The sequence below is a fragment of the Mycolicibacterium gadium genome, assembly GCF_010728925.1.
GTDB classification, from domain to species: Bacteria; Actinomycetota; Actinomycetes; order Mycobacteriales; family Mycobacteriaceae; genus Mycobacterium; species Mycobacterium gadium.
The window spans coordinates 2049247-2161971 of sequence record NZ_AP022608.1 but is presented as its reverse complement, the minus strand read 5'-3'; the positions used below and the strand labels follow the sequence as shown (position 1 = coordinate 2161971).

At 64.0% G+C, this 112725-nt stretch carries 112 protein-coding genes and 2 pseudogenes (2 of these 114 cut by a window edge); 54 read left to right on the top strand and 60 right to left on the bottom strand.

Going from position 1 to position 112725, the window contains the following annotated elements; genetic code table 11:
• Positions 1-351, top strand: the 3' end of a protein-coding gene (locus tag G6N36_RS10820; RefSeq protein WP_235690012.1) for a SpoIIE family protein phosphatase. It extends 3798 nt beyond the left edge of the window; the window shows 351 of its 4149 coding nt (coding positions 3799-4149); its start codon lies off the left edge, out of view; the stop codon is at positions 349-351.
• A complete protein-coding gene (locus G6N36_RS10815; RefSeq protein ID WP_163686508.1) occupies positions 351-656 on the top strand; it encodes an STAS domain-containing protein in 306 nt (101 codons plus the stop codon). Before G6N36_RS10820 ends, G6N36_RS10815 begins: the two co-directional genes overlap by 1 nt.
• Before the next feature lie 70 nt (positions 657-726).
• Here G6N36_RS10815 and G6N36_RS10810 read toward each other — a convergent pair whose 3' ends face one another.
• The gene (locus tag G6N36_RS10810) at positions 727-993 is read right to left on the bottom strand and encodes a hypothetical protein (protein ID WP_163686507.1); all 267 of its coding nucleotides are present in this window, start codon (positions 991-993) and stop codon (positions 727-729) included.
• Between the two features lie 273 nt (positions 994-1266).
• On the opposite strand from G6N36_RS10810, the gene G6N36_RS10805 reads away from it, so the two are divergent.
• Positions 1267-4122, top strand: a complete 2856-nt coding sequence (locus G6N36_RS10805; protein ID WP_163686506.1) for an MMPL/RND family transporter — start codon at positions 1267-1269, stop codon at positions 4120-4122.
• Between the two features lie 9 nt (positions 4123-4131).
• Here G6N36_RS10805 and G6N36_RS10800 read toward each other — a convergent pair whose 3' ends face one another.
• Positions 4132-5004 carry an alpha/beta fold hydrolase gene (locus G6N36_RS10800; protein ID WP_163686505.1) on the bottom strand — a complete coding sequence of 291 codons (873 nt, stop codon included), beginning with the start codon at positions 5002-5004 and terminating at the stop codon, positions 4132-4134.
• A 69-nt stretch (positions 5005-5073) separates the two neighbouring features.
• Positions 5074-5238: a hypothetical protein gene (locus tag G6N36_RS10795; protein ID WP_163686504.1), complete on the bottom strand. Its 165-nt coding sequence runs from the start codon at positions 5236-5238 to the stop codon at positions 5074-5076.
• Positions 5239-5336: 98 nt separating this feature from the next.
• Here G6N36_RS10795 and G6N36_RS10790 point away from each other — a divergent pair, with 98 nt between their 5' ends.
• Positions 5337-6257, top strand: a complete 921-nt coding sequence (locus G6N36_RS10790) for an alpha/beta fold hydrolase (protein WP_235690011.1) — start codon at positions 5337-5339, stop codon at positions 6255-6257.
• Positions 6258-6351: 94 nt separating this feature from the next.
• Positions 6352-8130, top strand: a complete 1779-nt coding sequence (locus G6N36_RS10785; RefSeq protein WP_163686503.1) for an alpha/beta hydrolase domain-containing protein — start codon at positions 6352-6354, stop codon at positions 8128-8130.
• Between the two features lie 272 nt (positions 8131-8402).
• Here the strand turns inward: G6N36_RS10785 and G6N36_RS30345 are convergent.
• The 3 genes and pseudogenes from G6N36_RS30345 to G6N36_RS10770 form a co-directional block, all read right to left on the bottom strand.
• Positions 8403-9492: pseudogene (locus G6N36_RS30345) on the bottom strand (IS30 family transposase).
• A 346-nt stretch (positions 9493-9838) separates the two neighbouring features.
• A complete protein-coding gene (locus G6N36_RS10775; protein WP_235690010.1) occupies positions 9839-13036 on the bottom strand; it encodes an MMPL family transporter in 3198 nt (1065 codons plus the stop codon).
• 68 nt (positions 13037-13104) lie between these two features.
• Complete coding sequence (locus G6N36_RS10770; protein WP_264001852.1) at positions 13105-13911, bottom strand: SigB/SigF/SigG family RNA polymerase sigma factor; 807 nt, start codon at positions 13909-13911, stop codon at positions 13105-13107.
• Positions 13912-14069: 158 nt separating this feature from the next.
• On the opposite strand from G6N36_RS10770, the gene G6N36_RS10765 reads away from it, so the two are divergent.
• Positions 14070-14513 carry a VOC family protein gene (locus G6N36_RS10765; protein ID WP_163686502.1) on the top strand — a complete coding sequence of 148 codons (444 nt, stop codon included), beginning with the start codon at positions 14070-14072 and terminating at the stop codon, positions 14511-14513.
• A 69-nt stretch (positions 14514-14582) separates the two neighbouring features.
• Positions 14583-15485, top strand: coding sequence for an extracellular catalytic domain type 1 short-chain-length polyhydroxyalkanoate depolymerase (locus tag G6N36_RS10760; RefSeq protein WP_179964759.1), 903 nt, complete (start codon positions 14583-14585; stop codon positions 15483-15485).
• A 6-nt stretch (positions 15486-15491) separates the two neighbouring features.
• On the opposite strand, the gene G6N36_RS29390 is transcribed toward G6N36_RS10760, so the two are convergent.
• Both G6N36_RS29390 and G6N36_RS10755 read right to left on the bottom strand, forming a co-directional pair.
• Positions 15492-15647 (bottom strand): hypothetical protein, encoded by a 156-nt coding sequence (locus tag G6N36_RS29390; protein WP_165799815.1) that lies wholly within the window; start codon positions 15645-15647, stop codon positions 15492-15494.
• A gap of 39 nt (positions 15648-15686) precedes the next feature.
• Positions 15687-16217, bottom strand: coding sequence for a nitroreductase/quinone reductase family protein (locus tag G6N36_RS10755; protein WP_163686501.1), 531 nt, complete (start codon positions 16215-16217; stop codon positions 15687-15689).
• 48 nt (positions 16218-16265) lie between these two features.
• Here G6N36_RS10755 and G6N36_RS10750 point away from each other — a divergent pair, with 48 nt between their 5' ends.
• Positions 16266-16775 carry a nitroreductase/quinone reductase family protein gene (locus tag G6N36_RS10750; protein WP_163686500.1) on the top strand — a complete coding sequence of 170 codons (510 nt, stop codon included), beginning with the start codon at positions 16266-16268 and terminating at the stop codon, positions 16773-16775.
• 84 nt (positions 16776-16859) lie between these two features.
• Here the strand turns inward: G6N36_RS10750 and G6N36_RS10745 are convergent, their stop codons facing one another.
• Positions 16860-17777, bottom strand: a complete 918-nt coding sequence (locus tag G6N36_RS10745; RefSeq protein ID WP_163686499.1) for a LysR family transcriptional regulator — start codon at positions 17775-17777, stop codon at positions 16860-16862.
• A gap of 92 nt (positions 17778-17869) precedes the next feature.
• On the opposite strand from G6N36_RS10745, the gene G6N36_RS10740 reads away from it, so the two are divergent.
• The 5 genes from G6N36_RS10740 to G6N36_RS10720 are packed head-to-tail and all read left to right on the top strand — an operon-like array spanning position 17870 to position 21744.
• A complete protein-coding gene (locus G6N36_RS10740) occupies positions 17870-19147 on the top strand; it encodes an aromatic ring-hydroxylating oxygenase subunit alpha (RefSeq protein WP_163686498.1) in 1278 nt (425 codons plus the stop codon).
• Positions 19144-19467, top strand: coding sequence for a hypothetical protein (locus G6N36_RS10735; protein ID WP_163686497.1), 324 nt, complete (start codon positions 19144-19146; stop codon positions 19465-19467). Before G6N36_RS10740 ends, G6N36_RS10735 begins: the two co-directional genes overlap by 4 nt.
• A 5-nt stretch (positions 19468-19472) precedes the next feature.
• Complete coding sequence (locus tag G6N36_RS10730) at positions 19473-20303, top strand: TauD/TfdA dioxygenase family protein (RefSeq protein WP_163686496.1); 831 nt, start codon at positions 19473-19475, stop codon at positions 20301-20303.
• Entirely contained in the window at positions 20300-21166 is an 867-nt protein-coding gene (locus G6N36_RS10725; protein ID WP_163686495.1) for a TIGR03619 family F420-dependent LLM class oxidoreductase, read from the top strand. The genes G6N36_RS10730 and G6N36_RS10725 overlap by 4 nt, the downstream gene beginning before the upstream one ends.
• Positions 21163-21744, top strand: a complete 582-nt coding sequence (locus tag G6N36_RS10720) for a carboxymuconolactone decarboxylase family protein (protein WP_163686494.1) — start codon at positions 21163-21165, stop codon at positions 21742-21744. Before G6N36_RS10725 ends, G6N36_RS10720 begins: the two co-directional genes overlap by 4 nt.
• A gap of 22 nt (positions 21745-21766) precedes the next feature.
• Here the strand turns inward: G6N36_RS10720 and G6N36_RS10715 are convergent, their stop codons facing one another.
• The gene (locus G6N36_RS10715) at positions 21767-22960 is read right to left on the bottom strand and encodes a thiolase family protein (protein ID WP_163686493.1); all 1194 of its coding nucleotides are present in this window, start codon (positions 22958-22960) and stop codon (positions 21767-21769) included.
• A 57-nt stretch (positions 22961-23017) separates the two neighbouring features.
• Here G6N36_RS10715 and G6N36_RS10710 point away from each other — a divergent pair, with 57 nt between their 5' ends.
• The gene (locus G6N36_RS10710) at positions 23018-23449 is read left to right on the top strand and encodes a Zn-ribbon domain-containing OB-fold protein (protein ID WP_163686492.1); all 432 of its coding nucleotides are present in this window, start codon (positions 23018-23020) and stop codon (positions 23447-23449) included.
• 192 nt (positions 23450-23641) lie between these two features.
• Here G6N36_RS10710 and G6N36_RS10705 read toward each other — a convergent pair whose 3' ends face one another.
• The 6 genes from G6N36_RS10705 to G6N36_RS10680 are packed head-to-tail and all read right to left on the bottom strand — an operon-like array spanning position 23642 to position 29564.
• Positions 23642-24580, bottom strand: a complete 939-nt coding sequence (locus G6N36_RS10705; protein WP_163686491.1) for a R2-like ligand-binding oxidase — start codon at positions 24578-24580, stop codon at positions 23642-23644.
• 30 nt (positions 24581-24610) lie between these two features.
• Complete coding sequence (locus tag G6N36_RS10700) at positions 24611-25303, bottom strand: TVP38/TMEM64 family protein (protein ID WP_163686490.1); 693 nt, start codon at positions 25301-25303, stop codon at positions 24611-24613.
• 28 nt (positions 25304-25331) lie between these two features.
• Positions 25332-26303: an LLM class flavin-dependent oxidoreductase gene (locus tag G6N36_RS10695; protein ID WP_163686489.1), complete on the bottom strand. Its 972-nt coding sequence runs from the start codon at positions 26301-26303 to the stop codon at positions 25332-25334.
• 13 nt (positions 26304-26316) lie between these two features.
• A complete protein-coding gene (locus G6N36_RS10690) occupies positions 26317-27057 on the bottom strand; it encodes an SDR family NAD(P)-dependent oxidoreductase (protein WP_163686488.1) in 741 nt (246 codons plus the stop codon).
• The gene (locus G6N36_RS10685) at positions 27054-28301 is read right to left on the bottom strand and encodes an MBL fold metallo-hydrolase (RefSeq protein WP_163686487.1); all 1248 of its coding nucleotides are present in this window, start codon (positions 28299-28301) and stop codon (positions 27054-27056) included. Before G6N36_RS10685 ends, G6N36_RS10690 begins: the two co-directional genes overlap by 4 nt.
• The gene (locus tag G6N36_RS10680; protein WP_163686486.1) at positions 28302-29564 is read right to left on the bottom strand and encodes a sulfotransferase family protein; all 1263 of its coding nucleotides are present in this window, start codon (positions 29562-29564) and stop codon (positions 28302-28304) included.
• A 52-nt stretch (positions 29565-29616) separates the two neighbouring features.
• Between G6N36_RS10680 and G6N36_RS10675 the strand changes: the two genes are divergently transcribed.
• The 5 genes from G6N36_RS10675 to G6N36_RS10655 all read left to right on the top strand — a co-directional run bounded on the left by G6N36_RS10675 (position 29617) and on the right by G6N36_RS10655 (position 35382).
• A complete protein-coding gene (locus G6N36_RS10675) occupies positions 29617-30516 on the top strand; it encodes an IclR family transcriptional regulator (RefSeq protein ID WP_235690009.1) in 900 nt (299 codons plus the stop codon).
• Entirely contained in the window at positions 30513-31370 is an 858-nt protein-coding gene (locus G6N36_RS10670) for an SDR family NAD(P)-dependent oxidoreductase (RefSeq protein WP_163686484.1), read from the top strand. The genes G6N36_RS10675 and G6N36_RS10670 overlap by 4 nt, the downstream gene beginning before the upstream one ends.
• Positions 31316-32914 carry an FAD-binding protein gene (locus tag G6N36_RS10665; protein ID WP_276068155.1) on the top strand — a complete coding sequence of 533 codons (1599 nt, stop codon included), beginning with the start codon at positions 31316-31318 and terminating at the stop codon, positions 32912-32914. The genes G6N36_RS10670 and G6N36_RS10665 overlap by 55 nt, the downstream gene beginning before the upstream one ends.
• 197 nt (positions 32915-33111) lie before the next feature.
• Entirely contained in the window at positions 33112-34554 is a 1443-nt protein-coding gene (locus tag G6N36_RS10660; RefSeq protein ID WP_163686482.1) for a WS/DGAT/MGAT family O-acyltransferase, read from the top strand.
• A gap of 87 nt (positions 34555-34641) precedes the next feature.
• Positions 34642-35382 carry a lysophospholipid acyltransferase family protein gene (locus tag G6N36_RS10655; protein WP_235690252.1) on the top strand — a complete coding sequence of 247 codons (741 nt, stop codon included), beginning with the start codon at positions 34642-34644 and terminating at the stop codon, positions 35380-35382.
• Positions 35383-35390: 8 nt separating this feature from the next.
• On the opposite strand, the gene G6N36_RS10650 is transcribed toward G6N36_RS10655, so the two are convergent.
• The 6 genes from G6N36_RS10650 to G6N36_RS10625 form a co-directional block, all read right to left on the bottom strand.
• Complete coding sequence (locus G6N36_RS10650) at positions 35391-36602, bottom strand: alpha/beta hydrolase (protein ID WP_170311113.1); 1212 nt, start codon at positions 36600-36602, stop codon at positions 35391-35393.
• Between the two features lie 167 nt (positions 36603-36769).
• A complete protein-coding gene (locus tag G6N36_RS10645; protein ID WP_163686480.1) occupies positions 36770-37936 on the bottom strand; it encodes an NDMA-dependent alcohol dehydrogenase in 1167 nt (388 codons plus the stop codon).
• Between the two features lie 19 nt (positions 37937-37955).
• Positions 37956-39404: an aldehyde dehydrogenase family protein gene (locus G6N36_RS10640; protein ID WP_163690600.1), complete on the bottom strand. Its 1449-nt coding sequence runs from the start codon at positions 39402-39404 to the stop codon at positions 37956-37958.
• A 31-nt stretch (positions 39405-39435) separates the two neighbouring features.
• Positions 39436-40224, bottom strand: a complete 789-nt coding sequence (locus G6N36_RS10635; RefSeq protein ID WP_163686479.1) for an SDR family oxidoreductase — start codon at positions 40222-40224, stop codon at positions 39436-39438.
• 119 nt (positions 40225-40343) lie between these two features.
• Positions 40344-40976 (bottom strand): TetR/AcrR family transcriptional regulator, encoded by a 633-nt coding sequence (locus tag G6N36_RS10630; RefSeq protein WP_163686478.1) that lies wholly within the window; start codon positions 40974-40976, stop codon positions 40344-40346.
• Between the two features lie 40 nt (positions 40977-41016).
• Positions 41017-42120, bottom strand: coding sequence for an NAD(P)H-dependent amine dehydrogenase family protein (locus G6N36_RS10625; RefSeq protein WP_163686477.1), 1104 nt, complete (start codon positions 42118-42120; stop codon positions 41017-41019).
• Positions 42121-42219: 99 nt separating this feature from the next.
• Here G6N36_RS10625 and G6N36_RS10620 point away from each other — a divergent pair, with 99 nt between their 5' ends.
• Complete coding sequence (locus G6N36_RS10620; RefSeq protein WP_163686476.1) at positions 42220-43365, top strand: ABC transporter substrate-binding protein; 1146 nt, start codon at positions 42220-42222, stop codon at positions 43363-43365.
• 82 nt (positions 43366-43447) lie between these two features.
• Here G6N36_RS10620 and G6N36_RS10615 read toward each other — a convergent pair whose 3' ends face one another.
• The gene (locus G6N36_RS10615) at positions 43448-44512 is read right to left on the bottom strand and encodes an NAD(P)H-dependent amine dehydrogenase family protein (RefSeq protein WP_163690599.1); all 1065 of its coding nucleotides are present in this window, start codon (positions 44510-44512) and stop codon (positions 43448-43450) included.
• A 141-nt stretch (positions 44513-44653) separates the two neighbouring features.
• Between G6N36_RS10615 and G6N36_RS10610 the strand changes: the two genes are divergently transcribed.
• The 3 genes from G6N36_RS10610 to G6N36_RS10600 all read left to right on the top strand — a co-directional run bounded on the left by G6N36_RS10610 (position 44654) and on the right by G6N36_RS10600 (position 48022).
• A complete protein-coding gene (locus G6N36_RS10610; protein ID WP_163686475.1) occupies positions 44654-45901 on the top strand; it encodes a cytochrome P450 in 1248 nt (415 codons plus the stop codon).
• A gap of 13 nt (positions 45902-45914) precedes the next feature.
• Positions 45915-46961, top strand: coding sequence for an NAD(P)H-dependent amine dehydrogenase family protein (locus tag G6N36_RS10605; protein ID WP_163686474.1), 1047 nt, complete (start codon positions 45915-45917; stop codon positions 46959-46961).
• A gap of 122 nt (positions 46962-47083) precedes the next feature.
• A complete protein-coding gene (locus G6N36_RS10600; protein ID WP_158019748.1) occupies positions 47084-48022 on the top strand; it encodes an SDR family NAD(P)-dependent oxidoreductase in 939 nt (312 codons plus the stop codon).
• Between the two features lie 45 nt (positions 48023-48067).
• Here G6N36_RS10600 and G6N36_RS10595 read toward each other — a convergent pair whose 3' ends face one another.
• A complete protein-coding gene (locus G6N36_RS10595; protein WP_235690007.1) occupies positions 48068-49147 on the bottom strand; it encodes an NAD(P)H-dependent amine dehydrogenase family protein in 1080 nt (359 codons plus the stop codon).
• A 91-nt stretch (positions 49148-49238) separates the two neighbouring features.
• Here G6N36_RS10595 and G6N36_RS10590 point away from each other — a divergent pair, with 91 nt between their 5' ends.
• On the top strand, positions 49239-50081 hold the full coding sequence (locus tag G6N36_RS10590; protein ID WP_163686473.1) for an SDR family oxidoreductase: 843 nt from the start codon (positions 49239-49241) through the stop codon (positions 50079-50081).
• Between the two features lie 9 nt (positions 50082-50090).
• On the opposite strand, the gene G6N36_RS10585 is transcribed toward G6N36_RS10590, so the two are convergent.
• Genes G6N36_RS10585 through G6N36_RS10570 form a run of 4 tightly spaced genes read right to left on the bottom strand, consistent with a single transcriptional unit; the run spans position 50091 to position 52515 of the window.
• Entirely contained in the window at positions 50091-50894 is an 804-nt protein-coding gene (locus G6N36_RS10585) for an SDR family NAD(P)-dependent oxidoreductase (protein ID WP_163686472.1), read from the bottom strand.
• Between the two features lie 12 nt (positions 50895-50906).
• The gene (locus tag G6N36_RS10580; RefSeq protein ID WP_163686471.1) at positions 50907-51665 is read right to left on the bottom strand and encodes an SDR family oxidoreductase; all 759 of its coding nucleotides are present in this window, start codon (positions 51663-51665) and stop codon (positions 50907-50909) included.
• Positions 51662-51856, bottom strand: a complete 195-nt coding sequence (locus G6N36_RS10575; protein WP_163686470.1) for a (2Fe-2S)-binding protein — start codon at positions 51854-51856, stop codon at positions 51662-51664. Before G6N36_RS10575 ends, G6N36_RS10580 begins: the two co-directional genes overlap by 4 nt.
• Positions 51856-52515 carry a fatty-acid--CoA ligase gene (locus tag G6N36_RS10570; RefSeq protein ID WP_235690006.1) on the bottom strand — a complete coding sequence of 220 codons (660 nt, stop codon included), beginning with the start codon at positions 52513-52515 and terminating at the stop codon, positions 51856-51858. Before G6N36_RS10570 ends, G6N36_RS10575 begins: the two co-directional genes overlap by 1 nt.
• 32 nt (positions 52516-52547) lie before the next feature.
• On the opposite strand from G6N36_RS10570, the gene G6N36_RS10565 reads away from it, so the two are divergent.
• From G6N36_RS10565 to G6N36_RS10530, 8 genes are all read left to right on the top strand, one after another.
• A complete protein-coding gene (locus tag G6N36_RS10565) occupies positions 52548-53378 on the top strand; it encodes an SDR family NAD(P)-dependent oxidoreductase (protein WP_163686469.1) in 831 nt (276 codons plus the stop codon).
• Positions 53379-53422: 44 nt separating this feature from the next.
• Positions 53423-54619, top strand: a complete 1197-nt coding sequence (locus G6N36_RS10560; protein ID WP_163686468.1) for a cytochrome P450 — start codon at positions 53423-53425, stop codon at positions 54617-54619.
• Between the two features lies 1 nt (position 54620).
• On the top strand, positions 54621-55676 hold the full coding sequence (locus G6N36_RS10555) for a hypothetical protein (RefSeq protein WP_163686467.1): 1056 nt from the start codon (positions 54621-54623) through the stop codon (positions 55674-55676).
• A 127-nt stretch (positions 55677-55803) separates the two neighbouring features.
• Positions 55804-56685, top strand: coding sequence for an SDR family NAD(P)-dependent oxidoreductase (locus G6N36_RS10550; protein ID WP_163686466.1), 882 nt, complete (start codon positions 55804-55806; stop codon positions 56683-56685).
• A gap of 36 nt (positions 56686-56721) precedes the next feature.
• Positions 56722-57384, top strand: a complete 663-nt coding sequence (locus G6N36_RS10545; protein ID WP_163686465.1) for a GntR family transcriptional regulator — start codon at positions 56722-56724, stop codon at positions 57382-57384.
• 359 nt (positions 57385-57743) lie between these two features.
• Positions 57744-58418: a hypothetical protein gene (locus G6N36_RS10540; RefSeq protein WP_179964758.1), complete on the top strand. Its 675-nt coding sequence runs from the start codon at positions 57744-57746 to the stop codon at positions 58416-58418.
• A gap of 28 nt (positions 58419-58446) precedes the next feature.
• Positions 58447-58860: a hypothetical protein gene (locus G6N36_RS10535; protein ID WP_163686464.1), complete on the top strand. Its 414-nt coding sequence runs from the start codon at positions 58447-58449 to the stop codon at positions 58858-58860.
• On the top strand, positions 58832-59920 hold the full coding sequence (locus G6N36_RS10530) for an NAD(P)H-dependent amine dehydrogenase family protein (RefSeq protein WP_163686463.1): 1089 nt from the start codon (positions 58832-58834) through the stop codon (positions 59918-59920). The genes G6N36_RS10535 and G6N36_RS10530 overlap by 29 nt, the downstream gene beginning before the upstream one ends.
• A 4-nt stretch (positions 59921-59924) precedes the next feature.
• On the opposite strand, the gene G6N36_RS10525 is transcribed toward G6N36_RS10530, so the two are convergent.
• On the bottom strand, positions 59925-60737 hold the full coding sequence (locus G6N36_RS10525; RefSeq protein WP_163690595.1) for a mycofactocin-coupled SDR family oxidoreductase: 813 nt from the start codon (positions 60735-60737) through the stop codon (positions 59925-59927).
• Positions 60738-60825: 88 nt separating this feature from the next.
• Between G6N36_RS10525 and G6N36_RS10520 the strand changes: the two genes are divergently transcribed.
• On the top strand, positions 60826-61608 hold the full coding sequence (locus G6N36_RS10520; protein WP_163686462.1) for an SDR family NAD(P)-dependent oxidoreductase: 783 nt from the start codon (positions 60826-60828) through the stop codon (positions 61606-61608).
• Here the strand turns inward: G6N36_RS10520 and G6N36_RS10515 are convergent.
• Positions 61605-62684: an NAD(P)H-dependent amine dehydrogenase family protein gene (locus G6N36_RS10515; RefSeq protein WP_163686461.1), complete on the bottom strand. Its 1080-nt coding sequence runs from the start codon at positions 62682-62684 to the stop codon at positions 61605-61607. The genes G6N36_RS10520 and G6N36_RS10515 overlap by 4 nt on opposite strands.
• An 18-nt stretch (positions 62685-62702) precedes the next feature.
• A complete protein-coding gene (locus G6N36_RS10510) occupies positions 62703-63491 on the bottom strand; it encodes an SDR family NAD(P)-dependent oxidoreductase (protein ID WP_163686460.1) in 789 nt (262 codons plus the stop codon).
• Positions 63492-63563: 72 nt separating this feature from the next.
• Between G6N36_RS10510 and G6N36_RS10505 the strand changes: the two genes are divergently transcribed.
• Entirely contained in the window at positions 63564-63980 is a 417-nt protein-coding gene (locus tag G6N36_RS10505) for a VOC family protein (RefSeq protein WP_163686459.1), read from the top strand.
• Here G6N36_RS10505 and G6N36_RS10500 read toward each other — a convergent pair.
• Positions 63977-65590 (bottom strand): class I adenylate-forming enzyme family protein, encoded by a 1614-nt coding sequence (locus tag G6N36_RS10500; protein WP_163686458.1) that lies wholly within the window; start codon positions 65588-65590, stop codon positions 63977-63979. The genes G6N36_RS10505 and G6N36_RS10500 overlap by 4 nt on opposite strands.
• Before the next feature lie 146 nt (positions 65591-65736).
• On the opposite strand from G6N36_RS10500, the gene G6N36_RS10495 reads away from it, so the two are divergent.
• From G6N36_RS10495 to G6N36_RS10485, 3 genes are all read left to right on the top strand, one after another.
• Positions 65737-66267, top strand: a complete 531-nt coding sequence (locus G6N36_RS10495; RefSeq protein WP_163690594.1) for a nuclear transport factor 2 family protein — start codon at positions 65737-65739, stop codon at positions 66265-66267.
• Positions 66268-66378: 111 nt separating this feature from the next.
• Positions 66379-67572 (top strand): CaiB/BaiF CoA transferase family protein, encoded by a 1194-nt coding sequence (locus G6N36_RS10490; RefSeq protein ID WP_235690004.1) that lies wholly within the window; start codon positions 66379-66381, stop codon positions 67570-67572.
• The gene (locus G6N36_RS10485; RefSeq protein ID WP_163686457.1) at positions 67569-68795 is read left to right on the top strand and encodes a cytochrome P450; all 1227 of its coding nucleotides are present in this window, start codon (positions 67569-67571) and stop codon (positions 68793-68795) included. Before G6N36_RS10490 ends, G6N36_RS10485 begins: the two co-directional genes overlap by 4 nt.
• Before the next feature lie 5 nt (positions 68796-68800).
• Here the strand turns inward: G6N36_RS10485 and G6N36_RS10480 are convergent, their stop codons facing one another.
• From G6N36_RS10480 to G6N36_RS10440, 9 genes are all read right to left on the bottom strand, one after another.
• Entirely contained in the window at positions 68801-69328 is a 528-nt protein-coding gene (locus tag G6N36_RS10480; protein WP_163686456.1) for a hypothetical protein, read from the bottom strand.
• 79 nt (positions 69329-69407) lie between these two features.
• Positions 69408-70019, bottom strand: a complete 612-nt coding sequence (locus G6N36_RS10475; protein ID WP_163690592.1) for a TetR/AcrR family transcriptional regulator — start codon at positions 70017-70019, stop codon at positions 69408-69410.
• Between the two features lie 29 nt (positions 70020-70048).
• Positions 70049-71218, bottom strand: a complete 1170-nt coding sequence (locus G6N36_RS10470) for a lipid-transfer protein (RefSeq protein WP_163686455.1) — start codon at positions 71216-71218, stop codon at positions 70049-70051.
• Entirely contained in the window at positions 71215-71667 is a 453-nt protein-coding gene (locus G6N36_RS10465) for a MaoC family dehydratase (protein WP_163686454.1), read from the bottom strand. Before G6N36_RS10465 ends, G6N36_RS10470 begins: the two co-directional genes overlap by 4 nt.
• Positions 71664-72773: an acyl-CoA dehydrogenase family protein gene (locus tag G6N36_RS10460; protein WP_163686453.1), complete on the bottom strand. Its 1110-nt coding sequence runs from the start codon at positions 72771-72773 to the stop codon at positions 71664-71666. The genes G6N36_RS10465 and G6N36_RS10460 overlap by 4 nt, the downstream gene beginning before the upstream one ends.
• 18 nt (positions 72774-72791) lie before the next feature.
• The gene (locus G6N36_RS10455) at positions 72792-73205 is read right to left on the bottom strand and encodes a Zn-ribbon domain-containing OB-fold protein (RefSeq protein WP_163686452.1); all 414 of its coding nucleotides are present in this window, start codon (positions 73203-73205) and stop codon (positions 72792-72794) included.
• Positions 73205-73780 carry an FAS1-like dehydratase domain-containing protein gene (locus tag G6N36_RS10450; protein ID WP_163690591.1) on the bottom strand — a complete coding sequence of 192 codons (576 nt, stop codon included), beginning with the start codon at positions 73778-73780 and terminating at the stop codon, positions 73205-73207. Before G6N36_RS10450 ends, G6N36_RS10455 begins: the two co-directional genes overlap by 1 nt.
• A gap of 14 nt (positions 73781-73794) precedes the next feature.
• The gene (locus G6N36_RS10445) at positions 73795-74976 is read right to left on the bottom strand and encodes an acyl-CoA dehydrogenase family protein (protein ID WP_163686451.1); all 1182 of its coding nucleotides are present in this window, start codon (positions 74974-74976) and stop codon (positions 73795-73797) included.
• Positions 74976-76145: a cytochrome P450 gene (locus tag G6N36_RS10440; protein ID WP_163690590.1), complete on the bottom strand. Its 1170-nt coding sequence runs from the start codon at positions 76143-76145 to the stop codon at positions 74976-74978. Before G6N36_RS10440 ends, G6N36_RS10445 begins: the two co-directional genes overlap by 1 nt.
• A gap of 280 nt (positions 76146-76425) precedes the next feature.
• On the opposite strand from G6N36_RS10440, the gene G6N36_RS10435 reads away from it, so the two are divergent.
• Together G6N36_RS10435 and G6N36_RS10430 are read left to right on the top strand one after the other, a co-directional pair.
• A complete protein-coding gene (locus tag G6N36_RS10435; protein WP_163686450.1) occupies positions 76426-77877 on the top strand; it encodes an aldehyde dehydrogenase family protein in 1452 nt (483 codons plus the stop codon).
• Positions 77874-80234 (top strand): CaiB/BaiF CoA transferase family protein, encoded by a 2361-nt coding sequence (locus tag G6N36_RS10430; protein ID WP_163686449.1) that lies wholly within the window; start codon positions 77874-77876, stop codon positions 80232-80234. Before G6N36_RS10435 ends, G6N36_RS10430 begins: the two co-directional genes overlap by 4 nt.
• A gap of 5 nt (positions 80235-80239) precedes the next feature.
• Here G6N36_RS10430 and G6N36_RS10425 read toward each other — a convergent pair whose 3' ends face one another.
• The 3 genes from G6N36_RS10425 to G6N36_RS10415 form a co-directional block, all read right to left on the bottom strand.
• Positions 80240-80716 carry a MaoC family dehydratase gene (locus G6N36_RS10425; protein ID WP_163686448.1) on the bottom strand — a complete coding sequence of 159 codons (477 nt, stop codon included), beginning with the start codon at positions 80714-80716 and terminating at the stop codon, positions 80240-80242.
• Entirely contained in the window at positions 80713-81909 is a 1197-nt protein-coding gene (locus G6N36_RS10420; RefSeq protein WP_163686447.1) for an amidohydrolase family protein, read from the bottom strand. Before G6N36_RS10420 ends, G6N36_RS10425 begins: the two co-directional genes overlap by 4 nt.
• A 90-nt stretch (positions 81910-81999) precedes the next feature.
• Entirely contained in the window at positions 82000-82635 is a 636-nt protein-coding gene (locus G6N36_RS10415; RefSeq protein ID WP_163686446.1) for a cysteine hydrolase family protein, read from the bottom strand.
• 50 nt (positions 82636-82685) lie between these two features.
• On the opposite strand from G6N36_RS10415, the gene G6N36_RS10410 reads away from it, so the two are divergent.
• Positions 82686-83123, top strand: coding sequence for a nuclear transport factor 2 family protein (locus G6N36_RS10410; protein ID WP_163686445.1), 438 nt, complete (start codon positions 82686-82688; stop codon positions 83121-83123).
• Here the strand turns inward: G6N36_RS10410 and G6N36_RS10405 are convergent.
• Both G6N36_RS10405 and G6N36_RS10400 read right to left on the bottom strand, forming a co-directional pair.
• Positions 83113-84012 carry a TIGR03619 family F420-dependent LLM class oxidoreductase gene (locus G6N36_RS10405; RefSeq protein WP_163686444.1) on the bottom strand — a complete coding sequence of 300 codons (900 nt, stop codon included), beginning with the start codon at positions 84010-84012 and terminating at the stop codon, positions 83113-83115. The genes G6N36_RS10410 and G6N36_RS10405 overlap by 11 nt on opposite strands.
• A 15-nt stretch (positions 84013-84027) precedes the next feature.
• The gene (locus G6N36_RS10400; RefSeq protein WP_163686443.1) at positions 84028-85137 is read right to left on the bottom strand and encodes an acyl-CoA dehydrogenase family protein; all 1110 of its coding nucleotides are present in this window, start codon (positions 85135-85137) and stop codon (positions 84028-84030) included.
• Between the two features lie 104 nt (positions 85138-85241).
• Here G6N36_RS10400 and G6N36_RS10395 point away from each other — a divergent pair, with 104 nt between their 5' ends.
• The 4 genes from G6N36_RS10395 to G6N36_RS10380 are packed head-to-tail and all read left to right on the top strand — an operon-like array spanning position 85242 to position 90151.
• Positions 85242-86438, top strand: coding sequence for an amidohydrolase family protein (locus G6N36_RS10395; RefSeq protein ID WP_163686442.1), 1197 nt, complete (start codon positions 85242-85244; stop codon positions 86436-86438).
• 7 nt (positions 86439-86445) lie between these two features.
• Entirely contained in the window at positions 86446-87420 is a 975-nt protein-coding gene (locus G6N36_RS10390; RefSeq protein ID WP_163686441.1) for an acyl-CoA dehydrogenase family protein, read from the top strand.
• Positions 87417-88616 (top strand): acyl-CoA dehydrogenase family protein, encoded by a 1200-nt coding sequence (locus G6N36_RS10385; RefSeq protein WP_163686440.1) that lies wholly within the window; start codon positions 87417-87419, stop codon positions 88614-88616. The genes G6N36_RS10390 and G6N36_RS10385 overlap by 4 nt, the downstream gene beginning before the upstream one ends.
• Entirely contained in the window at positions 88616-90151 is a 1536-nt protein-coding gene (locus G6N36_RS10380) for a class I adenylate-forming enzyme family protein (protein ID WP_163686439.1), read from the top strand. Before G6N36_RS10385 ends, G6N36_RS10380 begins: the two co-directional genes overlap by 1 nt.
• Here the strand turns inward: G6N36_RS10380 and G6N36_RS10375 are convergent.
• Complete coding sequence (locus G6N36_RS10375) at positions 90148-91005, bottom strand: helix-turn-helix domain-containing protein (RefSeq protein WP_163686438.1); 858 nt, start codon at positions 91003-91005, stop codon at positions 90148-90150. The genes G6N36_RS10380 and G6N36_RS10375 overlap by 4 nt on opposite strands.
• 91 nt (positions 91006-91096) lie before the next feature.
• Between G6N36_RS10375 and G6N36_RS10370 the strand changes: the two genes are divergently transcribed.
• From G6N36_RS10370 to G6N36_RS10345, 6 genes are all read left to right on the top strand, one after another.
• On the top strand, positions 91097-92140 hold the full coding sequence (locus G6N36_RS10370) for a zinc-binding dehydrogenase (RefSeq protein WP_163690589.1): 1044 nt from the start codon (positions 91097-91099) through the stop codon (positions 92138-92140).
• On the top strand, positions 92137-92538 hold the full coding sequence (locus G6N36_RS10365; RefSeq protein WP_163686437.1) for a nuclear transport factor 2 family protein: 402 nt from the start codon (positions 92137-92139) through the stop codon (positions 92536-92538). The genes G6N36_RS10370 and G6N36_RS10365 overlap by 4 nt, the downstream gene beginning before the upstream one ends.
• Positions 92535-93371, top strand: a complete 837-nt coding sequence (locus tag G6N36_RS10360) for an SDR family NAD(P)-dependent oxidoreductase (RefSeq protein ID WP_163686436.1) — start codon at positions 92535-92537, stop codon at positions 93369-93371. The genes G6N36_RS10365 and G6N36_RS10360 overlap by 4 nt, the downstream gene beginning before the upstream one ends.
• 8 nt (positions 93372-93379) lie before the next feature.
• On the top strand, positions 93380-94336 hold the full coding sequence (locus G6N36_RS10355; protein ID WP_163686435.1) for an LLM class flavin-dependent oxidoreductase: 957 nt from the start codon (positions 93380-93382) through the stop codon (positions 94334-94336).
• Between the two features lie 13 nt (positions 94337-94349).
• Positions 94350-94913: a hypothetical protein gene (locus G6N36_RS10350; RefSeq protein ID WP_163686434.1), complete on the top strand. Its 564-nt coding sequence runs from the start codon at positions 94350-94352 to the stop codon at positions 94911-94913.
• A gap of 189 nt (positions 94914-95102) precedes the next feature.
• A complete protein-coding gene (locus G6N36_RS10345) occupies positions 95103-96029 on the top strand; it encodes a dihydrodipicolinate reductase (RefSeq protein WP_163690588.1) in 927 nt (308 codons plus the stop codon).
• A 228-nt stretch (positions 96030-96257) separates the two neighbouring features.
• Here the strand turns inward: G6N36_RS10345 and G6N36_RS10340 are convergent, their stop codons facing one another.
• The 3 genes from G6N36_RS10340 to G6N36_RS10330 are packed head-to-tail and all read right to left on the bottom strand — an operon-like array spanning position 96258 to position 98861.
• Positions 96258-97451, bottom strand: a complete 1194-nt coding sequence (locus G6N36_RS10340) for an amidohydrolase family protein (protein ID WP_163686433.1) — start codon at positions 97449-97451, stop codon at positions 96258-96260.
• A 55-nt stretch (positions 97452-97506) separates the two neighbouring features.
• On the bottom strand, positions 97507-98259 hold the full coding sequence (locus tag G6N36_RS10335; RefSeq protein ID WP_163686432.1) for an SDR family NAD(P)-dependent oxidoreductase: 753 nt from the start codon (positions 98257-98259) through the stop codon (positions 97507-97509).
• Entirely contained in the window at positions 98256-98861 is a 606-nt protein-coding gene (locus G6N36_RS10330; RefSeq protein WP_163686431.1) for an SDR family oxidoreductase, read from the bottom strand. Before G6N36_RS10330 ends, G6N36_RS10335 begins: the two co-directional genes overlap by 4 nt.
• Positions 98862-98957: 96 nt before the next feature.
• On the opposite strand from G6N36_RS10330, the gene G6N36_RS10325 reads away from it, so the two are divergent.
• Complete coding sequence (locus G6N36_RS10325; RefSeq protein ID WP_163686430.1) at positions 98958-100010, top strand: NAD-dependent epimerase/dehydratase family protein; 1053 nt, start codon at positions 98958-98960, stop codon at positions 100008-100010.
• Positions 100011-100012: 2 nt separating this feature from the next.
• On the opposite strand, the gene G6N36_RS10320 is transcribed toward G6N36_RS10325, so the two are convergent.
• From G6N36_RS10320 to G6N36_RS10295, 6 genes are read right to left on the bottom strand one after another with little or no spacing between them, the layout of a single operon-like run.
• A complete protein-coding gene (locus G6N36_RS10320) occupies positions 100013-101464 on the bottom strand; it encodes a class I adenylate-forming enzyme family protein (RefSeq protein WP_163686429.1) in 1452 nt (483 codons plus the stop codon).
• On the bottom strand, positions 101461-102261 hold the full coding sequence (locus G6N36_RS10315; protein WP_163686428.1) for an enoyl-CoA hydratase/isomerase family protein: 801 nt from the start codon (positions 102259-102261) through the stop codon (positions 101461-101463). The genes G6N36_RS10320 and G6N36_RS10315 overlap by 4 nt, the downstream gene beginning before the upstream one ends.
• Positions 102258-103061 (bottom strand): enoyl-CoA hydratase/isomerase family protein, encoded by an 804-nt coding sequence (locus tag G6N36_RS10310; protein WP_163686427.1) that lies wholly within the window; start codon positions 103059-103061, stop codon positions 102258-102260. Before G6N36_RS10310 ends, G6N36_RS10315 begins: the two co-directional genes overlap by 4 nt.
• The gene (locus tag G6N36_RS10305) at positions 103058-104305 is read right to left on the bottom strand and encodes an acyl-CoA dehydrogenase family protein (protein ID WP_163686426.1); all 1248 of its coding nucleotides are present in this window, start codon (positions 104303-104305) and stop codon (positions 103058-103060) included. Before G6N36_RS10305 ends, G6N36_RS10310 begins: the two co-directional genes overlap by 4 nt.
• Positions 104302-105108 (bottom strand): enoyl-CoA hydratase/isomerase family protein, encoded by an 807-nt coding sequence (locus tag G6N36_RS10300; RefSeq protein WP_163686425.1) that lies wholly within the window; start codon positions 105106-105108, stop codon positions 104302-104304. Before G6N36_RS10300 ends, G6N36_RS10305 begins: the two co-directional genes overlap by 4 nt.
• A gap of 4 nt (positions 105109-105112) precedes the next feature.
• A complete protein-coding gene (locus G6N36_RS10295; RefSeq protein ID WP_163686424.1) occupies positions 105113-106384 on the bottom strand; it encodes a hotdog family protein in 1272 nt (423 codons plus the stop codon).
• Between the two features lie 89 nt (positions 106385-106473).
• On the opposite strand from G6N36_RS10295, the gene G6N36_RS10290 reads away from it, so the two are divergent.
• Positions 106474-107304, top strand: coding sequence for an enoyl-CoA hydratase/isomerase family protein (locus G6N36_RS10290; protein ID WP_163686423.1), 831 nt, complete (start codon positions 106474-106476; stop codon positions 107302-107304).
• On the opposite strand, the gene G6N36_RS10285 is transcribed toward G6N36_RS10290, so the two are convergent.
• Positions 107301-108158 (bottom strand): SDR family NAD(P)-dependent oxidoreductase, encoded by an 858-nt coding sequence (locus G6N36_RS10285; RefSeq protein ID WP_163686422.1) that lies wholly within the window; start codon positions 108156-108158, stop codon positions 107301-107303. The genes G6N36_RS10290 and G6N36_RS10285 overlap by 4 nt on opposite strands.
• 55 nt (positions 108159-108213) lie before the next feature.
• Between G6N36_RS10285 and G6N36_RS10280 the strand changes: the two genes are divergently transcribed.
• On the top strand, positions 108214-109782 hold the full coding sequence (locus tag G6N36_RS10280) for a class I adenylate-forming enzyme family protein (RefSeq protein WP_163686421.1): 1569 nt from the start codon (positions 108214-108216) through the stop codon (positions 109780-109782).
• 26 nt (positions 109783-109808) lie between these two features.
• Here the strand turns inward: G6N36_RS10280 and G6N36_RS10275 are convergent, their stop codons facing one another.
• From G6N36_RS10275 to G6N36_RS10265, 3 genes and pseudogenes are all read right to left on the bottom strand, one after another.
• Positions 109809-111113 (bottom strand): amidohydrolase family protein, encoded by a 1305-nt coding sequence (locus G6N36_RS10275; RefSeq protein ID WP_163686420.1) that lies wholly within the window; start codon positions 111111-111113, stop codon positions 109809-109811.
• Entirely contained in the window at positions 111106-111540 is a 435-nt protein-coding gene (locus tag G6N36_RS10270) for a Zn-ribbon domain-containing OB-fold protein (RefSeq protein WP_163690587.1), read from the bottom strand. Before G6N36_RS10270 ends, G6N36_RS10275 begins: the two co-directional genes overlap by 8 nt.
• A pseudogene (locus tag G6N36_RS10265) lies at positions 111540-112684 on the bottom strand (acetyl-CoA acetyltransferase). The gene G6N36_RS10270 and the pseudogene G6N36_RS10265 overlap by 1 nt, the downstream one beginning before the upstream one ends.
• A gap of 40 nt (positions 112685-112724) precedes the next feature.
• On the opposite strand from G6N36_RS10265, the gene G6N36_RS10260 reads away from it, so the two are divergent.
• Position 112725 carries a 1-nt sliver of an HpcH/HpaI aldolase family protein gene (locus G6N36_RS10260; RefSeq protein ID WP_163686419.1) on the top strand. The gene runs 815 nt beyond the window's last position, so just 1 of its 816 coding nucleotides falls inside the window; the start codon is cut by the window's right edge — 1 of its three bases falls inside, at position 112725; its stop codon lies beyond the right edge, outside the window.

Genomic DNA, 112725 nt, shown 5'->3' with positions numbered 1-112725 from the left:
GTGGGCGAGCTTGCATCGACTCGCGCTACGCTGCGCGGCTGGCTGATCCGCGCCGGCGTGGATGCCGAGCAGACGTTGGACGTGCTTATCGCGGTGGGCGAAGCGGTTGCCAATTCGATCGAGCACGGACACCGGGAGCAGCGCGATGGCACGGTCCGTTTGCGCGCGACGGCTTTGGCGGATCGATTGCATCTGACGGTGGTCGATACCGGGTCGTGGCGCCCACCGCAGGCAGACCCGACGTCATTTCGGGGTCGGGGCATCATGCTGATGCGCGCACTGATGCAGGATGTGACCATTGAGCCGAGTGACGGCGGCACGACGGTTCGCATGCACACGGGGATCGCCTGATGGCCACTCCACTTTCTGTCCGTACCAGTCTTGTCGACGGCACCGCGGTGCTGAGCGTGGCCGGCGAAATCGATATGAGCAATGTCGGCGTGTTCACGACCGCGATCGCCGACGCGATGGTGCCGGCTTCCCACGACGGCGGTGTCTTGACGATCGACCTGACCCGCGTCGAGTACTTGGACAGCGCCGGCATCGGCGCGTTGTTCGATCAGGCCGATCGCATCCGCCTGATCGTCAACCCGATGCTGATGCCGGTCCTCAGGGTCAGTGGTCTCACCAACGTGACTTCGGTGATAGCTCGATAGCAGCACCGGTCGGTGATCAACGACCGAAGAGAGGCCGCAGAGGTCTGCGGCCCCTCCCGGCTCCCCCCACCTATTCAGGGTTCTTGGCGTACCGCAGTAGGAAGGCTGCGGACACCAATGCCGCGCCGAGGGCGAACACACTCCACAGCACCAGCGGGAACACGAGCGAGACGGGGGACCAGCCGACGCTGGAGAACGTCGCGGCGGTATAGATCAACCAGAACACCCGATAGAAGGACCACAGCGCGGCGATGCCGGCGCTGATACCGATGACGAGGCTGTACGTGCGGTCGACCTGGCTGATCTGTTCCTGAACACGGGTGGGCACGATGTTCATTGCGGTTTCCTTCATGTCATGCGGCGCCGGTTTGGCGTCGTCAGTGCGGCAAGTACATCGAGCAGGTACGGCTACCGATCCCAAGAAGACGGTCCGCCACCGGGGCTGCGCCTGTGGAGTTGCTGTGAAAACCCTGTCAGACCTGCGGCTCAGCAATTGACAGCTGACAGTTTGACTGGCTACATATATGCGCAGGCGTGTTCCAACCGATACGGAAGGTGTAACGCGCACGGCTTCTTGTAGGCCGGGGTGGAGGGGCCGGTAATCCGACTTATGAGTTCTGGTACCACGGAGCGATCGAAGATCGCACACGCCATTCGCGTGCTCGCCGTGCCCATCGTGCTGGGCTGGATGGTCCTGACGGTCGTCACCACCGTCTTCGTACCTTCGCTGGAGAAGGTGGGCGAGGCCCAAGCCGTGTCGATGAACGCACACGATGCGCCGGCGTTCATCGCGATGCAGCGCATCGGTGCGAATTTCGAGGAGTTCGACTCCGACAGCAACGCCATGGTCATCCTCGAGGGGGACAAGCCTCTCGGCGACGAGGCGCATCACTATTACGACGAGTTGATCAAGGCCTTTGAGGCCGACCCCGAGCACGTCGAGCACGTCGCTGACTTCTGGAGCGATCCACTGACCGCGGCGGGTGCGCAGAGTAGCGACGGCAAATCCGCCTACGTTCAGCTGTATCTGCGCGGCAACATGGGCGAGACGCGGTCCAACGAGTCCATCGCCGCCGTTCGCGACATCATCGAGGAGACACCCGCAGCGCCGGGCGTCAAGGCGTATGTCACCGGCGGGGCGGCGTTGAGCGCCGACCAGCGCGTCGCCGGCGACAAGGGCGCGGTCAAGGCGACGTTGGTGACGCTGGTGGTCATCTTCGTCATGCTGCTGGTCGTCTACCGCTCGTTCGCCACGACGATCCTCATCCTGCTCATGGTGTTCATCGAACTCGGCGCCTCCCGCGGAATCGTGGCGTTCCTCGGAAACGCGGGCGTCATGGGGTTGTCGACCTTCGCGACGAGTCTGCTCACGTTGATCGCCATCGCTGCGGGCACTGACTACGCGATCTTCCTCATCGGGCGCTATCAAGAGGCCCGCGGAGACGGCGAGGACCGGGAAGCCGCGTACTACACCATGTTTCACGGCACCGCACACGTGGTGCTCGGGTCCGGCCTCACCATCGCCGGTGCGATGCTGTGCCTCAAATTCACCCGTCTGCCGTGGTTTCAGACCATGGCGGTGCCCTGCGCGGTCGGCATCCTCGTCGCGGTCATCGCTGCGCTGACCCTCGGCCCGGCCGTGGTCGTCATCGGCAGCCGCTTCGGTCTGTTCGAGCCCAAACGCGCCATCAAGTCCGTCGGCTGGCGCCGAATCGGTGTGGTCGTGGTGCGGTGGCCGGGCCCGATCCTCGTGGCCACGTGCGCCCTTGCGCTGATCGGTCTGCTCGCCCTGCCTGGTTACAAGACCGATTACGACGCGCGGCACTTCATGCCCGAGGACACCCCGGCCAACATCGGATACGCCGTCGCCGACCGGCATTTCGACAGCGCCAGAATGAACCCCGAGTTGATGATGGTGGAAAGCGACCACGACCTCCGCAACTCGGCGGACTTCCTGGTGATCGACAAGATCGCCAAGGCGCTCTTCCGGGTTCCCGGCATCGCGCGGGTGCAGACGATCACCCGTCCCGACGGAAAACCGATCGAGCACACCACGATCCCGTTCCTGCTCAGCATGCAGGGCACGACGAACCAGCTGAACCAGAAGTACAACCAGGACCGCATGGCCGACATGTTGGTTCAGGCCGACGAGATGCAGACGACCATCGACACGCTCACGCAGATGTCGGCGCTGACCGAGCAGATGGCCGCCGTCACCCACAGCATGGTCGCGAAGACCAGGGACATGACCGTCGACATCGCCGAATTACGTGACAACATCGCCAATTTCGACGATTTCTTCCGGCCGATGCGGAACTACCTCTATTGGGAACCGCACTGCTACAACATCCCGGTCTGTTGGTCGATCCGGTCGGTCTTCGACACCCTGGATGGCGTCGACATCATGACTGCCGACATTCAGCAGTTGTTGCCCGATCTGGAGCATCTCGACACGCTGATGCCGCAACTGGTCGCGCTGATGCCCGCGCAGATCCAGACCATGAAAACGATGAAGGCGATGATGTTGACGATGTATGCCACCCAGAAGGGCATGCAGGATCAGATGGCGGCGCAGCAAGAGAATTCGTCCGCGATGGGCGACGCTTTCGACGACTCGATGAACGACGACTCGTTCTACCTGCCGCCGGAAGTGTTCGAGAACGAGGACTTCAAACGCGGCATCGAGAACTTCATCTCACCCGACGGCAAGTCGGTGCGCTTCATCATCGAGCATGACGGCGATCCCGCTACCCCCGAGGGCATTGCGCGCATCGACGCGCTCAAGCAGGCGGCCAAGGAAGCCATCAAGGGCACGCCGTTGGAGGGTTCGACGATCTTCCTCGGCGGCACTGCCGCGACCTATAAGGACATGCGGGACGGTGCCAACTACGACCTGCTGATCGCCGGATTGTCCGCGGCAGCACTCATTTTCGTCATCATGCTTCTCATCACGCGAAGTGTCGTGGCATCGGCGGTCATTGTGGGCACCGTACTGCTGTCGCTCGGTACGTCGTTCGGGCTTTCGGTGCTTGTCTGGCAACATCTGCTGGGCATTCGCCTGCACTGGATTGTTCTGGTGATGTCGGTGATCCTGTTGCTGGCAGTCGGTTCCGATTACAACTTGCTCCTGGTGTCGCGGTTCAAGGAGGAACTGCACCACGGGTTGAAGACGGCGATCATCCGGGCCATGGCGGGATCGGGTTCGGTGGTGACGTCGGCCGGTCTGGTGTTCGCCGCGACCATGGCGTCATTCATATTCGGCGACCTACTGTCCATCGCGCAGGTCGGCAGCACGATCGCGCTGGGGCTCTTGTTCGACACCTTGATCGTGCGGTCGTTCATGACGCCGTCGATCGCCGCGCTGATGGGGCGCTGGTTCTGGTGGCCTCAGGTTCCGCAGACGCCCGCGTCGAAGCGCAGGATGCAGAAGATCTTCGGCGATCGCGACGCCGCCGTGCGATCCTGACCGGCGCTCCTACCGCGCGGCGTGCCGGCCGAGGAACTCCACGACGGCATCCGCGAAAAGGTCGTTGCGGTCGCCCGCGACCATATGGCCGGCGCCGCCAACGTCGACGAAATCGACCTCGGGAAACCTGGCGATGAACGCGTCGGCCCGTTCCTGGGTGACGAGGTCGCTCATCTGCCCCCGCACCAGCAGCATGGGCACACCCGCGTCGACAATCGTTTGGACAGCGGCGTGCATCCGATCGACCTCGGTCACCTCGGTGGGCGGCAGCGCCGAGGTGCCGTCGATGAATTTCGGATCCCAGTGCCAGTACCAACGGCCGTCGCGCTGGCGCAGGTTCGCCCGCAGCCCGTCCAGATCTGTGGGCCGCGGACGGTGCGGGTTGTATTCCTGGATCATGTCGGCGACTTCGTCCAGTGAGTCGAATCCAGACTGCATGCGATCGAACATGAAGTTGTGGATCCGCGATGCGCCGGACTGATCCATATCGGGCACGATGTCGACGAGCACGACCGCGCGTGCCGTCCCCGGCGCGAGTTCACCCTCGAGAAGCATCGAGGTGAAGCCCCCGAGCGACGCGCCCACCAACACCGGCTTCGGCGGAAGATCGCGCAGCACTTCGAGCACGTCGCGCGCGAAGGAGGCGACGCGATAGTCCCCGTCGCTGGACCAGTCGGACTCGCCATGGCCGCGGAAGTCGAGGGTCACCGCCTGCCATCCACGCTCGGCTACGGCGCCTGCGGCGCGGCCCCAGGACCGGCGGGTCTGCCCGCCGCCGTGCAGGAACACCACCGCCGGGGCAAGGGGATCGCCGATGCGATCGCCGACGATGCGAACGCCGCCGTCGCCGGCCGTGGTGAACGCTTCGGGTGCGGTGGTCATCTTGTGTTCATAGCGCGGATGCGCGGCTTTCGGGACGGCATCGGGAAACCGTGGCGTGTGCGGCACGGATCACTCGAGGAAACCGTTGGTGACGAACGCGTGGTCACCGATCCGGCACGTGGTGGCACCCTGGTAGGTCGAGCCGCAGGCGGCGGGCCCGTTCTCGAGCCGTTCACCGGCAGGAAGGGCGTCGACGTCACGCGTGTCATCGCCGCAGCGTCGCACACCTGTCATTGCCGAGCCGTGGAATTTCTGAAGCTCTGACGCACCCGTTAAGAAACCTCCAAGGCGATCGCCACAGAGTCCTCCCCAACACAGTGAGGAGGAAGACGATGACTGCAATCCGGGAAATGGCCCCGATCGACACGACGGGCCGCCGCGTGCTGACCTTGCATGGAAACCGCGTGGCGTACCTGGATGAAGGCGCGGGAGACGTGCTGTTGCTGATCCACGGCATCGGCGGCAGTTCGGACTGCTGGCGCAACGTCGTGCACAAGCTCTCCGAGCGGCATCGCGTCATCGCCGTCGATCTCCTCGGTCACGGTCAGTCCGACAAGCCGCGAGGGGACTACTCGCTGGGTGCCTTCGCGGTGTGGCTGCGTGACTTCCTCGATGCCCTGCACATCCGTGAGGTCACCGTCGTGGGACATTCGTTCGGCGGTGGCGTGGCCCTGCAGTTCGCTCATCAGCACAAGGAGTACTGCCGCCGGCTGGTGTTGATCAGCAGTGGCGGGCTGGGCCCCGACCTGGGCCGGCTGCTGCGCATGCTGTCTCTGCCCGGCGCCGAGATCGCGTTGCAGCTGCTCGCGTCGCGGCCGGCGGTCGAGGTCGGCAAGGCGCTTCGCAAGCGCGCGCTCTTGTCAGGCCGCGATGTCACCAGATACAGCGAGACGTTGAAGGGTCAGGCCGCGCTGTCGGACCGACGTAGCCGCGCGGCGTTTCTCCGCACGCTGCGCTCGGTCGTCGATCACCGCGGCCAGGCGGTCTGCGCATTGGATCGGCTGCGGGCAGACCTGCCGACGCTGATCATCTTCGGTGACGAGGACCGTTGCATCCCTGTCGCGCACGCACATTCGGTACATCAGGCGATTCCGGGCAGCGAGCTGCACGTCATACCCGGTGTAGGCCATCAGCCTCAGGTGCAGTGCCCCGACCTCGTCGCGCGCCTCGTCAGTGATTTCGCCGACCGGACGGAGTCGCGTCCGGCATCCGTGCGTGCCGCGCGACGCACCCTGCACGCAGTCCCGGCCTGACACCGAGCCTTTAAGAACTCTCCAAGCCCCCACCCGGACATTGGTGTCTAACGGTTCACAACAGTGCACAGCCCAACGATCCGAAGGAGTGGAAATGGCCGTCGAATCCGTTCACGTAAACGCGGTTTACCCCCATTCCGACACCCGCTACGAGTGGGTGGAGGCGACCGTCGACTTCGCCGTCGACCCCGAGTTGTTGTCGAACGAGCGCATCGTCGACCTCGAACTCGCTCCTCGCGACGCCGACGGGCTGGTCCGCTTCGACGCTGACCTGAAACTTCTGCGCCCCGTCGACGGTGGCAACGGCAAGCTGCTTTTCGTCGTACCCAACCGCGGCGTACCCACCCTTGCGCCGTGGCTGAAGAACGGCTTCCTGCTGGATCGCGGCTACACCATCGCGTCGTGCGGCTGGCAGTGGGACACTCAGCGCGGGTCCGGCATCCTCGGAATATCCGCTCCGCAGGCTGACGTGCCGCCGGGATTCATGCGTCTGGAATGGCGATCCGACAGTGCGAGCGTGGATCATCCACTCAGCTTCACCGTGCCCGAGATCGACGCGCTGCCCGCCGGCGCCGAGGCGATGTTTACGTTCACCGATTATCCGACGGTCGACGTCGAGGACCCCGACGCCGTTCTGAGCGTTCGCACCTCGCCCGATGCCGAGCCGACCATCATCCCAAGGGAGAGTTGGCGATTCACCGATCAGACGCATCTGACGCTCGATGGCGGTTTCAAGCCGTTCCACTGGTACGAGCTGGTGTACCGGACGTCGCGGGCGCCGGTCGCCGGCGCCGGCCTGCTGGCCATCCGCGACATCGTGTCGCACCTGCGGGGGGACGGCTCGATTGCCGGCATCCAGCACGCGTTCGCATACGGCGTCTCGCAGGCCGGCCGGCTCCTTCGTCAGTTCATTTCGGACGGGCTGAATGTCGATGAGGCGGGCATGATCGTCTTCGACGGCGTATTCAGCGAGTCCGCGAGCGCGGCAACGGGAGAGTTCAACCACCGGTACGCGCAGCCGTCCGTTGCACAGGTCAACGGCTTCGGGAACATGGCACCGTTCGCGGCTAGCGAACTGCTGGCGCGTCAGCGCGAATTGGGTGGAGTGCCGAAGACGATCTTCACCAACAGTGCAACCGAATACTGGACCAGCGGAGGCGCGCTGCTGCACGTCGACCCGGTCACCGGCGTGGATCTGCCCGAGGATCCCGATGTCCGCACCTACCTGCTGGCCAGCACCGACCATTTCGGCAGCAGCAAGCTCAAGGAGGCGCTGCCGGTCGCTAATCCGGTGCACCGCCTGGATGTCACGCCGGTCAACCGGGCGCTGCTCGTCGCGCTCGAGGACTGGGTCTGCGAGGGTGTCGAGCCTCCGCGCAGCAAGGTGCCGCGGACCAGCGACGGCACTGCGGTCGCGCGCAAGGAGGTCCTGTCGGTCTTCAGCCACGCCACCGGCCCGGACCCGTCGGCGCTACCGCACGCGCGGTACATCGACCTCGGTCCCGATGCCGATCGCGGGATCGGTCGCTGGCCGGTCAAGCTGGGCGAGCCGTACGTCGACCTGGTGTCGGCGGTCGACGCGGACGGCAACGAGGTCGCGGGCATCCGCCTTCCTGCCGTCGCCGCACCGCTCGCCTCATACACGGGCTGGAATCCGCGTCGTCACATCGACGAGTTGCCCGATGTGCTCTACGAGCGGGTGGGCAGCAAGTTGGCGTTCCCTCCGGGCCGGCCGTCGGTCACCGAACGGTATCCGTCCCGCGAGGACTACGTCGTCGCGGCCCGCACCGCGGCGGAATCGCTTGTTGCCGAGCGGTTCCTGCTCGCGGACGAGGTCGAGGCCATCGTCCAGAAGGCCGCAGCCGACTACTGACGGGCTTCATACACTCTTCACTCTGCACAGCGGCCGGGCGGCTTAGGCCCCGGCCGCTGTGCGCTTTGGTGCGCGTGGACGCGTCGAGGACTCGCCACCCTTCGTGGTGAGGGCCGGCGGCGTCGAGTGTGGGGTTGTAGCACGCCTGGGGCGGTTTGGTGTGTGTTGAGTCCACAGCCGGCGGGTGGGTGGGTCGATGTGATGACCGGCGACTGCTTGCCTTTGGTTGGGGCGTCGAGTGTGGGGTTGTGGCACGCCTGGGGCGGGCGGTTTCAAGCGGTAGATGCAACAGCGGGTGGTTTGGACGGGTTGGACAGTAGTTCGTCGAGGGCTTCGGCGGGTGTTTTCCAGCTCAAGGTTTCGCGGGGCCGGCGGTTGAGTTTGGTCGCGACGTAGTCGAGGTAATCGGCCGGAAAGACCGATAGGTCGGTGCCTTTGGCAAAGTATTGGCGCAGTAGGCCGTTGGTGTTCTCATTGGTGCCGCGCTGCCACGGGGAGTGCGGATCGCAGAAGTAAATATTGAGCTCGGCGGCTTGGGCGATCGCCGCATGGTTGGCCATCTCGCTGCCCTGATCCCAGGTCAGTGTTTTGCGCAGGATCAACGGCAGTTGCGCCATTTTCGCCACGATCGCTTCCTGCACGGCCACCGCGGTGTGATCGTCGGGCAGATGCAGCAGCATCACAAACCGGGTCATCCGTTCGACCACGGTGCCAATCGCTGAACCCGAGGCAGTACTGCCCAGGATCAGATCGCCCTCCCAATGCCCGGGCACCGCGCGGTCTTCAACCTCGGGTGGACGCTCACTGATGTTGACCATGTCGCGGATGCGACCACGGCGTTCATCGGGGCGGCGCTGGGGCTTACGCAACGCTCGCCCGGTGCGCAGACAGGTATGCAGTTCGCGACGCAGACTGCCTTTGCCCTGGACATAAATCGAGGTGTAGATGGTTTCGTGCGACACCCGCATCTCCACATCGTCGGGAAAATCCAGCACCAACCGCTTGGCGATCTGCTTGGGACTGTGCTCGTCGAGCAGCCGGGCCTGCACTTCATCGTGCAGCTCTCGCTAACAGCCAGCTTGCCCGCTTTCGGGCGACGCGCCCGCCGATCAGAGTATGCCTGCGCCGTCAGCGCGCAGTAGCCCCCCGCGGCGCTGCGGTACTCTGGCGTGCCCCGAAGGCATGCTTTCGCCGATACCCTGAGTTGCGGTCCGGGTGATCGACGGTGTGTCGGCCGTTGTTGTCGATTTCGCGTTTGATTGTCGACGCCGGCCGAGGAGGTAACAGCCGGCTACCAATCGCACGCAGCGACTCATTGGTCGCCACGCCGATTTCGATCTGAATCCGATCCTGCAGCGTCATCCGCGGCTTCAGGCCCGATGAGCTGGGCACTACCGATCGTGGTTTCACCCCGCCAGCGTCGCGGAACCAGCGAAATCCCGTGCGCCTCGACACGCCGACAGCCCAGCTTGCCTCCTCGACAGTATGGCCATCACTGACATGCCTCCAGAACTGACGAACAACAGAGCTCAAAGTCAAAACAGACAACGCAACACGCCTCCACACGAATCAGAGACTGTTGCATCGACCCCTAGACCCCAAGGCGGTTTGGCGTGTGTTGAGTCCACAGCCGGCGGGTGGGTGTCCGCGCCATGCAATAACCCCGCACTCGAGGGGCCGAGTGCGGGGTTAGGACGCGCGTCGCGTTCTAGACCGACATGGCGGGCACGCGAGGCTGCTCGCGCTGCTCTTGCACCTTGGCCTGCGGTTGGACCCGAAATGTCCGACCGCCGACGCGCACCGAGGCGCCGTCCCGGAAGGCCGTGGGTCGCCACGGGTCGATCCGCATCCACCCGTCCTGTCGAGGCTCACGGATGAATACGCCGTTCGTCGAGTTCCGGTCCACGACGAACAGCTCGCCGTCGATGATTCGAATCTCCATGTGCGCCCGGGACATCAGGCCGGAGCGGTCGTAGACAGACACCGGACGAAGACCCTGCCGCGCCGCGTGCGAGTCGTGCGGATAGCGACCGACGACGCAGTCACGGTCGACCTCGATCCGGGAGTTGTCATCGAGGACCACGCATCGCACGGGTGGTGTCGTCGCGGCGGCCTCCGTCGTCCACACCACCGCGCCGCGCCCCGGAACAACGCCGTCGGACATCGAGTAGACGGCGTTTTGGTCGGGAGCGGGAAGGGCGGGCCGCTTGCCCAGTTCGTCGACCGTGACCACCGCGGCGACGCCGGGCGTCCGCACGGTTTGGTGTAGGCAGCGGTTGCGCCCCTCGATCAGGGTGACCCCCGTACCGTCGTCGAGCGCCACCGTGACACCGCCGCACAAGAAGATCTCCAGACCCGTTTCGGTGGGCATGACGATGCCGACCTCCGCGAGATCGCGACTCCACGTGCCGCTCTGGGCGAGCTGCGAGAACGCATACGACAACATCGCGGGCTCGCTCCGCCGGACGATCTCGACGAGGTGCGACATCTGCTGGGCGGCCATCGCTTGTTGCGCCAGCGACTTGCGGTTGGCCACCACGATCACGATGCCGTTCACGTTCGCAACCAGATGCTGACCGGAGATGACCTGGACCCGGCGGGCGAGTTCGGCCGGCGTGCGGACCGGAGGCGCCGCATGCATCGAGTTCAGCGACAGAACAGCCGGCCTGGGCACCTCCATCGTCGCCTCTTCCACGGCGAAGGACAGCGCCTCGCTGATACCGATGCGGGAATGCAGCCACCGCAACGGTTTCGGTGCCCACCAGTTGAGTTCGCCTGCCAGACGTAGGAACGCCGGTACGACCACGCCACGAATGATCGTCGCATCGATCACGACGGCCAGCGCCGTGCCGATACCGAACATCTTCATGAACGACATTCCGTTGGCGAACGAGACCAGTGTGATGGTCAGCAAAAGTGCTGCGCTGGTGACGATCCGGCCGACCCGGCCAAGTCCGACGACGATGGCCTCGTCGTTCGACATACCCGAGTCTCTGGCCTCCTTGATGCGGCTCAGTAGGAAGATCTCGTAGTCGACGGAGAGGCTGAACGCGATGGCGCAGAGCAGAACCACCATCGACAAATTCAGCGGCGCAGGAGTGAATCCGAGCAGCGACGACAGATGCCCGTCCTGGAAGATCCACGTCATGACGCCGAGGACACCGGACAGCACCAGCAGGTTCAGTAGCAGCGCCTTCACCGGAACGACGACGCTGCCGGTGAACAGGAACAGCAGGATGAAGGTGAAGACCGCGATCAATCCGATCGCCCACGGCAGCCGCTGTGCGATCGCCGACCGGCTGTCGATCAGCGTGGCCGACGGTCCGCCCACCTCGACCTGCTTGTCGGTGATCTTCGCGCGGATGTCGTGCACGAGCTGTTCTGCCGCTTGGGAATCCGAGTCCACCGCAAGATATGCCAACACATAGGCCGCGCCATCACTCTCGCTGGGCGGGGCCTCGCCGACCTGCGCGCCGCGCTCGAACTTGCCGACGGATCCATTGACGAGTACCACGTCGGGCATCTGGGAGACATCGGCGGCAAGCGTTTCCAGGGCGTCGGCGTTGTTCTGCGTCACCAAGGTGATCGCCTGGGAGGGATCCAGCGGATAGTCCCGCTGTAACGACTCGGCCACCAGTCGCGCGTTCGAGTCGGTGGGCAGCGCGCGCTCATCGGGATTGGTGAACTGGACTTTCAGGAAAGGAACCCCGAGACCGATCAGCACCACGACGACGGGCAAGGCGTAGAGGAGTGGGCGGCGGATCACCGCCGCGGCGAACCGCCGCCAGAACGCGGAGTCCGCGGACGGGGGCGTCTTCCGCCGGATGATGGCCAGCGAGTCGATGCGCTTTCCCAGCAGCGACAGCATCGCGGGCAGCACGATGATTGCGCTCAACGCCGACAGCATGACGGTAGCGCTCGCGGCGATGCCGACCGAGCGCAGGAAATACGTGGGGAACACGAGCAGCGACAACATCGCCAGGGTGACCGTCGCCGCGCTGAAGATGATCGTGCGGCCCGCGGTGGCCACCGTGGCGACGATCGCCGCCTGGTGTTCCTTACCGCTGTCGCGTTCTTCGCGGAATCTCGACACCATCAACAGGCCGAAGTCGATGGACAACCCGAGACCGAAGGCCGTCGCGACGGTGAGGGCATGTGTCGAGACTTCGGTGACGCGCGTCATGAGTACGAGCACGAGCAGCGTCGTGACGATCGACGTGATGCCGACGACGATCGGCAGGAATGCGGCGATGAGCCCCCCGAAGACGATGACGAGCACGGCCATCGAGACCGGCAGCGCAATACTCTCGCTGACCAGGAGGTCCTTCTTGACTTTGGCTCGGATCTCTTGCTGGACACCAAGGGTGCCGCCGGCGCGCACCGCGACGTCCGGGTTGGCGGGCAGGTCGGCGACCAGTTGCTTGGCGGTGTCGGCCGCCTCATCCGCGGTTCCGCTGACGTGCACCAGCATGAGGCCGGAGCGATTGTCATGGCTGCGCAGATCGGTGGCCGCGGGGTCGGTGAACGATCGGAGGACTTTCGCCTCGGGCTCAGCTTTGATGAGGTCGTTGACCTGGTCGGCTACGTCGGCGACCTCGGGGCTGTCGACGGTGCCTTCCCGCGGAAGCACCTGGATCACCAGGTTCGCGGTGGTGCCGAAGTTCTGATCCATGACCTCGGCGGCGTGAGTCGACTCTGATGACGGGGCGTTGTAGCCGCCCACAGCGAGCTTGTCGGACACGCCGCCGCCGATGACGATGCTGACACCGAGCAGGAGCGCGAGGACTGCGAGAACCAGCTTGGGGGAGCGCACGGTGAAGGCGGCCAACCGCGTCAGCGCGCCGCCGTTCGCTGAACTACTCTGCATCACCTTTGCGACCAGCGGACGAAACCCGACCTCGTTCATGACGACAGGGTCCGGCTTCGCCCTTGGTAGTTTCTAAAGGGCGGGCCGCGGCCGGGTATGTGTACTGCTCAGGCGGGTACTGCGGCCCTGCTCGTGATTGCCTCGTCAGCTTCGCGAACCTGGTCACGCAGCGTGGCGAGGGCCTTGGAGATGAGCCGCGATACGTGCATCTGTGAGTAGCCCATCCGCTCGGCGATCTGCGTCTGGGTCATGTTGTCGAAGAACCGAAGGCTCAGCACCCGTTGTTCGCGTTCAGGCAGGGCAGCGATCAATGGACGTACGGTCGCGAGGGCGAGCACCTTATCGATGTTGGGATCCACCTCGCCGATCGTGTCCCCTATCGGCCGGAAGTCGGTGTCCGGGCCTGCCTGCACGTCAGTGGACAGCGTGGAGTAGTTGCTGCTCGCGATCGTCGCTTCGACTACCGATTCGCGGTCGATCTCCAGGTATTTCGCAATCTCTGTGGCGGTCGGCGCCCGATTGAGGTCCTGGGACAGCGCGCCACGAGCCTTGACGATTTGGCCCTGGAGGTCTTTCAGGCGGCGGGGGACCTTGACGGCCCATCCGTAGTCGCGGAAGTGGCGGCGGACCTCGCCCATCATCGTCGGCACGGCGAAGGCCAGGAAGTCCGCGCCGTTCTCTGGGTCGAAACGGTTGACGGCGTTGACCAGTCCCACCCGGGCCGCCTGTACGAGGTCGTCGTTCGGCTCGCCCCGATTACGGAAGCGACGGGCGATGTGATTCGCGATTGGCAGTCCACGCGCGATGATCTCGTCGCGCTGACGGCGGTATGCGGCCGAACCTTCATCGAGAGTCGCCAATCGGCGAAACATGTCGGTGAGGTCGGCGTACTCGGACGTACTGTTTTCGGACACGCGAGGTTGCCCCTATCCGGTTGCCTTGCTGATGAAGCGGCTCGGATCTGAACCTCTAGTGCAGGTAGCTGTACCCAATTACGGGACTGCCGAAACCGCCCGCGTCGAATTCTCTGCATCGGCCCAGGTATGAAGGGTCAACCTGGTAGACCATCCGAATGGAGCCCGACGCGAGTGAACGACCAATGCCCGGCGTGACCGGGATCCACCACCTCTCCATCACCGTCACCGACCTCGAGGCCAGCCTGGCCTGGTACCAGCGCCTGCTCGGAGCCGACCGGGTACCGATGAAGTTTCCACACTATGGATGCGAGGACACCGGCTACGGTGAACTTCTCGTCGAACCGCGCTCGGGCGTCGTGATCGGCCTGCACACCAACACCGGCAACGACGGCCAGGCCTTTGACGAGGCCCGCACCGGGTTGGACCATGTGGCGCTCAACGTTGCTTCGCGCGACGACCTCGAGTCTTGGACGGCGCGGCTGGACGAACTCGGCATCGAACACTCGGGCATCAGATCCGGGGACCAGCCGTTCCCATTTGCGACGGTGGTGTTTCGCGACCCCGACAACATCCAGCTCGAGCTGTTTGCTGTCGGTTAACCGCGGCTTGCGCGCCTTCCAGCACGGAATCTCACCGCCACGTGGATGTCGGCTATTTGCGCAGTCGCAATGGCGGTCCCTACTGTCGGGTGGCATGTCGCGACAGGGAGAGCTGAATTGCGGTTGATCGGGCGCACGACGGCACTGCTGGCCGCCGTCCTTCTGGCTCTTCTCATGTTCAGTGGTGCTCACGCCGCCGCGGTTCCGGCCGGGGACTTCCCCGCCGGCCTGAACTTCGGTGGGCTGCAGCGCAACTATCTGGTCCACGTGCCGCCGGGCCTCGAGCAGCCGACGGGGCTCGTGATCAACCTGCACGGGGCCGGAATGACCGGCGGTGCTCAAGCGGCGATGACGAACTACAACGCCGTGGCCGATCAGCACGGGTTCGTCGTGGTCTATCCCGAGGGCGTGGACCTCAGCTGGGCCGATGGACGGGGCGCGTCGGTTCCCGACCGTCAGGGCGTCGACGACGTGGGCTTTCTCGTCGCGCTCGCCGACCGGCTGACGCAGGACTTCGGAATCGACCCCGGCCGCGTATTCGCCACCGGAATGTCGGCGGGCGCCTTCATGGCCAACCGGCTGGCCTGCTCGCGCGCGGACGTCTTCTCCGCGGTCGCGCCCGTCGCGGGCACGCTCGGCTCGGCGTCCCCGTGCAATCCATCGCAACCGGTGTCCGTCCTGAGCATTCACGGAACCGCAGACAACGTCGTGCCGTTCAACGGCGGCCCGATGGTGGGGCGCGGCGGAGCGAGCGACATCGTGTCCGCGCCGGCGATGGCGCAGCGCTGGCGTGAGCTTGACGGGTGCCCGGCGCCCGTCGAGGACTCCCCGTCGCCCTCGGTGCACCGGTTCACCGCGGCCGGTTGCGCCGACGGCACCGAGGTGTCGTTCATCCAGATCGACGGCGGTGGTCACACCTGGCTGGACGCGTCGTTCGCGAGCGGCCAGTTCTTCGCCACCCACGGCAGGTGATCTGATCTAGGTTTCGTCGGCGACCTGATCCTTGGTCTGATGCCCCCCGGGGGCGTCAGGGTCGTCGTCCTGGTGGTCGAGCTGGTCCTGGATCTCGCGTTGGTCGTCGGTCGCTTTGGTGGCGTCCTTCGGTGTCGACGGCGGATCGTTGGTCTGCGACATGCGCAGAGGTTCTCCCGGCATCGCGCTTGCTAAACCCGCCTACGCCGGGGACAGGCGGAACACGTTGATGGTGCGGACGCCGTCGGTCTTCACCGCATACGACGCGAAGTTGGCGGCATAGCCGGCCGCGAGGTCGAACAGGCGGTCACGGTCTGCACCCTCGGTCAGGCGGGCCACGAAATGACCACCGCGGTCGGTACGGCCTTCCGGGAACAACTGGCAGTGCGGATTCTTCAGCAAGTTGTAGTACCAGCTCGGGTGGTGGGCCTGGCCGTAGTTCGAGGCGATGAGAATGACGTCGTCGCCGTCGGTGAAGTATCCCAGCGGCACATCACGCTCGATTCCGGATTTGGCTCCGGTCGACCGCAATACGACGAGAGGGATCGTGCCCTTACCGAAATGCAGACGGCCGCGGGTCAGGCGCCCGAGGGGCCCGTCGAGAGGCGCCATGACGCGCCGATGGACCACCGAACCGAGGTTCGTCGAGAGAACGCGGGCGACGATCCGCAGCGTCCATGGCGGGTCGGCCGTGGGGTCGACCCTCGGGATCCCATTCAGCAGATCGGTCATGATCACCATGGTATGTATGTCCAGACCAGCCCATCAGGAAGAAGCGCAATGAGCAGCAACGAATCCGCGGCGGCCATTCGACAGGAACGCCGCGACTGGATGGCCAAACACCGCGACACGTACCTGCGCTCCGGTGGCGCGCAAGGCCACGTCATGGACATCAGCGAGGCCGGGGGACATGCGTTCACGACGCACTGCCTGATCAGGGTGAAGGGCCGCAAGTCGGGTAGGACGCAGATCGTTCCGCTGATCTACGGCGACATCGGGGGCGAGGTCGTGATCGTCGCGTCCAAGGGGGGCGCCGACGAAAACCCGGACTGGTATCACAACCTGCGTGCCGGTGACGAAGTCGACCTGCAGATCGCCACCCAGGCGTTCCGTGCCTCGTGGCGTGAACCCGAAGGTGAAGAGCGGCACCGGATCTGGGACTTCATGTCACATGTGTATCCGCCGTACCTGAGCTATCAACGGGCGACGACGCGGCACATCCCGGTCATCATGATGACTCCTGTGACGTCCATCGACGTGTTCGAGGAGTCCGACCTTCAGTCGTCGTAGGTCTGCTCGACTGCCTCATCGCTATCAACGAAATGCAGAGGGCACTAGTGCTTTCACTGCATAACGTTGAAAGCGATGAACTACTCAGGTTCGAGCGGAATTCTCGACGATGATCTCGCACGCAGTTTCGTAGAACGCGCTGATGAGAGTCGAGAACGAGAGCTCGAATGGATAGATCATGTGCACGTCCATCGCCTCGAGCTGCCACTCCGGCAGGACGGGGACGATGCTGCCCTCGCGCAATTCGGTCGTGCAGATGATCTGGGTGGGCATGGGTCCCATGCCGAGTCCTTGCAAGATGTACTGCTTACACACCTGAAAGTTGTTGGCGCGCGCCCGCACCTGCGGTGACAGTTCGTAACGGCGCTTCTGTTTGATGACGGTGAATTTTCGCGGTCCGCCGAAGCCGAAGTCGATGAATGGCAGGGCGTCCAACTGCGTCGGGTCGGCGATCGGTTCGGGCAACTGCTGCACGAAGTCGGGCGTCGCGCAGAGAAAGAGCTCGAGGCTGAACGCCTTTCGGGCGATCAACGTCGAATCCTGAAGTGGCCCAGTGCCGAACACGACGTCGAATCCGTCCTTGATCGGGTCGACGAGGTTGTCCACCAGTCGGATGTCCAACCGCGACTGGGGATAGCGCTGCAGGAATGCGGCACCGACGCGCGACGCGTAGTCGATGCCGAGGAAGATCGGGATCGCAACCTTCAGCTCGCCCTGCGGTTCTTGTCTGCTGCTCTCGACCAGGGCACGCACGCCGTTGGCCTCGGTCAGAATGTTCACGGCGTGGCTGTAGACCTGCTCGCCGAGGTCCGTGACCGTGAGCTGGTGCGTGTTCTTCCGCAGCAGCTTGATGCCGAGGTCGGCTTCCAGCTTGGTCAGCTTGCGGCTCACGGTGGACTTGGGCATGCCGAGCAGCGCGGCCGCTCTCGACAGGCTGCGGCACTCGACGACCTTGCCGAATACCAGCAGGGCGTCGAGGTCGAAAGGCAGGTTCTGTTCCATCGGTTGTTCCAAATATGCAACAGGGTGTTGCGCTACTGCATCTGTTTTGACTATTTCCGCAGCTGTAGTTTTCGGCCAGGAGGTGGAGCCTCATGAGTCACGACAGCCTGGTGACCAAACCCGAAAGCGGACACTGGACCGACGCCTATCCCGAACTCGGCCGCGGCCCCGTGTCACTCGAAGACTGCGTCTCCGAGGAGTTCTACGAGAAGGAACGCGAACACGTCTTCAAAAAGACGTGGCTCTATGTGGGCCGGGTCGAGCGGGTACCGAAGTCGGGCAGTTATTTCACCCGCGAGCTGAGGTTTCTCAACACGTCGGTCATCGTCGTCCGGGGCAAGGACGGCGTGATCCGCGCTATGCACAACATCTGCCCGCACCGCGGCAACAAGATGCTCTGGGAGGACGATCCCTTCCAGGAGGTCCAGGGCCGCGCGCCGCTGCTGTACTGCCGATTCCACGGTTGGCGCTACAAGCTGGACGGCTCGCTGCATTCGGCGACGCGTCAGGATCTGCTGCTCGACTTCGACGCCGCGAGTTGCCGGGTTCCCGCCATTCAGTGCGAGGTGTGGGAAGGGTTCATCTTCATCAATCTCAACCCGCACAACACCGAGTCGTTGCGGTCGTTTCTCGGGGAACTGGCACACGGCCTGGAGGGCTATCCCTTCGACGGGCCGCATCAGGTCTATCAATTCAAGGCCGAATTGCAGTGCAACTGGAAGATTTTCGTCGATGGCTTCGCGGAAAGCTACCACGGCCCCTATCTGCACGCTTCGTCCTTCGGCGCGCTCACCGCGGAAGCCAGAGAGGCCTTCGATCAACCGAATCCGTTCACTGATGCGCTGGGTTACCAGCTGAAGGGGCCGCACCGGATGTTTTCCTTCGCCGGCGAACCGTCGCAGAAGACGCCTTACTCCAAGCCGATCGAATGCGTGATGGAGGCCAGCGCGGCGGGTCCGTGGAACAAAAAGCCCAATCGGGGGCCGATGCCGCCGGGTATCAATCCGACGCGCGCCGAGAAGTACGGATTCGATTCTTTCCAGTTCTTCCCGAATTTCGTGTTGATCTTCGGCGCGTCCGGTTTCACGGTCCACACCCATTGGCCGACGGGTCCGCATTCGCACATCTTCGAAACCGAGGCGTATTACCAGCCGCCTACCAGCCATCGGGAACGGTTGGGCCAGGAACTGACGATGACCTTCCTCAACGACATCATCCTGGAGGACGCCAGCCCGTCCGAAGGCCTGCAGGCGATGCTGAACAGCGGTGCCCTGACACATTTCACGATGAACGACGAGGAGATCCTGTTGCGTCATCTGCACAAGGTGGTCGGTGACTACGTGGCGGCCGGCGAGGCGGCGACCCGATGAGCGCGCTTCTGCCGCCGGAGTTCTCGCAACTCGAACATCTCGTGGCCGAGTGGGCCATCGAGGACGGTCATCAGCGCTACGTGAAGCGGGTGAATTCCTCGATGGAGGAGATCCAGGCGTTCTATGACCAGGTGTTCCCCTATGCCGAAGAAGCCGTCACCTACGTCGACAAGTTCGACTACTCCGAACCGCTGCCCGACGATGTCGCGAACCTACGCAACCTGCTCTACTCGCTGATCACCGTGTCGCTCGCGGTCGAACTGTGGAAGCAGCCGCGGGTAAAGCATTCGGCCAACACCATTCTCACGAGAGTGAGCTGATCGCCATGGGACTCACGTCTGCACAGCTCGAGGTCGTTGACCTGACCCCGCGGATCGGTAGCGAGATCAGAACCGACCTGGACACGCTACTCAGCGGCTCCGAAGCCCAGCACATCCGCGCAATTCTCGAGCAGCGCGGGGTCGTTTTCTTCCGTGGACTCGACATCACCGACGAACAGCAAGTCGCGATCGCCAGGACCCTCGGCGCCATCCCCGCGAACGAGGGCGAGAGCGGCATCTACAAGATCTCGCTCGACAAGAACGTGAACCAGCGAGCCGAGTATCTGAAGGGCTCGATGTTCTGGCATTTCGACGGATCATTGCAGCCCTATCCGAACCTCGCGACCCTACTGCGGGCCATCACGCTGTCAGAAACCGGTGGCGAGACCGAGTTCTGCAATACCTACGCGGCCTACGACGACCTGCCGCAGTCCGATAAGGAACTCATCGCGGATCTTCGCGTGGTCCACAGCGCGGAACGCTCGCAGTATTACGTCCGCCCCGAAATGAGCTTCGAGGAGATCACGTTCTGGCAGAAGTCGCCGACGAAGACGTGCCCCATCGTGTGGACACATCAGTCCGGCCGAAAGTCGTTGCTGCTCGGTGCGACTGCCGACTACGTTGTCGGCATGCCCGTCGAGGAGAGCCGCGGACTCCTTGCCCGTCTGCGTGACTGGGCCACCCAGCCGCAATACGTCTACCGTCACCAGTGGCAGCCCGGCGATCTCTTGATGTGGGACAACACCGGCACGATGCACCGGGTGCTCGAATATTCCATCGACAGTGGGCGCCTCATGCATCGCACGATCCTCGCGGGTGAAGAGCCTCTGCAGTGAAAATCGGCATCGCGACGCCGGTGGTCACCAACGTCGGCGGCGCGGCCCTCGGGTGGGAGCGCGATGCGACGATCGAGGACATCGGCCGAGTAGCCGAGACGGCGGACCGGCTCGGCTATCACTTCCTGACCTGCAGTGAGCACATCGGCATACCCGCCTCCGAGGCGGGTCGGCGCGGTGCGCGCTACTGGGATCCGCTGGCCACCTTGGGTTACATCGCGGCTCGCACCGAGCGGATCCGGCTCGCCACGATGACACTGGTGCTCGGGTATCACCATCCGCTCGAGATCGTGAAGCGTTACGGAACGCTCGATCACGTCAGCAAGGGGCGGGTCATACTCGGTGTCGGGGTCGGGTCGCTGAAGCAGGAGTTCGACCTGCTCGGCGCGCCGTTCGACGACCGAGGGGTGCGCGGTGACGACGCCCTGCGGGCCCTGCGGGTTGCGCTGCCGACCAATGAACCCGTGTACGAGGGCGATTTCTACTCCTTCGGTGGCCTCACCGTCGACCCTTGCGCCCTGCAATCGCATATGCCGATCTGGGTGGGCGGACGAACGAAACGCTCGTTGCGCCGGGCGCTCACGCTTGCCGACGGCTGGTGCCCGTTTGCCGTGTCCATCGACACCGCTGCCGAATGGCTGAGCACACGCGACGTCCCCGACGGCTTCGAGGTCGTGCTGCCCGCAGACAAGCCGCTGGATCCGGTGGGAAATCCGGAGGCGGCCAGGGAAACGCTCGAGAAGATGGCCTCGGCCGGCACGACGACGGTGTTCGCCTATTTCGCTCACGAGTCGTTAGATCACTACCTCGAACAGCTTCATGCGTTGGCTGAGCTGCACGGTCTGAACGGACCGCCGGCATGACACTGCTACCCCCGTTGACCCAGGATGAGTGGGGCGACGACGAATACGCCGCGGTCGGTGCACTGTTCGGGATACCGGGTGACGACGTGCCGCGCGCAGGTTCGGGGGGCCCACGGGACCCGATGAACTTCGACATCCTCGGTGTGCTCGCGCGACACCCGGCGATGACCCGGGAGTTCATGAGCTACAACGCTTTTCTGCTGCAGCGCGGCGAGCTGCCGCTACGCCTGCGCGAGCTGGCGATCCTACGCCTGGCGCACACGCGTCGTTCGGTGTTCTTCTGGGGGGAGCACGTCAGGGTCGCCACCGCCGGCGGTCTGCCGGAGTCTGACATCGCGCTTCTAGCGGCAGGCAACGACGGCTTCGCGGGCATCGACCGGTTGATTCTCGAGGCCACCGACGAACTGCTGGCCAACGGTCGCGCAGCACCGCCGACTTGGCAACGGCTCGTCGACCAGCTCGGCACGCATCAGGCGATGGAGCTCATCTTCGTCGTCGGTACGTACGCGATGCTGGCGATGGCGTGCGATACATGGGCGCTTGTGCCACCGCCGGGCAGTGCGCAACTTCCCGACTAGCAGTTTCGCGGCTGTCCGGACGTCAGCGGGTCAGCACCATGCAGCCGGCGATCGGACCGCCCCCGGCCGCAGCGACGGCGACCTCGGGCCGTTGCGCAACTTGCCGGTCGCCGGCCTGTCCGCGCAACTGCAGACACGCTTCGTGCAACAGCCAGTAGCCGTGCATGCGTCCGGCGGACAGTTGGCCCCCATAGGTGTTCAGCGGCAGCTCGCCGTCGAGCGCTATCCGCGTCGCCCCCTCGACGAATGGCCCGGCTTCGCCGTCACCGCAAAAGCCCAGGGCTTCCAGCCACGCGAACGTGAGATACGTGAAGCCGTCGTAGATTTCGGCCACGTCCACATCCGACGGGGTGAGATCGGTGCGCGACCACATCTCCGTCGCCGCCTCACTGGACGCCATTTTCGGAAAGTCGTCGCGATGGAACCAGCCGTCCGAGCCGTAGGCTCCACCGACCGCCTCGACCTTCACCGCGGGGTTTGGGCAGTCCACCGCATAGTCGGAATGCGACACCACCAGCGCAATCGCGCCGTCGATCGGAACGTCGCAGTCGAAGAGGCCCAACGGTGTCGAGATAGGGCGTGAGGTCAGGTAGTCGTCCATGCTCATCGGATCGCGGAACGCCGCGCGAGGGTTGAGGCCGGCGTTGCGCCTGCTGTTGATCGCGAGCCAGCCCAGCTGCTCGCGTGTCGTTCCATACATCTCCATATGACGTCGGCAGTGCATGGCGACCCAGTTCGCCGCCGAGTACGCGTGCGCCGCCAGCAGCACGTTGATGTCCTCGAACGGTTTGAGCCTCCTGCGTGTCCCCGGCTGTCGAGGCTCGAGCGGCGGGTCCGCGAGGGGAGCGAGAAGCGGTGAGGCGGTCGAACCGGTCATCGCCCCGCCGAGCATCTGCACCGTTCGATAGACCAGCACATGTCGCGCCCGTTTCTCGGACACCGCGACCAGCGCTGACATGAACGGAGTCAGCACCCCGCCGGTACCGAACCCAACGCCGACGTCGGCGGCGTCATTGCCAAGGCTCGCAACGACTTCAGACGGCAGCGTGTCGCCGAAGGTCGCGATACCGTCGATGTCTTGGGGCGTCAGGCCGGCGTCGGCGATCGCATCCCGTACCGCTTCCATGGTCAGTTCCAGCCCGGGGATGCCTGTCTTGCGGCCGATGCGCGAAATGCCGAGGCCACTGACAATCGTGTCCTTCTCGAAGTAGCTCATCGGCACCCATCCATCTATTTTTGTAATGACAGCCCATAGGAATGTACTTTGCTTCCTATGTCCGACCACGCCCCACCCTCAGCGCGGATTCTGCCCGCGCTCGACGACCACAACCGGGGGTTCTGGACCGGGGGAGCCGAGGGAGCGCTCAAAATCCCCTTCTGTGCTTCCTGCGGCACGTGGGCGACGCCGCTGGCCGCCGAATGCCCGGATTGCGACGGCGTGCTGGAGTATCGCCCGGTGTCCGGTCGGGGGACGGTGTTCACGTACACCGTCAACTACCAGCCCTTCAACCCGGGTGTGCCCGTGCCGTATTTGATCGCGATCGTCGAGCTGGAGGAGCAGGACGATCTGCGAATCGCGACGAATATCGTTGACTGTGAACCGGACTCGGTCTACGTGGGTCTTCCGGTCGAGGTGCGCTTCGAACACCAGGTCGTCGGCGACGAAAGTGTGTTCATGCCGGTTTTCGCTCCGCGGGTTGACTAGCGGGCCGCCACCAGGCGTTCGACGTCGTCACCGCCACGAAAGGCGACTTTTGTAGGAAAAGTGCGAGTAATCGTCTACAAAACTCGGATTTGGGCGTGAAAAGGCGCGGCCTTCGCGGCCAGCGTTATCGAAAGCTGCGGATGAATCTGAACGCCGACCTTCACCGTTGGCACGGTTAGTCGGCGGCAGCGTCTAGGCCGAGGCGGCCAGGCTCTTCCTGTCCTCGTCGGCGAAGGTGTCCTCCAACTGCACCGGCGAGTAGTCGATGTCGATCTCGGCGAGCGGTCGTCCCCGCGCGCTGCCGATGGTGCCGAGCCGCCGCATCCCCTTGTCGGTGGCGTACGCCGTGAACTCGTCCATGGTGAAGTTGAAGGGGATCTCGTCGTAGAGGGCGAATGCATCGTCGGTATTGCGCAACGCCAACGGGATGAGCTCCGACATTCGGTTCTCAAAGACCGTCCAGTTGGCGTCATCGGCGGCGACGTGGCGCCGGCAGGTGAAGGTGCCCCACGCCATGTGGCGGCGTTCGTCGTCCCCGATCCGGCGGACCAGCTCCTGCATCCCGGGAAGAATGTTGTTGTCGACGCAAATGCGGTGCCACGCATAGTATCCCGTTAACGCCATCATCCCCTCGATGACGTGGTTGTACGTCGCCGAGGCCCTGACCTGCGCGGCTGGCGAGGGATCTGTCGCCAGGGTGTCCAGTGATTTCGGTAGCTCGTCGTAGAACATCTGCCGGTACGAAGGCAGATCGTCGAGATAGTGCTGCAGGTCGCCCGTCATCCCGACGGCGTCGAGCCACATGCGGAACACCTGCGTGTGTTTGGCTTCTTCGAACGCGAACTGCGTCAGGTACATCTCGTCACCGAGGCGACCTTCGGCACGCATCGCCGCCATGAACGGCTGGATGTCCTGGGTAACCGCTTCTTCGCCCGCGATGAACTGGGCGCACAGCCGGGTGGCCCAGTCGCGTTCAAGTTCGGTCATCGCCTCCCAGTCGGCTCGGTCGCGGGAGAAGTCGATGTCGGCCGGGTCCCAGAATTTGGCGTTGCCGCCGGCGAACAGCTTCAAGGGAAGGCTGTCCCAGTTGAGGCCGCCCGCGGCGAGTGAATCGGAGTGGTTCCTGTCCATGACACGACTCTAGTGTGACTGCTGTCACAGTCAATGGGAGGTGGAGCGTGCCCGCCATTTGCGGTAGCCGTGGTGGGTGGCGAACGCGCCGACGACGGCCGTCACGCACCAGACCACCACCGCGACGTACGCCAACGGTGAATTCAGATCGCCGATCGAGGCTCCCAGTGCCGTGTACACGAACGCCCGCGGCACCGACCCGATGAACGCGCCAACGGCCATCTGCCACAGCGGCACTCCGAACGCGCCGAACGCGTAGGACGCGAGCGCGTCGGACACCCCCGGGATAAAGCGCTGCCCGACGACCGCCCACAAGCCGCGCCGCTCGATCAGACTGTCCAGCCGATCGGCCCGTTCGGTGCCGAGCAGTTCGCGTGCGCTCACGCGGCCGGCGCGACGGCCGATCAGGCTCGCGATGATCGCCGTCCCCACGGTCGCGCCCAGCGTCACGAACAGGCCGAGGACGGGTCCGAACAGCACGCCGCTGCCCGCCGCCAGGATCGGTCCGGGTACGAACACGGCGCCGAGCAGAGCGGACGCCACGACATAGGCGACGGGGGCGGCCGGACCCGTGGCGGCCACAGCACCGCGAACCGCTTCGACGTCGATCACCCTGGCGATCGCCACGAGATAGAACAACCCGAGCAGGAACGCCACCACAACGGCAAGGCGCACGATGTGGCGCCGCCGCGAGGCGGGCGGTGGTTCCTCGATATCGGACATGCTCACCGCGATTGTGCCCGCTGCCGTCCTATCGGCGCCCGTTGAGGGCGGGCAGTACCTCGTCGGTCAGAAGTTGGACCGACTTCCACGCCTCCTCGATCGGCATGGCGCCGACGAGCGGGTGAAGCACCAGGTGATCGTGCGGATTCTCTTTCACGTCCGCGACCAATTGCTCGGGCGACATGAAGCGATACCGTTGGGCGGCCTTGACGTCTTCAAGGGTTTCGATCTTCTCCGTGCCATGCATGAACGAATGCACCTCACCGCCACCCCAGCCCGAGTAGACGCGCGCCTCCCATAGATAGTGCTCGCCGAGTTCGGCCCATGCACGGTCCGGGTCCTCGTGCAGGAAAACCATGCCGCGACTGCGCGACGGTGGCATGACGACGATCGGGGTGTGCCCTGCTTCGGCGCACAGTTGGCGGTAGTAGTCGGCGAGTTCGGGAAGGTGGCTGGGCAGGTTGAGCGGCAGACCGTGTCTGGCGGCCCGCCGCGCGGTCGCGCGCACACTTCCGCCGACGAACACCGTGGGGTGCGGGCGTGTCAACGGGCCTGGAGTGAAGTCCGGTGACGACCACAGGAACATCAGCGTGTCGAGGAGGTTGTCCATCAGGCGGCCGCGCTCTTCGAATGGCATTCCGAACAACTCGTATTCGACGGGCCGGTATCCCATCCCGATTGTGACGATCAACCGCCCGCCACCGATCGTGTCGGCCATGGCGATGTCTTCGGCAAGCCGTACCGGGTGCCACAGGGGGCCCAGCGTGCAGTCGACGCTGGCGACGACGCGTTCGGTGCGGGACAGCAGGACTGCGGCGGTCATGACGGGATTGCAGCTCCAGCCGTGCCCGCTCTGATGGTGTTCGTCGAAGCTGACGGCGCTCACACCGCGTGTTTCCGACCAGGAACTGAGTTCCATCGCCGCCCGTATCCGATCGCGGCGAGCGGACGGGTCGTCTTGAGGCGCGGCGAAATTGAACCGCAGGATGGCCATCGTCATTGAGAAGCCTCGTTCACTGGCTGGTCGATCCGCCGTCGACGACCAGCAGCGCCCCAGTGGTGTACGAACTCTGCTCAGTGCACAAAAAGGCGATTGTCCCGGCGATCTCGGCTGGTGTCCCTAAGCGGCCCAGCGGGATTCGGGCGAGTTCGGCATCGATGATTTCCGGCACTGTTTGGGCGAGCTCGGTCATCGGGGTGTCGATCACGCCGGGTACCACCGCGTTGACCCGGATGCCGCGCGGCGCCCACTTCACGGCGAGATTGTGTGTGAGGCTCCCGATGCCGGCCTTGGCCGCGCCGTAGCCGGGCACCATGGTCACCGCCCGCAGCGCCGACAACGACGACAGGAAGACGACGCTCGCACCGCCCGACGCTGCCAGCGCCTTAAGCAGCCCCGCGGTCAGACGGTAGGGCGCCGTGAGGTTGACCGCCACGGATGCGTCGAAGCCGTCGGGCTCGGCTTCGTTGAGTCCACCCGGAAAATTGGCTCCTGCGTTGTTGACGAGCACATCCAATGTGATTGTCTCCGAGACCAACTCGTTGATCGAGGCCGGGTCGGTGAGGATGAGCTGCCGGTAGGTCATGCCGGTGAGGTCGGTGTCGTAGTCGCCGGGGCCGGTCTTGGTGCCGGTGATGGTCACCGCGGCGCCGGCGTCGCGGAACAGCGCCGCCGTGGCGTGGCCGATCCCGCTCGTGCCCCCGGTGATCAGTGCCGTCGTCCCGGTGAAGTCGAACGTGGCGCGCGCGGTCATGAGTAGTCTCCGATTTTCTTGGTCAGCCAGGCGGATTCCCAGAAGTTGGTGCTGGCGGCGAGCAGGTCCTCATGGGAGGCCTTGAGGACGGCGCGGGCGCGAATATGTGCCGGGTCGGCATGGACGACGGCCTCGGCGAGATAGATCGCATGCACCGCCTGGCCCGCCGCGAGCCGCTCTTCGGCCCGCGCCACGACGGGCTCGGCGCCGGCGAGGTCAACCAGGTCGACGGTGAGCTCATCAGGTCCGATGCCGTAAAGCTCTGTGGTCGAACGGTGATGGAACCAACCGGAGTAGTTCTCCCAGATGGCCCGCACGTTCCAGGCCACCTTGCCGTAGCCCTGGCCGACCTCGAGCTCGGCGGGCAACGTGATCTCCCGCATCAGGGTGTAGACGTCCTTGCCCGCGTTCATGCCCTCCACCGTCCGGTCGTGAAGGTACGCGATCGCATCGCGTAGGCGGGTCAATTCGGCGTCGATCAGATCGGCGCCGCGGATCGGCTCGAAGTGCCCGGTGATCAGGACTTCCGGCCGAAGCTCGCGCACCCTTTCGATCGAGGCGATGGTCGTCAGTGGGTCGCGGTACCGGTCGCCGCGCATCGTGACGAAATTCGGGATATGTCCGAAGACCGGCCCGAAGGTGTTGCCGCACAGGCACACCCGTTGTTCGGGAAGCCAGACGACCATCGAGTCGGTGGTCTCCCCGCCCGGCGTTGCCAGCAGTTCGATGGTGCGGCCGCCGACGGTCAGTACCAGCGAGTCGTCCACTTCGATGTCGGCGGAGTGTGCGGCCTGGGCTGGGAGCCGCTTTCCGAACCGCTGCTGAATCGCGGCAATGCCGTTGGCGAGCTTGTCGGAGAACGCGAAGGCGCTGTTGTTGGCGCGGTAGGCCAGGAGACGCTCGTTGTCGTCGCGCCAGTGCCGCCAGTTGGCCTGCGCCACCACCTGCGTCTGCGGGTCGCGCATCGTATCGAGTCCGCCGACGTGGTCGTAGTGGCCTTGCGTGACGATGATGTAGCGGATGGGGGACGTGTCTACGGCGTCGAAATTCGCTCGGTGGAGCTGGCTTTCGAATCCCATTCCGGTGTTGACGACGACGCGGCCATCGGAGGTGGTCAGCAGGTAGGTGTTCGACAGGCCGGGCGAGCACCAGATGCCGGGCTCGACTTCCTCGGCTCGCTCCGCCGCTGCCGGGGCGAGCGCATCGGCGCCGGGACGACTCCGGTAGATCGGTTGTTGGCTCAACTAGTGTCCTTCGGGTCGCACGTCGAATCGTTCGAAGTAGAAGGCGAATTGCGAGCGTAGTTCGTCGGGCGACACCCCGAAGTGCCTTTGCAGCTCATAGCGCACCGAGCCGTGCTTGCCGCGCGGGTTGCTGTCCAGATACGCCTGGAACGCCCGGCGGACCCTGGACGTCAGTTCGACGCCCGCGCGTGCGTACAGGTCGTCGAGCAGATCGAACTCGTGGCCGTTGAGGTGGTGAAAGCCGATGTCGACGCTGCGCTCGGCTGGCACCAGCCCCCGATCCCGCACACAGCCGCGCAACAGTCGCTCGACGCGGTCTGCCCAATAATCGAGCAGCCACTGCGGCTCGATGGTGCGACGGCGGAGGCGGTCGGAGTAGGCCATCATCGTGATAGCGGACTGGATTACCGCGACGGGATCGCGGTGGGTGAAAGCCACGGTGGCATCGGGGAACGTCGACATCAGCGGGCCGAGTTGCTCGCAGTGCTGTGGCGACTTCAGCACCCAGGTACGGGGACCGCGCAGGAACGTCAATGCCTGCAGGACCTTTTTCATGTACCCGTAGTGCCGGGTCTGGTCGAGGCTGAGATAGAAGTCCCGCCAACCTGGGACGCGGGCGTGCCATTCCAGGACATACCCCGCGAAGTCCAGGTCGAGGATCTCGACTTCCTCCTCGATCGCCTCGGGGAAGCGGTCATGCATGGCGGCGGTGGCGGGAGCGCTGATCATCATCGCGTCGTGCTCGTTCTTCGCGCGGGTGTACCGCGGGTCGACGCCGTTGACGTCGGGACCCTGGCCCGGGATCGGCAGCGGCTCTTGACTTTCCCAGTAGGGCAGCGCGCGGCGCCGTGGATCGGCGGCCAGCAGGTTGACCAGATGTGTCGTCCCCGAGCGGGGCATCCCCACCACGATGAACGGTTTCTCGATCGCGATCGATTCGATTTCCGGGTGGCGCTTGAGCAGGTCGGTCAGCGACAGCCGGTTGCGCAGCAGGCGCACAATGCGCTGGCGCAGCGTCCCGCGGATCAGCTGCGTCAGGCCAACGTCGGCCTCGATCGCGTCGACGTAGGCTCCGACCCGGTCCCAGAACTCGTCGTCGGCGGCGAAATCGTCGGCTCCCGCTTCAGAGACGGCCTCGCCGGCCATCTGCTCGATGTCGAGGACGACGCGCCGGTTTTCGGTGTGCTCCAAAATCTGGCGCTGGACGTCGGTGAGTCGCGGCGCAGTCAGATCGTCGAAGCTGAGCTCGGTAGTGCTGCCCATCGCCGGTCCTCGTGATTGCATGATTCGAATATTCGACATACCGTTCGATATTGTGACGCTGAACGTAGACGTTGGGAGCAAAGGCCGTCAAGTGCCCTCCCCGCCCACCGAACGCGTCGTCGCGGTGATGCATCTGCTCGCCGGTGATCCGGAGCGGGATTTCTCGCTCGCCGACATCTGTCGCGATCTGGGTATCAGCCGCGCCACCGGTCACGCCATCCTCGCCACCCTCGCTCAACACCGTTGGGTCGTAAAGCACGAATCGTCAGCGAGCTATTCGTGTGGTCCCGCTATCGGTGCGCTGGCCCGACCGAACAGCGACCGCGCATTCCGCTCCCTGCTGGACACCCTGTCTGAAACCGTTGGCGCACAGGTCTTCCTGGCTCGTCGTGAGGGTGCGACGCTGGTGGTGACCGATTCGGTCGGGGACTCGCTCACCGCACCGCGCGTCACGGCCGGTCTGCGCATGCCACTGGTGGCGCCGTTCGGGCGTGACTATGTGGCTTGGGCCGGGGAGGCGGCCATCAAGCAGTGGCTTGCCGGGATCGGCGAACCGTCGACCAAGCTGCGCAGGCGGCTGACCGCGGTGCTCGCCGAGGTGCGTGAGCGCGGGTATGTGATCGAACGCCTCAGTCGCGAATACGTCCGCGTCTACACGGCCCTGCGCGCGCTGGCCGCAAACGGCGAGCCCGACGAGATCACCGCGCGGCTGGCCGGCGCATTCGCCGATCTGGCGCTGGTCGACTACCTACCCGCCGAACTCGATGACACCGCCGACCATCAGGTCGCGACGATCTCGGTGCCGGTCAAGGACGCCGATGGGGTGGTGTCGATGTCGATCACCGCGGCGCCGTTCCGCGGACTCAACGCCAGGGAAATCCGGAAGATTGGGACCGCGGTTCGCGATGCGGCCCGCCGGATAGAAGCGACCGGCTATTGTCCGTCGCCATGACCGGTGACGATGGACGACGGTCCCCGCCTATCGACAATTGGAATCGGCTGCTCGACGGCCGCGTCGCGGTCGTCACGGGTGGTGGCGACGGTATCGGCGCCGGCATCGCCCGGCTGTTCGCCGAGCACGGTGCGCACGTCGAGGTCGCCGAGATCGACCGGGAACGTGCCAACCGAATCCGCGACGAGGTGACCGGCGCCGGCGGATCGATTCGCAGCCATGTCGTGGACGTCACCGTCGACGACGATGTCGCCCGGCTCGCCGACGCCGTGCTCGGCGAACACGGACGCGCCGACGTGCTGGTGAACAACGTGGGCGACTATCGGCCCCTGGTGCCGTTTCACCATTCGACGCCTGAGTCGTGGCAGCAGCAGTACGACATCAACCTGCGCCATGTCTTCTCCGTCACAAGGGCTTTCGTCCCGTCGATGATGAGCGCCCATCGCGGCAACATCGTCACAGTGCATTCTGTGGAGGGCATGCGGGGCTATCCAAAGGATCCGGTGTACGGGGCGATGAAGGCCGCGGCCGCGCACTTCACCACCTGTCTGGCCGTGGATCTCGGTCGCCACGGCATCCGCGTCAACGGCATCGGCACCGACCTCGCGCAGACGGCGCAGGTCGACTACCTGACCGGCTACGAGGACGTCGACGAACTATGGGCGTCGTGGGCGCCCGTCGGCCGGGTCGGGTGGCCGGAGGACCAGGCCCGCGTCGCGCTGTTTCTGGCATCGGATCAGTCGGCTTTCGTCACCGGCCATAACATTCCCGTCGACGGCGGGACCAAAGCCGGTGGCGGATGGCTTTTCTCGCCGCGAGAAGGCCGCTTCGTCAACAGATCGAGGAACCTGTGACCACATCTTCTGATACCGACGAAGCTGTCGACGTCCTGGTGGCCGGTAGCGCCGGTGCCCTGGCGGGTGCGTACACCGCTGCGCGCGAGGGACTTTCGGTAGCCATCGTCGAGGCCACCGACCAATTCGGCGGTACATTCGCCTACTCCGGCGGCGGCGGGATGTGGTACCCCTGCAATCCGGTGCTGGTCCGCGCGGGCAGCGACGACACCATCGACGAAGCCTTGCGCTACTACCGCAGCGTCGTCGGCGACCGTACGCCCGCCGAACTCCAGGAGACGTATGTGCGCGGTGGCGCCACACTGATCGAATACCTTGAGCAGGACGACCATTTCGCGTTCAAGATCCTGCCATGGCCTGACTACTACAGTTCGGTCCCCGGTGCGCGCAACGACGGTATGCGCCACACTGTCTGCAAGGGACTGCCCGGCGACCGCCTCGGGCGATTCCAAGGAAAGGTCCGCGGTCCGCTGGACCACGAACGTCTCGGCGAGCCACAGCCCGACTTCCTGACCGGTGGGCGAGCGGTGATCGGTCGCTTCCTGTCCGCGATGGCCGACAACCCCGCGGTGGCGGCTTATCTGAACACCAGCCTCGTCGAGCTGATCGTCGAAGACGGCCGAGTGACCGGCGGGGTGGTCGAATGCGATGGGGAGCGCCGCACGATCAGGGCGTGCCGCGGTGTCCTGCTGGCGGCGGGCGGATTCGAGCAGAACGCCGAAATGCGAGCCGAATATGGGGTTCCCGGAACGGCATCCGGCACGATGGGCGCACCCGGCAATACGGGACTGGCGCATAAGGCTGCGATCGCGGTCGGCGCGAGTACCGACCTCATGGACCAGGCGTGGTGGTCACCGGGGCTGATCCATCCCGATGGTCGCGCGGCGTTCGCGCTGTGCTTCACCGGAGGCATCTTCGTCGACAAGGCCGGCCGCCGGTTCGTCAACGAATCGGCCGCCTACGACAGGCTGGGCCGCGAGATCTTGAGTGCGATGCGCGACGGCGCCGTCGGCACACCGTACTGGATGGTCTACGACAGCCGAGCCGGTGAACAACCACCGGTGATGGCCACCAACGTTTCCTTCTCGCCGACCCGCGAGTACGAGTCGGCGGGGCTGTGGGTGCAGGCCGACACCGTAGAAGAGCTTGCCACCAAGATCGATGTGCCAGAAGCAAATCTCGTCGAAACCGTTTGCCGTTTCAATGTGCTCGCGCAACGCGGTGAGGATGAGGACTTCGGCCGCGGCCGGGAATCCTTCGACCGCGCGTTTACCGGCGGCGCATCACCGCTGGTGCCGATCGACACACCACCGTTCCGGGCGGCGGCGTTCGGGACCTCGGACCTGGGCACCAAGGGCGGTCTGCGGACCGACGTCGATGCGCGTGTGCTTGACGCCGAGGGCCGGCCGATCCCTGGTCTTTATGCGGCGGGCAACACGATGGCCGCGGTGTCCGGTGAGACCTACCCGGGCGGCGGCAACCCGATTGGCGCGTCGCTGCTGTTCAGCCACCGCGCGGCACGGCACATGGCGGCGTCCCGATGACCGAGGTGTCGGCGATTCGCTGAAGCCGCGGAGCTCCGCGATGACGTTGATTGCAGACCGTTTTCCTGGAAACGAATGAACTCGATTCTGAGAGGGTATGTTCTCAGCAAGTAAGGGCAGGGGATGGTCGAGATGAGCCTGGTGACGCGCAGAACTCGCGGGGAGCGACGCGAGCGTTCAATGCCGGGCGGCGGCCGATGAAACGACTCACGGGACTCGACGCCATGCTCTTGTACAGCGAAACTCCGCAGATCCACACCCATACGATCAAGCTCGGCGTCTTCGACGTGTCCGGTCTGAGGGACGGCTACACATTCGAATCCTTCCGGCGGGTGATGGCCGCCCGCATGCTTGGGCTGGCCCCGATGCGCTACCGGCTCGTAGACATCCCGTTCAAGTTCCACCACCCCATGTGGCAGGAGAATTCGCCCACCGAAGCCTACGACCACATCAGCCGTGTCGTGGTCGCGCCGCCGGGCGGCCGACGCCAACTCGATGATCTCGTCGGGCAGATTGCTGCTGTCCAGCTCCCTCGCGATCGACCTCTGTGGCACCTGTATGTCGCTGAAGGCCTTGCCGGTAACCGGGTCGCGGTCATTCTGAAAATGCATCACGCATTAGCGGACGGTGTGGCCTCGGCTAACTTGATCACAGCGGCGCTTCTGTCACCGGATGTGCTGGAGCAGGTCGGCCGGACTCTCCAGCCAGACGTGATTCCCAGCCGCCGCGAGTTGCTTCGCGACGCCATGTACGACCACCTACGGCAGCTGGCACGGACACCCAAACTTGTATGGCAAACGGCCGGCGGTATCTCGCGGGTCGCTATGCGCTTCCGCGCACGGCGGAAGCAACCGAGACCTGCTCGACCGCTCACCCCACCGCCGTGCTTTCTCAATCACGTCGTCACACCTCAACGACGGTTCGACACGGCGTCGCTGCCGCTCTCGGAGGTCAAATCGGCATGCAAAACCCTTGGCGTCACGATCAACGACGCCGTATTGGCCATGACGGCGGGTGCCCTGCGGACGCTCTTGCTCAAGTACGACGGCAACGCCGACACGCCACTGATCGCCGGGGTCCCCGTCAGCCTGGATAAGTCGCCAGAACGTCTCAGCGGCAACGCATTCGGATATATGCTGCCACCACTGCCCGTCCACATCTGCGATCCTGCGGAACGGCTCGCGCTGACTGCGATGGCAAGTGGCAATGCCAAGGAGAACTTTCGCCTCAGCGGGCCGACTCTCCTCGCCTCGTGGCTGGAGTATCTTCCGCCACCGCTGTCGCCCGCTATGTTTCGCTGGCAATCCCGGCGCCTCAACTCAGGCACGGTGATGAATTTGACCGTTTCCAACGTTCCCGGTCCGCGCGAAGCCCGCAGTGTCGACGGCGCCGAGATCACCGAGATCTACTCGGTGGGGCCGTTGGCGGCGGCGAGTGGGATGAACGTCACCGTCTGGAGTTACATCGATCAGCTGAACATCTCTGTGCTGACCGACGACATCACCGTCGACGATCCCCATGAGATGACCGACGCGATGATCGACAGTTTCCGCGAAATTCAATCGTTGAAAGCGATACCCGGAGAAACCATCAGGGTGTCGTTGCCGACAGACAACGCGCCCGATATGGCTGCGGGATGAACCTCGAAAGGGCACGCGCCTGTGATTGACAACAGCGAGGACTGTTCAGAGCTGACCAAGTGGGATCCCGAGTTCACGAAACGAGTGATGGGCTGGCTTCGCCCCTTGCTGAAGGCTTATCACCGCATCGAAGTCCGTGGTCTGGAGGCACTGCCTCAGAGTGGTGCACTCATAGTGTCCAACCACTCAGGCGGGCTCTTCGCCATTGATGTACCGATATTTGCGTCCGAGTACTACCAGCGATTCGGCTACGACCGACCGGTATACACCCTGAGTCACGACGTGCTGCTGTCGGGTCCGCAGGCAGGGGCGCTGCAGCGGACCGGGTTCATTCGTGCCTCCCACGACAACGCCGAGGAAGCGTTGCGCTCGGGCGGCCTGGTGGTGGTGTTTCCGGGCGGGGACCACGATGTGTACCGGCCGACACGCGGCGCCAACACAATCGACTTCGCGGGCCGCAAAGGGTACGTGAAGGCGGCCGTCAACGCCGGAGTCCCCATCGTTCCTGCCGTGGGAATCGGGGGCCAGGAGACCCAGCTGTTTCTATCGCGGGGCACTTGGCTGGCTAAGGCGCTTCGTCTGGACAAACTGATGCGGGTCAAGATTATTCCGTTGTCGTTCGGAGTTCCCTTCGGGCTGTCCGCGGTGTTACCACTGAACCTTCCGATGCCGTCGAAAATCGTGATTCAGGTGCTACCGCCGATCGACGTGGTTGAGCGATTTGGCGACGACCCCGATATCGACGCGGTCGACGCACACGTACGGTCGGTCATGCAGGAAGCGCTGGACGACTTGGCGGACCAACGCCGCCTTCCCGTGATCGGTTGACACGGAGGTCACACGGCTTTCGTGAGAAGGCTGTTGCGCCGCACCTGATTCAGGAACATTCCAACGGCAGCCACGGCGGGACCGGTGCGTGTTCCATCGACGAGATCGAATGCGTGACCGGCGCCTGGTAGCTCCAGATAGCAGACGGCGGAATCCGATACCGAGCGCAGCCTCTCGACGAAACTCTGAGCCTGGTCCACCGGAATGATCCAGTCCGCCGTGCCGTGGACCACGAAGAATGGTGGAGCGCTGCGGTGCACGAGGGCGATCGGCGATGCCTGGCGGAACACGTCGGGATACCGCGCTGCTGTGCCCGCTACCACTACACGCTCCAGAAAGTCCATGAAGCGCACGCGTTCTGGGGTGGACCTGTCCTCCCAGTCGTAACGCCCGTAGAGGGACACCACCGCGTCGACCGAGGTGTTCGCCTCGACCGGAAGGCCGACCTCGGCTGGCGCGTCGTTCGCCGTCAATCCGGCTAACGCCGCGAGATGTCCACCCGCCGAGGCGCCGCCGATCGCGATGAAGTTCCGATCACCACCGAATTCCTGCGCATGTTCTCGCGCCCAGGACACGGCGGTCTTGACGTCGATCAGATGTGCCGGCCACGGGCTCTTCGGTGCCACCCGATAGTCGATGGACAGACACACCCAACCCTGCGCGGCGAGGTGTGACATCAGCGCATATCCCTGCATCCGCCGACTGCCGTGGATCCATCCGCCACCGGGCACGAACACAAGGACGGGGGCAGGTTCGTCTGGAAGATCCCTCGAACGCCACACGTCGAGTACCTGTGAAGGCAGCGGACCGTACTGCACAGTGCTCCGGTAGATCGCGCGGCGATGGGTGGACGCTCTCAACAGAGGCGGCAACTGGTCGGATTTGTCCCGCGTATCAGTGAAATCCGACCGTGGAACAAAAGCGCTGAGGGCGCCGACTACGGCGCCGTCTGTCATGCTGCGCTCGCGCTTACGGATGCCGGAGGTGTCCGGCGCGAGACGTCGGCGCGTAGCCACGGCGAAGTCGCCGGCGTATCGGCTGCCCCACACGCCCATCGCGGCGAAAGAGCCGGCGCGTTGCACATGGCGCCCGACCAACGGCAACGATGCGGCCGCCGCACTTGTGGCCAACAGGAGATCCGAGGGACTTGCGCGCATAAGCCACCGCATGGTTGAACATGGCGTCGGTCGGCGGCGCTCGCTGTCCGAGCGTGAATTCATGAGTCAAACAGTACCGGCGCCAACCCTGTGGGAACGGGAAAACGCGCTTCCGGCAACAACATCTATCGTCAACGGGCCGGTGCAATATTGCGGATCCTACGGTCGTGAAACCCCACCTGGGTGGTCGTGAGACCGCGACCCAGGAGGCTGTCAGAACACCCAAGGGATCACTCCTCGAACGCGATCACACCCCGGATGTTCTTGCCCGCGCGGAGGTCTCTCATCGCTTCGTTGATGTCGTCGAGTTTGTACTTTTGCGTGACGAGTTCATCGAGCTTCAGTGTGCCAGCTTCGTACATCGACAGCAGGCGGGGCATTGCTTCGCGCGGGTTCATCGACCCGTAAAGCACGCCCTTGAGCGTCTTGCATGAGCTGACCATGTCACCCATGACCAGCGGCACCATCATGTCGGTCACCTTGCCCATGCCGGTGAGCACGCACGTGCCCCCTTTGCGCAGCAACATCATCGCCACCAGGATGAGATCCGGCGGCACGACACCCGGTGTGAGCACGACGCGATCGGCCATGACACCCCAGGTGATCTCCTTGACGAGGTCGACCGCGGCGCCGGCGTCGACAGCGGTGTGTGTGGCGCCGAACGAGGGCGCGACGTCGCGTTTGAACTCGTTCGGATCAACCGCGACAATGTGTTTCGCGCCCGCAGCCTTGGCCCCTTGGACGGCGTTCATCCCGATGCCGCCGACACCTACGACCACGACCGTGTCGCCGACCTCCGTACCTGCGGCCACCGACCCCGAACCGAAACCTGTTGTCACGCCGCATGACACCAGCGACGCCGCCTCCAGTGGAATCCAGTCGTTGATCTTCACCAGTGACCGTTCGGAGGCGACGACATATTCGGAGAAGGTGCCGACCTGCATCATCGCCATGAGATCTTCGTCGCCGAGGTGACGCCTACGCGTGTGGTCGGTCGTCATCTCCTTGCTGTAGATGTCGGCGCCGACATCGCAGAGGTAGGTCTGACCCGTGACGCAGAAACGACAACTTCCGCAGGCGGGGAAGAACGAGATCGCTACGTGGTCACCGGGTTTGAGCGTCGTCACGCCGTCGCCGACCTCCTCGACAACGCCCGAGCCTTCGTGTCCGCCGAGCATGGGGAACCACTCGGGCACCGGCACACCGGCCGCCCGCATCATCTCCTCCATGTCCTTGCTCGGCACGCTGTCTCCGGTGTAGAAGTGCTCGTCGGAATGGCAGACACCGGCATAGGCCATCTTGACCAGCACTTCGCCCGCGTGCGGGGGGTCGAGTTCGACTTCGGTGACTTCCCAGTCCACGCCGACTCCGCGCAGGACTGCGGCCTTTGATCTCATGAGGTCTCCTTCAATCCGGCTATGACGCCGGCCAGCCGACGGTCTTGGTTTCGGTGAAGATCTCCAGACCTTCGATGCCGCACTGCCGCCCGATGCCGGACTGCTTATAGCCACCAAATGGCGCGTCAGCGCCGTACCACAGGCCGCCGTTGATGCCGAGCGTGCCGGTCCGGATACGGCTGGCCACGCCCTTCGCACGTTCCAGGTCGTCGGCGAACACCACCCCGGACAGGCCGTAGATCGAGTCGTTGGCAATGCGCACCGCGTCGTCGTCGTCGTCGAAACCGATAACCGAGAGCACCGGGCCGAAGATCTCCTCCTGGGCGATCGTCATGGCGTTGTCCACGTCCGCGAAGACCGTCGGTTCGACGAAGTAACCCTTGGAAAGGTGTTGGGGCACACCGCCGCCGGTGACGAGTCGCGCGCCCTCCTGCTTGCCCTTCTCGATGTATCCGAGCACCCGCTCCTGCTGCCGCTTGGACACCTGTGGTCCCTGTAGCACCGAGGGATCCGTCGGATCGCCGTACTTGTTCTTCTCCATCGCGACTTTGACGATCTCGACGGCGTCCTCGTACCGGGAATTCGGCACCAAGAGACGGGTGGGCATCGCACAGCCTTGGCCGGCGTGCATGGAAATGAACGCTGAACCACCGACGGTAGTGTCGACGCTTTCCTCGTCGAGAACGAGGTACACCGACTTACCGCCGAGTTCGAGGAATGTCGGCTTCACAGTTTCCGAAGCGGCAGCCATGATGCGTCGACCGGTCGCGGTCGATCCGGTGAACGCCACCATGTCGACCAACGGCGATGTGGAGAGGACCTCGCCGACAAGGTGATCAGACGACGTGACGATGTTGACCACGCCCGGCGGGATGTCCGTCTGCTCGGCAATGATCCGTCCGATCCGGGTGGCATTCCACGGTGTATCGGGAGCGGGTTTGAGCACAACGGTGTTACCCATCGCGAGAATGGGACCGAGCTTGTTGAGGATGATCTCGAGCGGGAAGTTCCAGGGCGTGACGACGCCGACCACGCCGATCGGTTCCTTCCAGACTTCACGTGCGGCCGGTGTGCCCATCCCGAACGCGTCCTTGTCCGGAAGCGTTCGTTTCCACGGGAACTGGCTGATCATATCGGCGGGCCAGCTCAGCGCCTCTTTGAGCGGTACGTCGAGCTGCGGTCCGAACGTGCTGAGCAGTGGGCAGCCAACTTCGGCGATCAATTCGCCACGCAGCTCCTCACGCTCGGCCTCCAGCGCCGCCTGGAGTTGACGCAGAGCGGCCGCGCGGGCCTCGCCGTCGCGCGACCAGTCGGTGTTGTCGAAGGCGTGGCGCGCGGCGGCCACTGCACGTTCCATGTCGGCGCGCGTGCCATCAGACGCGCCGCCGAGCACTTCTTCCGTCGCCGGATTGATGTTGTCGAATTGGCGTCCGGTTTCAGATTCGACAAGCTTGCCGTCGATGAGCATGCGGGATTCGTGTGTCACTTCTCAGTGTCCTTCACCATTGTCGAAGTTCGGCCACGGCACCGGACGGCCGAGGAGCCAGGGTCAAATAGGGGATGAAGCTGCTATTGCCGCAACGAAGTACCGAGTGCACGACATCGACGAGGTGGTCAGCCTCGACCAAGCCGCCCTGCATCTCGCCGCGATCCATCCACAACCGGATCGCCTTTTCCAGTGCTTCGGCATCCCAGGTCTTGTTGAATTCGGTTTGTGAGTCGCCTTCGCCGCCGAAACAATCGCCGACCGCCAGTCGGGTGAAGCCGATGTTCGGATGCTCGATGCGCCACGCCTCGACTAGCTTGTCCAGTGCAGCTTTCGAGACTGCATACGCACCCAGCATCGGCCAGGGCGCCGAGTATGAAGCGCTGAGCGAAGAGAGGTATATCGCCGAACCTGCAGCGGCAGCCAAGTGAGGTGCGGCGGCAGCGGTGATCAGGGAGGCGCCGGTGACGTTGGTGGCGAACAACTTCGCCCACTGTTCGGCGTCGACATCGGCCAGCGGGGAGAGCACGCCGACGCCGGTTGTGTACACGAGTGCATCGAGACCACCGAATGCGTCAACGACCTCTGCGATCGCATTTCGGCAGGCCGCACCCTCGGTGACATCGCAAGCAACGGCGAGCGCGCCTTCGCCCGCCTCTTTGGCGGCGTTCTCCAGCCGGTCACGTCGGCGGGCCAGAAAGGCGACGCGTACGCCCTTCGCAGCCAGGCCGATGCCGATGCACCGGCCCAGCCCCGCAGATGCGCCGACGACGGCAACTCTCAGCGGCGGTACGTCTGCCATCAGGTCTCCTTGAAAGGACATTGAGAGGAACATTATCATTGGTGCAGAAGCACGATATTCACATATCGAAAACAATCATTTCCACTTTGGCGGCCCCGGCTTCATGACTGGGCAGAACTTTACCGGCGCAGTACTTTTCGCGGTTCGACGGCGAAACTCAGCAGCAGGCGGTCGAGGACTTGGGTCGCCCTCTCTCGCGCCTTGGCGGGCTTGTCGGCATGGGCGACGAGTAGGGCTGCCTCCTCGACTGCGGCCACTAAGAGGTGAGTCAGCTCGCCGACGGGGTGGTCATCGATGATGCCGTCAGCGATGGCCTCGGCCACCATTTCGTTGATCAGGGCGATGCTGTTGCCTTCCTCGATGGCGCGCAGTGTCTGCCAGCCCAGCACGACCGGACCGTCGAGTAGCATCACGCGCTGCACTTCGGGCTCCAGCGCCGATTCGAGAAAGCCGCGCATGCCGGTGGACAGTCGTTCCCACGCATCCGCGCCGGGCGGCGGCGACGCCAGTGAGCGCAGCGTCAGGTCGCGCTCCACGTCCTCGAACACCGCGCGAAACAGTTCCGCCTTGTCCTTGAAGTGGTGGTAGAAGGCGCCTCGCGTGCCGACCCCGGACCTCGTCACCAGATCCGAGATGCTGGTCCCGAAATATCCCTTCTCGACGAACAATGCGCGTCCGGCGTCGACGAGATCGCTTCTGGTCTGATCTCCACGCGCCCGGCGCTCGACATCGGTGCCACCACGCTTGGCCATTCGAGCATCGTAGCAACATTCATGCTGAATGTTGCAGGCGTCAGCGCACGATCCCGATCACGGGCATGAGCCCTAGATCGCTGTGGGCCTTGAAGCCGGGTGGCGCGTCGCAGATTGCCGGAATCGAGTTGACCGGCTCCATGGCCGTCCACGCGTAACCGACGTAGCCGGGCTTGGCGGTGTCGCGAGCGTGCTGGTCGCCGCGAAGGATCAACTCGGTGCCGGGGTCGCCTTCGATCACGATCCGGTAGTGGTAGTAGGGCTCCCAGTCGGGCTTGGGCTCGATCGCGTCGTGGTCGGTGAACGAGTACAGCTCATGCAGCGTGATGAATGGCCGTCCGTCTACCCAAGCCGTCCAGATGTGATGCTGGGACGCGACGGTCCCCGGCTTGATCACCCCTTTCAGGCCGGGCATGTCCATGTCGGCCGAGCCCTCGTACGGGATGTCACGGACGGCGAGGCCGAGTTCGACATCCGTCGTGAACTTCTCGACGGTCTTGCCGAGACCTTCCACGACCATGGTCAGCGACTGCGCGAAAAGCGACCACGCGTCCGCGAAGAGATTGCCCTTGGCGAACTCGTCTGGTGTCTTTCCGAATCCCATTTCGTCGAGGTATTTCAAGGTGTCCTTGTTGAAATTCACCGCTTCGTAGATGTGGATGTGGTCGGTCTTGCCGACGATGCGGGCAAGCGTGAGGACCAATAGATCTGCGGCGTAGCCCGGATGGATGCCGCCGCCGTGGAACGACGTCCGTCCTTCTTGGCAGGCGGCTTCGATCTTGTCGATGTCTGCGCCGTTGGTCTCGGTTCGGTGCCACCACGCACCGCCCGAGGCGACGACGCTCTTGCCGCCGCGCAGTAGCCGGCAGATCTCGTCGACGTCCGACCACAGTGGTGCATAGAAGACGCAGTCGGCGTCGAGCGCCTCAAGGGCGTCCTTGTCGGTGGTGGCCGAGACACCGATGGGTGCGACCCCGACGAGCTCACCCGCGTCCCTGCCGACCTTCTCGGGACGATTGCACAGCACGCCGACGACGTCGAAGGTCGGATTGTGGGCCATATGGCGTAATGCGAGTGTCCCGACATTGCCCATGCCCCACTGGATGACGCGGTACTTCTTTCTGGTGGTCGTGTCGACAGGCATGGCGGCGACGCTACCAAGCGTTGGTAATCGTCATATGCGATTCCGTAAACGGCGATTTTCGTCTCCTGGGAGACAACCTTCATAATGTATGTTGCCCTTATGGCAGACGATGACGTTCGCGCGTACGGCTCAGTGGCACCGCTCAAAGTCGGCTTGCTCAACGACTATCCGACGCGGGCCGGAACCGACAACGACACTGTGGACAGCTTGCGGCTGGTGTTCGACGAGGCCGTCGCCTCCGGGCTCGTCGACCGGCCGATTGAACTGATAGAGCGCAACGTGATCGGGCTGCCCAATGGCACGTACCAGGCGGTTGAGCAGGGCTACGACGAGTTGGTGACCGAAGGGTGCCTGGCGATCTTCGGGCCGTATGTGTCCGACAACGCGGTCCCCCTTGCTGCGCACGCCAACCGCATCGCCAAGGTCCCCAACATCATCCTGTCAGGCTCCGAAGGCGCACTGACTGAATGGACGTTCGCACTCAACAACGGGTCGATGCCGGAAGAGCCCGTCATGCTGGCGGCGGTGATGCTCGGCGACGGCAGATCCCGGATCGCGATCGCCTACGAGGCATCGTTGATCGGCAAAGAGTACCTCGCATTCGCGGAGAAGGCCTACGCGGCCGCTGGTTTGAAAGTCGTTACGACGGTTGCTATTCCGCAGGTCGAGGCCGACAAGGCCGTCGCGGTGAAAGAGCTCCGGGATGCCGAACCCGACGCTCTTGTGCACGTGGGCTTCGGCCACGGGCTGTGGGGTTTCTCCGACGCGTTGCTCGCCGACGATTGGGATCCACCGCGGTATACGACCACCGCCTTCGAGATGGCGCACATCAGCGCCGAGTGGAGGCACCATCTACGCGGCTGGATCGGACTCGACAGCTACGACGAGCGCAACACCATCGGACAAGCGTTCCTGGACCGGTTCGAGGCCCGTTACGGTCGCAGGCCAGGCCACTCCATGCCCGGACTCGCTCACGACGTCGCGACGGTGATCGTGCGCGGGCTTGCGGCCGCCCGACCACTGACCGGCTCAGGGGTCAAGGACGGTATCGAGCAGGTGAAGCTCGTGCCGTCAGCCAGCGGCGCGCCCGGCACGTTCCTGCGCTTCGGCCGCTTCATCCGGCAGGGTTGGCTGGGGTCGGATTACCTGATCGCCCGCAGGGTGCTGCCGGACGGCAGCGCTCACGTGTTCCACTCGGCGCCAAGTGACCACATCTCACTCGCGGTGGGAGTCGGCAGCTCCTAGTGGGCTCGCCCGAGCGGAATCGCGCTTTACGGGTTGATTACCGGCACCAGCTGCATGCGATCAACCCGTTAGGGCGCGAGACTTAGTCGGATCTCAGTTGGATCGCCCCGAACACCGGCGCCGCCACAACACCCGGCGGCGCGGCCAGCACATCGGGTATCGCCCGTACCGCGCCCATCGCGATCATGAGATGACCGGGCTGCGCGTGCGTGCCGTCGGCCGGCTTCTCGTCGAACCCGACGTCCAGCTGTAGTTCGAAGCTCGGTGTGCCCTTGATGACGGCCCGGATCAACGGCGCCTTCTCGCCCGGTGCCAGCGGCTTCAATCCCCATTGCGGCAGGTCGCGCGTCAGCACCCATTCCTCGTGGATGGCGAGCAGTGGCCGGCCTGACCAGTGCCCCACCCACGAGAAGCGTTGACCGACGACCGTTCCCGCTTCGATCGTGCCTGCGCGGACCTCGATGTCGTGGGGCAGCGTCGTGGCGTCCACCGACACATCGACATGCGACAGCGTGATACCCAGAACGTCCGCCGTGGCATTGAGCGCCTGCCGGTAGGCGAGGTCGAGCTTCTTGATGATCGGCGAGTCGGCGCTGACGTCCTCGGGCGGACGGCCCATGCCCATCAGATCTACGAGCATGGGCCTGCTGTCGACGGCCGACACATCGGTGGCCTCGTACAGGTCGATGCGGTCGATCGTCTTCGACAGCGCGGTCACCGTCGCGACGAGGCGCTCGAACATGAAGCCAGGGTTTTCACCCGCAGCGTGGAAACGGGATCCGCCGGTGCGGCAGGCTTCGACGAACGCGGACTCGGTCTCGGCTCCGTAGGTGGGCAGATGGTTGTAGGAGGTCGTGGTGATGACATTTATTCCCGACCCGAGGAGTCGGCAGATGTCCTCGGCATTGGTTTCGACGGCATGTGCCTTGCTCGCCGCGTGGATGACCACGTCGGGCCGCAATGCCAGGATCTCCTCTTTGTCTGTGGTGGCCAGCACGCCCGTGGTGGGGGGTAGGCCGCATAGGGCCCCAGCATCCTGACCGGCTTTGGCCGGGTCGTACACCAGCACACCAACGAGCTGGAAATCGGGATTCTCGATCAATTCCGCCAACGCGGGGGTTCCGACCGCGCCGGTTGCCCACTGCACCACTCGAGTTGCCAATCGAACGCTCCTGGTTGCATTTTCGCGATTACCACGGTTGATGGATCCGTTCAACCTACATCATGTAGGTTCTCAACCAACAACATGTAGGTTGTTCGATGGCAAGTGGCAGTGAGGAGCCGTCAGATGGCGAAGCCGGCGACCAGGACAAGCCAAGAGGAACTCGAGCAGAGCATCCGGGATGCGCAGGACAAATTCAACGAGGGGATGGGCGCCGACGGTGATGCGTCGCCATATCCGACGCTGAAGGAACTGCGCGCCCAGGGCCCCGTACACGCCGGTTGGCCGGAGATGGGGATGGTCGGCAACAGCGGCGATGGTCCGCAGACATTCACGGCGTACTCGTTCGACACCGTGAAGGCCGTCTTCACCGACAACATCACGTTCAGCACACGATGCTATGAGGACGTCGTGCGGCCGCTGCAAGGCCCCACAATCCTGGAGATGCAGGAACCCGAGCACGCGATCTATCGCAAGCTGCACGAGTTCGCGTTTGCGCGTTCGTCGATGAAGCGTTGGGACGCTGAGCTTGTCGGACCGCTGGTGGACAGCACCATCGCGAAGTTCAAGGACGCCAAACGCGCCGATCTGGTCGACAAGGTCTTCATGCCGATCCCGGTACGGGTGATTGCCGCCCTGCTCGGACTACCCGACTCCGACGTGCTGTGGTTTCACCGTCTAGCCATCGACCTGCTGGGTTTCCGCGCGGACATGGACTGCGCAATGCGCGCGTCGGCGGAGATGAAGGAGTACTTCGTCGGCATTCTCGCTGACCGGCGCAGGGAACCGCAGGACGACATGGTGTCGATCCTGGCCGCCTCGGAAGTCAACGGTGTGAAGATGACAGACGAGCAGATTTACGGCTTCATGCGCAACCTGCTACCCGCGGGGGCGGAGACGACGTCGCGTTCGACGGCCAGTTTGGCCATGGCACTGCTGACACACCCCGACCAGTTCGACGCTGTACGTGCAGACCGCAGCCTGTTGCCCCAGGCGATCGAGGAAGGCATTCGGTGGGAGACACCCTTGCTGAACTTCATGCGTGAGGTCACCTGCGACACCGAGATCGGTGGCGTGCAGGTCCCCAAGGGCGCGACGATGATGCTCAGCCTGGGCAGCGCCAACCACGACGAAACCCGCTGGGACGATCCGGAGAAGTTCGACATCTTCCGGGAACGTAAGCCGCACATCGGATTTGCCCACGGTGCTCATGTTTGCCTCGGAATGCACCTGGCACGGCTGGAGACCACCAAGATCTTCAACGCGCTGTTCGACGAACTGCCAGGGCTGCGGTTGGATCCCGACGCCCCACCGCCCTATGTCACCGGAACCATGTTTCGTTCGCCACCGCGCCTCGACGTGGTGTGGGACTGAGGAGGACATCGAGATGACACGCGTCATTCAGTGGGCAACCGGCGTCACCGGGATGATGTCCCTGCGGCATGTCCTGGCCAGGCCCGACCTCGAGCTTGTCGGTGCCCGCGTCTACGACCCCGCCAAGGTGGGTGTCGACGCCGGGGTGCTCGGCGGCGGGGGCGAGGTTGGTGTGCTCACCACCGACGACCGCGACGCATTGATCAAGTCCGACGCCGACATCGTCCTCTACATGGGCAAAGTGGAAACCGACACCGAAGGCTGCTTCGCCGATGTGTGCGACTTGCTGGCGTCCGGTAAGAACGTGGTGGCCATCGGCAGCCGATTCATCCATCCGCGCTCACTGCACGAGTCGCTGGCCGATGGGATCGAGACTGCCTGTCGCACAGGTGGTTCCTCGTTCCTGGGTCTAGGTTTGTATCCCGGCTTCTTCGGAGAGTCGCTTGGTCCCGTGCTCTCCCGCCTGACGCAGAAGACGGACCACATCAGCGTGCGCGAGGTGCTCAATTACTCGACATATGCCAGCCACGATCTGATCTTCAACGCGATGGGCTTCGGTCATGCGCCAGAGGACACCACGCCGCTGCTCACCAACACCGACTATGCGGCCAGCGCGTGGATCGGGAGCGCGACCGTGCTCGCGCAATCGCTGGGCCTCCAGATCCAGTCGGTCGAGGGCTTCCGCGAGGTGGCGACGACGCCGCGGGCCTTGACGGTCGCCGCGGGCGAGATCCCGGCCGGCACCGTCGGCGCCATGCGTTTCGGTGTAACCGTCGACTGCGGTGAGACGACCATGTCCGTCGAGCATCTCACCCGGATGGCCGATGATCTGGCGCCGGACTGGCCGACGGAAATCGGCTATGAGATCACCTTCGAGGGGGAGCCGAACATGCGGGTACACCTCGTGATCGGTTCGCACGACGAGGATCACGCCGAGCAGGGATGCCTGGCGACGGCGATGCACGCGATCAATGCGATACCCGCGGTGCTCGCCGCCGAACCCGGCCTGTACGACGTGTCCTCGATCTCACCATTCGTCGCGCACTGGACCAATCGGTAGACAAGCATGGTCGCTGTCGCGTCGGTAGTCGTGAACAACATCACGGCTGTGGGGGCGGGACCGCCAGGTATCGTCCTGACGCTTGACCTACCGCATCCGAGTGGGAGATGACTGTACGGACCATGACCACGGTCTCATTCGCCGATCGCGTCGTCCTCGTCACGGGAGGAGGACGCGGACTCGGTGCGGCGTACTGTCGCGAGGTCGCCCGGCGCGGCGCCGCGGTCGTGGTGGCCGACAACGGCTGCGACGTGGACGGCAATGGTTCCGATCCGACGCCTGCCAATGATGTGGTTGCCGAGATCGTCGCCGACGGTGGGCGGGCAGTGGCGTGTGTCGAGGATGTCAGCACCGAAAAGGGCGGGCAGATGGCCGTCGAATTGGCCGAAGGTGAATTCGGCAGGCTCGACGCGATCGTCGCCAACTCGGGCAACGTGTTCAACGCCCCGGTCGATGACTGGCCGACGGAACGCTTCGAATCTCTCCTGCGGCATCATCTTCTCGGCGCGTTCCACGTTGTTCGTCCGGGATTCGAGGTGATGAAGCGCGCCCGCTACGGTCGAATCGTCCTGGTGGCGTCCGCGGCGGGAATCTTCGGTCAGCACGGCATGCTCGGGTACTCGACGGCCAAGACGGGAATGCTCGGGTTGATGAACGTGCTGTCGCTGGAGGGCGCAGACTTCGGCATCGCGACCAATGCGATCATGCCGATGGCTCGTACCCGGATGGCTGACGCGGTCACGGGGGTGGGCGCCGACGACCCCGACGGCAGCGCCTTCCTCGACACGTTGCGGCAGGACCAGGTGGCCCCCGTGGTGGCGTATCTCGCGAGCGAGGCCTGCACGCAGACGCAGACCGTGTTCAGTGCGTTCATGGGTCGCGTTGCAGCGGTTCAGATCGGCATCTCACGCGGTTGGACGTCGCCCGACGGCAGCCTGAGTGCTGAGGACGTGGCCGAGCATCTACCCGAGATCCTCGACACGACAGGTCTTCTCGTGCCTCGAACCCTGTACGACGAGATGGGTTACGTCACATCGCCGGAGAGCCTACCGCCCAAGTGATTTCGGTGCGCGAACGTTCGGTAAGCGAACGTATACGCACCCAAATCACCGGTTGCCGAAGCCGGTATAGCTGCGGATCAAGGGCAGATCCGCCATGGTCGCGAAGCCGGCCGGTGCGTCGCACACCGCAGGAATCGCGTTGACGACCTGCATCGCCACCGTGATCAATCCGGCCTTCACATGCTTTTCGATCGAGGCGTCGCGCGAGAAGCTGGCGAGGGGGAAGAAATGTGTGCGCATCGACGGGTCACCTTCGATTGTCAGCGTCCAGCCGTCCAAGGGCTTGGGCCAGTGCCCGGGATACTCGCCGCCAATGGTCCACAGGGTCTCGAACTCGATCAGCGTCTTGCCGTTGCGATGGCCGCGGAAGTTCCAGCGTTGCCCGGCCGTGCTGCCAGCGCGCACCACGTGGCCGAACATCTCGAAGTCCTTGGTCGCGGGCACGCATTCGAGACTCACCGACACGTCGTCGATTTCGGCGTTCAACGTGTCGGAGATGAACCAGGTCTGCTCGACGAACAGCTTTGTCAGGAAACTGAGGTACCCATTGGCCGACGGCGTCACCTCGTCCGGCGGACGACCGAACCACATGCCGTCGAAGGTGATCTCAGTGCTTTCCCACAGCGTCCAGTCGGCGCGCTCCTGCAGCGTGACCTGGTCGATGGTGCGGCTCATCCCCGACAGCGCCAACGGCAGCACACCGGACAGGTTGCCCGGGTTCAAGCCGCTGCCGTGGATGGTGGCGCCACCCTGCTCGCAGGCTTCCTGCAGACGTCGCCGATCCGCCTCCGGAATGCGCCGCGGGTGGAATAGGAACGACGGCGTCGCCACATTCTTTCCGCTCGCGAGCAGGGCGCAGACATCGTCGAGATCGGTGAACGACGGCGCGTAGAGTACGAGATCGGCGTCGAGCGCGAGGATCTCGGCGGTGTCGATCGTCGCAGTGACGCCGATCTGGTCGCGGCCGACGATCCTGCCGATGTCGACACCGTGCTTCGCTTGGGAGTAGACACGCGCACCGACCAGTTGGATGTCGGGGCGGTGATCGAGGATGGTCGTCACCATCTCGGTACCGACTCCACCGGTGGCCCACTGAATGACCCGTATCGGTCGCGTTCTTGTCAACTTCAGCGCTCCCTTCAGTCCAGGCGCAGAGTTTCACAGTATCGATGGTGATAATGTTTGTTCTCACTATTCGCGAAGTGAGGTTCTCGATATGGAAGACGTGCTCGGTTACAAGGGCAAATCGGTCGTCGTGACAGGAGCGGCGTCGGGAATGGGTCAGGCGGCGGCGCAGATTCTCGTCGACCTGGGCGCCCGCGTGACTGCGCTCGACATCAATCCGACCACCGTTGATGTGGACCGCGCCTTGACGATCGACCTGCGCGATCGCGCGAACATCGAAACCGTCGCCGCATCGATCGACGGTCCGGTCGACGGCTTGTTCAGCTGCGCAGGACTTCCCGGCCCGCCGTTCAGCGAGTGGGACACGATTTTGGTGAACTTCGTCGGTGCACGGCATCTGGCCGAGCAGCTGGTGCCGAAGATGGCTGACGGCTCGTCGATCAGCGTGATCTCCTCGTCGGCCGCGATCGGCTGGCAGGACCATATCAAGGTGATCACGGAGCTTCTGGAGACCGACGGCTTCGATGCCGCGGTCGAATGGCTCACCGCGAATGAGAAGAAGTGGTCGTGGAGCGGTTACGCCTACTCGAAGTACATCACCGATGCGTGGGTGAGTTGGTGGTATCCGGAACTGGCGACCAAGGACATCCGGATCAACTGCATCAACCCGGGTCCCACCGAGACCGCGATGATGCCGGCTTTCCAGGACTTCGCCACCAAAGCGGTCGTCGACCAGTCGGTCGGCCCGGTTGGCCGCTACTCGACGCCGGAGGAGCAAGCCTGGCCGCTGGTGTGTCTGGGCAGTCCGCGGTTCAGCTATGTCGGCGGTACCGTGTTGTGGACCGATGGTGGGTGGGACGGGGCGATGACGATGGATCGCCACCAGGCGACGTGGACGGATACCGCCGACCGGGAGATGTCCAAGAACGGCTGAGCCGTCTCTTCAGATGAAGTCCGATCCGCCATCGACGTTCACGGTCGCACCGGTGACGTAGCCGTTGCGACGTGACGCCAGATACGCTGTCGCAGAGGCGATTTCCTCGGGTAGTCCGGCACGGCCGATGTCGCAGGGATGCCCGTAGGTCTGCTCCACCCACTTCATGACATCGTGAGGATCGGAGGAGTCCAGGCCATCGGCGGCGAGCACGTCCTTGAGGATTTCGGTGAAACTGGCGGTCACGATCGTGCCTGGACATACACAGTTCACAAGGATGCCTTCGGGACCGAGGCTCTTCGAGAGATTCTTGGTGAAGCTCGACAGCGCGGCCTTCGTCGCGGTATAGGCCACCAGGCGTTCGCTCTGGCGCTGGATCGAGTGCGCGGACAGCGTGACGATGCGGGCCCACTCGGCGGCGCGGAGCATGGGCAGCGCCGCGCGCACCGAACGGACCGCCGACATCGTGCCCAGATCGAATGCCGCGTGCCAGTCGTCGTCGTCGAGCTCCTCGAACGAACCGGCACTCGGGCCGATCGTGTGCACCAGAACATTGAGTTGGCCCCACGCATCACTCACCGCGGCATACCCGGCCGCGATCGATTCAGCGTCGGCCATATCGACACTCAGGGCGAGGACCTCTGGAGCGCCTGCGCTTCGAACGCACTCAGCCGCCGACTCCAGGGCCTGCTGTCCCCGCGCCATGATCGCGACCGAAGCACCGTCGGCGCCAAGGGTTTCGGCAATCGCCAGTCCCATGCCCTTACTGCCCCCGGTGACGACAGCTTTGGCGCCCGCAAAGCCCAGATCCATGGTGTGTACTCCTCAGTTCTTGGCGCGAGCGCGCGGCGCGAGATGCACGATATCGCTGACGACCGTCGGGTTGGCTCGCGCGACGGCAATGAAGGACAGCAGGGCGTTCGCGACATCGTCGACCGCTGACATCTCGGCGGGAATCTGACCCTCCTGGGCCCAGGTCCGGTAGAGGTCTGCCAGCAGATCGCGGTCAGCACCGCGCAGGATCTCGGTACCCTCCGTCGGGCCGACGCTCACCCGGATGACTGGCAGTTCCGGATGCTCGGCACGCCATGACCTCAGGATCTCGTCGAGGGCGGCCTTGCTCGCGTGATACGCCGCGACGCCCGCACGGGGTCTCCCGACGTCGTGACTCGAGGCGACGAGCGCGACTGCGTTGTCGCTAAGGTGCGGCACTGCGGCGCGCAACAAGTGGGAGGCGCCGACCGCGTTGACAGCGTAGGTGTGCATCCATGTCGTCACATCGGTGTCTTCGATCAACGCGAATGGCGCAGAGGCGCTGGTGAACACTATGGCGTCGAGGCCGCCAAGGAGTGTCGCAACCTCGCTGACGACGCGCTCGATGGCTTGCGGGTCGGACACGTCGAGCTCGTGCGCGGAGCCGCCGAGCTGATCGGCCAGCTTGGAAAGGATGTTCACCCGGCGCGCTGCGAGCGCGACTTTGGCGCCTCGCGAATGGGCCGCCAGTGCCAGCGCCCGTCCGATTCCCGAGGACGCGCCGACAATGAGCATCCGTATCCCCGCGATGTCGGAGTGCGGATCAGTCATACTCTGCTTCCCCTGCCTGGTTTCGTCGTTGTCGCCAGCGAATCGATGATCGACCGGATGGTGCGGCAACATCTACCGCACTCCGATCCTGCCCCGCACGCCGTGGACACCTGCTTGGGGGTCTTCGCTCCGGCGACGACGGCGGCAGAAACCGTTTCGTTCGTGACACCTTGACACAGACAGACGTACATCAGTGCAGGTCCGTTCCGCTGGTCTGGGCCGGGCGCATCGCGTTGACGAACCGTCCGACAAATACCGGCGGATAGGCTCCCACGCCAGCGGCGGTCAGCCAGGACGCAGCCACCTCCGAGTGCTCGACCCATACGAGTGCCTTGTCCGGATCCGCCAGTTGCTGCAGGAACATCACCTCGTGCGGGGTGTCGAACGCTCGGTAGACCAGGGTCCTGCGAATCCCGGCCCTGCCGAACTTGAAGAGCGATGCACGCACCCGGGCGATGAACCCGTCGACGTCTTCGACCGGAGTGACCGCGGCGACGACGATCTCCGTGCCCGGTGCGGGCGCCTCGCCGATATCGAATCGTGCAACAGCCTCCCCTGCGAATACGGCGGGCAGATCGTCGAGGCCAACCGCGTCGAACCATTCGAAGAGCTGCGGTGATCGGAGAAAGTCCAACAGCGGCTCCCGGGTCCGAACGCCGATGACGACCAGCACCCGTCCTGCCTCGACGATCGATTCGTAAATGAACGCGTAGTGCGCGCCGAGCTCTCGCAGGTTTTCTTCGTGATGCGTCAGAACCGGCCACACGCGTTCGGGTTCGCCGACCGCGAACTCAACCGCAAAGACGAAGCTGCGGAGTGCGGTGTCGCCCATGATCGACGATTCTCGCATGTGAGAATATTGGTTCTCTAGTGGAGGTAGGCATGATCGACTTCACCGACAAGGTTGTTCTGGTCACCGGTGGCGGCGCAGGAATCGGGCGAGCGACCGTGTCGATATTCGCCGAACAGGGCGCCTCGGTCGTCGCGCTCGAGATCGACGAGACCCGAGCCGACGAACTGCGGACTGCGGGCGCCAACGTCACAGTGATACACGGCGATGCGACCGACGCCGTCGACGTGGCGGAACTCGCAACGACAATCGCTGATCGATTCGGGCGCCTCGATGTGTTGGTCAACAACGTCGGGCACTTCATGACGCGTCCGACGCCGTTCGAGAAGCTGACAGACGAGCAGATCGACGACATCTACCGGGTGAACCTCAAGCACATCTTCTCCGTCACACGGGTGATGCTGCCGCTGCTGCGAGCCGCGGGCGGCGGCGCGAGCATTGTGAACATCTCGTCGATCGAAGGCTTCCGCGGTATCCCACAGTTCGCGGTCTACGGCGCGTTCAAGGCCGCGATCACCGGTTTCACCATGAGCTTGGCCCTGGAATTGGGGCCGGAAGGCATTCGGGTCAACGCGGTCGCACCAGAGACCACCGATAGCGCCCAGGTTCCTCTCGACAGGATGATCCACCCATCGCAACGGCATCACATGCCGCGGTGGATTCCGCTGGGGCGGTTCGGCACTCCGGAAGACATCGCGGGCTGCGTGCTTTTCCTGGCCAGTCCGTTGGCCGCGTGGGTCTCGGGATCCGTCGTGCACGCCGACGGTGGCGCCCTGGCCGCTGCGGGCTGGTATCGCGATGACAGGGGCACCTGGACGAACATGCCGGTCATCAAAGGCAACAGCATGCGGCCTGCGGAATAACAGAAAACGTAGTTGCGACAGCCGATAACGCTTATTCTCGGCTCGTGACATACAGGGTGAAGGTTGACCCGTACTACGACCCTTTCGACTTCGAGATCGATGACGATCCGTACCCGGTGTGGCGGCGCCTGCGCGAGGAAGCGCCGCTCTACCACAACGAGAAGTACGGCTTTTATGCGCTCAGCAGGCACTCGGACGTCGCCCGGGAGTTGGTGAACTGGCAGGACTATCGATCCGGCCGCGGCACGGTCATCGAGGTGCTGCTCAACAATATCGAGGTGCCCCCGGGCATCATCTTGTTCGAAGACCCACCGATTCATGACCTGCACCGACGCCTGTTGTCGGGCGTTTTCACTCCGCGGCGCATGGCCGCCATCGAGCCATTGGCCAGGGAGTTCTGCCGGCGATCACTGGAACCGCTGGCCGAGACCGATCGATTCGACTTCATCGCCGATCTCGGTGCGTGGATGCCGATGCGAACCATCGGATACCTGTTGGGCATACCCGAGGACAAACAGGTCGCCATTCGGCAGAAGAGCGACAAGTTGCTTGAACTATCCGACAACGGTCCTGGGGATGTCGCAGCAGACATGTTGACCAGTTCGGGGTCGATGCTGGAGGAGTTCATCGACTGGCGCTACGACCATCCGTCCGACGATCTGATGACGGACCTCGTCAACGCGGAGGTGGAGGAGCCGGACGGCAGCCGTAGACGGCTCACCCGCGGCGAGGTTCTGACGTACACAAGCACTGTCGTCGGTGCCGGCAACGAGACCACGACGCGGCTGATCGGTTTCGCCGGCCAGCTGCTGTCGGACCATCCTGACCAGCGACGTGCGCTCGCAGCCGATTTCGGCCTGATTCCCAACGCGATCGAGGAGGTACTCCGGTTCGAGGCGCCGTCCCCGGTGCAAGCTCGGTATGTCGCCCGTGATGTCGAGCATTACCGGCAGACGGTTCCCGAAGGTTCGGTGATGCTTCTGCTCAATGGTTCGGCGAACCGCGACGAGCGACAGTTCCCCGATGCGGACACGTTCGACATCCACCGCAGAGGCGCGCACCTGTCATTCGGGCACGGCATTCACTTCTGTCTTGGCGCCGCCCTGGCACGGGTGCAAGCAAAGGTCGCACTGGAAGAGGTGCTTTCGCGATGGCCTGACTGGGAAGTGGATTACACCCGCGCGAAGCGCGCTCACACAACGAGCGTCAGGGGCTGGGCTTCCCTTCCGGTGAGGGTGTGAGATGACGAATACCATTGACTCGACTGCGGATTCAAGTACCGGCGAGCGCACCCATTCGCCGTGGCCGGCGCGGATCGGGTGGGGAATGTTCGGCATCGCCTACCTGGTCTTCGCGGTGGTCACCGTGGCGACTATCCAGTCGGGGCTGCACGGTGACCCTGAGCGGACCAACCCCAACCCGGGTTCGGTGCCGTACCCGCCGTTTCTCGGGTTCGATAACTGGCCTCTAGCCGTCGCCATCAGCTCGATACCGATGGCGATCGGGCTGATCGCGGCGCTGAGCTGGCTGTCGTGGCGTCAGCGCAAGGTGCACTGGGCGGTCATCATCGCCTTCGCGGGGCTCATCACCGGTGCGCTCGACCCGCTCGCCAACTGGGCGACCTTCGCGATCTTCGATCCGCGGATGCTGCACTTTCCGCTGTCGTGGCCTTACGTCAACATCTCGCCCAACCTCGAGCCCGCGCTGGCGTTCCTGGGCGGGTATGCGGCCTATTACCTGCTCAACGGCCTGGGTTTTCTGCAATTGCACGATCGTCTTGTCGACCCACTGATGCGGCGATCGAGTTGGTTCGTCCGTCATCGGCTGGTCGCGGTCTTCATCGGCGCGACCATCGTCGCCATCCCGATCAACGGCCTCATCCAGTTCACCTGGATGCGGGCAGGCATCTTCTTTTACACCGAAGCCGTAGGGCCGGTGCTACAGATCGGTCACGTCCATTTCCCGCTGATCATGGCGGTCTACGACTCGGTCATCTTCGGGATGGTCGCCGTCATGTGCGTCCGCGACGAGAACGGTGACCTGGTGCTGATCAACCGCATCGCGCGATGGCTTCCCGCGCGCGCCGGCCGCCAGAAGGTAACGGTGACCCGTCAGTTGCTCATCTCGGTCGCGGTGGGCCTCATTTCGTTCGCCACGCCGTTGGCAGTGCTTGCTGGACTGCGCGAAGCGGGCCTGTCGCGGCCGGCCTATGACCAGAACCCGTACCCGAACGTGAAGGTCTATGACCCATACGGCCACCTTGAAGAAGCGGGAAAGCCGGGCCCGTTCTTCAAATAGGAGCTTCAGTCATGCTCACCTTGTGCCTGGTAGCGAGCATCATGCGAGCGAAAAACATTGCAGAACTGCGGGATTCGCCGACTACATACACCATTCCCACATCCCTCGAGGCGACAGTGAGGATTTGATGGCCGACGTTCGCACGGTAGTTGTCACTGGCGCCTCACGCGGCCTCGGGCTTGCTTCTGCCGCTGAGCTCTATCGCCGCGGCTGGCGTGTCGTGGGGGCCATGCGTTCCGTCGAGACTGGGCTCGATCGGATCCGTGAGTTGGCAGGTGCGCGACGCGACGATTCCCGCCTCCTGGGAGTAGGCCTCGATCTCGTTGATCCCGAATCGATTTCGGCTGCTGCCAGCAACATCCTCGAGAAGGTGGGTGCCCCGGATGCCTTGGTCCACAACGCGGCCGTCGCGAGCGCGGGCTTTGTCGAAGAGACTCCCTCCTCGGAGTGGACTCGGCTCTTCGCGACCAATCTCTTCGGTCCCGCTGCGTTGACCAATGCCCTCCTGCCCGCGATGCGAGCTGCCGGTCATGGCCGCATCGTGGTGGTGTCGAGCACGGTGGCTGTCCGCGGAATGCCGCTGGCCTCCATCTACTCGGCCACGAAGGCCGGCGTGGAACGGTGGGCCGAGTCGCTTGCGGGGGAGGTGGCACCGTTCGGTCTCGGCGTGACCATCTTGATGGCCGGAACGTATGACACCGAGATCACCGGCGACGGAACGCCCGTCTTCCAGGACATCGACGGCCCATACGGGTTGATGCACCTCAAGATGGAGAAACGTGGCAGTTTAGCCGTGCGAATGGCGAATCCACCGGTTCGCTTCGCGCGAACGCTTGCCAGGACGCTCGAGCGAGATCGCGAACCGATTGTGCACCGCGGAGCAGGCGTCGACGCCAAGATGTTCCGGACGTTCGCGCGTTTCACGCCGACCGCCGTCATGCATCAACTCGTCAGGGTCGGCCTCGCGCAACCGCGCTTCGGCGCGCTCCGCGATCATCGAGAGGGGTGACGGTATTGTCGCGAGATCGGAAAGGAGTCGCGACAGGTGAGCGCTTCGCCGGATGCCAGGTTGAAAAGACGCAGCAGCGGGGAACAGGTTGCGGCGTTCTTGAGAGACGAGATCATGGCGGGTCGGCTGGCTCCCGGTGACAGGATCAACCAAGAAGAGACCGCCGAGCTACTCGGAGTCAGTCGTGTGCCGGTGCGTGAAGCTCTCGCAATACTCGAGAACGAGGGCCGGATCGAGATCGAGTTGCACCGCGGAGCCTTCGTCCTCCCCATTGACCCGGACTCCGTTCTCGAGAACACCGAGATCTTCGGCCTGATCTACGCGCACGTCGCGAGGAAGGCGGCCGAGCGCCTGACGGACGAACTCGACGCGACGTTGGCGACCATCGGCGCAGAGCTGGAGACAGCGACATCCGATGGCGACGTATGGCGGATCGTCGGCAAGTACGTCGACGCCATCATGGAAGTCGGCGTGTCGAAACGGATGAACCGCACCTTACGTAAGCTGCGCGTTCTGGTCGAGGTCAGCGATGTCCAGGCAGTTTCGCCGGAGGCCGTCGAGACCACGAAACTCGGTATCCTCAAGACTATTTCGCTGATCCGCGCAGGTGACGGCAAGCGCGCGTCGCAGAACCAGATCGAGACGCAGCGGGCGGCCGCCGAGCATCTCGTGGTGGCGCTGAGGTCCCGCCAGGTCTAACCGCCCATCTCCGAGGAGCGGGCCCCGCGTGTCCTTGCCATTTGACATTTTGGATACAGTCAACAATATTCACTGAGAATAGCCGTTCTCGTATGGGCGGCGGAGGGGTTGGCATGCTCCAAGAGTTGGTGCGACTGACGTTTGCGTGGGGGGCGATGGGCGCGATCGTCTGGTTCTGGTATTGGCTGCTGTCCAACATCGGAACCTTTTGATGTCCGCGAAACCCCCGATGAGCGAACAGGATCGGCGTAGGCACCGAGCACTGATCGTGTTCCAGGTCTTCGTCTACGGGTGTCTGATCGCCATGTTCCTCATTCAGCTGCAGATGCTCTTTGTGAAGGACTGGTAGGGCGCGGCAGATGAACTCGATGACATTGGATCTGCACGAGGACGAGAGTCGCCGAGCGCAAAAAAGCGCCGACCGCTGGCTTATTGTGGGCACAATCCTCATGGGCACTCTGGTGCTCGGGCCGTTCGGCCTCCCGGTTTTCTGCCGCGGAATCTATCTGTTACGCAAGGCGCAGTCCGCAGGCCTCTCCGTACGACCGATGATGGTCACGCTGATCGGCTACGTCGTCATCCTCGATGCGGCCATCAACAGCATCGGTTGGGGCTTGGACATTTTCGCCAATCATGCCCTGATCACCCGCACGATCTTCACCGCGTGGGGCAATCTGATGGACGGCGGATACTTCTGGCATTACAACGAACTGTGGATCGGTGGTGCGGGTGCGCCGGGTGAGAAAGCCTGGATCATCGTATGCATCGTCGTCGTCTTCCCGATGCGTATCGCGGCAGCGATCGGCTTTCTGCAGATGAGGCGGTGGGGCCATCAATGGATGGTCGTGACCTGCTGGTTCGGGCTCATCGCGTGGATGGGCTACATCCTCAACATGACCATGTACGCCGACGTGCGTTACGCCGGTGTCGCGTTCCCGGTTCTCGGGTGGTGGCTGTACAACATCTTCTACATCACGCCGTTCCTGGCAATTCCCTACCTGCACACCGTGAACCGCGAAATCTTCTCGGACTGAGACACGTGGAAACAGGAAGGACGCCCGTATGAGCGAGAAGTCCGCCGAGGCCGACGCCGCGCCGGAACCGCCCCTCGGCACCACACCGCCGTTCGCGCGCATGCACAAATGGCTGAAGCGTGGACTGTACGTCTGCCTGTTCGGTCTCGTCATCGAAGGCGCACTTACGGTGCCCGCACTGGCGGTCTGGTACGGCTGGCCCAGTTTGTCGCTCACAGAAATCTGTAGCGAGTTGATGAAAGTTCGCTATTCCGACGACACCCTCGACTGCACTCAGCCCTATCCGCTGTCGGGGCCGCCCTTCGGTGGTGCACCGGAAGCCGCAGGGCAGCAGACAGCGCAGGACCGGTGGGGGATTCAGCCGGTGCCGGAATATCCTCGCGTCGGCTTCCGCGAACTGGTACGCATTCATAGTGAGCGCGAAGCAGCACGCGGCGGGTGAGCATTCGTCGATCCGAGTAGTGCAATGGACAACGGGAAATGTTGGTCGTCGTTCGGTACGTGCCATAGCGACCAATCCGCTTCTGGAGCTCGTTGGTTGCTATGCCTGGTCGCCGGACAAGGTCGGAGAGGATGCCGGCACGTTGGCCGGCATCGACGAACTCGGGGTTGCCGCAACCAATGACACCTCCGAACTCCTCACGCTGCGGCCTGACTGCGTTGTCTACAACCCCATGTGGCCGGATGTCGACGAAATAGTGGAGATTCTTTCCACCGGTGCAAATGTCGTCACGACCGCGGCGTTCATCACTGGCCACAACCTCGGCGAGGATCGCGCCCGAGTCGAGGAAGCGTGCCAACGAGGCGAGGCAACGATATTCGGGTCGGGGATCAACCCCGGCGCGGCCCAGTTGCTCGCCATCGTCTCGGCGACTATCTGTGACCGCATCGACAAGGTGAGCATCACCGAGTTCGGGGACAGTACCCTCTACGACTCTCCGGAAACCGAGAAGCCGGTCGGTTTCGGTCAACCCATCGATCACCCCGGCCTGCAGGAGATGACGGCGTCAGGGACAGCTGTGTTCCGCGAAGCTGTCCTGATGCTCGCCGATGCGATCGGCGTCGAACTCGACGGTGTCCGGTGCACTGCCGAGTACGCGCAGACGACAGAAGATCTTCATCTCCCTGCAGACTGGGTGATCGAGAGGGGCTGCGTAGCAGGTGTCGATCTGCGCTGGCAGGGATTCATCGGCGACCGCGATGTCATCGAGATCCGGATGCGCTGGCGTAAAGGCCAGACGCTGCAGCCGGATTGGCAGCACAAGCCGGGCGGGTATCTCATCGAGATCGCCGGCCAGCCTGCGGTGACAACCACCCTCGACTTTCTGCCACCGGCCGACTTCGAAGCCCAGAGTATGAGCGACTTCATGGTGCTCGGCATGATCATCACCGCGATGCCCGCCATCAACGCCATCCCGGCTGTCGTCGCGGCGGATCCGGGAATCGCGACCTACAACGACCTGCGTCTGACCTCACCACGAGGCTTCGTCAGCGGTCTATAGGGCGTCAGGTGCCGGTCACACCGACATCCACCGGTATGGCGGCGCCAGTGACGTAGCGGGCCTCGTCGGAGGCCAGCCAGGCGACGGCCGCAGCGATGTCTTCAGGCATCGCGATTGAGTCGGGAATGAGCTGCTTGACAAAGCCAGGCCGCAGAACAGGATTGGATTCGGCCGCATCGGCCATCGCCGCAACCATCCTCTCGCTGCCCATCGGTGTCACCACGGAACCGGGGTGCAGACTGTTGACCCGGATCCTGTGCTTTCCGAGCTCCGCGGCGAAAGATCGCGCCAACCCTGTGATGGCGTGTTTACTGGCGGTGTAGGCGATCATGAACGGCTCCATCGTCAGACCGGCGGCAGATCCGATGAGAATGATGGACCCGCCGCGACCACCGTCGATGATGTGCCGGGCACCTGCCATCACTGTGTTCCACGTACCGACGAGGTTGATGTCGATGGTGTCCTGGAAATCGCGAGCCGACACCCGATCCCACGTCGACGGGACGCAGATTCCCGCGTTCGCGACGATGACGTCCAGCCGCCCCAATTCGGCGACTCCGCTCGCTACCGCCGCACACATACCGTCGTGATCCCGGGTGTCGACGATCGCCGTGAGGGCGCGTCGACCATTCGCCGCGACAAGTTCAGCAGTCTCGGCTAGGTCCTCTGGTGTCGCCGAGTCGTAGGGCACGCTGGGCGGCAGCGGCCCGGCGATATCGATGAGGATCACGTCGGCACCGTCGGCACTGAGTCGCTCGGCGTGTGCGCGGCCCTGGCCCCGGGCTGCCCCGGTGATGAGCGCGACCTTGTCGGTCATGTCTGCCACGTGCGTAAGCTACCGCACCTGAGAATAAGCGTTTCTGAATTACGAGAATACCGCTTGGCGGACGGGTAGCGTCGTGGGCATGGGTGTGCTTGACGGACAGACTGCCTTCATCCTCGGAGCGTCGGCGGGTATCGCGCAGGCGAGCGCAAAGCTCCTGGCCGCCGACGGTGCCACGTTGTTTCTGCTCGGAAGATCGACTACCCGACTGGAAGCGACCCGTGACGGCATCCTCGACACTGTCCCCGAGGCCGAAATCGTGCTGCACAAGGGCGATCCGGAGGATGAAGCCACCGTCAAGGCCGCGGCGCAGGCGGCCTACGACGTGCACAACCGTCTGAACATCGTCGTCGGCACCGTCGCCTCTGGCGGCACGGGCCCGCTCGTCGAGCAGAATCTGGCTACCTTCACCGACTTCGTGATGGGTAACCTGCGGTCGAATTTCCTTGCCTTACGCTATGCGGCCCCGCTGATGACCGACGGCGGTTCGATCGTTTTCATCTCGTCGACGTCGTCGAAGATCCCGATGGAGGGCCTGGGGCACTATTCGGCAGGCAAGGCCGCGCTCGAGATGCTCATCCGCGTCGCCGCTTCCGAACTGGGACCGCGTGGAATCCGTGTCAACGCGGTGCGTCCCGGCCTGACCGAGGCGGCTACCACGCAGGGATACATTCACCTCGAGGAGTTGACGAGCAGCTTCCTGGAACGGGTTCCACTGGGCAGACTCGGCGTATCCAATGACATCGCGCCCGGCGTGCGCTATCTGGCCGGCCCGGAATCCAGTTGGATGACCGGACAGAGCTTCGCCATCGATGGCGGCAACGAGGTCCGCGGCGCGCCGCGCGGACCCATGTTCACGGTCTAGTCGGTGTCGATGGCGTTGCGCGGTGCGGTGATCGGCAGGTCCAACGACGTCACGATCCCCGGAGCCGCATCAACAACGTAGGGAATGGCGTTGACAACGCGCATGGCTGTCGCCTCCATCGCATTGGCATTGGCCGACTCCGCGGTGTCCTCGGTGCCGAGCCGAAGGTCACATTGCATGTGTGGCTCGCCCTCGATGATGAGACGGTAGGTGCCGTTGGGCGCCGTCGCCCACTCGGGTCCCAGATCGGGTGCCATTCGGTTGATGTGCTCGATGGTGATCACCGGCTTACCGTCGACGACACCGCTCGTCACGGCCCTTACGGCGCCGACCGTCCCGGCCGGAATGGTGCCGCAGGCGACGTGGAGGTCGCGCGGGGTGATCACGCGTTCGTAGGACTCGGTGACCTCGTCGAGTTCGACGCTCAGGGCCTTGGCGACCAGGCCGATCGGTGGCCCCCACGCGAGCTGCTGCGCGCCGTCGAGTTCGAGGAGGGGCGTGTAATCCAGGGGTTCTCCGAAACCCATCGCGGTGACCATCAAGTCCCGATTGGGGTATGCCGAGTAGTCGAAGATCTCCTGGGCACGGATGGACCGGATCCTGTTGGACAGTGTTGTCAGCAGTATTGCAAACTGGTCACCGGCGAAACCGGGTTCGATACCCGACGTGTAGATCGTGACCCCGCCCGCCAGCGCGGCCTCGCGCACCTGGCTGGCGAGCTCGGGAATCCACCTGTCGGGGAACATCATTCCCGGGGTATTGGTGGTGACCACGTTGAGTCCACCGTTGAGCAGCCGCACGTAGTCTCGCACTGCGGCGGCGTCCATCTCGGCGCTCGCCGCGCCGTAGACGACGCAATCGGGCCTCAGCGAGATGATGTCGTCGAGATCGTTGGTCGTGATGACTCCGATCGGGTCGATCCCGACGACCTCGCCGGCGTCGCGTCCGGTTTTCTCGGGGCTGTGTACCCATACTCCGACGAGTTCCAGGTGAGGGCGCTTGACGATCGCGCGGATGGCGAGGCTGCTGATCCAGCCTGTGGAGATGACGGCGACCTTCAACGGCGCGCTGCTCATGAGCTCTGCTCCTTCTGGTTACAGGTCGGGGATGGGCAGTTCGGAATTCGGTCCCTGCAGACCCCCGTCGACGATGAACGTCGAGTTGGTGGCGTAGCAGTCCTTCGTGCACAAGTAGAGGGTCAGCCGACCGAGATCAGCCACGTCGCCGATCCGGTGCAACGGCGTCCGCTCCTTCAGCTTCTCCTCGGAGCCCGGCATCAGGTCGAAGCTCGACTGCAGTCCTGTCGTCAGGAAGGCACCGAGGGCGATCGCGTTCACCCGGATCTTGGGCGCGAGCTCCTGGGCCATGGCGCGTGTCAGTGCCTCCAGTCCACCTTTGGCGACGGAGTAGGGGAGCAGTCCGCGAATTCCGAACCGGCCCGCACCCGAGGAGATGTTGACGATCGAACCTCGCCCCACCTCGAGCATGTGCGGGACGACGAGCTGACTCATGTCGAACGCCGACGTCACGCAGTAGTCGAATGTGCTGCGAAGATTGTCCGAGGTGAGGCTCAGGAACGGCCCGTATGTAGCGAATCCGACGTTGTTGACGAGGATGTCGATGCGGCCGAACTCGTCGACCGCGGTCTGTACGACGCGCTCGCTGTCTTCGCGCTTGAGGGCGTCGGCCGTCAACGCCAGGCCGTTGCCGCCCGCGGCCTTGATGTCCTCGATGGTCGATTCGACTTCTGCGGAGGTACGTGCTGTCCCGACCACTGTCGCACCGGCTTCCGCGAGCACTCTCGCGATACCCTCACCGACGCCGCGCCCGGCGCCCGTCACAATTGCAACCTGTCCGTCCAGCTGGAACTGTTCTAGCGCCACGCGGCGAATCTACCGGACTGAGAATGAGAGTTTACGCATAATGGAAACCTCACTTCCGTCTAAGTTGCCTCCATGAGCCAACCTGTGCCGCTACTGCACCACGTGGTCTTCGCCATCGCGCAGGAGCGCCTGGACAGCGCGGCGGAGTTCCTCACCGCGTTGGGGTTTCAATTCCAGTCGTTCGACCACGAGGAGTTGCGCCTGGCGATCAGGCTCGATTGGGACCGTGGGTTCGAACTCATATCGCCGCTGGCGGATGCACCGACCGATAAGGGAACCGCTGCCGAGTTCCTCGCGCGCAACGGCGACGGATTGTTCTCCGTTGTCGTACGAACCGCAGATTGTGATGCCGCTGAGCACATTGCACGGGGCCACGGCGTCAACGCCGACTTCCGGCAGCACGTCCAGGGAGACGGATTCGAGGTCACTGAAGTGAAACTGGAACCGATGTATGGAATCCCGTTGACGCTTCTGAAGACCAACCTCTAGGGACGGTTGGTCAGCAGCTCGCTCACCTGCACGGCCAGGTCGGACTTCTTCACCTTGCCGGTGGCGGTGAAGGGCAGCGCGTCCTTGGTTGTGATCCAGATGAACTTCGGCACCTTGTAGGCCGAGAGCCGGCTGCGCACCTGCGCACGCAAGTCGTCGCCATCGAGTACCGAGCCGCCCCGTGGAACCACCGCGGCGGCCACGATCGTGCCATTGCTGCCGTCGTCGGCGCCGACGACGTACGCCTCGAGGACGCCGTCGCAAGCGGTCAGGGCGAGTTCGACCTCGGACGGGGTCACATTGGTTCCGCCCGCGGTCTTGATCAGATCGCCGAGACGGCCGGTGAATTTGATCCAGCCATCGTCGGACGCGATGCCGCAGTCGCCGGTTCGGTAGTAGCCGTCGGCAGTGAACACGTCCTCGCGCTCGCGTTTGTACAGCCGCTGCATCAACGAGTACCCGCGCACCCAGATCTCCCCATTGGTTCCCACGGGCACGGGCTTACCTGACTCAGGATCGACGAGTAGGTGTGACAAGCCTTCGATAGACCGTCCGCCTGTCTCGGCGCGGTCCAGTGGCTGCGCAGGATACGGATCGACGCCGATGTGGTTGCCGCACAGTTCTGTCATCCCGAGAGCATTCGGCCCCTGCGGCCGGCGCTCTGGGGGCACCATCGCCGGCATGCTGGTGCGCTGGACAGAAGTCAGGTCCCGTTGCGGAAAGTCCGGATGCTCGGCAAGTGTCTTGCCCTGTTGCGGCCAGCCCAGTGCGATGGTCGCTCGGTGAATCTCGATGAGCTCCAGTGCATCCGCGGCATCGAAGGCGGGTTGGGTGACAAGGGTTGCGCCGTGGTGGATCACTGCGTGTATGCCTGTGATCAGGCCGCCGACCCAGAAGAACGGCATGGCGGTGAACATGACCGTGTCGTGGGTGACGCCGTAGTCGAACGTGAGGTTATAGGTGTGGCGCACGAGCGTGCCTTGGGTGTGCACGGGTGCCTTGGGATCACCGGTGCTGCCCGAGGTGTAGATGATCATGGCGTCGTCCGCCGGTGTCACGCATGATTCAACGGCGACCAGGAAGTCATCGTCGATGTCGGTCGGATCGTGGTCGCCGAGCGCGGTCGCCCAGGGTCTGTCGCAGGAGCCCCATACCGCGATCATGCGGAGATACGGCGTCTTGCGCAGGAAGATCTGCCCTGCATCGCATTCATCGGATAATCCGGGCAATGCCTCCTCGAGGCGTTCGACGAAATCATGGTTGCGAAACGACGACCACCCCAAGATCGCTCGCAGATCGGCATGACGCGTCGTCCAGGCGAGCTCCGAGGCTTTGTAGAAGGTGTTCATGGGAACCGCGACGGCACCGATGCGCGTCGTCGCGAACCAAGCGATCGCCCACTCGACGCTGTTGGGCATCAGGATTCCTACGTGGTCGCCTTTGCCGATGCCCGCGGCGAGCAGCGCCCGTGCCAATGTCGCTGAGCGCAGGTCCAGATCGACATAGCTGAGCATCTGTCCGTCCGCAATGAGGAATGCCTTCTCGCCAAAGCGCGCCGCACATGACCTCACCAGTGCGGGGATAGTGGGGGTGATGGTCGGGAAGGGCATTACGTTGGCTTCCTCATCTCGGACGATCGTTGGGCTCCAACAGGATAGTTGCCCCTGACCGAAATCGAGAATACCGGTTCTCACCATCGATACGGGCCAACTATGCTGCAGTCATGGCGGTCACCGACTCGGCTGAAGCGGCGCGACTGGACCGGATCGAATCCAGTTTGGCGATCAGCCAGCTCCCCAGCCGCTACGCGATGGCGCTGGATGCGCGCGATCTCGATTCGCTGGTGGCGGTGTTCGTACCTGACGTCGACGCCGGCGCTGAGGGGGTCGGAAGGGACGCGCTGAAGCGCTGGTACAACTGTGTTTTGCGGCGGTTCTATCGAAGCATCCACCTTGTCTGCGGGCACCGGTTCGACTTCGTCGACGACGACAATGCGACCGGATCGGTCTACTGCCGTGCCGAGCACGAGGACGGCGACGGTTGGTACGTGATCACCATGCGTTACGACGATGTCTACGCGCGCCGTAACGGCGAATGGTGCTTCGTGCAGCGGCGCGAACATCCGTGGTATTCCGTCGACGTGACCGAGCGGCCGGGGCCCGATTTCGTCAGATGGCCGCCGGACGTGACGCTTCGGACCGCCATGCCGCACCGAATGCCGACGTGGAAGGCCTTTTGGGACGCCGGCGATCCGGATCTGCCGGCACGGCTGTCGAGGTTGCCATGACCTCGAGCTGCAGTTTACAAAGCCGCGCGAAAATGCCATTCTCATTATTGGAAAGCACCGTTATCGCAGCTAGGGAGGAACGTCATTTCCGACGACAAGGTACTCAGTGGAGTGCGCGTGCTGGAGGTCGCCGCCTGGACGTTCGTTCCCTCGGCCGGGGCAGTGTTGGCGGAGTGGGGTGCGGAGGTCATCAAGGTCGAGCCGCGAAACGGAGGTGACCCGCAGCGCGGCCTCGTCACCATGGGGATCGTCGATGAAGGGGGAGGCTCGGTCAACTACATGATCGAGATTCCCAACCGCGGAAAGAAGTCCATCGGTGTCGACCTGAGCACGCCGGGGGGCCGGGAAGTGGTCCGCGAGTTGGCCAAGAACTGCGACGTCTTCTTGACCAGTTACCTTCCCGAGCGACGCAAGAAGTTCGGCATCGATGTCGAGGACATCCGTGCGGTGAACCCGAGCATCGTGTACGTGCGCGGCTCCGGTCACGGGCCCAAAGGTCCTGATGCGGACAAGCCGGGATACGACGGCGTGTCCTACTGGGCGCGCGGCGGAATTGCCACGGTCCTGACGGAGGAGGCCGATGAGTTGGTGAGGTCCCGGCCGGCATTCGGTGACCTCCTCGGCGGCATGACGATCGCGGGCGGTATCGCCGGTGCGCTGTACAAGAAGGCGACGACCGGCAAGGGTTCGATCGTCGACGTGTCGTTGCTGGGACTGGCGGCCTGGAACCTGAGCCCGGACGTCGCGGTCAGCCAAATCCACGGTGGGAGTGCGATTCCGAAGTTCACTCACGCTGATGCACCCAATCCGCTGGTCGGCACGTATCGGACAAAGGACAACCGCTATGTGCAGTTGATGATGCTTCAACTCGACAAGTTCTACGCCGAGGCAATGCGGGTGATAGGACTTCCCGATCTGGTGGACGATCCACGATTCGCTGATCCCGCTTCGCGATTCGAGAATCGCGTTGAGCTGATCGCGTTGCTCGACGATGCGTTCGCCAAGCGCACGCTTGCCGAGTGGCGCGTGACGTTGGCGCCACTTTCGGGAGCCTGGGGGATTGTCCAGACGCCGGCTGAACTGTGTCAGGACCCGGCTGTCACCGCGAATGGATATGTCGCGCATACCGAAACGGTCAATGGGGTGCCGTTCTCCTTGCCGACCAACCCTGTTCAGTTCGACGAACGACAGGTAATCCCACCAGGCGCGCCGGAGCACGGTCAGCACACTGAAGAAGTGTTGATGGACGCGGGCATCGACTGGGACACGATCGAGGAATACAAGAAATCCGGAGCGATTCTGTGAATGCGACGAAATCCGAGGTTGCCGGCAGTCCGATTGAGTTCGACCCGTTCTCTCAGGATTTCTTCGATGGGGCGTACGACACATATCGGAGACTGCGTGACGAAGCGCCGGTCTACTACAGCGCCAAATGGGATTTCTGGGCGCTGACGCGCTACGACGATGTGGCACCGGGAACCAAGGACCACGAAACCTTTTCGTCCGCCAAGGGCGCCACCCTCGACATGGTCCATTCACACGACGACGCGATACCAGTGCCCAAGGTGATCATCTCGATGGATCCTCCTGAGCACGAGAAGATGCGCAAGCTCGTCAGCAAGGTGTTCACCCCGCGCGCCATCGCCGCGCTGGAAGATATGGTGCGCGAGAAGATCTACGAATGCCTCGATGGGCTCGACCCATCGGGATTCGACATCGTCGCGGACTTCTCGGCGCTGTTTCCCAACGAGGTCATCACAACCATGCTCGGCGTGCCCAAGGAGGATCGCAATCAGATCAGACTCTGGTTGGACCTGCTCTTGGAACGTCATACAGGAGAGATCGCCGTCCCCAAGACCGGATACGAGGCGTCGATGAATACGGGCCTCTACTACTACGACCTCGTTCAGCAGCGACGTGCGCGGCGCGAAGACGACATGATCAGTCGCCTCATCGATACGGAGATCGAGCGCGACGGTGTGGTGGAGAAGCTGACCGACGTCGACATCACCGGCTTCGCGACGATGCTGGGGGGAGCGGGCGCGGAGACCGTGACGAAGCTGGTGGGAAATGCGATGGTCGCTTTTGCCGACTTCCCAGACCAGTGGCATAAGTTGCGTGAGGACCGAAGCAAGATCCCAGCTGCTGTGGAGGAGCTCCTGCGGTACGAGGCGCCGTCGCAGTACCAGGTCCGCACCGCGACACGAGATGTTACGTACTACGCAACGACCATTCCCGAAGGCAGTGCCGTGCTCCTCGTGACCGGTTCCGCGACACGCGATGAGCGCATGTTCGAGAATCCCGACATTCTCGACATCGACCGTGAGCGAAGGATGGGTTTCAATCTCGCATTCGGATACGGCATACACACCTGCCTGGGTGCGGCACTGGCACGGATGGAGAGTCGCATAGCGCTTGATGCACTGCTGGATCTCATTCCGGAGTACGAAGTCGACCGCGATGGACTGCAGCGTGTTGCGATGTCGAATGTCTGCGGCTGGTCGAACGTACCGGTGCGGAAGGTCTGACGCCGCTACCGAGCGTGAAACGGCTCGACGACCGCGACCTCGGCTCCCAACCCGGCAGCCTTCATCGCATGGAACTTGAAGGCCCGCGCGGCGGTGCTCAGACGGTGTTCACGACCGGCCTCGGCGTCGAAACCTGTCACGCCGCCTCCCCAGACTCCGATATCGGTGACATGTCGGCGGATGGACGTTGCCACGAGGCGCTGAACGCCGCGATGGCGATTGTGCAGCGCGGCGGATAGGAATACCGCGTCGGGCCATGCAGGCTCGAACTCGAATACTTCGGGAAGACCGACGCCATTCGCGCCGAGGATATGCAGAGCCCTTTCATCGGCCGGCGATTCGAGGTAGATCTCGACACTCCAACCGGCGCGAACTGAATCGAAGATGAGGCCGCCCGCAGCTGACACACACTCGGCGGTATCGACCGCCGCGACAACCAGTCTGCACGGAGTCGCCAGCCCACGGGCCGATGGCTGAGCGCTGATCTGCGAGGGTTGGCGGTCGTCTTTGGCGGATGCTGCAGTCGGTCTCACTGGATATCATCACTTTCGTTTGTGAGAATGTGCATTATCGCACAGCGCACAGGAATCGGGAATCCGTTACAGATGGTTGTCAGCGCCTCCGGGACCGGTCCTCGACAAATCCGCCGACGACATAAGGTCGTACGAAATTCGCCACCGCGTCGTCATCGCGCATATCGATAGTTGGGGATGGCGTGGTGAACAGTGAGAAGAGCATCCGCGCGAACCATTCGGCCGCTGATGGGACATCGAGGTCGCGACGCACCTCACCGGTCAATCTGGCCGCAGACACATATGGAGCGAGGAACTCGGTGCACTCCTGCAGCAGAGTGGCCGCGTTCTTCGTCATCATCAGGTTGACTTCTTCTTCGTCGAAGTACACCTCGGGTTCGACGACTCTGCGTGCTTGGGAGACGAATACGGCTGCCTGGACCAGTCGCCCCTGCAGTGTGCTGCCGCCGTGCCTGTCGATGGCCGTGGCCATATTGCGGTAGAACCGCTGGGACGCGGCCTCCGCACACGCCTCGACGATCGTCTCTTTATCCCGGAAGTACTCGTAGAAGGTGCTGCGGGAGACCTCGGCTGCCTTCGCGATGTCGACGATGGTCGTCTTGCGAAGGCCCTGAGTGCGGAAGCAGAGGAACGCAGCCGAGAGGATGGCGTCCCGGGTATCGGTCGCCTGAACGAACTGGGCCTGCGTCATCTCAGAGCTCACCGCTCGACATTAACTGCTCAGCGGTCCGGGGCCAGGATGAGTCCGCTGGTGGGGACGCCGGTACCCGAAGTGACCAATACGTGCTCGACGTTGTGGACCTGGTTGTGCGAGGTGCCCCGAACCTGGCGCACCCCCTCAGTGATGCCATTCATGCCGTGGATGTACGCCTCGCCCAGCAGCCCGCCGTTCGTGTTGATCGGCAGCCGTCCGCCGATCGACAGCTCCTCGACGGATACGAAATCCTTGGCCTCGCCGCGCCCGCAAAAGCCGAGCTCCTCGAGCTGCGTGAAGACGAACGGAGTGAAGTGGTCGTAGAGAAACGCCGTCGAGATGTCGTCGGGCTTGAGCCCCGAGTTGCCCCAGAGTTTGTTGCCCACCACACCCATTTCTGGCAGGCCGGTGATGTCATCGCGGTAGTAGCTGGTCATGACTTCACCGTCGAAGGCGGCGCCCTGGGCGGCAGCGGTGATCACCGCGGGCGGCTTGGGGAGATCGCGGGCGCGCTCGAGACTGGTCACCACCATTGCCACACCGCCGTCGCTCTCCTGACAGCAGTCGAGTAGGCGCAGCACAGGATCGATGATCCAGCGCGACTCCTGGTGTTGCTCAATGGTGATCGGCTTCCCGTAGAACCAAGCGTCCGGGTTCGTCGCGGCGTGCTTGCGGTCGATGACGGAGATCTTGCCGAAGTCGGCATTGGTGACGCCGTAGGTCGACATGTACCGCTGAGCGTGCAAGGCGACCCAAGCGGCCGGTGTCATGAACCCGAACGGTGCATACGGCGCCATCCACAGCGGGGTCACTCCGGGTTGGCGGCCCGCGCCGCCGAATCGAAACCCGGAGCGCTCATTGAATGCGCGGTAGCACACGACCGCTTCGGCGGCACCCGTTGCGATCGCCATGGCGGCCTGCATCACGGTGCCGGCGGCGGCTCCACCGCCGTGTGGCACCCTCGTGAAGAACGTGAGGTTCTCGATGCCGACGTTGCGTGCGACTTCGATTTCCTCGTTCTCGTCGACAGTGAAGGTGACCATGCCGTCGATGTCGCTCGCACGAAGCCCGGCGTCGTCGATCGCCGCTTTGACTGCCTCGCAGGCCAATTGCATCTCGGTGCGACCGGACTCCTTCGAGAATTCGGTCTGCCCGATGCCGGCGAGCGCTGCCTTGCCGCCGATCCCGTCTCTCACGCGTCGACTCCGTCGAGCAGACTGAGCACCGCGGTGCCCTTCACGTGATCTCCGAGGCTGTTGGTGCCCTTGAAGGTGACCTCGACGAGACCCTCGCCGTCCGACGACGACTTGTCAGTGACGCTGCCCTCGAAGCGCATCGGATCGTTCGGATAGGCGGGCACCCCGAGGCGAATCGACAGCTTCTTGACCATCGCCTCGGGCCCCGCCCAGTCGTGCAGGAATTTCACGCACAGCCCGTTCGTGGTCAGGATGTTGAGGAAGATGTCCTTGGAGCCCTGCGAATTGGCGAAGTCGCGGTCGTGGTGGACCGGCATGTAGTCACGAGATGCAATGGCCCCCGCGACGATCAGCGTCGTCGTGACAGGGACGTCCATCGGCGTGACTTCGTCGCCGACGTTGACGGCGTTGAACGCGAGCGTGGTGGTGCGTCCGATGGTGGCGGTCATTTCGTTCCTTCCGAATAGGTTCGGCCGAGGCGAGCCAACTGTTGTGACGCCGACCCGAGGGCGAGTTCGATCTGCTTGGCCCACAGGAAGTACCGCGACAACGGGTAGGTCACGTCGATACCCATGCCACCGTGCACCTGCTGGGCCGAGGCCGCGACGCGCGCACCAGCCTCGGCGGCCCAGAACTTGGCTACACCGGCTTCGCGTTCGACGGGCCTGCCCTCAGCGATCAACCACGCCGCGTACCACGCGGTCCAGCGGATGGCCTCGACGTCGATGAAGGCGTCGGCCAGCCGCTGCTGAACCGCCTGGAACGATCCGATGGGTCTGCCGAACTGCTCACGCTCGGTGGTGTAGGACGCAGCGAGCTTCAAAGCCCGTTCCACAACGCCGATCTGGATGGCGCACAGTCCCACCAGTGCGCGGGAGTACAAAGCGGTAACGATGTCCGCACCGGCGTGCTCGGTGAGCCGGTGACCGACCGCGCCCGACAGTTCGACGTCGGCGTGGGGTTCGCCGTTGGTCGTGACGACCGGGGTGACGGTGACTCCTGCTGAGCCTGTCTCGACGACGAACAGGCCGGGTCCGTCGTCGGCCTGCGCGGACACGACGACCGCGGAAGCCAGCTGTGCCGCGGGCACCAGATCCTTGGTGCCGTCGAGTCGCCACGAGTCGCCATCGGCGCGCGCGGTGGTGCGCGGCGTGGCCGGGTCGGAGTTCCCCGGCTCGGTGAGTGCCGCGGTGAGGATCGTGCTGCCGTCGATGACGCCGGGCAGGAACCGCTTCTGCAAGTCGGAGTCTCCGTGTCGCGCGATCGTATCCGCTCCCAACACGAGGGTCGCGTAGACCGGTACCGGCGCGACGCTGAAGCCGACCTCGCTCAGCAGGACAGCCAGCTCGAGGAACCCGCTCCCGCTACCGCCCACGGTCTCAGGCAAGGCGATACCGAGCAAGTCCGAGGCAGCCAGTTCGCTCCACAGCGCGGCGTCGTACCGCACATCGGTGGATTCGAGTTCGGTCAGATGCTCTGGCGTGGCGCGCGCCTCGAACAGCTGACGGGCGACTTTGGCGACCGTCTCTTGCTCTTCGGTGAATGTGAAATCCATTGTGAACTCTCGTCTCGGTCAGCCGACGGGCCGGAACTGGTGCAGCGTCAACTCGTCGCCGCTCGGGAGGGCCTCGAAGGTCTCATAAAACGCCTCGACGGGCATTCCAACCTCGATGTCGGCGGGTTCGATCCCGCAGAGGTTCGAGACGATGCGAACGCCTTCGTCGAGCTCGATGAGTGCGACGACATAGGGGTATTCGAGGAACGGCAGCGGCGGATACTTCGGCATGACGAAGCTGTACACCGTGCCTCGGCCTGTCGACACGACGTAATCCCAGTTCAGCGACTGACATTTGCCGCACATCGGCCGCGGCGGCACCCGCAACGTGTTGCAGTCCGTGCAGCGCTGGATGCGAAGCTCGTGCTCCTTCAATCCCGACCAGAAAAACTCCGTGTCGGGACTGACCGAAGGGGCGAGTCTGGTGGCCATCAGTCCCCGGCCGTTCCGGCGGGGGCTCCACCAGTCTTGAAGCGCAGGGTGCGGAACCACTGTCGTCCGATGACTTCGTCGTTCTGATCGCGATAGGTGGTGACCCATGTGACGAAGAAGCCGTTGCCCATCGCGGTCTTCTTCTCGTCCGAGATCGAGTCGAAGACCGTCTCTGCGGTGATCTGGTCTCCGACGCGGGGATAACGTTCGATCTCGAACTCGGAGTTGGTCGCGATGATGCCGGTGTAGCCCGCATCCGAGAGGAACTGCAGCGGATTGGTCTTGATCTCGATCGGCACGCCGCCGCGCTCATGAATGCCCGCGAGTTTCGGCGGTGGCATCGTCCAGCTCTGCAGCATCACGGGCGGGGACACGAGTCCGCCGTAGCGGGAGTTCTCGGCGAACTCCGGATCCAGATAGGCCGGGTTCATGTCATCGAGCGCATAGGCCCAGTGCCGGATCATCGCGGCATTCACCGGATCGGGGGCATGAGACTTTTTGCCGACCCCGTCCGTCGGCGTGCCGATGAGCGCATCGAGGCGCTCCCGTAGTTCGTCCTTGGCGAGTTCGGTCACAGTCACTGTTCCTTTCAGGAGGCTCGCATGTCACGGGGTGCGCGCGGCATCAAGAGTCCGGCCATGGCGATGATGTCGCGTTGCAGTTCGTTGGCGCCGCCACCGAAGGTGTTGATGACGGCAAGCCGGTACGCGCTTTCCAATTCGCCCTTGAGTGGCGCCGACGCCTCCTTGCGCAGGCCCGCCTGGCCCACCACGTCGAGAAGCTCGCGCGCCACCTGCTGGGTGAGCTCGGTGCCGAAAACCTTTGCGGCCGAGGCCTCGCCCATGCCGAGCGCACCGGAACTCATGTTGCTGTTCACTCGCAGGTTGAGCAGCCGGTACGCGGAGACTTGGGCTTCCACCCGGGCCAGTGCTTGTTGCACCCACGGCTGGTCGATCACCAGGCCGTCGTCGAGCTCGGTGGTCTTGGCCCATTCCAGGGTTTTGTTGAACAGCGGCTCGAGTGCGCCGAGATTGCCCAGCGCAGCGCGTTCCAGGTTCAGCTGATTGGTGATCAGCTTCCAGCCTTCGTTCTCACCGAGGACGATCGCGCTCTCGTGCACGCGCACGTCGTCATAGAAGGTGTAGTAGGTCTGCACGCCGGGCATGGTGTTCAGCGGTTTCCAGGAGAACCCAGGCGAGTCGGTGGGCACCATGAAAACCGTGATGCCCTTGTGCTTCTTGGCCTCCGGATCGGTGCGGGCGGCCAGCCAGATGTAGTCGGCGAACTCCGCACCACTGGTGAACATCTTGGATCCGTTGATCACGAAGTGGTCGCCGTCGCGCACCGCCGTGGTCCGCAGCGAGGCGAGATCGCTGCCGGCCCCGGGCTCGGAGTATCCGATTGCGAATTCGACCTCGCCCTTGAGGATCGCGGGCAGAAACTTCTGCTTCTGCTCTTCGGTCCCGTACTGAATCAGGGTGGGACCGACGGTGTTCAGCGTGATCATCGGCAACGGCGCATTTACGCGACGCGCCTCCTCGCCGAAGATGTACTGCTCGAGCGCGGTCAGACCGCTGCCGCCGTACTCGACGGGCCAGGCGACGCCCAGCAGGCCAGCCTCGCCGAGGGCCTGCCGGCACTCGGTCATGGCGTCGCCACCCTCCATGAGCTTGGCGACGGACTTCCGCCGCTCCGGGGTCATCACGGCCTCGAGGCGTTCACGGTATTCCTTGCGGAGCTGTTCCTGCTCGGGCGTGTACTCGAAATCCATCAGACACTCGCTTTCAGACGTACCGGCATCTTCTTCACGCCCGGCACCATCGTGGCCCGCAAGCGGGTCACGTCGCCGGTCAGTTCGATCGTCGGGTAGGTGCCAAGCAGTACTTCGAACATGATCCGTGCCTCGAGGCGTGCCAGTTGTGCACCGAGGCACGCATGCTCTCCTGCGCCGAAGGCGATGTGCGGGTTCGGATTTCGGGTGATGTCGAATTCTTCGCTGGTGGGGCCGAAAATCTCTGCGTCGCGATTGGCCGCGCCGTACAGCATCACGACCTTTTCGCCTGCCCTGATCCGCTGGCCGCGGATTTCGACGTCCTCGGTGGCCTCGCGCGCCATGTGTGTCACGGGGCTGGTGAATCGCAGCATCTCCTCGACGGCCAGCGGCAGCAACTCCGGGTTGGCGCGCAGGAGGGCGAATTGGTCCGGATGATCCAGCAGCGCCTGCGTTCCGAGCGCGATGAGATTGCGGGTGGTCTCGTTGCCCGCCACGAGGAGTAAGAAGGAGAAGTTCAGCAGGTCCGCATCGGTGAGTCGCTCACCGTCGACCTCCGCGGCAGCCAGAATGCTCAGGAGGTCGTCACCGACGACCTCACCGGAACGCCGTGCTTCGATCAGTTTGGTGAAGTACTCGTAGAGCTCCAGCGTCGCAGCCATGGGTTCCATCTCGATATCAGGATCATCGGCTCCGACGGCGGCATCCGACCAAGTCCGGAACTGCTCCCAGTCCTCGGGCGGCGCACCAAGCATCTCGGCAATCAGCCGGGTAGGCAGGGGTGCGGCGATTTCCTCGGCGAACTCGTATTCCCGGGACGTATCGACGTCATCGAGGATGCCCTTGACGATCTCGCGCACTTTCGGCTCCAGCAACGTCACCTGACGGCGAGTGAACCCCGAGTTGATGAGCTTGCGTAGCTGCCGGTGCCGGGGTGGGTCCGTGAAGATGAGGTTGCCTTCTTGGACCGGCTCCGGCTGGCTCGGGTCCGGAATCGTGATGCCCTTGGTTGACGTGAACGTGAGCGGATGACCGGATACGTAGCGGATGTCCTCGTACTTCGTCAGCGCCCAAAAGTTCGTGGCGTCGTTCCAGACGATGGGCGTGCTGCTGCGCAATTCACGGTACGCCGGGTACGGGTCGCCTGCGTAGAAGTCTGGTGAGTGCAAGGGGAGCGTGGACGTCGGTCTGGAGGTGGAGTCAGTGGGCACAGGGGGCCTTCCTCAACACGTGGGCTGATCGGACAGATATTACAAAAATGTCCGACCGCTATCTGTCTACCGCACCGGCGCTGACCATGTCAATTATCGTTAATGCAGTTGAGGCACAGATAACGTTGACGCCATCACCGTCATGGGTGTACACAGGGGAACAATATGTCGGACGGCTCGTGCGCCCCGACGAGGGACCGTGCGTTTCGACGGACTACAGGGAAGGTCTCGTGAACTGATGGCCGAATCGAGCTTCGTCGACAGCTACGACCTGTACATCGACGGCAGTTGGGTCGAGGCGGACGGCGGACGGTACGACGTCCTGAACCCGGCGACCGAGCAGGTGATCGCTTCGGCGCCAGACGCCGGCGTCACTCAGGTCCAACAGGCTATCGGCGCGGCGCGAGGCGCCTTCGAATCGTGGTCGGCGGCCGAACCGGCGGAGCGGTCGCGGTGTCTGCAACAGCTCAGCGATGCGCTGCTGTCCCGCGGCGATGAGATCTACGCGCTGGCACAGGCCGAATGGGGCTGCACAGCAAACGAGCGGCTGATCCATGTGGATGGGCCGGCGTTCATGGTCGGGCACGCCGCAGAGCTGGCAATGGAGCCGGCCGAGGCGCCGATGGATGCCTGGGGCGCGGCAGGTACCACTCTGTTGCGTTACGAGCCCCTCGGTGTGGTGGCGGCGATGACTCCGTGGAACTTTCCGCACACTCTGAATGTGATGAAGCTGGGCGCGGCGCTCGCTGCCGGAAATACGCTGGTGCTCAAGCCGTCCCCGCTCACCCCGTTAGCGGGGTTGGCACTTGCGCGACTGATCGACGACGAGACCGACATCCCGCCCGGCGTCGTCAATGTCGTCACTCCGAGGAGCGTCGAGGCCAGCAGGATATTGACCCTCGACCGGCGGGTCGACATGGTGAGCTTCACCGGTAGTTCGGTCGTCGGCCGGGATGTGATGGCCGGTGCGGCAACGACTATGAAGCGGATTCTGCTCGAGTGCGGTGGCAAGTCGGCCAGTATCCTGCTCGACGACGTCGACCTGACCGATGAGCTGCTCGAACGATTGCTCTTCGAGGGCTGCACCTTGCACGCGGGGCAGGCATGCATCCTCAACAGCCGTCTCTTGGTATCGGACAAGCTGCACGATGACGTCGTCGAACGCCTGGCCGCATTGGCCGGCAATGTCACCGTCGGAGATCCCACCGATCCGGAAGTCGGTATGGGACCGCTGATCAGTCGGGAACATCTCGAGAGGGTTGAGGGTTTCGTCAGACGAGCCGAGAGCGACGGCGCGAAGATCGTTGCCGGCGGCGGGCGTCCGAAGGGTCTCGACCGCGGCTTCTACTTCGAGCCAACCGTCTTGACCGATGCCACCGCCGAGTCGTACATCGCGCAGGAGGAGGTGTTCGGTCCGGTGCTGACCGTGATGCGCTACCGCAACGACGACGAAGCGGTGGCGATTGCCAACAATTCGGCCTACGGCCTCGGCGGTGCGGTGTGGGGAAGCGACGTAGAGCGCGCACTCGGCATTGCGCGACGGATCAGGACCGGGCAGGTCTCGATCAACGGCACAATTCCCGGCGACGCCCCGTTCGGAGGTTTCAAGCAGAGCGGGATCGGGCGTGAAGGCGGCGTCATGGGGCTGCGAGCATACATGGAGCCGAAGGCGATCGGGGTGCCCACGTGACCGGAGCGCTGGCAGGGCTGCGAGTCGTCGAACTCGGAACCGATATCACCGCGCCGTATTGCACGAAGCTACTCGTCGATCTCGGTGCTGATGTCGTCAAGATTGAGCCAGAGTCCGGCGATCCCCTGCGAAGCTGGGGTGCATCCGGTGGGCTGTTCGAATATCTGAACGCCGGAAAGCGCGGACTGACAGTCGATTTCGACTCCGGCGGCGAAGTGCTTCACGATCTGATAGCGCAGGCCGATCTGCTGGTCGAGAACCTGACACCCGGCTCGTCCCTTCGCTGGGACCTCGGAATCGACCGCGACAGCCTGCAACAGATCAATTCGAACCTTGTCGTCGTCCGTGTCTCGGACTATGGACAGGACGGGCCGCGGTGTGACCGCCAGTCCACGCCGCTGACGGTCCAGGCGGCGTCTGGATGGGTGAGCCCTCGTGAGCCCGATCGGCCGCCTGTGCAGGCCGGGGCGCGCATCCCCGAATACATCGCAGGCGGTTACGCCGCTCTCGGCGCGTTGACGGCATTGCGGATCGCCGCAGTCACAGACAGGGTGGTCGAGGTCGACGTGTCGACGTTCGAGGCGCTGTTGTCGACCCTGCCGTATCCGATGCTCATGGCGGCCAAGTTGAAAGGCATGGGTCTACCGCCGAATTCGAAAGCGGCACCGATGCTGGGCATCGTGCGTGCGGCCGACGGCTGGATCGGAATCAACTGTCTCACCGGTCAGCATTGGCTGGATGTGTGCGCGATGGTCGGGCTTCCTGAGTTCGGTGATAAGCAGATCGCCATCATGCTGGGTGGCCCTGAACGCGACGACTTCTTCGCCAAGGCGCAGCCGTTTCTCGACTCGATGAACGTGGCAGACCTGGTGGAGTTGAGTCAGGCGATGCGGATACCTGCGGCGCCCATCAACGACGGCGCGACGATCCTGGACTGCCCGCAGTATCGCGACCGCGGGTTCTTCATCAACAGTGACGCTGCGGGCACACCGTTCTCGCGACCAGGGGCACCATTCCGGTTCTCCAGGACGCCGGTGGACGCTCCGGGGCCTGCGCCGCGGCTGGGCGACGACTCGTCCGCGGACTGGGATACCCGTGCCGAAGGTCCGTCATCCGCCGCTCTCGCTGACCTCGACGCGCCGTTCGCGGGCTTGAAAGTCTTTGACCTGAGTACCTTTTGGTCCGGCGCCTACCTGACGATGTATCTGGGTGCGTTCGGTGCGGACGTTGTCAAGGTCGAATCGATTCAGCGCCCGGACGGACATCGGTATTCGGGCTCGCTGCTACGCAACAGCGATGACTGGTACGAAGTCGGGCCGATGTGGCAGGCCACCAATCTCAACAAGCGCGACATCACCCTCGACCTGACATCGCAGGCCGGCCGCGAACTGGCGCTGCGGCTCGCCGCTGAGGCCGACGTGGTGGTCGAGAACTTCTCACCACGCGTGGTGGAACAGTTCGGACTGGACTACGACTCGCTGGTGAAGGTCAACCCGGATGTGATCATGGTGCGCATGCCCGGGCTCGGGCTCGAGGGTCCATGGCGCGACTACGTCGGCTGGGCACTGAACTTCGAGCAGTTGTCGGGAATGTCGGCCGCCACCGGCTATCCCGACGGCCCGCCGTGCAACCTGCAGGGTCCCGCCGATCCGGTCGTCGGTACGCACGCTACCGCCGCGCTCCTCGCTGCGCTCGAACACAAGCGCAGAACCGGTGAGGGCCAACTCATCGAGGTCGCGCAGATCGAGGTCGGCGCCGTCGTGACGGCGGAACCTGTCATCGAATACTCGTTGACCGGTCGAGTGCCCGAGCGAGAGGGGAACCGGCACCGCAGCTACGCGCAGGGGGTCTACCCGGCGGCCGGCGACGACGAGTGGGTGGCCATCTCGGTGCGCGACGATGCCGACTGGGCCGCGGCGCTCGACGTGATCGGCAGGCCCGAACTCGCCGGCGATCCGCGGTTCGGTACCGCAGCGGCGCGCCTGGCCAACCATGATGCGTTCGACGAGGTCTTGCGGCAGTGGACGACCACGCAGGGTCCGGATGAGGCTTCCGACGAACTGCGGCGCCGCGGTGTGCCTGCAGAGCGATTGCTGACCGGCGACCGCATGTACGACGTCGACCAGCTCGAGGCGCGCGGCTTCTACGAAGAGCTCGAGCACCCGCTCTCCGGCCGTCAGAGGTATCCAGGCTGGCCCTTCCGGATCACACCGGGACCGTCGCGGCATCACCACACGCCGTCACCCACATTGGGTCAGCACAACGACGAGGTCTTCAGGGCAATGGGACTGTCCGACGACGAGATCTCGACGTTGCGTCAAGACCAGGTCATCGGCGAGCGGCTACTCAACTCGTAACGGGCTCAGGCATCGACCATGGCGGCGATGGTGTCCACCACGCATGCCGGACGGTCTGAGCCCTCCACCTCGACGGTGACTCGAACGGTGGCTCGGCCACCCTTGTCGTTGCGCTCGACCTTGATCAGTTCTGCACCGGCACGGATACGCGAGTCGACGGGGACTGGAGCGGGAAAACGAAGCTTGTCGACGCCGTAATTCACTTGCATCGACAGGCCGGTCACCTGGTAGATCTGTTGCACCAGAACAGGAACCAACGACAGCGTCAGATAGCCGTGGGCGATGGTTCTGCCGTACGGTCCTGCTGCCGCTTTCTCGGGATCGACGTGGATCCACTGGTGGTCGCCCGTCGCCTCGGCGAACAAGTCGATCTCGGTCTGCGTGACTGTGCGCCATCCGCTGTAACCGAGATGTTCGCCGACATGTGCTTCGAACCCGTCGATGCCCTCGTAGATCCTCGGGGCGGGCGGCGCCTGCGTCATACGGAGACCTTGGCGAGTCCCAACTGCTTGATCGCGTTGCCGCCCATGATCTTCGCTTTCGCGGTGTCGGACAGGCCTTCCAGCCGGTCGACGAAGCTGAGCGGGTCACCGATGCCCTCGGGGTGCGGGAAGTCGGAGCCGAACATCACGTGGTCCTCACCCATGATCTCGACGATTCCCTTGACGTCGTCCTCGAGGAACGGGTGGATGTAGACGTTGCGTTTGAAGACCTCGACCGGATGCTCGTCGAACTCCTTGGGCATGGTTCGGTAGGCCTTGTCGAGCAACCGCAGCAAGTTTCGCACCCAACCACTGCCGTTCTCCACCACCAGCACCTTGAGATCGGGGAACCGCGACAGCGCACCGTGGCAGATCAGGGCCGCCAGGGTGTCCTCCATGGCGCGGAACCCCATCACCACCTCGCGCAGGGTGCTCGTCTTGAAGGACAGGTATTCGTCGCCGCCCTCCCACTCCATCAGGTGCTTCTGGTAGCCGCTGTCCGAGGCGTGGAAGGTCACCGGGATGTTCGCGTCGACCACCTCCTGCCAGAAGGGATCGAACTCGGGCAGGCCCATGGAGCGCGATCCGCCGAACCGGCTGGGCACTGGTGCCGGGCGCACCAGGAAGGTCTTCATGCCGCGCTCGAGGCACCAACGGAACTCCTTGATCGCCTCGTCGACCAGCGGCAGGCAGATCACCGGCGTGGCGAAGATGCGGTCCTTGTAATTGAAGGTCCAGTGCTCGTGCATCCACTCGTTCAATGCGTGGATGATCGCGTGGGTCAGCACGACGTCATCGGTCGTACGCTCTTCGATGAGGCTTGCGAGGGTGGGGTACATCACGCACTGATCGATGCCGAGCTCGTCCATCAGTTCTAGGCGCGGCCCGGGCTCCTGGTAAGCCGGGATCACATCCATAGCCTCGCCGATGAACTCGCGGAAGTTGAGCCCCTCGGGATTGTTGCCGAGGAAGTAGTCCTCGGCACTGCCCGGCCGCGCGACCCGCTCGAACGTCGGGTTGGGGATCATATGGCTGATGTGGTCTTTGACGACGAGCTTCGGTCGTCCGTTCACCTCGACGTAGCCGACCTTGCCTTTGTGCTCTTTGGGCAGGTATTTCAGCAACGCGTCCTTGGTCTCATACATGTGATTGTCGATGTCGAAGACCGGATACGGCAAGGACCGCGGAGACATGAGGGAACCCTCCTCAGAGCAGCGAATATCAGCGTTTACGCCTGATGAGAACAGACGTTATCACCATCGGCCGACAACATCCAGATCGGGTCAGGATCCGGCGAGCTCCTTCCATGCCGCCACGACCGCGTCGGTCGTGGTCACCGTGGTCAGCAGGGCCAGGGTGTTGTCGATGACCGACTCCGCGTACTCCCGGGGGAACCCGGCCACCGCGTCACGTGGCAGCACGAATTGATAGCTACGGTTGACCGCGTCCATCACGAAGTTCTGAATTGCGATGTTGACCGAAACGCCAACGCCCACAATGGTCTTGATGTTGAGATTGCGTAGCACAGAGTCGAGATCGGTCCCGGTCATCGGCCCGACACCGTGATACCTCGTGAGCTCGATGTCGGTCGGCTGCTGATTGAGTTCGGGAAGCACCGACCCTCCGGGGCTGCCGGGCGTCAAATCGGCCGCGAAGGACCTGCCCGCCATGAACAGCCGGGCGTTCGTGTTGGAACCGCGACCGTCGGGGCGTCGGTGAATCAAGCAGTGGACGACCGCGACACCCGCGCCACGCGCGGCGTCGAGAAGCTTGGAGATGTTCGGGACTGCCTCGCGCTGCGCCTCCTCGGCGAGCATGGGAAGGCCGGCCTGCGGACCGATCACACCGCCCTGGCATTCCTGCGTGACGAGGGCGGTCGTCTCCGGGGCGATCAGGTCGAGCAGTTTGGGTTGCGGCATGAGAACAGACGTTATCGTGTGGCGCAGCGTCAATTCCAGAGGAGAACGAGATGCAGGGTTGGGAGATCGACGTCCGCGAACAGGTGCGGCAGACGTTATCGGACTACACCGCCGCGACCGATCGCTTCGACCTGCACGCGCTGGCAGGCTGCTTCGCGCCGGACGGTGTTCTCGAGTTCACCGGTGGCGATGAACCACTGAAAGGTCCTGCGGCGATCGAAGCGGGCCTTGGCTCGGCGATGGCCAGGAATCCGGATCCGCACAGGCAGGCGCCGACGCATGTGCGCCATCACGTTTCGAGCATCCGGTTCGGATCGGTGGCCTCCGACCGAGTGGAGGTCAGCAGCTATTTCGCCGTCCACACCGACGTCGGACTCGACCACTGGGGGCGATACCGAGACGTTCTCGTCGAGACAGATGGGCGATGGCTGTTCGCTCATCGCCGAATAACCGTGGACGCGTTCGCTGCATCCAGTCTCATGCGATGAACTCCTCGGCAAACGCGTGTGCGTGATCGACGGCCTCCGCCCGCGTGTCTGCTTGGGGGGCGATCGTCAGCCACGTCACGCCCATGCCTTCGAGCTTCGCGATCGTGGCGTGTCGCTCATCGGCGGACTTGGTCTCGTCGAGCAGGTTGCCCGCGGAGAAGCAGATGTCCAGTGGCTCAGTCCGGCCGACCTCCGCGGCGTACTTTGTGGCCCACGCGATGGCCGATTCCAACTCGTCGAGTGTCGAGATCTCGGCTGTCCGCGACGCCGCCGCATAACCGAAAGTGTTGAACGGCGCCCAGCCTTGCGCTCGAGTGACTGCACGACGGACTGCGGGCTTGCTGTTGCCGCCGACCCAAATGGGCGGGCGAGCCGCAGGTAAGGGGAAGAGCCGCACTCCTCGCGCAGAGAATGAGCTGCCCTCGTAGGCCACATCATCGCCGGTGAGCAACTTGTCGAGGACGTCCAGTGCCTCGTCGAGTAGAGCTCCGCGACTATCGAAATCGATTCCCAGCGCTTTGAATTCGGGCTTGAGATAGCCCGCGGCGGTGCCCAGGATCAGCCTGCCGCCGGAGAGTACGGCGAGACTCTGAATCGACTTTGCGCCGAGGAACGGGTTGCGATAGGCCGCGATGTAGACGTTGGTCAACAACTTGACCTCGGTGGTGGCCGCGGCGGCGAACGACAAGGCGACGAACGGGTCAAGAGCATGATGACCGCCGTGGTCCAGCCATTTCGCATCGGGAGCCGGATGATCGGTGACGTGTACCGCGCGGAAGCCGCTCGCCTCGGCGGAACGGGCGATTTCTGAGATCGCTTCGGCGGAGACGAACTCCGATACCGCGTCCACTCGGTGAGTGGGTAGTTCTAGGGAGAACGAGATGGTCACGGTGGTCCTTCCGGGTCAGTGGCTTGATGATGTGACGAGGCGCGCCAGTCGCTCGGCGTGGAAGTCGGGACTGCCGAGCATCAGCTGGGTGGCTTTTGCTCGGCGAACATAGAGGTGCGCGTCGTGCTCCCAAGTGAATCCGATTCCACCGTGTGTGCGCATACTGTCCAGGGCGACCTGCATAAAGGCTTCTGAGCAAGCCATTTTCGCCACCGATGCGGCTATCGGTAAATCGTCTTCGTCGGCAGCAGCGGCTGCATGAACGGCCGCGGAACGCGCACCTTCGACGAGGATGAGCATGTCGGCGCAACGATGTTTGACGGCCTGAAAGCTACCGATGGCGCGACCGAACTGGATGCGTTCCCTGGCATAGTCGACAGCCATGTGGAGGCATCGTTGCGCCGCGCCGACCTGCTCAGCGGCCAGCGCGACGACGGCGAGGTCATAGGTGCGTGCCAAGACACCTGCTGCTGCGCCGTCGTCGCCGATGAGGCGCGCGTCGACATCGTCGAGGCTGATCCTGGCGAGCTTTCGGGTGCGGTCCAGAGTGGCCAAAGGCTGGCGCGTCAGCCCTTTGGCGTCGCCGGCAACGGCCAATAAGGAAATCCCGGATCCGCTGGCAGCCGCGACCAGTAGGAGGTCTGCGGTGTGGCCGTCGAGCACCAGAGCGGCGTCCCCGGACACGCGGAAACAGTCGCCGCCGCGTTGTGCCGTCAGCGTCACAGCCGCCGGATCCCAGGCTTCAAGCCGGTCGTTGAGAACGAGCGTCGCGGTGCGCGTGCCGTCGACGAGCGAGGGCAAAAACTCGTTCGATGCTTGCTCGTCGTCGCTGGCGACGATCGCCGGGATAGCCATCGCGACGGTGGAGAAGAACGGAGAGCACAGCAGTGCTGCGCCCATCTCCTCGAACACGACGGCAAGCTCGCGGAGCCCTGCACCGGCGCCCCCGTAGCGCTCGGGGACTGCGATGCCGTGCAGTCCGAGTTGCTCGGCCATCTTGCGCCATACGACCTCGTCATAACCGTTGTCGGTGGCCATGAGCTCGCGTACCCGGCTGCTGGGCGAGTTGGCTTGCAGAAACTCCCGAACTGCCGCTCGGAGGTCGTCGGCCTCACTTGCCGCCACGCGCACCCTCCTGCCGTTCCGACCCCGGGATGGGCATTCCCGGACGAGGATAGTATCTTTTTCTAAATGAGAGAATATGCATTCTCGCACGAAGGAGGAGCGCGATGACGACGAGACTCGACTACGGGATCTTCGATTGCGACACGCACTGCTATGAGACGCGAGATGCGTTTACCCGCCACCTTCCCAAGGAATTTCACGATCGGGCGATCACCACGGTGCGCGGAGCAGACGGCGTCGAGGTGATCCTTGCCGGGCGTCGCGTCGCGACATTCAACAGCGAGGGGGGTTTGGGGCTCGACGTCGCGTACCGTCCGGGATCGCTGAAAGAGATGCTCAAGCAGATGGGATCGGGTAATCCCGAGGAATCGTATGAACCGCAGCCCATGCAACCCGAGTACATCGAGCGCTCGGCACGCATTGCGGTGATGGAGAAGCAGAACGTCGAGCGGATGGTCATCTATCCGAGCGGGATGGCACTTGCCGCGGAGCACTATGTCGACGACACCGCCGCGCTGTATGCGAACCTCAGGTCGTTCAATCGGTGGTTCGACGAGGAGTGGGGCTTCAATCACGAGGATCGGCTCTACGCCACAGGGCTGCTTTCGCTCCGCGACCTGGACTCCGCTGTCGCCGAAACGGAGGCGCTCATCGCGCAGGGTGCGAAGTTCGTCCTGCTGCCAACCGGGCCGGCGTACGGTCGTTCCCCCGGCGACCCGTACTTCGATCCGATCTACTCTCGCCTGGAGGAGGCCGGCTGCGTTCTGGTGTTCCACATCATGCCGTTCTGGTACTTCGATGCGATTTCACCTGCATGGGGGCACAGTGCCGATCCGGCCTCATGGCACATGTCGGCGTGGCAGTGGATGAACATTTACGGCCAGCGTCCGATCGAAGACACTCTTTCGGCGCTCATCTTCGACAACTTGTTCGGCCGCTTCCCGGGGCTGAATGTGCTTGTTGCCGAACACGGCGCCGAATGGGTGCCGTTCTTCACCAAGCACATGGACAAGAGTCGGGGCATGGGCCGAAATGGTCCGTGGATCGGCGGGAAACTCACAGAACGTCCCTCGACGATCTTCCGGGAGCACGTTCGGGTGGTGCCATATCCCGAGGACGACATCCCGGCGATCGTCGCAGCCATGGGTTACGACGACTGTCTCGTGATGGGCTCGGATTATCCCCACGCCGAGGGTCTGGCCGAACCGGCTGACTTCGTCAAGCTGCTCGATCCGCTCGACGACGCCGCCAAGAAGCGGATCATGCGCGACAACGCCGATCACCTGCTGAGTCGGGGCTAGCCGCGGTATGGCTGACGAGGGCTCGGCGGATGTCGACCTCGATTTGTTGCGGGAGTCAGCGCATGAATTCCTGACCGGAAGGGTTGTGCAGGACTCCGTCAAGGAGCTCGCGGCGATGGACTGGACCGGTCTGCTCGTCGAGGAGAACCTCGGTGGCAGCGGATGGCGTCCGGTTGAGGCAACCGTGATTGCCGAGGAACTCGGTCGCGTGCAGAACTCATCGACGTGGTTCGGTTGTGTGCTGGCTGCGGCGGCGTTCGCGTCCGCACCGGACGATGTGCGTGACCGGTGGCTGCCCGCCATGCTCGACGGAACCGCGAGCGCAGGCTGCGCGCTGTCCGGTGACACCGTCAGGGTCGCATCCGGCGACGCGATCGACATTCTGGTCACGCTGGGGCGCAATGGCGTCCACCTGTTCGAGCTATCCGACGCGATGACGCGAAGTCTCGACGACGAGCTGTTGGACATCGACCGTGCAGCATGGCGAGTCGACGTCTCCGCGGCGGACAGCGTGCTGATCGGAGGGCCCGAGCGGGCGGACCAATTGCTCGCGATGGCCAGGATCCTGCTGAGCGCCGACTCGCTGGGAGCGTTCTCGGCCACCTTCGAGCGACTCGTCTCCTACCTCAAAGAACGCATCGCGTTCGGAGTGCCGATCGCCAGTTTCCAAGCGGTGCAACACCGGTTGGTCGATCTGCTGGTGTTCGAAGCCAAAGCGCGAGCAGTCATCATGAAAGCCGCCCGAGCATTGCTCTCCGAGGACGCCGCGGCGGACGCTGTCGCGTTGTCCACCGCAGCCCACGCCTTCGTCACCGCAAAGGCAACCGCCGCCGTCGACGAGTGCATGCAACTGTCGGGCGGCATCGGATTCACCTGGGAGTACCCCTTGCATCACGAACTGCGCCGGGTGTTCACCAACGCCTATCTGCTCGGAACTGCTCGTGCCAGTCGCGCACTGCTCGCCGACGAGGCCGGCTGGTGAGTGCCCCAGGCGCCAGGCCAAGCGATGCGCAGCTGGCCGAATTCAGAGACAGGGTCAGGGCGCACATCGCTGACCACGCACCACCGTTCGACGCCAGAGAGGGGCGACGCGCGCCCGAAAATGCCGAGCAGGAAGCACAACTGCGCAGATGGTTCGCCACACTGTTCGACGCCGGCTTCGTCGGCGCCGACTGGCCCGTCGAGCACGGTGGACGCGCCGACCACCATCCGCTGCATGACCGCGTCCTCAGTGAAGAGATCCTGCGCGCCCGCGCACCGCGTCCGGTCGACCAGGTCAACCTCGCGGCTCATGTGCTACTGCACTTCGGGTCCGACGAGCAGAAGAGAACGCTGCTCCCGCCGATCCGGCGTAGCGAACATGTGTGGTGTCAGTTGCTCAGTGAGCCCGACGCCGGCAGCGACATCGCCAATGTCCGGACCAGGGGAGTGCAGCAGGACGACGAAACGTGGGTCATCGACGGCCAGAAGACGTGGATCACCGACGGGCACTGGGCGGATATGGGTCTTGCCCTCGTCCGGACTGACCCTACATCGACGCGTCACCACGGCTTGTCCGCATTTGTCGTCCCGTTGTCAGCGGTCGGCGTCGAGGTCCGTCCGATCCGGACGATCAACGAGGCGATCGAGGTGAACGAGGTCTTTCTCGACGGTGTCACGCTGCCTGCAGACAGCCTGATCGGTGAAGTCGGCCAAGGGTGGTCGATCATCATGGCGGGACTGGACTTCGAACGTTTCGGGATCGGCGGAAACGTGATCCTGCTTGAGCTGCTGATCGACGATCTCGTCACGGTGGTGCGCCACGCCGCGCTGGACGGGAGGCCGGCCTTCGAGCATGAGGACATCCGCCAGAAGGTGGCCGAATTGGCCGTCGAGGTCGAGGTGGCGAAGTCGTTCATCGACGACCATGTCGAACGTCTCACCGTCGGGGCCGAGCAACCGGGCGATGGCTCCATCGCCAAGCTGAGCTTTGCCGAGACGTACCACCGAGTTTCGGCATACGGTGCCGAACTCGCGCCGATGGTCTGTACCGTGGCAGCCGATCCGAGCGTCGAGGAGGCGAAGCAGCGTCTGCGAGAATGCTGGTTGTGGTCGCGTGCGTATACGGTGTCCGGCGGAAGCAATGAAATGATGCGCAATATTCTGGCCAAACGGCGGCTCTTGCTGCCTATGCGCTGATGTCCGGAACGTACTGGAGCCTGGTCGAAGAAGCGGCTGCGACACACCCCGAGCGCATCGTTCTCGTCGATGACTTCGGTCGCAGCTTGACGAACGCGCAGCTGCGCGATGCGGCCGCCAGTACCGCAGCTGCTTTCGCCGAACGCGGAATCGTCGACGGGTCGGTGGTGTCCTGGCAACTACCGACCACGCTCGAGACGATGGTGGTCATGGTGGCGCTGACGCGCCTCGGGGCCGTGCAGAATCCCATCCTGCCCATCTGGCGGGAGAGCGAAGTCCGTTTCGTGACAGCACAACTCGGTACCGAGGTGATCATCGTTCCCGGAGTGTGGCGCGGTTTCGATCACGTCGCGCTTGCCGACGAGCTGGCACGAGATCAGCCGATGACAATCATCGTGGCCGATCACGGCGCCCCGGTCACGGCTGGCCTTCGCCTTCCCGCCGGGGATCCGGCGTCGCTACCGGCGCCGCCGACGGAGGCGACATTGCCGCGGTGGGTTTACTACTCGTCGGGCACCACCGCGGCGCCGAAGGGCGTGCGGCATTGCGACCGTTCGGTGATCGCCGGGTCGTCTGGTGTGGTGGGGATGATCGGTGCCTCCAGTAACGACGTCAATCCGATCGCGTTCCCGGTGTCGCACATCGGGGGTGCGGCGATGTTGGCGGCCAGCCTGCTCACCGGCATGCGGCTGGTGTTGTTCGACGCGTTCGATCCGGTGCTCACACCCAAGGCGATCGCTGGACACCGGCCCACGATGCTCGGCTCGGCCACCCCGTTCTTCGTCGCCTTCATGGCGGCACAAAGAGAACACGGCGCCGACCCACTCTTTCCCGATCTGCGCGGTTGTGTCGGGGGCGGCGCGCCGATTACCGCGGAGTTGGGGCGACAAGTGCGGGAGACGCTTTCGGTTGCAGGGGTGGCCAATGCGTGGGGGCTGACCGAATTTCCGGTCGTCACGTCGCCGCCGCCGGACGGACCACCCGAAGTGCTCGACCACACGGTCGGCCGTCCAGTCCCCGGGGTGACGGTCCGCGTCGTCGATGACAACGAGCGCGAGGTCGGCCCGGGAGAGGAAGGCGAGCTGCGACTCAAGGGGCCGCAGTGCTTTCTGGGTTACGTCGATGAGACCCTGAACGCCGATGCGTTCGACGCCGACGGGTGGTTCCGCAGCGGCGACCGGGGGCGCATCGACCCCGACGGCAACGTTGTCGTGACGGGCCGGATCAAGGACGCCATCATTCGCAATGCGGAGAACATCTCGGCACTGGAGGTCGAGGGAGTGCTGGCGAAGCATCCGGCGGTCGCAGACGTCGCTGTGATCGGTGTGCCCGATTCTCTTACGGGAGAACGCGTTTGTGCCGTTGTCGTCGCTGCGCCCGGCGGTGACGTCACAGTGGGCGCACTGGCGGAGCACTGTGCAGCACAGGGCTTGAGCCGTCACAAATCTCCGGAGCGTCTCGAGCTGGTGGACGAATTGCCGCGAAACCTCACCGGTAAGGTGCTGAAGAACGAGCTACGTGCACGGTTCGCCTAGCCCGTGAGCAATTCGATCTCGCGAAGCAGAGGCTCTGCCGCGGAACGGATTTCTTTCATCGTCATCGCCCGCACTGGGTGAATTCCGAGCACCAGTTGAATATGGCCGTTCTTGTCGAGGACGGGAGCGGAAATGGTGGCTACGGGGCGAGGCGCGCGGGGATCGTCATCTGAAGTCAGTGCCGCTGAGGTGAATTCGAGCCGCAGCTGGTCAATGATCGAACGCATATTGACAGGCAGGGCATGTTCGGACAGCGATCCGATGGCGTGTGCTGCCTGCGCAAGTGCGGGTGTCATCGAGTCGATGTCATAGCCGCGCTTGCGGGTCTGGGCCAGCACATCCTGCAGTTGCCGGATCAGATCGGCGTCATCTGTTGCGGCACGCTGAATCCACGCGCCCTGCGCGACTGGGGTGTCCCACGCCGCGAAAGCGACGCCGAACGGCGCGGTATACGGAATGCGTTCGTGCGGTGCCGGGATCGCGCCGCCCTTCGGCTGCTCGAACGCCGTGATGACGAGATCATCTCCCGCACGCTCGATGACCGAAGCCGGGACGTCCACCGCGATGGCGAGCCGGCGTGCCGCATCGCGCGCCAGATGGGTCACCGGTCGCATAGTGGCGAGACGCCCGGCAATCAGTGACAGCGCCGGGCCGAGGCTGAACGTTTTGGCTGCAGGATCTCGACTGATCCACCCGCGATCGGCCAGGGTCTTGAGGATTGCGTGCGCGGTGGCCTGGGATAGCTCGAGTTCACGAACCACATCCGAAAATCGCAGTTGCTGGTTCTCCGGGTGGCTGAGCAACTCGATGACGTCGAGAACCCGTTCAGTCGGTGCCGAACCCGCTCCGCGCAACCTTGACTCCTCGGTGGACGGCTTCTACCGTCATCTCAGTAATTCGAGAATAATATCTCGAATAATAGAGAAACGAGAAGCCTTGCGCGCTGTGGTGTTGAGAGGCGGCCGGCTGCACGTTCGTGAAACCGCCGATCCCGTTCCCGGACAGGGTGAGTTGCTGCTGAAGACGCTCAGCACCGCGATCTGCGCTTCCGACGTGCATTTCATGGACCATCCAGAACTCGCGATCGACGACCCGACGGGGCGATCCCTGTACGACGAGCAGCGCGACATCGTCATGGGGCACGAGTTCGTCGGTGAGGTGATCGGTCACGGACCCGGGTGTAGCGATGCGTTTCCTATCGGTTCGCGTGTCACGTCGATGCCGATCCGGCTGGTCGACGGAGGCGCCGGAGGTCTGCGCATCATCGGTCAGCATCCCGAAGCCCAGGGCAGCTTCGGTGAGCTTCTCGTGGTGCCCGAGGCGACGGCGAAGGTCGTCGACGGATCCGTGTCCATCGACGCCATCGCAGTCGTCGACGCCTTCGCCGTCGGTGAGTTCTACGTCCGCGCCTCCCGACTCGAACCCGGCGAAGTCCCCATCGTGATCGGAGCGGGGGCGATCGGCCTGTCCGCGGTTGCGGCGCTGTCCGCCCGCGGAATCGAGCCGATCATCGTCTCCGATTTCCAGGAAGATCGCCGCGAACTGGCCGCGGCGAGCTTTGGCGCCCATGTCATGGTCGACCCCGCACAGCGCTCGGTGTTCGATGTGTTTCGCGAGGTGCGTGCCGAACGTCATCTGGGTGGCTCGGCGGTGGTCTTTGAATGCGTTGGTGCATCAGGGCTCATCGATTCGATCGTCAAGGAAGCGGAGTTCTCTTCGCGGATCTACTGCGCCGGTGGCTGGTACACCGGTGACACCCTCGACATCACCGAGGCCACCCGCAACGGGCTGACGCTCCAATTCGGAGGCGGACCGATGCCGCAGGATTGGTACGGCGTCCTGGATGCTGTGGCCGAAGGGCGGCTCGACCCGTTGCCCAGCATCGGTCGGATCATCGGGCTGGACGACGTGCCCGATGCGCTGGAGCAGGCTCGAAGATCTGAGGGGCCCCCTCGGATCGTCATCCATCCGAACGGAGATGTCGCATGACCGACCGCGAGGAACTGGTCGATCTGACGATCCGCTACGCCACCGCAATCGACAGACAGCAATACCACCTGCTGTCGACGGTTTTCACCTCCGATGCCGAGGTGGACTACGGCGAGGTCGGCCATTGGACCGGCGGTGCTCAAGTCGCCGAGTTCATGGCGGCGGTCCACGTCGGGGCTGCCCACACCATGCACCGGATGACCAACCAGGCGATCGATATCGACGGTGATGCTGCCGAACTGCGGACGTACGTCGATGCCTTGATCTTGGCCGAGGACGGCTCGGGCGCCAATCCCGTTGGCTACTACGACGATTACGCTGTGCGCACCGTCGACGGCTGGCGAATCGCGCGCCGCACGTACACCTCGGTGCGGCTCGTCGGGGTGTCAGCTCAATGACCGATGACTTCGCGACCAAGTACGGGCCCTGGGCGATCGTCGTCGGCGCGTCCGATGGCGTCGGGGCCTTGTTCGCGGAGCGAATCGCGTCCGAAGGCGTCAACGTGGTGCTGGTCGCTCGTCGTCAACATGTGCTCGAGGAGGTGGCCGAGGGCATCCGCGCGCGCACCAAGGCTCAGACCAGGACGCTGCCCGTGGACCTCACCGACGCTGACGCATCTAAGACGATCATCGACGCCACAGCTGATATCGACGTCGGCATGTTGGTCTATTGCGCAGGCGGCGATCCGAATTATCAATCCTTCCTTGCCAACCCGGTGTCTGCCGCTGAATCCCTGCTGCAACGCAACTGTCTCGTACTCATGCGGCTGTGTCACCACTTCGCCGGTCCCATGGTCGAGCGGGGTCGCGGCGGCATCGTTAACTTCACGTCGGGGGCTGCGTTGGCCGGTGGCCGAAACATGGTGGCTTACGGCGGAACCAAGGCCTTCGACATGGTATTCACCGAGGGGTTGTGGGTCGAGCTGCATGACAAGGGGGTGGATGTCCTCGGGCTTGTCCTCGGCATGACCGACACGCCTGCGCTTCGCAAGTTGGAGTACGAGCGCGGGCGTCTGGCATCTGTCGATGAGGTGCCCAAGGGTGCGGTCACCGCAGCAAGTGTCGTTGACGAGGCGTTCGCCAATCTTGGCAACGGACCGACTGTCGCGACCGGTGACGACATCCGCATGGCCTTTGAACTCTTCAAGTCCATGTCACGCAACGAGGTGGTCCAACTGATCATGCAGATGAGCACCGAAGTCATGGGTACCGACGAACGTCCGGGGAGTTAGCCGTCCAAATGTTCACCCTTCGTTTCGACATGCGGGCACCCTCGATCGGTGCACCACCGACGGAGCTGTACAGGGCGGCCTGCGAGATGTCGGCATGGGCCGAAACTCGCGGGTGCGTTGCCGCGGTGTTGTGCGAACATCATTGCGCTGACGACGGTTATCTGCCGTCGCCGCTGCTCCTGGGCGCGGCGATTGCCGCGCGCACGGAGCAACTGATGCTGAACCTGGTGATCCTGCTGCCCTTTTACGATCCCGCCCGTCTGGCAGAGGATATGGCGGTCTTGGACCACATCAGCGCGGGCCGGGCCACCTACGTGTTCGGAATCGGCTACCGGGCCGAGGAATACGCCCACTTTGGTCTCTCCCTCTCCGATCGCGGCCGTCTCGCCGATGAGAAGCTCGGGCTCTTGCGTCGGCTGCTCGCCGGTGAGGAGGTCGTTCACGAGGGCCGGCGAATGAAGGTGACGCCGCAGCCGCGCACACCAGATGGTCCGATGATGAGCTGGGGCGGGGCGAGCCTCGCCGCCGCGCGCCGCGCGGGACGCAACGGTCTTGGCCTATTGGCCAACGGAGGCGTTCCGGGAATGCAAGAAGCTTATGACAAAGCATGTCGGGACAACGGCTTTGAGCCCGGGTTCGTGCTGATCCCCGAGCGTGATGCTGCAACCAACTGCTTTGTCGCCGAGGATGTCGACGCGGCGTGGGACGAGATCGGTAAGTACTTGCTGCATGATGCGATGGCCTACTCGGAATGGAATCCCGACAACACCGTTTCAGCCAATATCACCACCGCAAAGACCGTCGATGAACTGCGGTACGAATCGACGTCCCACGTGATACTGCCAGTCGATGAAGCGCGAAAGCGCCTCGCGGCCGGTGAGGTGTTCAACATCAATCCGCTGTGCGGCGGAATACCGCCAGAGATCGCGTGGCGGTACCTGAAGACGTTCGTTGGGCTGGTCTAGTGGAGAGGAAGTCATGAGCAGCGATCGCGTGACCTTGAACGAAGAGATCGCCTTCCAGAAATGGGAGGGTTATGCGAAACCCATCGACCGTGGCCGCCACGTCAATTTTGGTGAGAAGTTCGTCTTTGCGCCCGATTACGTGATGATGAGTCCACATTTCAACGACGGCGTGCCCCAGACGGCGGCGGAGATGTTCTCCGATGAAGTGGCCGCGGCCATGGCCGAGTATGCGCCGGACGGCGACATGCTCACCTCGGAGTGGCGTATGTGGTGGAAACACATGCCGGACTACCGTCTGGTTAGTCCGTTCGAATGTGTAGCCGGCGATTGGGGCTTTCTATCCTGCGACACCTACGCGGGGACGCTCGCCGACGGCACGGTGTTGACACTGCGCGAGTGGGACTACATCTGGATCAACGAAGAGGGCCAGGTCACGCGGTGGGACTGGTTTGTCGACCCCGACAAGTGGGAGCAGTTGCTTTCGCTCGTCGGACTCGAAGCGAAGGGGTTGACGAGTCAGCAGTACACCGTCAACTTCCTACGCGAAGGGGCAGTAGAGACACACAGCGGGAGTTGAACAGTGACAATCGAATCGGGTTCGTCCCGACCGTATCGGGTCGTCCATGTCGGAACCGGTTTGACAGGGCGGGAGGCCCTGCGGGCGACAATCAATGACCCGGCGCTGGAACTCGTCGGAGTCAAGGTGTCGACGCCCGACAAGGTTGGTGTGGACGCGGGTCGACTCGTCGACACTGCGGATGTTGGAATCGCGGCGACCGATGACCTCGATGTCATCCTAGCTTTGGAGCCTGACTGCATTCTGTACTGTTCCACTGCCGTCCGTCGCGAGGCCGAAGCTATCGCGGACATCGTCGCCTACCTCCAGGGCGGGATCAACGTCGTGACGATCTCGACGATACCGATGGTCTATCCGCCGGCTGCGCCACCCGAATGGCGTGCTGCCGTGGAAGCCGCAGCGGCGAAGGGCAAATCGACGTTTTACGCGACCGGCGCGGAGCCGGGCTTCATCAGTCTGAACATCCCCACCGCGCTACTTGCGGGTGCCGGCACCATCGACTCATACCGGATGGACGAATACGCGATCAACCTGGATAAGGCTTATCCGATCTGGGATGTGCTGCACGAATCGATGGGGTTCGGAAAACCGGAAGGGCACGTGCCCGCTCGAATCGCATCGGGAAAGGTGAACCACGATTGGGAAACCGTGGTGCGCTATATAGCCGACATCCTCGGGTTGGAACTCGACGGTGTCGAATTGGACTGGGAAACATTGCTCGCACCAACGGACCTCAAGACCGCGCTGGGCGTGATCCCGGAGGGGACGATTTGCGCGCACCGTTGGCAGCTTGCCGGTGTCGTCGATGGGCGGAAGGCGGTCGCGGTTCAGTATTTCGCGACGGTGAGTTCGACACCCTGGCCGGAACGCTGGCCACGGCCTTCGAGACAGGACCAAGGCGGCATGGTCTTCCGTGTCGAGGGCCGGCCGAGTATGAGCATGGAACTGTACATGGAGCAGTCGGCCTCAGATCGGGTCAACCCGGGCGTGGCCGTCACGGCGCTGGCTGCGGTGAATGCGATACCCGAAGTCGTCGACGCACCTGCTGGGTTGATCTCGCGTCCGTTGGCGGGCCCCTCCATCGTCAGCAGACAATCGAGGACCACACGTCGGTAGGCAACTTGCCACCGTTCTCGACCATCCCGATACGCAATAGATGACCTGGGCGGGGGATTGAGCCGCCAATTCGAAGCGTCACCGTCTCCAAGGCGGATATACCTTTGGTGCCAACCTCTGAGCGACTAAGTCGCTCAACTACCAAGGCACGGACGGTCGCAGTTGAGCGACATTGTCGCTCCGAGGTCGGCACGTGAGACATGTCCCGGGCAGGTGCCGGCGCACGAGTCAGATCCCGATCAGCTCTTTGAGATTGCCGCCCATCACCCGTGCGGTGGTGTCAGCCGGTAGGCCGCTCAGCTCCTTGACGAAGTCGACGGGTTCGGCGAGACCTTCGGGGTGTGGGTAATCCGAACCGAACATCACGCGGTCCGCGCCGAGAAGCTCGACGAGATGGGACATGTCCTCCTCGTGGAACGGATTGATCCAGACGTGCCTGCGGAAGACGTCACTGGGATGTTCGCTGAAGTCGTACGGCCTCTTGCGGTAAACGCGATCGAAGACGTCCAACAAGCGGTGCGCCCATGAGCCACCGTTCTCGACCACCCCGATGCGCGCTCCGGGAAAGCGCTCGAACACTCCGTGAGCGATGAACGCAGCGAGAGTATCGAAGATATTTCGGCTCTCCTCGTAGATGAAACCCCGCAGCTTGCTCAGCGCGAATCCGTTGAACTCCGCAGCGTCCTCCCAGTCGTCGATGTAGCGCTCATAGCCGGAGTCCGAATTGTGCATCTGTACCGAGATGCCCGACGACTCGACCAGCCGCCAGAAGTCGTCGAATTCGGGCAATGCTGCCGAACGGGAGGTGCCGTCCGCTCGCGGGACGGGTGCCGGTCGGATCAGAACCGTTCTGGCGCCGTTCTCCAGACACCATTCGAGCTCCTGCACGCCGAGTGCGGGATCGTTCAGCGAGATCGCCGGCACTGGGAAAATCCGGTTGTGATAGTTGAAGGTCCAGTCGTCGAGCAGCCACCGGTTGAAGGCATGGGTGACGGCGTGAGTCAGCTCGGTGTCGGACTTGATTCGCTCCTCCAGCATGCCCGCCGTGGTCGGGAACATCACGGCGCCGTCGACCCCCTGGCGGTCCATCAACGCCAGGCGCAGGTCGGGACGGCGGAACTCGTCGGGACAGCGGATGGGCTCGGCCAGCTCGCGCAGCGTCTTGCCCTCGGGATTTATGCCCCGGAAGTAGTCGGCCCATGCCCCAGGTGTGGGAATCACCTCGTACGTCGGATTGGGGATCGTCTCGGTGATCGTGCCGAGGATCTGCAGCTTTTTACGACCCTTGACGTCGATGAACTTCAGCGCCTCGGAGTACTTCTCCGGCAGGTAGCGGGTGTACGCGTCGATGGTCTCGTACATGTGATTGTCGGCATCCCAGACCTCGAATGCTCTTCCCTCGGTCACCAGCGCCTCCAACATGCTTGAGAATGTTGATTCTCAACATAGCAAACGGTGGTATCCGTTGAATACTGGGTCAGAGATTCATGAAGTGCCCACCGTCGACACCAAGGGTCTGACCGGTGATGTATCGCGAGGAGGGTCCCACGAGGAAGGCGATGGCCGACCCGATATCGCGCTCCGGATCGCCGATCCGGCCGAGCGGGACTCTGCGGGACAAACGCTCCTCCATCGCGGGATCCGCTTCGATCGCGGCCGTCATCGCCGGTGAATAAGCAAGCGGTGAAACCACATTGACGGTGATCGCATGGGGTGCCCACTCACGTGCGAGGCTCTTGGCGAAACCCCGGAGCGCGCCCTTCATGGTGGCGTAGAGCGGCAGCGTCGCGCTGCCTTCGATGCCCGCCGGTGAGGTGAACACCAGGAATGTGCCACCACGAGCCTTGAGCGCATCGAATGCCGCGGCCGCGCAGTGGCGTGCCCCGCCGACCGACACGGAGTAGTGGTCGTCGAACAGCTGCCGGTCCACGTCGGCCAGTTGATGCGGCTGGCTGGACCTATTGCTCGTCGCGTTGTGCACCACCGCATCCAGCCGTCCGCTGGATGACAGCGCTGTGTCGACCGCCGCAGCGACGTCGTCAGGCGCGGTGACGTCGCAGCGGGTCCAGGTGGCGCGGTGTCCCATGGACACGATCTCGGCTGCGACACCGGTATCGGAGCGCGAGGCCACGATCACGTGTGCGCCTGCAGTCCCCAGGGCCATCGCGATACCGCGTCCCACCCCTGCGCCTGACCCGGTCACCAAAACGGTGTGACCGTCGAGACTCACGGCAACATCACCGACCCTCCGTCGACGACGACTGTCGCACCGGCGACATGCGCGACATCGCTGCGTAGCAGAAACTTCGCGGTCTCGACGAGCGAATGAACGAGGGTGGGGTCGTCCGCCACAGCTGCGTTCGTCAGGTGGCCCTCGGATTCAGACAGGGCCTCGGCGAAGACTCGTATCGGCGCAGCGATGAGGTTCACCACGACGCCGTCGCGACCCCACTGACGCGCGGCCGATTTGGCCATGGCGCGGATTCCCTCGACGGCTGTGGTGTACGGCACGAGGCCGGCCGCTCCGGCAATCCCTACCGTCGGCACGACGAGGACGATGCGGCCACCTCGGCTCGCTAGCGCGGAATGGGCTGATTGCAGTGTGACGAGGGCTTTCCACATGGTCTCGCCCACACGGATGTCCCATTCGGCCGAACTCACCGCCGCGGTGTCCTGAAGGCGCGGCGCCGGTTCGGTGCCGACAGTGATCACAACCGAATTGACGTCGGACGCGGACAGAGTGTCGGGTTCGCCCAATGCGGCGCCGAGCCCGTCGGCAAGTGCGCTCGCCACACCCCCGACTGTGCCGATCACGATGACTTTGTCCGCCATGGTTGGAAGTATCACCGGCCGAAGAGTCTGCGGCGGCACATTGATAACATCGCTCTCGAAATCGAGAACAAACATTTCCGTGGCGGGAGGCGTCAGGTGAGCACGGTCCTGGTCACGGGGGCGCTGGGTTACGTCGGGACGCAGACCGTCGCACGACTCCACGAACAGGGCGACACGGTAGTTCCCACCGATATCGACACTCCCGCCAATCGGAAGGCGGCACGTCGCCTGCCATCGGGAGTCGACGTGCGCTGGGCGGATCTCACCCAGAGGGACCAGGTAGCCAGCTTATTGGCCGATGTGGCGCCGGCAGCGATCGTCCATCTGGCGGCGGTCATACCCGCCGCCACGTACCTCAACGCGAAACTGTCGCGGAAGGTCAACGTCGACGCCAGCAGACTCCTGGTCGAGGTGGCAGAGCAGCTTTCGCAGCGCCCGCGATTCGTGCATGCCTCCAGCGTGGCAGTGCACGGCTCGCGCAATCCGCACCACAATCGCATCCTGACGGCTGATTCACCGCTGAATCCCGTCGACTCCTACGGTGCTCAGAAGCTGGCGGCCGAGGGCGTCGTGCGCCAGTCGAGTCTCGACTGGCTGATCTTGCGACTGGGCGCGGTCGTCAGCACCGATGTGCGTTCCTTACCGGTCAGCGCCGACGTGATGTTTCTGGAGTGGTCCTCGCCCTCCGATGGTCGTATCAACACGGTCGACGTCCGTGATGTCGCCGCGGCCTTCGCTGCGGCCGTCAGCGCAGACGTGTCGAGGGAGGTGCTGATGATCGGGGGAGACGAATCCCACCGCCAATTGCAGGGTGACATGGGCCCAGCCGTGGCGGAAGCGATGGGGTTGAGAAACGTCTATCCGCGAGGCAGGGCGGGCAACCCGAATGACGACTCCGCATGGTTCGTCTGCGATTGGATGGACACTGCGCGTGCGCAGGAGGTCCTCGATTTCCAGCACCACTCGTGGCCGGACATGCTTGCAGAGATTCGCACCAGGATCGGTGCCTTGCGATACCTCTTGACGGCGCTTTCGCCGATCGCGCGAGTCGTGCTGAGACGCCGGACCCCTTACCGGGGACAGCCGGGAATATACGCCGATCCGTGGGGTCTGGCCTATCAGCGGTGGCCCGGCGCCAGACCCGATTGAGCTCAGGCCGTTGTCACCGCGGTGAGGTCGCGTTTGACGACCTTGCCGACGTCATTGCGAGGCAACTGCTCGATGAACACGATTCGAGCGGGTACGCGGTAGGGCGTCAACCGCTCGCGGCACCACGCCAGCAGTCCGTCCTCGGAAACCGCTTCGTCATCGCGCACAACGAAAGCCCATGGAACCTCACCGAGCCGCTCATCGGGCACACCCACGACCGCGGCTTCCCGGACACCGTCGGCAGCCAGCAGGACGTCCTCGACGGTGCCGGGAAAGATCTTGAGTCCGCCGCGGTTGATCATGTCCGAGACCCTGCCGTCGAGCCACAGGAAACCGTCGTCGTCGAACCAACCCAGGTCACCGGTGTGAAACCAGCCGTCATCGGTCAGCCTGTCCAGGAACGCGGCATCGATGTTGCGGGCCGCCGTCGTCGGAGTACGGACCATGACCTCGTCGTCGGCGATCGTCACGTCGATCCCGGGCAATGGCCGGCCGACCGAACCGAGCTTCGCCTCTCCCCACTCGCGCGCGTCCGCGGCAGACCACCCGACGACCTCGCCGCCGAGCTCGGTCTGACCGTAGGAGTTGAGCACGATCACGCCGAACTTGTCCCGGAACCGCGCGGCTTGCACCGGCGATAGCGGCGCCGTGATGGACCGAACGATCTTCAAAGGTGCCAGGTCGCTCACCGAGTCGTCGTGCAACACCATCGTGAGCGCGGCAGGGGGAAGCACCGTCGAACGCAATTGATGTTGCTTGACCAGGGCAGCGAAATCCTTGGGGGAGAAGCGGTCCATGAGCACGACGCCCGAGCCCGCGCGGAACGCAAAAAGCACTTGGTAGATGCCCGCCCACAACGACAGTGACAGTGGAACCAGATTCGGCATCGGGGGCCGGTTCGCTTTCGCAGACGGCTGCTTGTTGCCGCGCAGCTTGGCCAGCAGTCGGTCGATCAGGTCGAGGACCGTCGCGTGCCGAAGCGGTACCGGCTTGGGCGGGCCGGTCGTGCCCGACGTGAACTGCAAAAGCGCCACGTCCGAGTCGTACTGCCTGGGCTCGTCGGGTCGCTCCGATGACGGTGCGAGTGTCCACGCCAGATCGGCACCCGTGGCAACCGGAAGAGCGAAGCGCGAAAAGCGATGCGCGAGATCAGGCGTCGTGATGATCACAACAGGTCGCAGTGTCTGTAGTTGGGTGGCGAGTTCGGCATCGGCCGCCCTGGGGTTAAGCGGGGTGTACACGCCGCCGGCCAGCCATGTCCCGAACAGCGCGGCAATGGTCGTGGCCTCGTTGGGCAGCATCGCCGCCACGACCTGGCCGGTCTCGAGGCCGCTGTCGGTGAGCAGAGCACCTAGCCGGTGTGCGCTTGCTGCGAGGTCGGCGCGCGGGACATCGGAGGCCACCGTGTGGACGGCGATTTCGGGCAGTCCGTCAAGCAGATCCGTCAGGCTCATGAATCACGCTCCAGCGGTTGCCAATCCGGTGTCCGCTTGTCGGCGAACGCGAGCGGGCCCTCGTTCTGGTCGGGGTGGCCCCACATCGATGTGAGGTGCTTCGCGCCCTCGCGGCACGCGTCGGTCAGTCCGTATTCCAACGCCCCCCACAACGCGCGTTTGGTGGCACGCATGGCGGCTGGGGAATTTCTGGCGATCTTCTCGGCCAGTTCCTGCGCAACCTCACGCAGCTTCTCGGGCGGGTCGACGACCTGGCTGATCATGCCTAGCTCGTAGGCGCGCTGTGCCGTGAGTCGTTCGTGGCTTCCGACGAGCGCCATCCGCAGCACCGCCTCGGCGGGCATCTTTCGCATCAGGGCGATGGTCTCCAGAGCACTGACCTGACCGATCGAGACGTGGGGGTCGACGAACGTGGCGTCAGACGACGCGATGACGACATCAGCGTCGGCGACCCAGTGCAGCCCGCCGCCCGCGCACACACCGTTGACCGCGGTGATGACCGGCTTGCCGACATTGCAGTGCCATCCTGTGAGCTTCAGGTCGAGCGTGCGCATGGTCTCCTGGAACTGCAGTACGGCCTCGCCGTCGAGTTCCTCCACGTCGGCACCGACCTGGAATGCCCGGCCGTTTCCCGTGTGCACGATGACGCGGACGTCGGGGTCGGCATCCAATTCCGCCCAGGCCTTCGGGAACTCCTCGCGCATCACGACGTCGTAGGCGTTCAAGCGATCGGGGCGGTTGTTGATGATCCAGCCCACCGGTCCTCGACGCTCGACGATGAGCCGCTCGTACGTCATGACGCCTCCAGCGGCTGCCAGTGCGCGGCTCGCTTCTCACGCCAGGCCCGAACACCCTCGGCGTGGTCAGGGTGGTTGCGCAACCGCCAGATCTCGTCGCTGGCCTCACGCTTGGCTTGGGAGAGGCCTACTTCGAGCGAACGCCATAAGGCCTTTTTGGTGGCGCGCATCGCGTTCGGTGAATTGGCGGCCACGGCGCCGGCCAACCGCCCGGCGGCAGCCGTGAGTTCTTCCGGTGCAACGATTTCCGACACAATACCGAGCTCGTATGCACGCCGGGCGGAGATGCGCTCACCCTTACCGCTGAGGGTCATGCGGGTAATGGCCTCCATCGGGGATTTGCGCAACAGCGTGATCGCCTCGTATGCCACGGCCTGGCCCACAGAGACGTGGGGGTCGACGAACGACGCCGATTCGGCGGCAATCACGATGTCCGCGTCGGCCACCAGATGCAGACCACCGCCCGCGCATACACCGTTGACGGCGGCGATCACCGGCTTCCAGACCCCGCAGTGCCAGGACGAGATCTTCAGTTGGGCATCACGTGTCCGGCGGGAGTGCTTGCGCATCGCCGACTTATCACGCGCGACCTGCACCACGTCCATACCGGTGCAGAAAGCCCTCCCGTTCGCGGTGTTCACGATCACGCGTACATCGGGGTCGGCGTCGAGGTCCGCCCACGCAGCTTCCAGTTCGTCCAGCATCAAGGCATCGAACGCGTTTCCGGCGTCCGGCCGGTTCAGTATCAGCCAGCCAATGCCATCTGATCTCTCGACGACGAGGCGCTCATACGTACTCACGAGCGCGGAATTTCCTTCCAAGGCTTGCCCTTCCACGGATCCGGCTCCTTGGGTAATCCGAGGACGCGTTCGCCGAGAATGTTCTTGTTGATATCGGTCGTGCCACCCTCGGTCCCGTTGGCGAGGCTGCGCATCATGCCCTGGACATCGCGGGGAAGCGCATCTTGATCTTCGGTTGCCGACCAGGCGATCGCGTCGGTTCCGAGCAGGTCGACCATCAGGTCCTGAATCTGCTGATTGAGCGTGGCCTGGTGGACTTTTCCGATCGACGACGCGGCGCCGGGGGACTGGCCGGCCGAAAGCGCCGCGCGTACACGGTCATTGGTCCACCCCCGAATCTGCTCCTGAGCCCACAACCGCATGACCTTGTTGCGCACGAAGGGGTCAGCCCACTTGCCTTTTTCCTTGGCGAGGGTGATCAGTCGGTGGGCACTGGAACCGCCGAGGCGTCCCATACCACCGGAGCCTGACCCAGATACCATCTGGCGTTCGCTCGACAGCGTTGACGCGCTGACCCGCCAGCCGTCGTTGATCTCACCCACCCGGTGCGCATCGGGGATCCGAGCATTGTCGATGAAGACCTCGTTGAACTCCGCCTCCCCGGTGATCTGCCGGAGGGGCCGCACCTCGACACCAGGTTGGTGCATGTCGAGCAGGAAATAGGTGATGCCCTTGTGCTTCGGCGCTTCAGGGTCGGTGCGTGCGAGCAGGATCGCGAAGTCGGCCTCATCGGCCCACGTCGTCCACACCTTCTGCCCGGTGATCACCCAGTCGTCGCCGTCGCGCACGGCTCGCGTCGCGAGTGAGGCGAGGTCGGAGCCCGCGCCCGGCTCACTGAACAACTGGCACCATTTCTCTTCGTTGCGGACGATCGGCGGCAGGAACCGTAGCCGCTGATCCTCGGTGCCGTGGCTGAACAGCGCTGCGGCGGTGTTGTTGAGCCCCAACGGGTTCAGTCTGGTGAGTCGCAACGGCCTCAAGACCCGGTCGATCGCCCGCGCCACCTCATTGCCGACACCAAGACCGCCGTGCTCGGGTGCCCAGGTCGGCACGACGAGACCCGATGCCGCAAAGGTCGGGTACCACTGGCGGTAATCCGCCTTGCTGCGAACCGCCCTCAGGGCATCCGCCCCCTCGGCGGCCGCCGATAGCCACCGCGCGGGCACCTCGGTATCGACCCACCGCTGGACCTCCGCGACAGCGTCGTCGGCGGTGGTGGCCTCGGTGATCGATAACGTCGTCATCGTCCCTGGAACTTCGCGTCGCGTCGGTCCCGGAAGGCAGCGAGCCCCTCCTTGAAATCGTCACTACGGCTGGACAACTCCAGCGCCATGGCCTCGTTCTGAAGGTGGCGATCCAGATCCAGTCCGTTGCCGCTCTGCAGCAGCCACTTGGTGAGTCCGAGTGCCACAGTGGGGGCACCGGCGAGTTTCTCCACCAGTTTCTCTGCAGTCGAGCCCAATTGGTCGTCAGCGTGGGCGCCGTGGATGATGCCCCACTCGGCGGCGGTGGTTCCGGAGATCTCTTCGCCCAGCATCAGCAGCTGGCGCGTCCGCACCATGCCGATGAGGCGGGGCAGCAACCATGCCGCACCGCTGTCCGGGGTGAAGCCACGAGCCACGAACGGTTCCCAGAACCGGGCGTCGTCGGCCGCGACACAGAAGTCGGATGCCAACGCGATGTGGAAGCCCAGCCCCGCAGCCCAGCCTCGGACCACCGCCACGATGGGCACCTGGGTTTCGAGCATGAGCGGGATCAGCCTGTTGGCCTTGTTTGGCAACCGCCGCTGTGTACTTCCCACGCGCGGTTTACGTTCCGAGCGTGCGTTGTTGGAGATGAGATCCGATCCGGCGCAGAAATCCGGTCCTGCGGCGTCGATGCGGATGACACGCACGGACTCGTCGATTCCGGCTGAGACGAGGTGTCCTATGAGCGCGTCGAGAATCGTGTCGTTGACCGCATTTCGCTTGTCGGCACGGTCGAGGGTCAGACGAAGGACCGGACCACCCTGTTCGGCGCGAAGACCGGGCACGCTGTCGTAACTCATCGCATCAACGTCCGGCGAACTGGGCCGAGACCGCGGTGAGCAACTCGGTCAGATTGCTCGCCCCGCCGGGCGGATCCGGAAGGCGCACGGGTCCTCTTTCCCTGCTGGGCAACAGAATGGTGGCGTGCCCGGGGGCGGTGACCTCGCCGCGGTGATTGGTCGCCGCGAGTTCGAGGTCGACGGCGGGCCGCTCCCCGTCGGCGAGATATTTGTGTACGACTGTGCCGGTTATCGTGTGAAGGTCACCCACATAGTTGAAGAGGCGGAACTCGCAGTCCAGCTTCCACAGCCAGGCGTCGTCGCCCATCCAGTCGGTGCACAGATGGATCAGCCACGTTTCGCGCATCCGTCCGTAGTCGAACGTTGTGGGGTTGCCGGCATTACGGGCGGCGTCGGGTTCCCAGTGCACGCGCTGCTGAACGTCGGGTACGCCGTGCTCGTTGGGCGTATAAAAACGGGGGATGCGCTGTCGGTTGCGCCATGCCAACCGCAGCGGCCGCACGCCGTACATTCCGGTCCCCATACCGACGTGCCAGCACACCATGTCCGTGACGGTGAGCGGACCCTTGGTCAGCGGACCGACGTCGTCGCCCTCGTTGACGTCCTCCCACCAGCGGGGCTCTGCACCGCGTGCGACTTCGCGGGCGTACCTCTCGTCGATTTCGGCAATCTCGTCGGCAGTCCAGGTCTTCAATTCGACGGCGTCGTACTTCTTGCGACTGCGGGCCTTCGTACGTTCGGTGCGGATCATGTTTCGGTACTGGCCCCCGAGGATGACGCCCTCGTCATCGCGGAACACCTGGGCAGACCATTCGTGAACGGCGCGGTCGGCGAATTCACTGCTCTTGTCGAGTGCCGCGACCAGGGCGTTGCGTCGAAAGATGCGGTGGTTCGCACGAAGCGGCGCCCACCACTCCCGCGACGACGAGGCGTAGAACGCATGCACCCCTCGCAGGGGATCGCCCTTGGTCAATGCGCGATCCTCGTCGGACAGTGTCGATACCTCGTCCTCGCCGATCAGCGTGTCACCGCCGACCAGCGCCGGTGGGGCGATCGGCTCACCCCACACCGATTTGGCCGCGTAGTCGGGATCCGCCCACAACGGGTTCGCATCGCCGTAGCTTTCAGCGACGTGTCGGAAGGCGTCTTCGTTGGGGCGGAAGTAGTGCGGCGGCTGGGTGTGCGGTACGGCGATACCGATGGTGGCCCGCAACCTGGCCAACCCGTCATCGGTGATCCGCCCGCTTTCGGGCGGGGAAGACGAGGAATCAGACATCAGCCGCCTCCCCCCTCGTGGCCCGCATCGTCGTCGGATCGAAGTGGAAATTAAGATACCCGAAAAGCGGAAACGGCGTTAACGCAGGGATGGCAGCGATGAGTGAACAAGCTTCTGGGATCGATGTAACCGTCGGTGACGACGGGGTGCAACGCATCATCATCAACCGACCCGACGTTGGAAATTCGTTGTCGCCCTTGGCCCGTGATGCTCTTTCGGAGGCTTTCCGGCAGGCCGATGGCGACCCGCATGTGCGCGCCGTGTTGCTGGGCGCCGCCGGTAACCGGCATTTTTGTGCGGGTGCCGGTCTGGCCCCTCGGCGCGATGGTGGGGACGCTGGACCGGTCCAGGACAAGCGGCCCGGGGATATCGCCCGAATGCTCCAGCAGGGTTGGCAGCGGCTGGTCACCTCGATCATGGACTGCGACAAGCCCGTCGTCACCGTGGTCAAGGGAACGGCTGCGGGCGCTGGGTCGAGTCTTGTGCTGGCTTCGGACCTCGTCGTCATGTCCACGGAGGCAACACTTGTCGAGGCGTTCGTGCACCGCGGGATACTGCCGGATTCCGGTGCAATCCACTTGCTGACGCGAATTGTCGGGCTGCGGAAGGCGAGTGAGCTGCTCATGCTCGGTGAACGGATCGATGCGCCGACGTGTGAGCGGCTCGGTCTGGTCAACCGCGTGGCGGCGCCGGAGGACATTGATGCCGTCGCAGAGGAGATCGTCAGACGACTGGCCGCGGGCCCGACAGTGATGCTGAGCCTGACGAAACGGCTGTTGGCAGTGTCGTCGGAGTCCGGCCGCGATCGCGCGTTCGAGCAGGAGGCCTGGGCCGCCGAAGTCGTGTCGCACACCGCGGACCTGCAAGAAGGGTTGCTGTCGTTCGCCGAACGCCGGGAGCCCCGCTTTCGGGGCTGTTAGGGCCCTCCGCGGATGGTGAACGACGAGCTGTCATCGATCCGGTCAATGGATTCGGCGACAGATTCCGCGCTGAGGTCCGCATCATCGATGCCCTTGGTCTGACCGATGAACACCCGCGAGACCTTTCCGCCGCCCACCGAGTAGATGTGCGCCGTCCGTTCACAGGTGCGATGTGACAGGTAAACGACGACCGGAGTGACGAGTTCGGGGTCCAGCGCCTTACCCGCCTCGCCCATGATGTCCTCCGTCATCCGGGTGCGGGCGATCGGCGCGATCGCGTTGACGGCGATGCCGTTGCGAGCGCCCTCGATGGCAAGTACATGCATCATGCCGATCAGTCCCATCTTTGCCGCGCCGTAGTTGGCCTGGCCGAAGTTTCCGAAAAGACCGGTACCGGAGCTTGTTTGGACGATTCGGCCGTAGTTCTGCCCGCGCATGACGGGCCAGACGGCGCGGGTGACATTGAATGTTCCTGCCAGATGCACCGCGATGACGGCGTCGAACTGTTCGGCAGTCATGTTCTTGAATGCAGCATCACGCAGAATGCCTGCGTTGTTCACCAAGATGTCGACCTGGCCGAAGGCATCCACGGCCGCGGCGACGATCGCGGCTCCGCCCGCTTCGGTTGCCACCGAGTCGCCGTTGGCGATCGCCGTACCTCCGGCCGCGGTGATCTCGTCGACAACGGCCTGAGCGGCCGATATTGACGCGCCGCTACCGTCTACCGCGCTGCCGAGGTCGTTCACCACGACCCGCGCCCCGCGGCGGGCGAGTTCAAGGGCGTGGCAGCGGCCGAGACCTCCGCCCGCACCGGTGACGATGGCTACCTGGTTGTCGAATGCGAGTGACGGCATGATGAGAGGTTACATTTACCCCTAGTGAGAACCATCATTTGCATAGGAGGACGGCATGAAGGGCTCGACTGCGCTGTTGGACCACGCGCAGCGACGTGCCATGGCATTGCGGGACCAATACCGTGAGGCGGGCCACTGGTCGGCCCAGCCTGCAGACGTCGTGCGCACAGCCGCAGAACGACATCCCGAGCGGCTCGCACTGATAGCCAGGGGTGATGAACTCACCTATGCCGAACTCAACGAGCGCATCGATGGGGCGGTTAGCAGTCTGGCTGCGGCCGGGGTCGCGGCATCGACACCGGTCCTCGTCGTTGTCGGCAATGACGTGGATTCGGTCATCGCCGTCCACGCGGCGTTGCGCCTCGATGCCGTGATCCTGCTGGTGCCCCGCAGCGCGGGCGCGACGCAGGTCGCCGACATCATCGAGCGCACCGGCGCAGAGTTCGGCGTCGCGCCGAATTGGCCTGCGACGGTAGAACCAGAGCTGTCGGGGCGCGCGACCTGGATCGCGTTGGACGCCGGCGGCACACCGGCCACGGAATACCGCTCAGAACGCGCAGCCGACGAACCGTGCCTCGTGCTCTACACCTCGGGGACCACATCGAAGCCCAAGGGCGTGATTCATTCGCTGAGCACGCTGCTCAAGGCTTCGACGAACTACATTGCAGCGGCCGGACTGACCGACGACGATCGAATCTTCCTGATCAGTCCACTGGCGTCGGTCACCGGGGTGCTGCAGGGCCTGTTCATCGGGCCGATGCTCACCGCCCCGGTGATATTGGAGGATCGCTGGGATCCATCGGCGACCTGCGAGCTGCTCGTGTCGGCGGGGGCGACCTGGTACGGCGGTCCCGATCGGCTACTGGACCGGGTACTCGACGAGGCGATGGCACGGAACGCGATCGTCCCGCTGCGAGCGGTGTACCTCGGCGGAACGATGCTGGACCGACGCATAGTGGAACGCATCGAGGACGAATTCCGCATCATCGTCATGCGCGCCTACGGATCGTCAGAGGTGCCGGTCAGCACATCGGGACTGCGTAGGGAACCCAGGGACGTGCGCCATGCCGACGACGGGGTCGCACTGGCCGACGTGGAGGTGCGGATCGGCTCCAGCGGCGATCCCACCGAATGTTGCATCCGTGGACCGCACACATTTCTCGGGTACACGGACGCGGACGACGATGCGGACGCTTTCGACGGTGATTGGTTTCGCACCGGTGATGTCGCGGAACTCGACAACGGCCGGGTTCGCATCGTCGGCCGGTTGAAAGACATCATCATTCGAAACGGTCTCAAGATCCCCGCTGCCGAAGTCGAGGAAGCGGTCGCCAATCTCGCCGGAGTCGTTGATTGCGCCGCCTACTCGGTACCGGACCGCGTCACCGGCGAGCGGTTGGCGATGGCTGTGGTTCTCGAGTCTGCGGGCGCCGTGTCGCTCGCAGACGTGACCGATGCGCTCGTGTCTGCGGGTCTGCCCAAGTACAAACTTCCCGAGGAGCTCGTCTTCTGGGACGAACCGTTGCCTCTCAACGCCAACGGCAAAGTCGAGCGCAACAAGCTCGACGCGAAATCGGCGGGACGGCCGCGGGCGCTCGCCGACCGCCTCGCCGCCACGTCCTAATCGCCGCGTTAAGCAGCGAGTGTTGATCAGTCCTTGCCTGCGCTGTTTTGGGCGACCTTGCTCATCTGGGACTGCCAGTCCGATGCACCGCCGCCGCCGTGCTCGTGCTTGCTCAGGGCCTGGATGCTGACGTCGTGGCCTTCGGCGGCTTTGCGTAACGCACCGACGGTGGCCTGTTCCTTGGTGATGTGGGTGAAGGGGTCCCAGTGATACCAGCGCATGGCGTTCTGGTAGGTCATCTTGTTGATTTCGACATCGGGCACGTGGTGCTCTTTGAGGACCTCGTCGAGCTGCTCGGGAGCCCCGGGCCACATCGAATCCGAATGTGGGTAATCGGCTTCCCAGCAGATGTTGTCGATGCCGACGTCGTTACGCAGCTGCACGCCGACGTGATCGGAGATGAAGCACGTCAGGAAGTGATCGCGGAACACTTCAGAAGGTTTCTGCTTGCCGAAGTCCTGTCCGGTCCACGTCGAGTGCATCTCGTACGTGCGATCGGCGCGTTCCAGGAAGTACGGAATCCAGCCGGTGCCACCCTCGCTCAGCGCGATCTTGAGGTCTTTGTACTCCTTGATGGGCTTGGACCACAATAGATCCGCCGCGGCCTGCACGATGTTCATCGGCTGCAGCGTGATCATCACGTCCATCGGGGCATCCGGCGCGGTGATCGCCAACCGCCCCGACGAACCGATGTGCACGTTGAGCACCGTGTCGGTGTCCACGAGCGCATCCCACATCGGCTTCCAGTAATCGAAGTCATGGAAGCTCGGGTATCCCATCGCCGAGGGATTCTCGGTGAACGTCAGCGAGTGCACCCCACGCTTGGCGTTACGCCGGATCTCCGCCGCGCACGCTTCGGCATCCCAGATCACCGGCAGCGTCATCGGGATGAACCGCGCCGGATAGGCACCGCACCACTCCTCGACGTGCCAGTCGTTGTAGGCCTGCACCAGCGCCAGGGAGAACTCGTGGTCCTCAGTGGCGAACAACCGGCCCGCGAACCCCGGGAACGACGGGAAACACATCGAGCCCAGAATGCCCCCGGCGTTCATGTCCTTGACCCGTTCGTCGACCTGGTAACAACCCGGCCGGATCTCGTCCAGACCTTGCGGCTCCAGCCCGTACTCCTCCTTGGGCCTGCCCGCGACCGCGTTCAACGCAACATTGGGGATCACGATGTCGCGGAACTGCCAGGTATCAGAACCATCGGGGTTGTGCACCAACCGCGGCGCCTCATCCAGATATTTCTTCTGCAGATGATTCCTGAACATATCCGGCGGCTCGACGATGTGATCATCAACGCTGATCAGGATCATGTCTTCTTTATTCATCACTTTTCCTTTCGACATCCGTCGGCGGTCGGAAGACCGGGACGGTGAAGCCGTCGTCGTCATCACGAAAGGCGATCGTGAGTTCCATTCCGGCAGTGAGCGTTTCGATTGGGCAATCCTCAACCACTGTCATCAGCCGCGGACCCTCGACGAGGTCGACCATCGCCACAACATACGGCGTGCGGACGTCGAAGGGCGCTGCGTTCTGGTGGACGACGCTCCACGTATAGAGCGTGGCCCGTCCGGACGCCGGTGCCGGCGCGACCTCGGTACTCCAGCAGTGCGGACAGAAGGGCCGCATGTACAACGACTTACGTCCGCACGACACGCACGCATTGACCAGCAAGCGCCGGTCCTGAATAGCCTGCCACCACGACTCGCTGTCGGAGTCGACGGTCGGGCGGTTCGGCCCCACGGGAACGTCCATCATCGTGTCCCGAGGATCATCGTCGCGCTGTGGGTGAAGAAGCCGCCCATGGCATGTACGCATGCCAGGCGTGCATCGTCGACCTGCCTGGGGCCGCACTCGCCGCGCAGTTGACGCACCGCCTCTACCAGCAAGAACATCCCGCGCATGCCGGGATGGCAAGACGCCAGCCCGCCGCCATCGGTGTTGGTCGGCAACGCACCGCCCGGACGCAGCGCACCCGACGCTATGAACGGGCCGCCCTCACCTTTCGGGCAGAAGCCGAGATCTTCGACCGTCAGCAGCACGGTGGAGGTGAACGAGTCATAGAGCTGGCAGACGTCTATATCGGCGGGGAGACACCGGCGCGAGCGAACGCTTGGGGGCCCGACACCGCCGCCGCGGACGTGGTGAAATCGCCCCACTCGCTCATGCTGACATGTGAAGTCGCATCGGCGGACCCGAGTATCCACACCGGCTCCTTAGCGCAATCTTTTGCCACCCGCTCGCTGGCGAGCACCACGGCACCACCGCCGTCGGTGCGCAGGCACACATGTTTGGATGTGAACGGATCGGCCAGCATCGGCGCAGCCGAGACATCGGCAACGGTGATGCGATCGCGCTCGAACGCGTTGTCGTTCATGGCCGCCCACTCGTGGGCGGCGACGGCGACCTCGGCCAACTGCTCGACCGTCGTGTCGTACTCGATCATGTGGCGTCTGGCGGCCATCGCATACTTCGCGATCAGTGTGGCGCCGTAAGGTGTTTCGTACTGCAAGGCACCGCCGGTGCCCATCGCCGCCGCCGAGGCACGGACACGGCGTTTCACGTCCGAGCGGGCTGTCGACCCGTATGTCAGGAGTGCAACGTCGATCTCGCCGGCCGCAATGGCTGCGGCGGCGTGGCGGGCCATGACCTCCCACGATGAGCCGCCGACGTTGGTGGCATCGACCCAGGTGGGTCGTAGGCCGAGATACTCGCTCACCTCGACCGGCGGCAACAGGGACCCGTGTGCGCCGAGTCCGTCGATGTCGTCCTTCGTCAGGCCCGCGTCGGCGATGGCGCGTATGGAGGACTGGGCCATCAGCCCCATGGCGGTCTTCTCGGGCACCCGCCCGCAATCAGACAGCGCGGCGCCAACGAGCGCGACCCGGTTCGCTGGCATACGTAATGGTTACCACATTGAGAATGGCGTTAACGACCTGG

Excerpts from the sequence above, each read along its gene's own strand:
- G6N36_RS10605 (WP_163686474.1), top strand. The coding sequence starts at position 45,915 with ATGACACGCGTCATTCAGTGGGCAACCGGCGTCACCGGGATGATGTCC.
- G6N36_RS10330 (WP_163686431.1), bottom strand. The coding sequence starts at position 98,861 with ATGGCGGACAAAGTCATCGTGATCGGCACAGTCGGGGGTGTGGCGAGC.
- G6N36_RS10445 (WP_163686451.1), bottom strand. The coding sequence starts at position 74,976 with ATGGATTTCGAGTACACGCCCGAGCAGGAACAGCTCCGCAAGGAATAC.
- G6N36_RS10655 (WP_235690252.1), top strand. The coding sequence starts at position 34,642 with ATGGGCTGGCTTCGCCCCTTGCTGAAGGCTTATCACCGCATCGAAGTC.
- G6N36_RS10360 (WP_163686436.1), top strand. The coding sequence starts at position 92,535 with ATGACCGATGACTTCGCGACCAAGTACGGGCCCTGGGCGATCGTCGTC.
- G6N36_RS10565 (WP_163686469.1), top strand. The coding sequence starts at position 52,548 with ATGATCGACTTCACCGACAAGGTTGTTCTGGTCACCGGTGGCGGCGCA.
- G6N36_RS10620 (WP_163686476.1), top strand. The coding sequence starts at position 42,220 with ATGGCAGACGATGACGTTCGCGCGTACGGCTCAGTGGCACCGCTCAAA.
- G6N36_RS10745 (WP_163686499.1), bottom strand. The coding sequence starts at position 17,777 with ATGGAACAGAACCTGCCTTTCGACCTCGACGCCCTGCTGGTATTCGGC.
- G6N36_RS10695 (WP_163686489.1), bottom strand. The coding sequence starts at position 26,303 with ATGACGATGGCCATCCTGCGGTTCAATTTCGCCGCGCCTCAAGACGAC.
- G6N36_RS10580 (WP_163686471.1), bottom strand. The coding sequence starts at position 51,665 with ATGACTGATCCGCACTCCGACATCGCGGGGATACGGATGCTCATTGTC.
- G6N36_RS10380 (WP_163686439.1), top strand. The coding sequence starts at position 88,616 with ATGTCCGGAACGTACTGGAGCCTGGTCGAAGAAGCGGCTGCGACACAC.
- G6N36_RS10415 (WP_163686446.1), bottom strand. The coding sequence starts at position 82,635 with ATGCCGCAACCCAAACTGCTCGACCTGATCGCCCCGGAGACGACCGCC.
- G6N36_RS29390 (WP_165799815.1), bottom strand. The coding sequence starts at position 15,647 with ATGTCGCAGACCAACGATCCGCCGTCGACACCGAAGGACGCCACCAAA.
- G6N36_RS10710 (WP_163686492.1), top strand. The coding sequence starts at position 23,018 with ATGTCCGACCACGCCCCACCCTCAGCGCGGATTCTGCCCGCGCTCGAC.
- G6N36_RS10700 (WP_163686490.1), bottom strand. The coding sequence starts at position 25,303 with ATGTCCGATATCGAGGAACCACCGCCCGCCTCGCGGCGGCGCCACATC.
- G6N36_RS10350 (WP_163686434.1), top strand. The coding sequence starts at position 94,350 with ATGAGCAGCGATCGCGTGACCTTGAACGAAGAGATCGCCTTCCAGAAA.
- G6N36_RS10795 (WP_163686504.1), bottom strand. The coding sequence starts at position 5,238 with ATGACAGGTGTGCGACGCTGCGGCGATGACACGCGTGACGTCGACGCC.
- G6N36_RS10320 (WP_163686429.1), bottom strand. The coding sequence starts at position 101,464 with ATGAGCCTGACGGATCTGCTTGACGGACTGCCCGAAATCGCCGTCCAC.
- G6N36_RS10295 (WP_163686424.1), bottom strand. The coding sequence starts at position 106,384 with ATGTCTGATTCCTCGTCTTCCCCGCCCGAAAGCGGGCGGATCACCGAT.
- G6N36_RS10715 (WP_163686493.1), bottom strand. The coding sequence starts at position 22,960 with ATGAGCTACTTCGAGAAGGACACGATTGTCAGTGGCCTCGGCATTTCG.
- G6N36_RS10590 (WP_163686473.1), top strand. The coding sequence starts at position 49,239 with ATGGAAGACGTGCTCGGTTACAAGGGCAAATCGGTCGTCGTGACAGGA.
- G6N36_RS10660 (WP_163686482.1), top strand. The coding sequence starts at position 33,112 with ATGAAACGACTCACGGGACTCGACGCCATGCTCTTGTACAGCGAAACT.
- G6N36_RS10525 (WP_163690595.1), bottom strand. The coding sequence starts at position 60,737 with ATGACCGACAAGGTCGCGCTCATCACCGGGGCAGCCCGGGGCCAGGGC.
- G6N36_RS10515 (WP_163686461.1), bottom strand. The coding sequence starts at position 62,684 with ATGAGCAGCGCGCCGTTGAAGGTCGCCGTCATCTCCACAGGCTGGATC.
- G6N36_RS10300 (WP_163686425.1), bottom strand. The coding sequence starts at position 105,108 with ATGAGTTACGACAGCGTGCCCGGTCTTCGCGCCGAACAGGGTGGTCCG.
- G6N36_RS10625 (WP_163686477.1), bottom strand. The coding sequence starts at position 42,120 with ATGCCTGTCGACACGACCACCAGAAAGAAGTACCGCGTCATCCAGTGG.
- G6N36_RS10810 (WP_163686507.1), bottom strand. The coding sequence starts at position 993 with ATGAACATCGTGCCCACCCGTGTTCAGGAACAGATCAGCCAGGTCGAC.
- G6N36_RS10610 (WP_163686475.1), top strand. The coding sequence starts at position 44,654 with ATGGCGAAGCCGGCGACCAGGACAAGCCAAGAGGAACTCGAGCAGAGC.
- G6N36_RS10390 (WP_163686441.1), top strand. The coding sequence starts at position 86,446 with ATGGCTGACGAGGGCTCGGCGGATGTCGACCTCGATTTGTTGCGGGAG.
- G6N36_RS10775 (WP_235690010.1), bottom strand. The coding sequence starts at position 13,036 with ATGAACGAGGTCGGGTTTCGTCCGCTGGTCGCAAAGGTGATGCAGAGT.
- G6N36_RS10645 (WP_163686480.1), bottom strand. The coding sequence starts at position 37,936 with ATGAGATCAAAGGCCGCAGTCCTGCGCGGAGTCGGCGTGGACTGGGAA.
- G6N36_RS10690 (WP_163686488.1), bottom strand. The coding sequence starts at position 27,057 with ATGACCGCGCGCGCCACGTTCGACTTCACCGGGACGACGGCACTGATC.
- G6N36_RS10680 (WP_163686486.1), bottom strand. The coding sequence starts at position 29,564 with ATGGGCAGCACTACCGAGCTCAGCTTCGACGATCTGACTGCGCCGCGA.
- G6N36_RS10460 (WP_163686453.1), bottom strand. The coding sequence starts at position 72,773 with ATGGATTTCACATTCACCGAAGAGCAAGAGACGGTCGCCAAAGTCGCC.
- G6N36_RS10790 (WP_235690011.1), top strand. The coding sequence starts at position 5,337 with ATGACTGCAATCCGGGAAATGGCCCCGATCGACACGACGGGCCGCCGC.
- G6N36_RS10600 (WP_158019748.1), top strand. The coding sequence starts at position 47,084 with ATGACCACGGTCTCATTCGCCGATCGCGTCGTCCTCGTCACGGGAGGA.
- G6N36_RS10395 (WP_163686442.1), top strand. The coding sequence starts at position 85,242 with ATGACGACGAGACTCGACTACGGGATCTTCGATTGCGACACGCACTGC.
- G6N36_RS10570 (WP_235690006.1), bottom strand. The coding sequence starts at position 52,515 with ATGCGAGAATCGTCGATCATGGGCGACACCGCACTCCGCAGCTTCGTC.
- G6N36_RS10550 (WP_163686466.1), top strand. The coding sequence starts at position 55,804 with ATGGCCGACGTTCGCACGGTAGTTGTCACTGGCGCCTCACGCGGCCTC.
- G6N36_RS10420 (WP_163686447.1), bottom strand. The coding sequence starts at position 81,909 with ATGTCTCCGCGGTCCTTGCCGTATCCGGTCTTCGACATCGACAATCAC.
- G6N36_RS10465 (WP_163686454.1), bottom strand. The coding sequence starts at position 71,667 with ATGACCGCCACCATCGGACGCACCACCACGCTCGCGTTCAACGCCGTC.
- G6N36_RS10805 (WP_163686506.1), top strand. The coding sequence starts at position 1,267 with ATGAGTTCTGGTACCACGGAGCGATCGAAGATCGCACACGCCATTCGC.
- G6N36_RS10455 (WP_163686452.1), bottom strand. The coding sequence starts at position 73,205 with ATGGCCACCAGACTCGCCCCTTCGGTCAGTCCCGACACGGAGTTTTTC.
- G6N36_RS10355 (WP_163686435.1), top strand. The coding sequence starts at position 93,380 with ATGTTCACCCTTCGTTTCGACATGCGGGCACCCTCGATCGGTGCACCA.
- G6N36_RS10475 (WP_163690592.1), bottom strand. The coding sequence starts at position 70,019 with ATGACGCAGGCCCAGTTCGTTCAGGCGACCGATACCCGGGACGCCATC.
- G6N36_RS10435 (WP_163686450.1), top strand. The coding sequence starts at position 76,426 with ATGGCCGAATCGAGCTTCGTCGACAGCTACGACCTGTACATCGACGGC.
- G6N36_RS10275 (WP_163686420.1), bottom strand. The coding sequence starts at position 111,113 with ATGAATAAAGAAGACATGATCCTGATCAGCGTTGATGATCACATCGTC.
- G6N36_RS10735 (WP_163686497.1), top strand. The coding sequence starts at position 19,144 with ATGAGCGCGCTTCTGCCGCCGGAGTTCTCGCAACTCGAACATCTCGTG.
- G6N36_RS10500 (WP_163686458.1), bottom strand. The coding sequence starts at position 65,590 with ATGCCCTTCCCGACCATCACCCCCACTATCCCCGCACTGGTGAGGTCA.
- G6N36_RS10630 (WP_163686478.1), bottom strand. The coding sequence starts at position 40,976 with ATGGCCAAGCGTGGTGGCACCGATGTCGAGCGCCGGGCGCGTGGAGAT.
- G6N36_RS10730 (WP_163686496.1), top strand. The coding sequence starts at position 19,473 with ATGGGACTCACGTCTGCACAGCTCGAGGTCGTTGACCTGACCCCGCGG.
- G6N36_RS10555 (WP_163686467.1), top strand. The coding sequence starts at position 54,621 with ATGACGAATACCATTGACTCGACTGCGGATTCAAGTACCGGCGAGCGC.
- G6N36_RS10635 (WP_163686479.1), bottom strand. The coding sequence starts at position 40,224 with ATGGCAGACGTACCGCCGCTGAGAGTTGCCGTCGTCGGCGCATCTGCG.
- G6N36_RS10425 (WP_163686448.1), bottom strand. The coding sequence starts at position 80,716 with ATGACGCAGGCGCCGCCCGCCCCGAGGATCTACGAGGGCATCGACGGG.
- G6N36_RS10665 (WP_276068155.1), top strand. The coding sequence starts at position 31,316 with ATGGCTTTTCTCGCCGCGAGAAGGCCGCTTCGTCAACAGATCGAGGAA.
- G6N36_RS10800 (WP_163686505.1), bottom strand. The coding sequence starts at position 5,004 with ATGACCACCGCACCCGAAGCGTTCACCACGGCCGGCGACGGCGGCGTT.
- G6N36_RS10520 (WP_163686462.1), top strand. The coding sequence starts at position 60,826 with ATGGGTGTGCTTGACGGACAGACTGCCTTCATCCTCGGAGCGTCGGCG.
- G6N36_RS10315 (WP_163686428.1), bottom strand. The coding sequence starts at position 102,261 with ATGACGTACGAGCGGCTCATCGTCGAGCGTCGAGGACCGGTGGGCTGG.
- G6N36_RS10535 (WP_163686464.1), top strand. The coding sequence starts at position 58,447 with ATGAGCGAGAAGTCCGCCGAGGCCGACGCCGCGCCGGAACCGCCCCTC.
- G6N36_RS10280 (WP_163686421.1), top strand. The coding sequence starts at position 108,214 with ATGAAGGGCTCGACTGCGCTGTTGGACCACGCGCAGCGACGTGCCATG.
- G6N36_RS10750 (WP_163686500.1), top strand. The coding sequence starts at position 16,266 with ATGAGCAGCAACGAATCCGCGGCGGCCATTCGACAGGAACGCCGCGAC.
- G6N36_RS10815 (WP_163686508.1), top strand. The coding sequence starts at position 351 with ATGGCCACTCCACTTTCTGTCCGTACCAGTCTTGTCGACGGCACCGCG.
- G6N36_RS10290 (WP_163686423.1), top strand. The coding sequence starts at position 106,474 with ATGGCAGCGATGAGTGAACAAGCTTCTGGGATCGATGTAACCGTCGGT.
- G6N36_RS10705 (WP_163686491.1), bottom strand. The coding sequence starts at position 24,580 with ATGGACAGGAACCACTCCGATTCACTCGCCGCGGGCGGCCTCAACTGG.
- G6N36_RS10340 (WP_163686433.1), bottom strand. The coding sequence starts at position 97,451 with ATGTTGGAGGCGCTGGTGACCGAGGGAAGAGCATTCGAGGTCTGGGAT.
- G6N36_RS10765 (WP_163686502.1), top strand. The coding sequence starts at position 14,070 with ATGGAGCCCGACGCGAGTGAACGACCAATGCCCGGCGTGACCGGGATC.
- G6N36_RS10760 (WP_179964759.1), top strand. The coding sequence starts at position 14,583 with ATGGCGGTCCCTACTGTCGGGTGGCATGTCGCGACAGGGAGAGCTGAA.
- G6N36_RS10785 (WP_163686503.1), top strand. The coding sequence starts at position 6,352 with ATGGCCGTCGAATCCGTTCACGTAAACGCGGTTTACCCCCATTCCGAC.
- G6N36_RS10540 (WP_179964758.1), top strand. The coding sequence starts at position 57,744 with ATGAACTCGATGACATTGGATCTGCACGAGGACGAGAGTCGCCGAGCG.
- G6N36_RS10505 (WP_163686459.1), top strand. The coding sequence starts at position 63,564 with ATGAGCCAACCTGTGCCGCTACTGCACCACGTGGTCTTCGCCATCGCG.
- G6N36_RS10650 (WP_170311113.1), bottom strand. The coding sequence starts at position 36,602 with ATGAATTCACGCTCGGACAGCGAGCGCCGCCGACCGACGCCATGTTCA.
- G6N36_RS10740 (WP_163686498.1), top strand. The coding sequence starts at position 17,870 with ATGAGTCACGACAGCCTGGTGACCAAACCCGAAAGCGGACACTGGACC.
- G6N36_RS10720 (WP_163686494.1), top strand. The coding sequence starts at position 21,163 with ATGACACTGCTACCCCCGTTGACCCAGGATGAGTGGGGCGACGACGAA.
- G6N36_RS10575 (WP_163686470.1), bottom strand. The coding sequence starts at position 51,856 with ATGTACGTCTGTCTGTGTCAAGGTGTCACGAACGAAACGGTTTCTGCC.
- G6N36_RS10285 (WP_163686422.1), bottom strand. The coding sequence starts at position 108,158 with ATGCCGTCACTCGCATTCGACAACCAGGTAGCCATCGTCACCGGTGCG.
- G6N36_RS10640 (WP_163690600.1), bottom strand. The coding sequence starts at position 39,404 with ATGCTCATCGACGGCAAGCTTGTCGAATCTGAAACCGGACGCCAATTC.
- G6N36_RS10670 (WP_163686484.1), top strand. The coding sequence starts at position 30,513 with ATGACCGGTGACGATGGACGACGGTCCCCGCCTATCGACAATTGGAAT.
- G6N36_RS10365 (WP_163686437.1), top strand. The coding sequence starts at position 92,137 with ATGACCGACCGCGAGGAACTGGTCGATCTGACGATCCGCTACGCCACC.
- G6N36_RS10270 (WP_163690587.1), bottom strand. The coding sequence starts at position 111,540 with ATGGACGTTCCCGTGGGGCCGAACCGCCCGACCGTCGACTCCGACAGC.
- G6N36_RS10410 (WP_163686445.1), top strand. The coding sequence starts at position 82,686 with ATGCAGGGTTGGGAGATCGACGTCCGCGAACAGGTGCGGCAGACGTTA.
- G6N36_RS10305 (WP_163686426.1), bottom strand. The coding sequence starts at position 104,305 with ATGACGACGTTATCGATCACCGAGGCCACCACCGCCGACGACGCTGTC.
- G6N36_RS10585 (WP_163686472.1), bottom strand. The coding sequence starts at position 50,894 with ATGGATCTGGGCTTTGCGGGCGCCAAAGCTGTCGTCACCGGGGGCAGT.
- G6N36_RS10755 (WP_163686501.1), bottom strand. The coding sequence starts at position 16,217 with ATGACCGATCTGCTGAATGGGATCCCGAGGGTCGACCCCACGGCCGAC.